Here is a 113,617-nt window from a genome sequence, read left to right on the forward strand (position 1 = left end):
GGCCGGTGACGGTACTGGCGAGCGTCCTCGGGTTGGCCCTCGGCACCGTCGGCATCGCCGTCGCGGGCAGCGCCCACTCCCCCCCCCCCCCCCCCCCGCGCGGTGCGGGTGGGACGGTGGTGTCAGCTCTGGGTGAAGGCGGAGAAGTCCGCCTCGCCCGCTGTGCCGCTGCTGTGCGAGCTGGTGAACAGGCCGACGTCCTGGGTGGCGGTGACGCCGGGGAGGGTCACGGCGCCGAGCTGGGTCCAGGTGCTGCCGTCGGTGGAGTAGGAGCCGGTGAAGACCGAGCCGTTGCGGACCAGCTTCAGCAGGCTCGGGTAGGCGGCGGTGCCGGTGCCCTCGTTGGCGGGCGCGCTGTTGCTGTCCAGCTGCCCGTCGCCGTTGGCATCCCACTGCATCACGTAGCCCTTGCCCGGGGCCTCGGCGAGGATCAGGTAGCCGGGGGAGCTGCCGGCGCCGGTGATGTCGTCGCGCACCATGATCCCGGCCTTCGCCCAGTCGCTGGTGGCCGCCTGGGCGGTGACCTCGACCGTGGTGACGGATCCGTCGTGCTCCGCGCCGGGGCGGTAGACGGCGCTGTACTGGTCGGTGCTGCCCCACAGGTCGTCACCGGCGCCGTCGATCGCGATCCGGTCGCCCTGCTGGCCGAAGACGGCGCCGGGGCCGGTGGCGTCACTGAAGGTCCGCAACGGTGCCTGCACCGGGGCGGGGACGGTCACGGCGTCGGCGGTGCCGAGCTGCTGCGCCTGGCCGTGCCAGTGCGAGGTGGCGGTGCCGCCCACGGTGGCCCGGGTGATGGGGGCGCTGAGCGTGGCGGGCGCGGTGACCTCGAACTCGGCGAGGGCCGCCTTGCCGGGGGCGACGTGGCCGAACCGGGTGGGGGTCAGCGGTGTGACGGTCCATCCGGCGGGGACGGTGAGCCCGAGGCGGACGTCGTCGACCGGCTCGACGCCGTTGTCGGTGAAGGTGGAGAGCAGTGTGGCGGAACTGCCGGCGGTGAAGGTCGCCGTGCTGGTGCCCAGTTCGACCGCCGGTGCGAGGGCGCGGGGGTCCGAGGTGGGCGTGACCCGGTACATCACGGTCGCGTGCCCCGGGATGTAGGCGCTGATCGTTCCCGCGGTGCTGCTGGTGGTGTGCGCCCACAGGTCGCGCAGCTGGTAGCCGGCCGCGTGCGGCAGGCCGACGGCGGCGGCCGTGGTGGCGATGGTGGCCGGGGCGGCGTTCTCGTTGAAGAGCGTGACCGCCACGCTGCCGTCGGCCAGCGGCTTGGCCAGCACGTCGAGGCCGCCGGTCAGGGTGACCGGCCGGCCCTGCTCGCCGAGGCGGTCCTGGTCCACGGCGATCACCTCGCGGTTGCCGTAGATCGCCAGGGTGTCCGCGCTCGCGGTGCGCAGGTCGGTGCCGGAGACCAGGGGCGCCGCCATCTCCGCCCACAGCGAGAACTCGCTGCGGTCCTCCGTGGGGGTCATCCCGTTGCCGACCTCGAGCATGTCGGGGTCGTTCCAGGCGTCCGGCCCGGCACCGCCGGCGAGTTGGACGTTCTGGTGGAAGTTCCCCAACATGGAACCGTAGGAGGCGTCGATGTCGCCCGTGGTGCGCCAGAGGTTGCCGACGCCCGGGCCCCAGCTGTCGACGTCGTCGGTGCCCCAACTGCAGATGCTGTAGACGATCGGTCGCCCGGTCGCGGCCAGTGCGTCGCGCATCGCGCTGTAGCGCTGGATCGCGGGGACGCCCTGGTTGTAGCAGTTGTCGTACTTGAGGTAGTCGACGCCCCAGGAGGCGAAGGCGGCGGCGTCCTGCTTCTCGTGGCCGAGGCTGCCCGGGTAGCCGGCGCAGGTGAGGGTGCCGGCGCTCTCGTAGATGCCCAGCTTGAGGCCCTTGGCGTGCACGTAGTCGGCGACGCCCTTGATGCCGTCGGGGAACTTGGTCGGGTCCGGGACGAGGTTCCCGGCGGCGTCGCGACTGTGCGTCAGCCAGCAGTCGTCGATGTTGACGTACTGGTAGCCGGCGGCCGCCAGGCCCGAGGAGACGATCTTGTCGGCGGTCTGCTCGACGAGTTGTTCGCTGACGCCGCAGCCGAAGGCGTTCCAGTCGTTCCAGCCCATCGGCGGGGTGAGCGCCAGGTCGTTGCCCAGTGCGGCCGCCGGGGTGGCCGTCATCGGGATCCCGACCAGTGCGGCCGCGGCGAGCGCGGTCGTGGTGAGCATGGCCCACGTCTTGCGCATACCTACTCCGGGTTCGGTGGTGGGTGGGTGTCCAGTGCGTGGAGCGGTGCCTGCGCAGGCGAGCAAAGCGAACCAGAATCCAACAGCAAGCGTCAATATCAAACGCCGATAACGAACATGAAGCTACATCAGCCCGGGGGCGGTGCGGGGTGCTGCGCTGGTCGGCGCCGCAGGTGGGCGTAGCCGGGGGCGGGCCGGGGTCGGGTGCGGGCCGGCGAAAAGCGATGGTGGACCGCCCCGGGGAGGGCGGTCCACCATCGCGGCGGCCGGGCGTCAGAGGACCAGGTTCAGCGTCCAGCTCGAGGCGCCGTTGACGTCCAGCTCACGCATGCCGATGTTGACCGACGGGCTGGCGGCGACGTCCGGGCACCAGTCGAATTCGGAATAGGGCACGTTCTCGGGGAACGGTCCGGACCACTGGGTGTTGTCCACGGCGAAGGCGTACCAGTACCAGTACCGGTTGAGTGCGGCGAGGTCTCCGCCGTAGGCGACCGCGGACCCGCCCGGCTGGATGACCCACCAGCCGGTGCGGTGCCAGGGCGTCGGCTGGCAGCCCGCGTCGTAGCGCTCGATCATGACGTTGATGGTCTGGGAGTAGCCGTTCTGGAAACGCAGCATGCGGCCCGCCCCTCAGCTGTCGGATTCGTTCGGCTGTCGCCGGAAAGCGGGACCGGTGCTCGGCTGGTCCGCCGCCGTCGGCTCCCTGGCCGTGAAGATGGCGCCGGAGCGCTCCTCGCGGACGCCGTCCTGGGCGGTACTGGCCGGCTCGGGCGGGCGGCCCGCCGGCTGGGCGGCCGCGGCCGTCAGCTGCTGCAGGTCCACGCCCGACGTGGGATCGACCGGTGGGTCCTCCGGAAAGTCGTCGGTCATCGGGAAATGCTCCTTCCGTGCCGATCGGGTGCCGACTGCCGCGTGCGGCGGGCGGTCGGCTCGAATTCGAGAGTAGTGGCCGAATGGGCACGGAACCAGAGTTCGCGGACGATATTTAAATGTCGGCTCTTATGATGATCGATCGAATTTCCGGGGGGATTCTCCGTCATTCCGAGGTGGCGGCAGTTGCGTGCCGGGGTGGTCGCCCGGCTCCGCCTCAGACGTCCGACCTGGCGGCCACCCGGCCGGAGCGGACGGCGGACAGCAGGGCCTGGTGGTCGTGTTCGTTCTGGTCGGCGTAGCTGGTGGCGAAGCGGGCCAGCGCACGGTCGAAGGCGTCGCCGCGTCCCAGGTAGCCGGCGATCGCGATCCGGTCGCCCGATCTGGCGTGCGCCCGGGCGAGCGTCCAGCCGCAGAGCCTGCCGAACTCGGTCAGGTCCTGCCGGGTCATCAGGGCCGGCTGGGCGATCCCCTTCCAGTCGCGCAACTGGCGGACGTAGAAGTCGCGTTGGCGCCCGTCCAGGCCGGTGACTCGCTCCCAGCCCAGGAAGAGGTCACTGGCGGCCTGCATCAGCCGCTGTCCGGCGACCACCCGTTCGCCCTGGTTGGCGAAGGCGCACGCGCCGGTGAACGGCTCCAGGACGGAGGCCTGGGCCTCCTTCGCCTGGAGGAAGAGCGGGTCCCCGTCGTCGCGTCCGAGCAGCAGGGCGATCCAGCATCGGGTGCCGACGCTGCCCACCCCGACCACCTTCCTGGCCATGTCCACCACGCGGTACTGCCGCAGCAGGTGGCGCCGGTCGGTGGCGAGCGTCCGCGCGTAGCGGTCGAGCAGGTCCCGGAGTTCCTCCTCCAGGACGGCCCGCTCCTCGTCGGGGAGGAGCGTCGCCAGCGGTGTGATCAGCGGCGGTGCGGCGGTGATCCGGCGCCGGCCGTCCACCTCCTCGGTCAGCTTCTCGAAGGCCTGCAGGCTGTCCCGGGCGCGGGCCCGGGCCAGATTGGCGGTCAGCCGCTTGCGGGTGCTCTTGGCGAGCCGGCCCGCGACGGCGGCCTGCAAGCGGTACGCGTCGGCCTTCGCGTACCAGACGTCCAGGTTGCCCAGCTCGGCGAAGGCGCGCATCGCCTCCCGGTAGGACTGCACGCAGGCCCGGACGACGGCAGTGCTCTCGGCGTCCGGCAGGCCGTTCTCCCGGCCGGCGATCACCAGGCTCGCGGCCAGCCGCTTCACGTCCCACTCGAAGGGCCCCGGGTGGGTCTCGTCGAAGTCGTTGATGTCGAACAGCAGGTTGCGTTCCGGCGAGCCGAGCAGCCGGAAGTTGAGCAGGTGGGCGTCACCGCAGAGCTGCACCGTCAGTCCGGTGCTCGGTCCCGCACCCAGATCGGTTGCCATGATCGCCGCGGCGCCGCGGTAGAAGCGGAACGGCGACTCGCTCATCCGGCCGTAGCGGACCGGGACCAGCTCCGTCACCCGCTGCGCGGACTGCGCCTCGATCACCGCCACCGGGTCCGGCCGGTCGGCGGCCGGCGCGAACTCCCCGTGGGCCGACCGGGGCACCCGGGCCCGGGCGGCCCGGCCGAGCCGGGCCCGTTCCTGCGCACTCGGGGGCGCGGTCGGCGGCGCACCCGGCGGCGTTCTCCCCGGCTGCCCACCGGTCCTGGCTGCGGGTTCGGTCACCATGAGGGCCTCCTCGACGAGGACGGTTCCTGCGCTCCCCCTCCAGGATCTGCCGCCGGCCCGGGTGCCCGCACCCGCGCCGGGGAGCGCCGCGGGCTACGGGAGCCGGCCGCCGGGTCAGCTGGTCCCGGCCGGGACGCTGCTCCAGGGCGCACCGCGGCCTACCGGCGCCGGTCGCTCCGACCCACCCGGGCGACGGGTGTGCGCAGCAGTTCGCCGGTGGCGAAGGCGGCGACGGCGCTGACGATGACCAGCGGGAGCTGGTCGGCGGCGTCCTTGCCGAGCAGCAGCGTGGCCAGGACGATCGCGGACAGCGGCAGCCGCAGGACCGTCGCCCCGCCGGCCGCCAGACCCACGGCGAGGGCCGGGGCCGGGCCGAAGCCGGGCAGTCCGATCAGCGCCATCGCCAGCGCTGTGCCGAGGAAGAGCGCGGGGAAGATCGGGCCGCCGCGCAGGCTGCCCATGGACAGGACCCAGGCCGACCCCTTGAAGGCCACCAGCGCGAGGAGCGCGCCGACCGACCAGGCGTGCGGCGTCGCGGCCAGCTGGGCGAGGGTGGCCTGGCCGGACAGCGCGGCCTCCGCCGAGGAGCGGCCGGTGGTCAGCGCGTACAGGGCGGCGCAGCCGCCGACCGCGGTCGCGCAGGCGACGGTCGCCGGGACGGTCCGCCGCTCGACCAGGTCGGCCAGCCGTCCGGCCAGCTGCACGGCGGGCACGGCGCAGCAGGCGATCAGCACGGCGAGCGGGACGCCCCACAGGAAGTCGCCGACGGCGGGCGGGTGGTCCGCCGGGACGGTCGGCAGGTTCAGCGCCCCGATCTCGAAGCCGGACCACCGGCCGAAACCGGTGAAGACCAAGGCGCCGACACCGCCGGCCAGCAGGCAGGGCAGCAGCAGGACGGACAACTGCGGCCCGCCCACGCCGGCCGCCTCGATCAGCAGCACCCCGGCGACCAGCGGATCACCGAAGATGACGGAGATCGCCGCGGCGGCACCGGCCGCGCCGAGCACGTTGCGGGCCCGCTCGGGCAGGTCCCGGCGGGCCACGCAGAGCAGGGCCACGCCGCTGCCGAGGGCCATCAGCGGCGCCTCCGGGCCGAGCACCGCGCCGAGCGGCAGGCTCGCCAACGCGGCCAGCACGATGCCGGGCAGCGCCGCGGGAGGCGTCGCGTGCAGGCCCAGGCCGTGGGCCGGGACGTGGCCGCCGCGTCCGGGCAGCCGGCTGATGGACAGCGCCGCCAGCACCCCGCCGAGCAGCAGCGCGGGCAGCGGCCACCACCACGGCGGACCGGACCGGCCCAACTGGTGCGGGAGCCACTCCCAGACCCCGTGCTGCAGCCAGTGCTCCAGACTGACGAACCCGAAGGCGAGCAGCGACACGGGGATCCCGGCCAGCGCGGACACCAGCAGCAGCATCCGGAAGGAGCGCCCGCGCAGCAGCTCACCCAGCTGCGCCGTCTCCGTGGCGGGCGGGCCCTGCGCCATTCGCGGCCCTCCTTGTCCTCGGCCCTCCTCGGTGGCGGCCCCTGCCTGCCAGTCTCCGTACCGCGCGGCCGGGCGGCCGCCCGCCCGCCGTCGAACGGGTGAGTGACCGGCCGACCACCCGCCGTCCTCGCGGTCGCGGAAGCCGATCCTGCGGGAGGATCGGGTGGGAAGGGGGGATGCAGCGCTGGAAGGGAGTCCGCCATGACCGAGCGCAGCACCGGGACCCGGGACGGGACCGACCGGGACACCGGTGGCTGGTGGCGCAGCCGCTGGTTCGTGCCGGGCGTGCTGGTGGCCCTCGCCGTGGTGTTCATCGCGGAGAACCGCGGCAGCGTCCGGATCCGGGTGATCGTCCCGCTGGTGACGATGCCCCTGTGGGCGGCCCTGCTCGGGGTCTGGCTGGTGGGTGTCGTCACCGGTCTGTTCGTGTCGTACCGCAGGCGCAGGAACGCCCGGCGCGCCACGAAGTGAGGGAGCGGCCCGCTCCCGGTCGGCCGTCCCGGCCTCGCCGCTGGTGCGGCGGTGTTGCGTCGGACGGAGACTGGAGTCGGTAGCGGTTCCCACGCCTGCCGCGGCCCATGTGGCAGGCCCGACAGCTGGAGGGTCGTCGCCATGATCGATCTTGCCGCGAGCAGCTACCCGATGCTCAACATCCTGCTGACCACCATGTGGGTCTTCCTGTGGATCCTGTGGCTGTTCCTGCTGGTGCGGGTCTTCGCGGACCTCTTCCGGGACGACGAGGTCAGCGGCGGGGCCAAGGCCGCCTGGTCGGTCTTCCTCATCGTGCTGCCCTTCCTCGGCGTCATGGCCTACCTGATCGCCCGCGGCAAGGGCATGGGCTCCCGCGAGGCCGCCCGGTCGGCCAAGGCGGAGGAGGCCTTCCGCGAGTACGTCCAGGAGGCCGCCGCCCCCGGCGACCGCCCCTCGGGCCACGTCCAGGACCTGGCCCGGCTCGCCGAGCTGAAGAACCACGGCGACATCACCGAGGACGAGTACCAGAAGGCCAAGACCAAGGTGCTGGCGGCCTGACCGTCCGCGTCCCGCCGTCCCCGTCGGCGACCGGACCGATCGTCAGGACGCCGTCGACCGTCAGGACGCCGTCGACCGTCAGGCACGGAGTCGATCGTCAGGACACCGTCCGGCCCGGCCGGGCGGTGTCGCCGGGGAGCGCTCCGGTGACGTGGTCGGAGACGGCGACGACGAGCAGGCGGGTGTCCGGGCGGGTGCTGCGCCAGCGGTGGCGGACCCCGCCGGCCAGGTAGAGGGTGTCGCCGCGCCGGAGCCGGTGGATCCGGCCTTCCGTCTCGACCTCCGCGGCCCCGTCGACGACGTACATCAGCTCGTCGTCGGGGTGCAGGAACTCGCGGTCCGCCCGGTGCTCCCCGGTGAACTCCAGTGCGTGCAGCCGGCGCCGGCCGCGGACCAGGGGGCGGACCCCGGCGTCCGGGGACAGACCCGCGGGGTCCTCGGCACGGACCAGGTCGACCGGGCGGCCCTCGGCATCGGCGGCGGCCAGCAGGTCGACCGCGGTGGTGCCCAGTCCGTCGGCGATGAGCTGCAGCGAACGCATGCTGGGGCGGGCCCGGTCGTTCTCGATCTGACTGAGGAACGGGACGGACAGGCCGGTGCGGCGGGCCACCTCCGCCAGGGTCAGCTCGAGGACCCGGCGCCGGCGCCGGACCGCGGCGCCCAGACGCGGCCCGGCGCGCTCCCCGTCGCCGTTCGCGGTGCCGGCTGCCGCAGCTGCTTCGCTCATGATCGCTGCTCCTTCCCGACGGCCACCCTATGCAGTCGGGAGGCAGCTTTCGTACGGCTGCAACAGGCTGCAACACGGACTTGACATGACGCTCCTATCGTCGAAGCACTTTGACAGCATCAAACAAACTTTGACAGGAGCGAGGCGTGACTCGCGTCGACCAGAACCAGCGCCGCCGCCGCGGCACCGGGCTCATCGCCCTCGACCCGGCGGCCGCCTTCCCCGGCTTCACCCTCTTCGCCCCGCTGACCGGCGGCGGCGAGGTGCACCTGGTGGACCTGGCCGGGCGGACCGCGCACCGCTGGCGCTTGCCCTACCGGCCGGGCCGGCACGCCCGGATCGTGCGCGGCGGCGAACTCGCCTACAACGGCGTCCTTCCCGGCCAGCGGGCGCTCTTCCCGATGTGGCACAAGTACCGCGGCGGCGTCATGCTCCGGGCCGCGCCGGACGGCACGGTGCTCTGGGAGCACCGGGACCCGCGCCAGCACCACGACGCCCACCACCTCGAGGACGGCGGTGTCCTCTACACCGGTCTCGAACCCCTGCGCGGAGCGGCGGCGGGCACCGTCCTCGGCGGTGTCCCCGGCTCAGAGGCCGGCGGGACGACGGTGTGGGCCGACACCATCACCGAGGTCGGACCCGACGGCGGACCCCGCTGGAACTGGCGGGCCGCCGAGCACCTGGACCGAGCCGAGTACCCGCTCCACCCGGACTACGCCCGCGAGCACTGGCCGCTGATCAACAGCGTCACCCCGCTCGCCGACGGCAACGTGCTGGCGAGCCTGCGCAGCGTCTCCGCGGTGGTGGTGATCAGCCGCGCCACGGGGGAGATCCTCTGGCGCACCCCGCCCGGCACCGTCTCCCAGCAGCACCACCCCACCGAACTGGCCGACGGCCGGCTGCTCGTCTTCGACAACGGCGTCTTCCGGCCCGGTCACGACGTGCCCTACTCACGCGTGATCGAGATCGACCGCGCCGACGGCACGGTCGCCTGGGAGTACCACGACCCGGCGCGGGAGTCCTTCTTCGCGCCGTTCATGGGCTCGGCCCAACGGCTGGCGAACGGCAACACCCTGGTCACCGACTCGCCCGCGGGCCGCCTCTTCGAGGTGACCGCGGACGGCTACCTGTGCTGGGAGTACGTGGTGCCGCTCTTCGGCGCCTACGCCGAGTCGGAGGTCCGCACGCTGTTCCCCGCCGAGCCCAACGCCGTCTTCCGCGCCTACCGTTACACCCCCGAGGAGCTCCCGTGGCTGGCGGCCCGGCCGTGACCACCGACCCGGGTGCGCCGGATGCGTCGGACCCGCTGCTCACCGGTGAGGGGCCGCCGCCGCTGCGGCGGCTCGTCCCGCTCGCCCTGCAGCACGTCCTCGCGATGGCGGCGACGCCCGTCTCCACCGCCTTCCTGATGGCGTCCGCGCTCCGACTGACGACCGCTCAGACGGCCTCGCTGCTGGCCGCGGTGCTGGTGCTGTCGGGGGCCGGCTCGGTGCTCCAGTCGCTCGGCGGGTGGAGCTTCGGCGCCCGGCTGCCCTTCGTCATGCTGCCCGGCGGGGCCGCGACCGCACTCTTCCTGCAGATCGCGCACGACCGCGGTCCGGCCGTCGCCTCCGGTTCGGTGCTGCTCGCGGCGGTGCTGCTGCTCGCGGTGACGCCGTGCTACGGCAGGGTGGTCCGGCTCTTCCCGCCGCTGGTCACGGGGGTGACCGTGCTCCTGGTGGGCGTCTCCATGGTCAGGGTCACCGCGCAGCTGCTGATCGGCCCGGGCGGCGCGGCGCAGCCGGGCGCCCTGGCGGCCGCGGGCCTCACCGTCGGGATCACCCTGGCCGCGCGCCTGCTGCTGCGGGGCGCCTGGCGGCAGTGCGCGGTGCTGGTCGGGCTGCTCGGCGGTACCGCCGTCGTGCTCGCCACCGGGCTCGGCGTGTTCGCCCCGGCCACCGCGTCCGGCGGCTCGCTCCCGCGTCTGCTGCCCTACGGCACACCGGAGTTCGACCTGCCCGCGGCCCTGCCGCTGCTGCTGTTCGGCCTCACCTCGCTGGCCGAGGCCACCGGTCAGACCGCCCTCGTCAGCGAACGGGCCGACCTCGCCCGCGACGTCCCGCGGGTGGCGCGGGCCGACGCGCTGGTGTCGCTGGTCAGCGGGATCCTGGGGGCGCCGCCGATGGTGACCAGCTCCGAGAACATCGGCATCAACCGGCTCACCGGCGTCCGCAGTCGCCACGTGACCGCCACCGCCGGGGGTTTGCTGATCGCGGCGGGGCTCTGCGCCCCGCTGTCGCGGCTGGTCGCCGGGCTGCCCGCGGCAGTCGTCGCCGGCGCTGCGCTGGTCGTCTACGCGATGATCACGGTCATGGGCGTGGAGCTGCTCGGCCGGACGCTGCTCGGCGACTCACCCGACGCTCTCGTGGTCGGCCTGGCGCTGACGGTGGGGCTGCTGCCGGTGGTGGCACCCGCCCTGTACTCCGGCGCTCCCGGCTGGGTTCGCACGGTCCTCGGCAGCGGTGTGGTCGCTGGCACGCTGACGGCGGTGCTGCTGAACACGCTGTGCTCCGCCGTGCCGACGGTGGCTCGTCGCTCCACGGCGTCCGCCGGGCGGGTCTGAGTCCTCCGGCCGACCGCGCCAGGGCCCCCGGCCGACCCAGTCGGCCGGGGGCGTGGCGGCTCACCCCAGGTGCCAGCCGGTGGTGCGGACGGAGGCGCGTTCCAGGGCCATCAGCACACCGCCGTTGATCTTGATCGCATTGCCCGTCCAGCGGCGGATCTGCTGCTCGGGGCGGTCGTAGTAGGCATGCCCCGCACAGCCGTTCGCGGTGGGGGTGAGGTCCACGTGGAACGCGAAGTACGTCTCGACCGAGTTGCCGGCGGTGACGGTGATGCCGCCCGGGCTGAGGCGACTGATGAAGATCGTCGCCATCGGGCCGGGTGCGGTGGCGCGGAACTCCTCGGTGGAGAGCTGCGACGCCAGGCCCGCGTAGACGACCTGCAGGGTGTCCTGCGGCGAGTGCGGGGACTCGAAGCGGCCCACCTCGCCCGCTCCCCGGGTGCGGCTCACGTCGCTCGACCCTCGGGATCCTCGGAAAAGTCCCATCCGATCTCTCCTCTCTTGCCGGTCCGGCTACTTGCCGTCGACGACCCGACGGGCGCGGTTGCCGCGGGAACCGGTCTCGCGGTAGATGCGCATCAGGAGGTCCAGCTCCTGCTTGCTGAGCGAACCGAGCCCGGCGTGCTCGGCCTTCACGAGTACGGCCTCGTACTGCTCCTTGGTGGCCACGGCTGTCCCTCCCGATGGTCCGCGGGGTGGCTCCGGCGGGTCGTTCCCACCGGCCCGACCACGAGTCTGCCGCCGCCGAGGGCACCGGCGGTACCCGCGAAATCGGGGGGACGTGCAGGTCAGCGCGGGCCGGTGGTCGGCGGCTGCCAGTCGGTCAGGCCGGCGGGCTCCAGACCGAGGTAGTGCTCCAGGTCGGCGGGCGAGTGGTCGCGCAGGTAGGCCGCGAACTTGGTCTTGACGCCGTTCATGTAGCCGGTGGCGGTCTGCGGCGTGATGTTCAGCCGGCGGGCGATGCTGCGGAAGGACTCGCCCCGGGCGCGCCCGGCCAGGACCTCGCGCTCCCGTCCCGAGAGGTTGGGCAACTGCTTGCGGCGCTCAGCGAGTTCGGCCAGCCCGGTGAGCTCCTGGGTGATCACGATCTGACCGGCGGCCACGGCCTCGACCGCGTCGCCGAGCGCCGCGAGCGGCTCGGCCTTGTGCACGATGCCCTGGGCGCCCGCGGTCAGGCAGTCGACCAGGATGGTGCGCCGCACCTCGCTGGTGAAGACCAGCACTCGGTAGCCGGCCCGGACCACCGCCCGGACGGCGGCGGGCCCCTGGAGCACCGGGGCGGGGCCGGTGCCGGCCAGGTTCAGGTCGACGATCACCACGTCCGCCGCCGGCCGGGCGGCGAGCAGCGCCTCGGCGTCCCGGAAGCACCCCACGACCTCCCACCCGGGGAAGAGCGGGCAGAGCGAGTCGCGGATGATGGTGTTGTCGTCGACGGCCGCCACGCGCGGCGCGGGGGTCACGGTCGTCCGGTGGTCGCCCGGGTGCTCGCCCGGGTGTTCGGTGGTCATGCCGGTGCCTCCAGTGGTCCGCGGAGTGTGATGGTGGTGCCGTCGTCCGGGAACGAGTCGAGCTCGACCCGGACGCGGTGGCGGGCCAGGGTCTCCGTCACCTGGACGCGCAGGCCGAAGCCGAGTGCGGTGGCCGCCGGGTCGAAGCCGCGTCCGTCGTCCCGCACGGTGATCTCCCACTCGCCCGAGGCCCGGTCGGCGTCCGCGTGGACGACGACGGTCTGCGCCTGCGCGTGCAGGCGGACGTTGTGGAGCAGGGTCGCGGTCGCCGCCTCGACGGCCGCGGCCGTCGGCCCCGGCAGCGCGATGCCGCGGGCGAGGTCCAGGTTGAAGGTGACCGGCAGCTCCCAGAAGCCCTCCGCGGCGGAGCGCACGACGGCGACCAGCTCGCGGGGCGGGCCGCCGGCGTCCTGGCCCGGGCTGCCGGCTGCCGAACCGGTGGGCCGAGCCGGCGCGCCGTCGTTGTCGTCGATGAACGCACGGACCTTGCGGGCCAGGACCGTTGCCTGATGGCGCAGCGGCTCCGCCGACTCGGGCGGCAGGTCCTGGCGGGCGAGCAGGCTGAGCACACTGATGTTGTCGTGCAGCAGGGTCCGCTGGCGGTCGACCTCGGCGAGGCGGGCGGCTTCGGCCGCGGACTCCGCCGCGGCCTGCCGGGCCTGTTCGGCGGCCGCCGCCAGACGTCGCAGGTAGCCCGCGAGCAGGCGGGTGAGCAGGGCGAACCCGGCGTAGGAGAAGGCGTTGGCGACCACCGTGCTCCACGCGCCGGGCAGCGCCCGGGGCAGGCTGCCCGCGAGGTAGGCGCCGGTCAGGGCGAGGACCGCGACGGCGGTGCCGCGCCGCCGCCGGAAGACGACGGCCGCGCCGCACGCCGAGCCGAGCGTGCAGGCGAAACCCCAGGCGGTCCAGCTGCCGGTGAGGTCGCGGGGCGCCACGTACCAGGGCTGGGCCAGCAGGACGGCGACGGCGGTGGCCACGTCCGCGCACCCCAGCCGCTCGTCCAGGTACCCGCGGGCGCGCACGGTGCGGGCGGCCAGCACGGCCGACTCGGCGAGGTAGAGCGAGAGGACGGCCGTGAACAGGGCCAGCGAGGTGGTGCCCCGCAGCGCGGTCGGCAACGAGATCAGCAGCTGGCCGACGTTGACCACGCGCACGCCCAGGAACACCGCCAGAGCGCACACCTCGACCCCGGCCGAGGTCGCCGGCAGGCTGCCCCGCCCCGAGCGCCACCCCGCGAGGAGCGTGGCGAACCGCCGCGGCGCCACCCCGTCGGCCGGCCGGGTCCGCAGCCGGGTCCGCAGCCGTGTCCGCAGCCGGGTCCGTGGCTGCACCGAGGGGGAGCGCGAGCCGGGCTCCGGCGGGAAGGGGCCTGTCATGGAGGGCATCCTCCCGGACCGCCGAGCGGCCTGTACACCCGTCATTTCAAGGGGACACGTCGCGTGTGGAAGCTCCTCAGGCAAGGGTGGCCCTCACAGTACCTGGATCACCAGGGTCTCCCGGACGTCCAGAACGCCTGTCACCGTGGACACGCACGGCAGCGCCACCTCATCGGTTCCATTCAGCTGCCTCGAATGCGCGACCGTTTCGGCGCATTCCTCCACGACAGAAGGGACGAAGACAGATGACGGACAATCAATTCACCACTCGCACAGAGCTTTTCGATCTGAGTGGGAAGTACGCCCTTGTCACTGGCGGCACCAGGGGCATCGGGATGATGATGGCGCGCGGCCTTCTCCAGGCGGGCGCCCGCGTGGTCATCAGCTCACGCAAGGCAGACGCGTGCGCGGAGGCACAGCAGCTCCTCTCCGAATTCGGTGACGTTCGAGCGATCCCCGCCGACCTGTCCAGGCACGACGAGTGCCGGCGCCTCGCCGACCTGGTCACGGTCGACTCGGAACGCCTGGACATCCTTGTCAACAACGCGGGAGCGACGTGGCGCGAGCCGCTGGCGACGTTCCCGGACGAGGCCTGGGACGCAGTGCTCGACCTCAACCTCAAGTCGCCGTTCTGGCTGGTACAGGCGCTGCTCCCCGCACTTCGCAGGGCGGGCACCGCCGATGATCCCGCGCGGATCATCAACCTCGGCAGTATCGCCGCCATCCACGTCGCCCGGTCGTCCAACTACTCGTACGCCAGCAGCAAAGCGGCACTCCATCAACTCACCAGAGTGCTTGCCCGAGAGCTGGGCCCACAGCACGTCACGGTGAACGCGGTAGCACCCGGAGTGTTCCCGGGGCAGATGATGGCGTCCACGTTCGATGCCACCGGCGACACGATCGCGGCGGCGACCCCGCTGCGCCGACTCGGCCGCGACGACGACATGGCGGGTATCGCCGTGTTTCTCGCCAGCCGGGCCGGGTCCTACCTCACGGGCACCGTCATCCCGGTGGACGGCGGCACCGCGACGACCGCATCGGGCACCCCTTAGACTCCGGGACGGGCTTACGGTGAGGGGATGGTTACGATGGATCAATTGCGCACCGAGATCCGGGAGTTTCTCAGCTCGCGTCGCGCCCGCATCGCACCCGAGCAGGCGGGCCTGCCCGCTTACGGCGGCAACCGCCGGGTCAAAGGTCTGCGCCGCGAGGAGGTGGCGCTACTGGCGGGGGTGTCGGTCGACTACTACGTGCGCATGGAGCGCGGCAGCCTCGCCGGTGCCTCCGACGGCGTGCTCGACGCGTTGGCCTCCGCCTTGCAGTTCGACGAGGCCGAGCGGGACCACCTGTTCCACCTCGCCCGCCAGTCCAGGACGGACAGCGGCCCACGCCGACGCAGGCCTGCCGTGACGGTGCGCTCGACGCTGCAGCGGGTGCTCGACGCGATCTCCGATGCGCCGGCCTGGATCGGTAACGGCCGCTATGACATGCTCGCCACGAATCAACTCGCTCGCGCGCTGTTCTCACCGGTGCTCGCCGACCCACGACGGCCCTCGAACACAGCGCGGTTCGTCTATCTGAACCCCGAGGCGGCCAGGGACTTCTTTGTCGACTACGACCAAGTCGCCCGTGACGCGGCCGCGAAGCTACGCATGGAAGCCGGCCGCAATCCGCACGACGAGGAGCTGATCGCCCTGGTCGGCGAACTGTCGACGTGCAGTGAGCTGTTTCGGCAGCGGTGGGCATCCCAGGACGTGCGGCTGCACCGGTCCGGCCGCAAGCGGATGCACCATCCGATCGTGGGCCGGCTCGACTTGGACGTCGAGTACCTGGAGATGCCCGCCGAACCCGGCCTGCACCTCAACATCTACACCGCACCCGCGGGCACACCGACCGCTGACAACTTGGCGCTCCTGGCGTCGTGGGCGGCCACCCAACAGACGCCGGCGACCGAATTCGAAGCACACAACGGATAGTCCACAGCGGTCCGGCCACCCGCGACGACTGTGAGGATGTGGGCGCCGCCGCGTCCGCGCCTCGGGTAATCCGACTGACAGTGGCCCGATCATGCGACAGGATGCCGCTTGCCGCACCGACGAGCGAAAGGCAGTCTGCATGCCGCACCCCGCACCGCAGCCGACTCCCGAACCGACCGACCCGCTCACCGCCGAACTGGTGGTGGACGTCGCCGCCGCCGTGGCACCGGCCATCTCGCCGGACGGCCGCCTGGTCGCCTACGCCGTGGTCGCGAACGGCGGCCGGCACGGGCGCCCGCACGGGTCCCTCTGGGTCGCCGCGGCCGACGGCAGCACATCCCCGCGCCGGCTGACCGACGGCACGGCCCGCGACCTCGCGCCGAAGTGGGCGCCGGACTCGGCCTCCCTCTTCTTCACCTCCGACCGTGAGGAGCCGGGCACCGCCCAACTCCGACGGATCCGCCTGGACGGCAGCGAGTCCACCGCCGAGGCCGAGGCCCTGACCAGCCGGCGCGGCGGCATCTCCGACCACTGCCCGCTCCTCGACGGCCGCACCGTCGCCCTGCTGGCCGAGGACGAACCCACCGCCGAGGACGAACGCCGCGAAGCCGAGCGCGACGACGCCAAGGTCTGGGGCCGGCACCTGCCCGCCACTCGGCTGCGCCTGCTCGACCTGGAGACCGGCGCCCTGCGCACCGTGGACGGCCTCGGTGACCGGCACGTGGTCGAGCTGGCCCAGCGTCCGGACGGCGGCCCGCTGGCGGTGCTGAGCTGGTCCACCCCCGAGCTCGACCCGGGCGTGACGACGGCGGAACTGCACCTGGTCGACCCTGCCACGGCAGCCGTCCACGACCTGGGTCCGGTCGGCTTCGAGGCGCGGTCCCCGGCCTGGTGGCACCAGAACGGGGTCTGGCACCTGGCCCACCTGGCCGTGACCCCTGGTCACCTGGTTGGTGGGCTTGCCGTACTCGACACCGTCCCGCCGGCGACCGGCCCGGCCGCCGAGCACCGCAACCTCACCGTCGGCATGTCGGTCTGCCCGAACGAGCTGGTGCAGGTCGCGGACGGGCCCCCGCTGGCGCTGTTCGCCGACGGGCTGGACACCGCGCTGTACCGGCTCCACCCGGAGTCCCTGCGGTTCCAGCAGGTGTCCGCCGCCCCCGGCCTGCTCGCCGGACTCACCGCGAGCCGCTCCGGGGCGACCGTCGCCCTGCTGGCGAGCACGGCGTACGAGCCCAAGAACGTCCACGCCGGACCCACCGGCGGGCCACTGCTCCGGCTGAGCGATGCCGCGCCCGAACTGCGCAGGATCCGCTGGGGTGTCCAGGAGCGCCTGAGCTACCAGGCCTCCGACGGACTCCGGTTGGACGGCCTGCTGATCCTGCCCGCCGGCCGGACTCGGGACGACGGTCCGTTTCCGCTCGTCACCCTGGTCCATGGCGGCCCGTACTTCCGCCACGCCGACGAATTCGCCCTCACCGTGGTCGACTGCGGCCAGTGGCTGGCGACCGCCGGGTACGCGGTCTTCCTGGCCAACCCCCGAGGCGGCTCGGGGCACGGCCACGCGTTCGCCGCCGTGGCCGCGGGCGCGGTCGGCGGCGACGAGTGGACCGACGTCCTCAGCGGCATCGACCTGCTGGTGGCCCAGAAAGTCGCCGACCCCGAGCGGCTGGGCATCTCCGGCTGGAGCCACGGGGGCTACCTGGCGGCCTGGGCGGTGGGCCGGACGGACCGGTTCAAGGCCGCGGTGATGGGTGCGGGCATCAGCGACTGGGGCATGCAGGCCGGGACCGGCGACTGGGGGATCCTCGACGCGACGCTCGGCGGCAGCACCGGCTGGGAGGGCCCGGGACCACACGTCCACGACCGGCACAGTCCCCTCTCCTACGCCTCCGGGATCCGCACCCCGGTGCTGATCCTGCACGGCGAGGAGGACACCAACGTCCCGCTCGGCCAGGCGATCCACTTCCACCGTGCGCTGCGCCACTTCGGGGTCGAGCACGAGTTCGTCGTCTACCCCCGCGAGGGCCACGGGCTCCAGGAGCGCGCCCACCAACTCGACGCCCTGCGGCGGATCCGCACCTGGTGCGACCGCTGGCTGTAGGCCCCACCGGGGTGGCTGTCGGCGCGTGATCAACGCTGACGTCCACCACCGCCACAGGTGTCACCGTGGGTTGACAGCCAGCACGAGCCGGTCCGGACGGACGGTGCGGCCGACCAGCGGCCGCACCGGCTGGTCCGACACCGGCCGGAAGCGCCAGCGGGAGAGCAGGACGACCAGTGCGATGGTCATTCCCTGCCAGGCGGACCCGGCGCCGACGCAGCCGCGGTCGTCCGATCCGAAGGGGATGAGTGCGCGCCGCGCGGCGGGGCGGTCGTACCGGTCCGGGTCGAAGCGGTCCGGCGCGGGGAACAGGTCGGGGTCGTGGTGCAGCGCGTACGGGCTGATCAGGACCTCGTCGCCGGGCACCAGCCGCCGACCGCCGACCAGCACCGGCCGGGACGCGCGGCGGAGCAGGAACGGCTGCGGGTAGCTGCGCAGCGCCTCGCCGACGACCTGCCTGGTGTACCCGAGGGAGGTGAAGTCGGCGGCGGTCGGCGGCCGGTCGCCCAGCAGCGTGGTGATCTCGGCCAGGATCCGGTCCTCGATGTCGGGCCGGCGCGACACCTCGTGCAGCGTCCAGGCCAGCAGGGCGGCCGGCGCCTCGGTGCCGGCCAGGATCAGGGCGATCAGTTCCTCGCCGACCTGGTCGTCCGTCAGGCCTGCGTCGCCGTCCCCGTCCTGGTCCTGGGCGGAGAGCAGCAGGGACAGTGCGTCGGTGTGCTCCTCGGCAGAGCCACGACGGCGGTCGAGTGTGTCGGCGACGGCCGCACGGACCGCGTCGGGCAGGGCCGGGAGAGCGCCGTCGTGGGCCTCGGTGAGCGCGTCGGTCAGGGCTTCGGTGATGGCCTCGGTCAGTTCGTCACCGGCCGGGCCGGCGACGAGTGAGCGGGTGATGGCGGCCAGCGCGAGGCGGGTCGTCTCGCGCGGGACGTCCAGCTCGGCCCCGCCGCTCCAGCAGCCGGCCACCTCCGCCGCCGTCTCGGCGGCGATCCGCGCGTGGTCGGCGAGCCGGGACCAGTGGAAGGCGGGCTCGATCACCCGGCGTCGAGCCGCGCGGACCGGCCCGGGGCAGGCGCTCAGCCCGTGGCCGGACGCCGGGCCGGGCCCTTGACCGACCCACCCGGCCTCGAACATCGACGCGTCGTCCACCAGCACCTGTTCCACCAGGTCCGAGGAGAGGACCAGGTGCACCTCACGCGCCCCGAGGCGGACCGCGACGATCTCCTCGGTGGACGGCACGGAGGCCACGAAGCCGAGCGGATCCGTCAGCAGGCGCGGACCGTCCCCGGCGAGCCGTGGCCCGTCGGCCGGGGTGGGGTCGTGCGGGCACGGGGATATGTGCCCCGTGTGCTGCGCCGGTGTCGCCGACATGGTTTCTCTTTCGTCTGCGGATCTTCCCACTACTGATGACGGGCGACCGGGCGCGGCGGTTCAGCCGTTCGCCGGCTGCCGGAACGGAAGCGAACGGCGCCGCCGGGGAAGCCCCCGGCGGCGCCTGTGTTCCGCTGGACGGTCAGCCCGCCAGGCCGCCCGCCCCGGGGAGCAGCAGCGAGAAGCCGCAGGCGGTGGACTGTTGCGGCGTCTTGACGTGCACCACGCCGGTGGCCGGGTCGTAGCTCCAGCCGGAGCTCGCGGCGTCCAGTGCGGCCGGCGTCGGGTACGCGGTCAGCGGGGTGTGGTCCAGCAGCACGGTGGCCGGGCCGGCTCCGACGTGCACGGTGAGGTCGTAGGCGCGGGCGGCCGGCTTGCCGGCGTAGTCGCCGACGCTCGGGCCGACCGTCACCGTGGTCGCGCCGTGGCCGTGCCCGACCGCGCGGACGGTGACCTGCTGGGTCGCGCTCGCGCCCTGCTGGTACGCCCGGGTGGTGCCGTCGTCCTCGTACAGGGTGTAGTCGGACCGGCCCTGGGCGTAGATGTCGTAGTCCAACCGCGAGGTGTCCCGGGTCTGCCAGGAGAGGGTGCCCTTGGGCCACATCGGCACGATGGCACCGGACCTGACGAACAACGGAAGCGTGTCGAGCGGCGCCTGGTAGCCGTTCAGCGTGGTCGGGCCCTGGTAGGTCTTCCCCGTCCAGTAGTCCACCCAGGTGCCCTTGGGCAGGTAGATGCCGTTGCGGGTGCCGGAGTTGTCGTAGACCGGCGCGATCAGGAAGTCGTTGCCGGAGAGGAACTCGTACTTGGCCGCGTCACCCCAGGTGTTGGGGTCGTCCGGGTACTCCAGCACCAGCGGGCGCACGGCACCGACGCCGGTGCTGTGGGCCTGGGCGGCCAGCGTGTACAGGTACGGCAGCAGGCGCTCCTTCAGTTGCAGGTAACGCTGGTTGATCGAGCTGTAAGGCGCGCCGAACCGCCAGGGCTGCTTGTCGGTCTGCGCCCAGCCGTCCATCGTCATGATGGTCGGGATGAAGGTCTTCCACTCCAGGTCGCGGGTCTCCACCTGCGGGTCGCTGCCGAAGATCCCGCCCACGTCACCGGTGTTGTACGCGATGCCGGACATCGTCGAGCCGGCGTAGGTGGGGATCTGCCAGCGCAGGTAGTCGTACGTCCCGGTCTGGTCGCCGCTCCAGAGCACGCCGCAGCGCTGCGCGCCGGCCCAGGAGACCGGTAGCCAGACGAAGCCGCGGGCGTCGCTGTTCTGCTCGATGCCGTCGTAGGCCTGCTGGCAGCCGTCGAGTGCGAACTGGTAGCCGGGGCCGACCCAGCCGACGTCGAGCTTGCGCACCCGCACGCCCGCCTTGACCTCCTCGCCCTGGTTCGGCAGGCCGGTGGAAGTCCACAGCCCCAGCTGCATGTTGTGGTCGCGCAGGCCCTGGCCGACCTGCGGCAGGTTCTCGTAGCCGCAGCCGTAGCCGTCGTTGACCAGCATCCAGCCGAGCGGGTCCTGGTTGGCGGTGTAGCCGTCGGCGACCTTGAGCGCGTCCAGGGTGTGCCGTTCGCCGCGGTTGGCGTTGTGCAGGTAGCAGTCCGAGTCGCCCGGCTCCAGGCCGTAGACCGGCGGCATGAACGGCTTGCCGACCAGGTCGGTGTACTCGCCGATGACCTTCTTCAGGTCCGGGCCGTAGAAGTAGTAGCCGTCGAAGCGGCGTTCCTGTTCCGCGGTGCGCACCGGGGCGTGGAAGTCGTAGGTGCCCGGCGCGAAGGTGTTGCGGAAGACGCCGTAGCCGGCGCTGGAGAGGTAGAACGGCTGCGAGTTGTTGTGGCCGCCCTCGTTCCAGTTGTAGTCGTTGCCCACCTGGACGCTCTGGTCGCGGTGGGAGAAGCTGCCGTTCTGCTCACCCGCGCCGTAGAACTGCTCGTCGCCGCCACGGGCGAGGGTCTGCGCGGTGGCGTCCTCGGTCCAGGTCAGCCCGTGCGTCTCCTGCCAGATCAGGGTGCGGTCGTCGGCTCGGTAGAGCGCGAAGCGCAGGGGGCTCTTGTAGGCGCGCAGGGTGAGTGCCGCGGAGCTGATCGCCCAGTAGTCGCCGTGGTCGTGGGCGGTGATGCCGCCGATGGTCGCCGGGGTCCTGGGGATCATCTCGCCGGCCGGCGGATCGGTGAACGTGCCGTCGGGGGCGAGTTGCAGGCGGAAGACGTCGGCGGCGGTGAAGTCGACCCGGGCCTTGGCGGTGCCGGCGTCGATCAGGTAGCCGTTGCCGTCGGGGGAGATCCCGGTGGCGTTGCCGACGGTGGTCGGCTGCGGGATCGAGGCGGTCGCCGTGTAGGAGGAGTCGGCGACCGAGGACGGCACGACCAGGACGTGGTAGGTGCCAGAGGCGTTCGGGATCACGGCGGTGGTCGGGATCGCGCCCATCGCGTTCTCCGCGACCTCGTGGCCGGAGCTGTCGTAGACGTACAGGTCGAACTCGTCGTTCGGGCTGGCCCAGCTGAGCGAGACCGGGACACCGCCGTCCGGGTTGTCCTGCCAGTAGCCGGCCGGGACGTTCACGGTCAGGTCGAAGTGGTCGCAGACCTTGCTCTGCGGGTCGGCGGCTGCGGCGGGGCAGTGTGCGGGGTCCGGCACCGAGCTGTTGGTGTAGCTCTGGCCCTGCCAGTGCAGGCTGCGCTGGCCGTTCTGCGCGAGGGTGCCGGCGGCCGGTGCGGCGGCGCGGGCGGGGCTCTGGCCGCCGAGTAACGCGCACAGGACGGCGAGGACCGAGGTCAGGGCGCCGAGTGCGGTGCGGTGGGCGCGGCGACGCCGGCGGCGCACGGGGGAGGAGCGGGGATGCATGCCACCATCCATCGGGGTGAGGGGGCGGAGCGTGGGTGCGGCTGGCCGGTGCATGACATGCGCCGAGGCAGAGCGTGGCGCTGCTGCACGGCTGCGGAGGACAGTAGCAGTCCATTTCTGCGCGCTCAATGGAGAAGTACGCAGAAACGAGCAGAGCCCCGTGAGGCCCGCCATGCCGAGGCGCCGGGTGCGGGGTACCGCGAAGGAAGGCCATCGGTCGCCGAAAGTAACCGATCATGCTTCTCTGCTCACAGAGGGTTCCTCTGCTTGCAGCGGGTTCCGGTCGCGAAGCGCGGCTCCGGGGCCGCGCGCTGCGGACGTGGACGACAGAGAGGTGGGTGCCGTGCTGGCAAGGCTTGGGCGTTGGGGCGGGAAGGGTGTGTGCACCGGGCTCGGGGCCCTGCTGGCGCTGGTCGGCGCGGCGCCGCTCTCCCCGGCGCGGGCGCAGACGGGGAACGACGTGACCGTCACCGCGAGCGGCCCGGCCAGGGCCGGCGTCGGGGAGGCGCTCACCTACAACGTGCAGGTGAGCGGCAGCGGCGCCCGGACCGAGGACACCACGCTGACGTTCCGGCTGCCCGACCAGGAGGACTTCGTGTCGGTGGACGGCCGGTCCTGCTCGGTCACCGCCGACCGGCGCGGCGTGGTCTGCGCCTACGGGGTGCGGCAGGGCGGCACCTTCGGGCAGCCGGACATCACGGTGCGGATCAAGGACTCGGTCCCGGTGGGGACCCGGATCACGGCCGACTTCACCACCGGTTACCGCCGGGGCGGCACCGCCTACCAGGGCGGGACGGCGAGCGTGGTCACCGAGGCGGTCCCCGGCGGCCTGGCCTGCCCGGTGGTGCGGGACGCCGCGCTCTTCCCGCAGTCCCGCACCCGGACCTTCCCCGCGCTGCCGACCTCGGCGGCCGAACGGGACCGGCTGCAGACCGACCTGGCCCTGGCGGACGTGCAGCCCACCGGGTTCTGCCTGCGCGCGAACCGTCCGGCCCGGGTGACCGTCTCCGGCGGCTCGCCGGGCGCGACCGTGGAACTGCAGGTCGGGACCTGGGCCCTGGTGGACCCGTACAGCCGCACCGGCTACGGCACCTACACCGCCAGTCAGGCCCCGCCACGGTCCTACCGGCTGACGGTCGGTGACAACACGATCAGCGATCCGGCGGGCGGGATCCTCTACGTGCGCCACACCGCGAACTCGCCCGCGGCCGCGTCCGCGGTCACGGTGACGCTGGACGACGGCCCGGGCGTCCAGCCGATCCCGCAGTACGACCGGCAGAGCACCACCAACGCCCAGTGGCAGGGCATGCTGGGCGCCACCACGGCAGCCGGCCCGGTCGAGCTGGTCGGCGACCACGTCGTCATCGCGGGGATGCAGGAGTCGGCCCTTCGCTACGCGGGCGAGAGCCAGGACGACCTGCTGGACACCTACGAGAAGATCCTGCGGGCCGAGGACGACCTCTGTGGCCTGGACGGCTCCAGCGCCCGCGACACGCGCTCGCCGCTGCGCTTCTTCGCCGTCGAGAGCCCCTCCCGCACGAACCCCAACGCGACGTACTACCGGATCGCCATGCCCAGCAACCGCAACGGCGTCCTCTTCTCCGCGACCGAGGCCGCGAACGACTGGGGGCTCTTCCACGAGTTCGGGCACCAGCACCAGCAGCGCTGGACCTGGGGCGAGGACCAGGACACCAACAACGTGGTCGAGGTCACGGTCAACATCTACTCCATGGCCGCGGACCGGCAGTTCGCGCACACCACCGACGGCTGGGCCGACGAGACCACCTGGGCCCCGGGCAGGGACTACCTCGCGCAGTCGGCCCGTCGGTTCGCCACCGCGCCGAACAAGGTGCAGTTCGACATGTTCGCCCAGCTCGACAAGGCGTTCGGCCCGACCTTCTACCCGCAGCTGCACCGGCGGATGCGGGCCGATCGGCCGAACCTTGCCGACACCGACCAGCAGATGCGCTGGTTCACGGTGACCGCCTCGCAGATCGCCGGCGTCGACCTGACCGACTACTTCGCCGACCGCTGGGCGGTGCCGCTGGACCGGGGGACCCTGGCCGCGCTGGCCGCACTCGGCCTCCCCAAGCCCGCCACCGACCCGAGCACCGTCGCCGCGTTCACCGGGAGGAAGGACGACCGCTCGGAGATCGTCCGCTTCGTCAACCGCACCGGCGCCGCGCTCAACCGGTCCGCCCTCGACCTCAAGGACGGCACCTGGGCGCGCCAGCCGGAGCTGCGGATCCCGGCCGGCCGGACCGCCGTGCTGCGGGTGACCACCCGCGGTGGCATCGACGGCACCACGGCCTACGCCCTGCCGGGCCCGGGCCAGGGCGGCTTCACCTACCGCAGCCCGCAGGTCGGCCGGAACAACTACGCGGTCAGCACCACCCAGGGTGTCAAGGTCACCGTCAACGACGAGAACCAGAACAGCCGCACCACCCCGCCCGGCACCGCCCTCGACCGCTACGACAGCGACGTCCTGGGCAAGGGCGACGACCCCACCGTCTGGGTCACCTTCGACCGGCCCTGACCACCGGCGGCGAGCGGGGTCGGCTGCACGGGCCCGACCCGGGATGCCGGGCGTCATGCGCGTCGATCTCGCAAACGATGACGCTCCGACGGCACGCCGGCTTGGGTGATGATGGTGTGGCAAGGAGCTTGCTCCGCAGGAGCGAGATGATGGTTCCCGGTCTCCGCCCCGTAAGATCGTCCGCTGCGGGACGGCCGAACGCCTGGGGAGTGAACGTGGGGCATCCGGATGACGTGGCGGAACGGGGCCTGTGGCGGCGCTGCCGCCGGATCGCGGAATCACTGCCCCTCCCGGAGCCGTTCGACATCCCGACACTGACCGAGTCGCTCGCCGGACTGCGCGGCAAGCCCATCGAGTTGGTCCCGCTCTCGGGCCCGGAGCACTCGCCGTGCGGCATCCTGATCGGCACCGACCGGGCGGACTACATCGGATACCCCGTCAACACCACGGCGCTGCACCAGCAGCACATCGTGCTGCACGAGATCGGCCATCTCCTGTGCGGCCACGCGGGCATCTCCCCGCTCGGTGCCACCGCGGTCCGGACCTTGACCCCCCGACTGTCGGACGAACTCGTGCGCCGGGTGCTCGGCCGGTCGGCGTACTCCGAGAGTCAGGAACAGGAGGCCGAGCTGATCGCCTCGCTGGCCCTGCAGCGCGTTCTGCGCCGGCCGGGTCCGCCGGCCGGTGCCGTGGGGGAGCTCGCCGACCAGGTCGAGCGGTTGAGCCTGTTGTTCGGTCGCCCGAACCGTCCCGGCAGGACGCGCCGTGGGTGACCGGGTGGCCGACGTGGCCGGCTACCTCGCCGGTGCCGTCGCCGTGCTCGGCACGCTGTGGAAGGTGCTGATCGACCGCGGGCGACGCTCCGACCCGGTGCTCCGCTACGCCTACGCCTGCGGTGTCATGCTGGGCGCGGCGATGACGGTCACCGCCCCGGCCACGGCCTCGGCGGTGACCGGGACGGTGCCGGACCTGAGCTGGCTCACCCTGATCGGCGACCAGTTGAAGACCGGCGCGGTGGGCGCGCTGGCCATGCTGGCCTGCGCCACCCGGTCGGCCGCCGCCGCTCGGCGCGCCGTGCGCAGGCAGGTCCTGATCACCGGCGCCACGATGCTGGTGAGCATCGTCGCCTTCACCGCGGCCGGGACCACCCGCGCGGGTGACGACCTCGGCGCGAGCGGCCCGGGCCGGCTGGTCCTGGTGGGGTACATCGCGCTGTTCACCGTTCACTGTGCCTGGTGCCTGTCGGTCTTCGGGCTGGTCATGGCCCGCTGCGCGCGGCACCTGCCGCGCGGCTCCCTCCGCCTGGGGCTGCAGTTGATGGTGGGTGCTGCGTTGGCCGGGCTGCTGTGGACGGCGGACAACCTGAACGACATGGCGGACGTGCTGACCACCGGCCACGAGAACGGTGCGGAGACCGTCCAGTCCGCCGTGGCGGCCGCCGTCTGCCTCACCCTCGGCTTCGCCGGTGCGACGGCGACCGCCTGGGCCGGCCACCTGGGCACCTGGGCCGGGAGGGTACGGGCCTGGCACTACCACCGCAGGCTCGCGCCGCTGTGGCGGGCGATGCGCGCCGTGCTGCCGGAGATCGAGTTCGCCGTGGCGGCCGGGGAAGCGGACCGTGGCGGCCGACTCTCCCTTCGCGGAGCCCAGTTCGCGCTCTACCGCCGCGTCATCGAGATCCGCGACGGGCAGCTCGCCCTCCGCCCGTACCTGCACCCGCGGATTCCGCACTGGGTGACGGAGTTCACCGGGGCCAACGACACCGGAGCGCCGCAGCGGGCAGCCGTGGTCGAGGCGGCGACCATCGCCGCGGCCCTGGAGGCCGCCCGGGCCGGACACCGCTTCTCCACCGGCGAGGACGTGGGGTGGGTCCCGTACCCGGTGTCCGCCGACATCGGCCGGGAGGCGGCCTGGCTGATCAGGGTGGCCGGGGCCTTCACGGGCTCCGCCGTCGTGGCCCGGACTCGCGACCGGGTGCGGGAGGAACTGCGCTGCGCGCCGGAAGCTGCTGCGCCCTGATACCGGCCCTCCAGGGGTGAAAGGACGGGCAATCCGCCCCGCTTCCCCGTGCGGCGACGGTACGTTGACGGTCTGCCGCGATCCATGGGGAGAGATGCCGACGTGACCTTCGACCAAGCCACCCTCGCCGGCGCCGCGAGCGCGGTCACCGCCGCCGCGCACGCCGATGATTCGGCCGCACTGTACCGGGCCGTGATGCCCCCGGCGGGCACGGCCACCCCGCCGGATCAGGCCGCCGCCTGGTTCGGGTCGCTCCTCCTGCGCCTGGCGCTCGCCGCCGCGGCCGGGTCCGAGCTGGAGCGGGGCTGCTCCCGGCAGGCCGTCTCGGACTGGATCGGGCAGGTCCTGGGCGCGCTGCCCACGCCGGCGCTGCTGCGCGCCCAGGACCCCGGCCGCATCGACCACGGTCAAGCGGTGCGTGCCGCAGCCGACCACTCCCGGTGTCGCGAGTACGCCGTCGACCTGATCCGGGTGGGCCTGGCGGAACCGGACGACGCACTCGACGAACGGGGTGCGGAAGCCCTCAGCGCGGTCACCGGCGACAAGCAGATGCAGCTCACCGTGATCAAGACCCTCGGCCGCCTCGCACCCACCCCCGGCAGGCGTGGCTGACCGTGCCGGCCGGCCGGGAGCACCGCAGGGACACCGAAGCAGCCGGGCGCCCCGCCCGCCGGGCGGCCCCGGCGCCTCGACGCCGCGCGAAGGCAGGACCCCCCCGCCCCGGGCGGCCCGTCGTCCCCGCCGTCGGCAGGCCCCACCTCTCCGGGACTTCCCAGGTGATCCGGCTAGGCTGGCGCAAAACGTCTTTGATTCATGGGGAGAGCCCGGTGCGCGCCAGTCGGTGGATATGCGTGGTCGCTGGAGTCGTCGCGCTGAGTAGCCCGACGGTCGCGTATGCCCGCGGTGGGGGAGGTAGTCACGGCTTCCATGGCGGCAGCAGCCACAGCGGTGGCAGCAGCCATGGCGGTGGCTTCCACGGGTCGACCGGCGGCATCGGCTTCGGCCACGGCTTTGGCCTCGGGTTCGCAGGCGGCGGCGGAGGCGGCGGTGGTGGGCTCTTCGTCCTGCTGGTGATCGTGGCCGTGGTCCTCCTGTTCCTGTGGCTCAGATCCCGGCGCCGGAAGGCGGGGCGGGCAGGCGGTCTGAACACGGTGTCGGACCGTACGGCGCACCGCGCGGACGCGCAGGCGCGCGAGCGTGCCGCCCAGGTCGGGGCCCGGGTCGATGCGATCGCCGACACGGATCCGACCTTCGATCGCGCTGCGCTCGAGCACCGTGCCGTCTCGCTGTACGTGACGGCCCAACGTGCCTGGACGGACCGCGACCACGCCACTCTGCAGCAGATCCTCTCCCCGGTCCTCTACGGCAAGTGGGCCGACGAGCTGCGCGACTACGAGTCACGCGGCGAGGTCAACGTCGTGGAGATCGTCTCCGGCCCCGTGGTCGAGTTGGTCGACGTCGCGAATCGTGCGGGTGAGCTGAACGACACGGTCACCTTCCGGATCACCGCGACGCTCAACGACTACGTGCACCGCGGCTACGGCTCGGATGCCGTGCGCAAGGACGGCTCGACGCGCCCGGTCGAGTACTGGACGCTGCGCAAGAGCAGGGCCGGCGAGTGGATCGTGTCGTCGGTGGAGCAGGCGGCCGAGGGAGCGCACCACCTGACCAACGCCATCGAGACGGACGGCTGGGATCAGAAGGAGGTCGCTCGGGAGGCGGTGCTCGAGGTGGCCGGGAAGACCGCGGTCAGGGGCGTGAGCGACATCCTGTCGTACACCAACATCTCGTGGAGCACGGATGCCGACGCCGCCGTCGGCGATCTGAGCGTGCTCGACGGTCGGTTCGACAGGTCGGTTCTCGAGGTCGCCGTCGAGCGGTTCCTCGAGGAGTGGGTCATGAACGACGGCAGCCTCGACTTCACGTCCGTGCGCACCGTCAACCGCACCGTCATGCGTGACGCTGTCATCACCTCGGTCAAGGTCCGCTCGCTGGTCTCGCGCGACCCGATCGTCTTCCGTGTCGCGGTCGACGCCGAGGGCGTCTACTACGAGGTCGACCGCCGCACCGAAGAGGTGCTCCGCGGCGACGCAATCAGGCGCGGGCCGATCACCCTCGCCTTCGACCTGCGGCTGGACGACACGTCGACCGGAGCGTGGACCGTGGTCGCGACCGACGTGGAGTAGGCGGAGCCCGGCCGAGCAGAAGTCGCCCCGCCCCGCCCACCGCGTTCCTCCGGTGGGCGGGGCGCCATCGGTACCAGCGGGACCGGCGGGAGCCGGAGGCGCTGCGGACGAAGAAGCCGAGGAGCCACAGGAGCCCGGGGTGGTCGGATGATCCGACTGGTTGCTTGAGTGCCCCGCGCTCGGCGCCGCCCGGGCATCGGGATAATGATCTTGATTGATCGGTGGTGCTGAGCGAGGAGCGGGCGGGGTGCGGATCAAGGTTCTGGGGCCGCTGCAGGTCGTGCGGGGTGGGGACGGGACGGCCTGCGAGATCGGCGGGGCCCGGCTCCGGCTGCTGCTGGTCCGGCTGGCGCTCGAGCCCGGGCGCGTGGTCACCCGGGAGCGTCTGGTGGACGACCTCTGGGAGGACACCCCGCCGGCGGAACCGGCCGGCGCCCTGCAGTCCCTGGTCTCCCGGCTCCGCCGGGCCTTGGGCACCGACCGCCTCGTCATCGGCTCGCACCCTGCCGGGTACCTGCTCGACCTGCCCCGGGTGGGCGTGGACGCCTGGGACTTCGAGCGTCGGGCGGCGGCGGGGCGGGCGGCGCTGACGGCGGGCCGGTTCACCGAGGCGGTCGCGCTGCTGGGCGGGGCGCTGGAACTGTGGCGCGGAGCACCGTTCGCGGACGCCGAGGGCGTCGGGTTCACCGCCGCGCCGGCGGCCCGGCTGGCGGAGCTGCGGCTGTCGGCCGTCGAGGACTGGGCCGACGCCCTGCTCGCCCTCGGCGGGGCCGGCACGCTGCCGCGGCTGGTTGCCGAGCTCACCGGACTGTGCGTCAGCCACCCGCTGCGCGAGCGGGCCGCGGTCCGGCTGATGCGCGCGCTCCACGCGGACGGGCAGCAGGCGGCGGCGCTGGAGGTGTTCGATCGGACCCGGCGGGCGCTGGCCGAGGAACTGGGCACCGACCCGTCCACCGAACTGCGGGACGTCCACCTGTGGGTGCTGTCCGGCGCGCAGTCGTCGACGCCGACGCCGAGGCCGACGCTGGCTCCGGCTCCGGCTCCGGCTCCGCCCGGGATCCCGGCCGGGCGGGCGGTGCTGCCCACCTGGCTCACCGCTCTGGTCGGCCGCGACGAGGCGCTGAGGGCGGTTCAGGAGCTTCTGCGCCGCTCCCGCCTGGTGACGCTGACCGGGCCGGGTGGTGTCGGCAAGACCCGGCTGGCGGTCGCGGCCGCGTCGCCCGCGACGGACGCGACGGACGCGACGGACGTCCGGCTCGCCGAGCTCGCGGGTGCCGACGGCCCGGACGCGGTGGCCCGGGTCGTGCTGGCCGCCGTCTGCCGCCCGGCGGAGGCCGGGGTGCTGGCGGGCGGCCTGCCCGCCGGCGAGCAGCCCCAGGACCCCGTCGACCGGATCGTCCGGGCCCTGGCGGGGCGTGACGTCCTGCTCGTCCTGGACAACTGCGAGCACCTGATCGAGGACGCGGCCCGGCTGGCGCACCGCCTGCTGGCCGCCGCGCCCCGGCTCACCGTGCTGGCCACCAGCCGCGAACCGCTCGGTGTCCCCGGCGAGGCCCTCTGGCCGGTGGCGCCGCTGACCGTACCCGCTCCCGGCTCCACCGCACAGGAGGCGCTCGCGCACCCGGCCGTCGCCCTCTTCACCGAGCGGGCCGCCGCGGCATGTCCCGGCTTCGCCCTGGACCACGACACCGTCGAACCGGTCGTCCGGATCTGCCGGGAGCTGGACGGCCTGCCGCTGGCCCTCGAACTGGCGGCGGCCCGACTGCGGGCCCTGAGCCCCGGCCAGGTCGCGGAGCGGCTGCACGACCGGCTCCGCCTGTTGGACCGGGGCTCCCGCACCGGCCCCGACCGTCACCGCACGCTGCGCGCCGTCGTGGGCTGGAGCTGGGAGTTGCTCGACGAGGACGAGCGGGTCCTGCTGCGACGGCTCTCCGTGTTCGCCGGCGGGATGACTCTCCGCGACGCGCACCGGGTCTGCGCGGGCGACTGGCCGCACGGGCCGGCGCCCGACCCGACGGCCGTCGAGGACCTGCTGACCTCTCTGGTCGACAAGTCCCTGGTCGACACGCCTCTGCGCGCATCCGCCGGCGGGGAGCCCGGGGCGGTGCGGTACCGGCTGCTCGAGACGGTTCGCGCGTACGCCGCCGAACGGCTCGTCGAGGCGGGCGAGGACGGCCCGACCGGCGCCGCCCACCTGCGCTGCTTCGTCGGGCTCGCCGAGGACGCCGAACCCCTGCTGCGGACGGACGGCCAGATCGGCCGGCTGGCCCGGCTGGACGCGGAACAGGGCAACCTGGACGCGGCGCTGCGCCGGGCGGTCGCCGTCGGCCCGCCGGAGCACGCCCTACGGCTGGCGGCCGCCCGGGCGTGGCCCTGGCTGATGCGCGGTCAGGGCCGTGAGGCGGCTGAGTGGACCTCGGCCGTCTTCGCGGCGCACGGCTGCACGCCGCCGCCCGGCCTGGAGCAGGCGCACGCCCGGTGCGTGGTCCTGGCGCAGCTCACCTCCCCGTTCCGGGAGCCCGGCGGCACCGTTGTCACGCCTGAGGCGGTGGGCGTGGCGCTGGTCACGGCCGAGCGGGCCGAGCACCCCGTCGCCCTGGCCGCCGCGCTGCTGCTCGCCATGACGGGGCCGCCGGGGGCGGTGGGTGCCACGGCGCAGCGGTACGTCGAGCACCCCGACCGGTGGATCCGGGCCGCGGCCCATCTGGTGCTGGGCCGGATCGAGTTGGGGGCGGGCCGGGTCGATCGTGCCGAGCACTGCCTGCGGACCTCGGTGGACGGTTTCCGCGTCCTGGGCGACCGCTGGGGGCTGGCCCTGGCGCTGGTCACGCTGGCCGCGCTGCTGTCCGTCACCGGCGCCGCCGAGGAGGCGCTCGCGGTGCTGGCGGAGGCCGGTGAACGGGACGCCGAGCTGGGCGGCTCCGGCGAGGCGCCGCTGTCGCTGCTGCTGTCGGGCCGACTGCGGGCACGCTGCGGCGAGGCGGCCGCGGCCCGGGCGGACCTGGAGCGCGCGCTGGCCACCGCCGAACGTGACCGGGATCCGCAGCTGCACGCCGCCGCCCGCTACGCGCTGGGTGAACTCGCCCGGCGCAGCGGGGACCTGGCGGCCGCGGTCGAGGGCCAGCGGGAGACGCTGCGGCGGCTGGAGCAGCAGCCCGCGACCGGGCCCGGCGCCCCGGCACGACTGCACCTGCTGGCCCTGCTGCACACCAGCCTGGCCCGGACCGAGCAGCGGCGCGGCGCGCCGGAGGCGGCCGGGCCGCTGCACCGCCGTGCCCTGCAACTGGCCGCGGACAGCGGCGACCAGCCGGTGCGGGCGGACGTCCTGGAGGGGTACGCCGAGTACTGCCTCGCGCGCGGCCAGGCGGCGCGCGGTGCGGCGGCGCTGGGCGCGGCGTACGGCCTGCGCGGGGCGCACGACGCGGGGGACCCGGAGCTGCGGGCCGTCCTGGACGGCTGCGCCGAGGCCCTCGGGGAGGCCGGTTTCCAGGCCGCCTGGGAGCGCGGCCGGGCGCTGTCGCGGCCGGAGTCGCTGGCCCTGGAGGCCGGCTGACCGGTGCTCCGCGGTGCGTGGGCTGTGCCACCCGGCGCGGTGTGCTCGACGGCCTGGCGGAGGCGGTTCAGCGGGGGCGCAGTGCGCGGGGCAGGGCGAACCACAAGCCGGCGAACATGAGGGTGGACGCAGCGGTGATGCCGACGGCCGCTGCCGGGCCGAGGACGACGTCCATCAGCAGCAGGACCGCCGTGTTGAGGGCGAGGGCCAGGACGGCGAGGCCGAGCTCGGTGAGGCGGGTCGACAGGTCGACGATGCGGCGCTTGGCTCCGCGGTGGAACAGGCCGCGGTGCAGGGCCACCGGCGTGGCGAGGAGGGCTGCGGCCACGACGGTGAGCAGGAACGAGGTGACGTAGATCGTCTTCTGGGCGAGGTCGAGGCGGGTGAAGCGATCGGTGAAGGCCAGGCCGAGAAGGAAGGCGAACAGGATCTGGACACCCGTCTGGACGACGCGCAGTTCCTGGAGCAACTCGACCAGGTTGCGGTCGGCGCGCTCCTGAGGACTCTCGTGTCGCTCGGGCGGGCCGGCGGGCTCGGGTGTCGGCATGCCCCCACTATCCGGCCTACGACGGGCTACCGGGCGCCGGCCGGACACGGCGCGCCGATCTCGACCGGGGGCCGGTGACCGTGTTGGGCGCACTGCTCGCCCGGGTGAGCAACAAGAGAGCCTTCCCGTACACCCCTGCGACCGCACGGCACGGCAGCGGGTGGCAGGTGCCTCCTCCCGACAACGTCCGGACCTCGCGTCCTGGGGAGCTGGGCAGGGCCTCTGTTATGGTGCGCCGATGTCAACGATCAAACAGTTCCAGGTGACCTTCGACTGCGCGGAGCCTGCGCGCCTCGCCGCCTTCTGGTGTGAGGTGCTGGGGTACGTCGTGCCGACGGTCCCGGAGGGCTTTGCCACATGGGGGGAGTACCACCGCTCGCTGCCGCCCGAGGACGAGATCTACTTCGCGTGTACTGATCCCTCGGGCGTGGCCCCGCGCCTGCTCTTCCAGCGAGTTCCCGAGGGCAAGGTCGTCAAGAACCGGGTGCATCTCTGTGTGCGGGCCGGCGCCGGGCTCGTGGGTGACGAGCGCCTGGCCACACTCGAGGCCGAATGCGCACGGCTGATGGCGCTCGGCGCGAAACACGTGCTGACGCAGCGCGCCGATGGCGTCAACGAGTCGTGCATCACGATGCAGGACATCGAGGGCAACGAGTTCTGCCTCGCCTGATTCTCCTCAGCACGCGGGCTCAGTTCGGCGAACGGGGCTAACCCTTTCTCAGTCATCGAGTAGCCGCCATGCGGTGAGCGCGAGCCTGGCCCGGGTCAGTCCGGCGGGCTCGGTGAGGTCGACGCCCAGAGTCCTCCCGATGTGTCCGAGCCGGCGGGCGACGCTGGTGTGGTGCAGGTGGAGCAGGTCGGCGGCCCGGCGTAGGGAGCCGGTGGCGCAGTAGGCGTCCAGGGTCTCCAGATGTTCCGGGCTTTCGGCCGCTCTTCCGATGCCGGCCACGTCGGGGTTGGCGCGCAACGCGTCCCGGGGGATCTCGGCCAGGAGCGCCCACGCACCCAGGTCGGCGTAGTGGATGACAGGCTCGCGAGGGCTGGTGAAGCGCAGGGCGGTGCGGGCTTGCCGCCAGGACAGGTCCGGGCGGTCGGCGGCGCCGATGCCCGCGCGTACCCCTGCCGGAACCCGGGCGCCGTCCACGGTGGTGGCCAGGATGACGCCCGCGTCGGCGAGTTGCGCCGCTCTCACCGGGCGGCCCGGGCAGACCAGGGCGCCGATCCTGTCGAGCGGGAGCTGCGACCGTACGGCGACGACGCGCAGCGGCAGGTCGGCGGCGAAGCCCAGGAGGCGTAGCGCCCGTGCCCTGGCCGCCTCGTCGCCGCCGGAGCTGATCGCCAGTTCGACCAGAGCGGGGTCGGCCATGGTGGTGCCGGCCGGACCGTGGCGTTCGACCACCGTCGCGGCAGCGATGGCGAGCCGGTCCAGCAACACGTCGTCGAGCGGACCGGGCGGGCCCGGGCGCTCCAGCCACACTGTGCCCATCTCCTCCCCGTCGAGCGTGACGGGCACTGCGGTGGACACGTGCGGCGGCGGGCCGGAGGCCGGCGTGCCGTCGGGCGAGACGCGGATCGCCTGCCCGGTGCCGTGGAGCCGAAGACCCGCCGTGCACTCGGCCAGGCCCGCCGATGCCCGGGTCAGCGCCGCCGGATCCACCCGTCGACGCATCAGTGTGTCGTAGAAGGCGACGATGCGGACCACGCCTTGGGTGTGCGAATCGAGTTGCGACAGCCGTTCGGCCAGTGCCTCCATGACAGCAGGATAGGCGCGCCGATCGGTGCGCGGCCGGGGTGAATCAGGCAACGGCCGGCGGCTGTGCCACGGCGCGGTGACCGTGAGGATGGTCGGCATGGATTCCGAACTCGAAGCGTTCATCCCGCTGCTGCCCCGAATCGACCTGGCCGACGAGGTCGCCGCGCGCGGCGACTTCGCCCGGCTGGCTGCCGCAAGGCCGGTGCCGGACACCGCCGGAATCGGCATCGAGGACCGCGCCGTGCCCGGCGATCCGGAGGTGCCGGTGCGGATCTACCGCCCGCAACGGGCCCAAGGCGCCGTCATCTGGCTGCACGGCGGCGGCTGGGTCATCGGCGACCTGGAGACCGAGCACCCCTGGGCCGCCCGGCTCGCGGCCGCCTCCGGCGCGACGGTGATCTCGGTGGACTACCGGCTCGCCCCCGAGCACCGGTTCCCGGCCGCCCTGGACGACGCCTACGCGGTGACGGCGTGGACGGCCGAGCACGCAGCCGAACTCGGCATCGACCCGCAGCGGATCGCCGTCGCAGGTCACAGCGCCGGCGCGAACCTCGCGGCCGCGGTGGCACTGCGGGCGCGTGACCAGCAGGGGCCGCCGATCCGTTTCCAACTGCTCAACGAGCCCCCGCTCGACGACCGGCAGGAGACCTGGTCGGCGCGGAACTTCACCGACACGCCCTGGTCGACCCGCGCCCAGGTCACCGCCGCATGGCGGCACTACCTGGGTGCCACACCCGCCACACCGTACGCCGCCCCGGCACGAGCCGGTGACCTCTCCGGCCTGCCGCCGGCCTACGTCGCCACCGCGGAGTTCGACCCGAACCGCGACGAGGACATCGACTACGCACTGCGCATGCTGCGGGCGGGCGTGCCGGTCGAACTGCACCAGTGGCCGGGCACCTTCCACGGTTCGCAGGCCATCCTGTCCGCCGAGGTCTCCCAGCGGCAGGTCGCGGAGCTGGCCGCCGCCCTTCGCCGCGCCCTGGCCGCGTGAGGTCCTGAAGCCGACCATCCGCTCCCAGGCCGGCCGCGCCGACGGCGGCCTGAACACCCTCACGGCGTTGCTCGCCCGGGCGGGACCGAGGTCCGAGCGGCGTCCCCGCCCGTCGGCCTGTGGGACGGACGTTGGGGCTGTCCCACGTCGGGCCCGCCCTGCCGGCGCCTAGGACACGCCGAGGAGCGGGTCGGGGGTCGACGCGGCCTGCGCTGGATGGCGATGGCGTAGGCGGTCTCGCCGCGGCGTCTTCCTGCTGATGGTCGACACCCGCTTCGAGCCCGAACCGGTCGGAGGAGATGCGCAGGTACCCGCCGGGACGGCGCAGGACGAAGGTGGACAGCTCGTCCTGCAGGTTCGGGGTGACCCGGCCACCGCGGGCGTGGGCGGGAATGTCGACGCCGTCCGTGTGGGAGGACGACGGGTCGGGTGAGCCGATCTGCTCGGTCGTGACGGTGCTGCGTCAGGGCTCGTGCCTGCCGACATAGGGCACGTTCCGTCAGAACCAGGAGTTTGGTGGTGCTTTGATCCGGGGCCAGGATCTGCCGTCCGTGTGCCGATCGGGATACTGGGCGGCATGCGCGTCGACTTCGATCCCCAGGCCATGCCCACCCAGGACGTCTACCGGCTGCTCACCGCGGTGGTGGTGCCGCGGCCGATCGCCTGGGTGTCCACGGTCAGCTCCGAGGACGGTGTACCGAACCTCGCACCTGCGAGGTTCCGAGGAAAGCGATGACGATCTGGGCTCACGCTAACGTGCGCGACAGCTGCCCAGCAAGGCACTTGGTGTGGTTGGCTCAGAGCCGGCGGCGCCGTGTGAGGCGCCGGATGAGGATGTTGCCGTGGGACTCTCGCCGACCGATCCGATGCCGGGAGAAGGGGGTCGGTACGGGGGCATGCACGGCTGCGACGGTGCTCGGCGGCACCCCTGGAGCGCCGGGAACAGTGCATTGACCTGCGGATATGCGCCGAACCATCAGTGGGGTTCAATTCGCCGGCCCGAGTTGAACCATACGCACATGCCGCTCTTGCGCGGGCAACTGACGCTGCCGTAGCCGGGGGAGGCGGCAGGCCGCACTCTCACTACGTACGGTGCCTGCTGCGGACGGCGGGGCGCAATGGGGACAGCTCGATTCCACCCGTTCGAGTGGGGTCCGGGACCCGAACGGCCCGGATCCGGCAGCGAAGGAGGCGGCGCTCAGGGCAGCCGTGGCTGCCATGGGTCGGCCACATGCCTATGTGCTCGGCCCCCACAGCACCTTGATCGAGCAGAACCTTGCTCAGAAACCACCCAGGTACCCGCTAGATCCTGAGAGAGCGTCAGGAGGTGGCGCGTCGTGGCCAGTGGCGGGTTTAGGGTGACGCGGTGAAGACCGTTCCATGCCGGGGAATTTCATGAATAGGGCATCGGAACCTCTCTTTTGGGGACAGAGTGGACCATCGTTACCAGGCATGGCAGGACGTGCTGGCCGAGGAGTTCTTCGGACGGCAGCACGCTGGCCAGCCGACGCTGCTCTACGTCGACCGCGACGTGGAGCAGGAGTTGAGGCGTGGACATGGCATGGCAGAGCCCCTCGCCCATTGCGTGGGCAGGTTCCTGCGAATGGGGACCGCGGAACCGTACCGCGCGCTGGAGGACTACCGCTGGCGCAAGTGGCACCAGGACAAGAACGGCGTGCCCGCCTTCCTGCCGCTGCTGGCCTGCTCGGTGATGGCCGCGTCCCAGATGGTCAACGACGAGAACCACCATGCCAGCGCCTACCACGCTCGCTTCTCCGAGCTGCTGACCGGAGAAGCGAGCCACCTGGGCAGCCACCACTACGAGCCCATCTCCCGTATGTGGCAGGTGTTGGCCTACTGGCAGCAGGGTCAGCAGGGCGCACGGGGCCTCTGCACCATTCCCGCCCCTGCCGAGTTGCCCTCCAACCGCAGCAGGATCGGCTTCGCCCAGTCCCAGACGCTCCTCAGCGGTGCGGACCGATCCTTCATGCCGAAATTCTTCCGGTCGTTGAGGGAACGCGCTACGACCTGGCCCCAGCCGGGTGAGACGCTGCTGGCTCAGATCGAGATCCGGGGTCTGGAGCAGCATCTCTCCAAGGGCTTCCGCAATGCTCTGCGGGAAGGGGAGTTCCGCCCGTTCCTCGCCAGGCTGATCGGCAACTACGCCGCTACCTGGGACGGTTCGGACGAGCTGGTGCCCACCGGTACCACCCGGGCCGAACTCCTGGCCCGGCTGGACGCGGGGCGTCTCAGTTGGGTGGCGCGCCTGCGGTCCGGGGTACAGAGGGAGCGTATCGAGCTAAAGAACGGCATCGTCCTCGAGCAACTCGGTGACACTGCCTATTACGACGTGACCGGGCTGCCCGTGCCGACCACGGACACCCTCACCAGGGCTATACGCTGCGACGGGGACGACCTCGTGCTCAGCCGCCCCGCCTCTTCCGTCCTGGTACTCGCACGGGACGACGTCATCGGTGTGTGGGTGGGCAGCGACGGCTTCCGGTCGGGAGAGGCACACGTGGTGCTCGCTGCCGCGGGCGCGCAGCAGGACGTGCAGCGGCTGCTGGACAGGGCCGCGACCACGGGCCGCAGCGCCGACACCAGCAAGGTGGCCTGGGTGCCGCGGGGCTGGTCCATGCACAGGCCCGTCACCTTCGACGACGCGGTCACCTTGCGTCGGGCTCTCCAGGAGGTCCAGGGCGCGGTTGGCCTCCTGCGACCCCCGGCCCAGTTCAAACTCCGTCTCGAGGGTGGGTTAAAGCTGGCGCCTTCGCTCGACGCCCACGTATACCTCCGGGGAGGCGAGCCCCAGGTGGTCCTCCCGGACGCCTCGGAGAGCACGGGCCCCCTCCTGATCGACGGCGAGGAGCGGCTCGAACTCAGGAAGGGGATCGCTGCGGGCGGCTCCGTCTCCCTGGCCGTGCTCGGGCTGAAACCGGGCCGCCACACGGTGAGCTACGCAGGCGTCGAGATCGACTTTGCCACCGCGGACCAGGCCGTCGTCGAGCCGAAGATGACCAAGGTCTGCGGATTCACCGTCGCCGACGGCAGGGCCTCCGAGTCGCCCTCCCTCCTCAACGAGCAGAGCCTGCCGGCGGGCATCACCGGCGCCGACTGCACGAGCGCCACGGCCTGGGACACCTCAGCGGCCATGGAGCTGTGCCGTCGGGACGCGGACGAGCTGCTGTTCGCGGCGGCCGACGGACGGCTGTGGACGTTGGAGGCCCCGGAGCAACCGGGCTGGTGGACGGAACGTCTCCCCGACAGGCCCGCACCGCTGCGCTTTGAGGTCGAGTTCCACGGCGTCGGCGGCTGGCTCCTCGAGCGCCGGAGCGGACGGTGGAGGGGCCGCCCGGTGAACCCCGGAGCGCCGGAGCCGAGGGGTGCCGGCAACCCGCGGGCCTGGGCCCGCGCCATCGTCAGGGCTCAGCAGGCGTCCGTCGAGCCGTCGTGGGCCGCGTACGTGCAGGCAGCGAAGGAGCTGGACCGGTGACGGAAGTGATGAGCAGCACCGAGTTCGGCGGGATCCTGGTGCGCTGGCTGAGCGAGAGCCGCAGCGGCAAGGCATCCGCACTACGGGACGGGGTTCGCGGTCAGGCCCGGGCATGGGGCCTGGAGTTGAAGGAGCACGCCGACTGGGACTGGATGCGCAAGGCCGCCGCCCTCGGCTTCATCGACACGGACCTGCGCGCCGACCGCTGGTCGGTGGCCCCGCCGGTGCTGACCCGGCTGCCCCACGGCGATGGCCTCGCATTGCTGACTGGTGCGCGCACCGCACAGATCGGCAAGCGAGTCGAGGAGGCGGCACGGGAGTGGATGGAGCTGATCGCCGTCCCTCATCTGCCGGAGGCCGGTGAGGCTCCGCTGCCCGATACCCTCCTGATCCAGTACGAGGACCTGGGGACCCTCGAGGAAGCCGCGGAGTTCCTCAGCGCCCGCTACGTGCCCTGCGCCGCAATGCAGTTGATGGAGTTGCTGCCGCAGGCAGCACCGGGCCTCGAGTCTGCGCCGCCTGGTGGGAGCACCGCCAATACGCTCGAGAAGTACGAACTGCGCCTCCAGCGGTTCGTCCCCGTGGAGAGTGACGAGGGGGATGGCCTGTACCGGTGGCGCGGAGCCGACTACGCACGGCTGACCCGCGTCCGTTGCGACGGCGTCTTCCACGCGGTGGAACGCGAGACGGGCATCTACCTGGAGCTCGCCCGTCACTGCACCGGTGCGATGCGCTGGCGGCCGGAATCCGGGAAGGGCCGTTCCGTTATCGGCCGACTCCTCGTCGACCGGTACGCACCCCTGCCCGCCCTGCACGAGCGCGCTGCCGTCCTGTGCAGCGGTTTCCCGCCGTCGGTGGGCAAGCAGACGCGGACCCGCGCGTACGACAACGTGCCGAGGACGCTCGCCGAGGCGATCGCAGTCTCGCTGCAGCAGAACCTGACGATCATGCCGCGAGCGGTGGCGGCCACCAGCGGGAGGACCAAGTGAGCGCAGAACAGCAGACAGCGGCGGTCACGAGCACCGATGTCCAGGACGTCATGGGCACCTTCGACGACCTGCGCGGCGCGCTCTTCCGCTACTACGACACCCCGTTCCGCGTCGGTGATCGTTCTGTCATGGAGGAGCGGCGCAACCTTCTGGACCGGGACAACGGGGCCTGGCGCGACCCGCTGATCGAGCTGCGCCCGCAGTACGCCTCCCGGGGCGTCAGCATCGAGGACTCCTTCGCCGAAGCGGGGGCGCATCCCGACGCGGCCGAGTTTGCCAGTTTCGCTCTCCCCGACGGCGTGACCAGCCTTTACCAGCACCAGCACGACGCGTTGGTCGCCGCCTGCGGGGGCAAGGACTTCGTGGTCACCGCAGGCACCGGCTCCGGCAAGACGGAGTCCTTCTTGCTGCCGGTGCTCGCCGACCTGGTCGCCGAGTCCGCCCGCTGGCAGGGCACCCGTGCCGAGCAGCGGGAATGGTGGCGAGGAGACAGCGACCACGTACCCAGCCGGCAGAGCGAGCAGGGGCACCCCGCCGCAATGCGCGTGGTGATCCTGTACCCCACCAACGCCCTCGCCGACGACCAGCTGGTCCGGCTCCGGAAGTCGCTGGACAGCCGCGAGGCCCACGCGTGGCTGGACCGGAACCGCAACGGACACCGCTTCTACTTCGGCCGCTACACCGGAGCCACCCCCGTCTCCGGCAGCCCCGATTCCGAGCCGGCGAACTTCCGTCTCCGGCAGTACCTGCGCGAGGTGCAGGAACGGCAGCGCAAGGCCGACGAGAAGCTCGGCGAGGATCTGCGGCCCTTCATCCCGCGCCTCGGTGGAGCGGAGATGCACGTCCGCTGGGACATGCAGGCCGCGCCGCCGGACATCATGGTCACCAACTACTCGATGCTGAACATCATGCTGCTCCGCAAGCAGGAGGAGCACATCTTCAGCGCCACCCGGAAGTGGCTGGAGGAAACCGCTGGCGCTCGCTTCACCCTGATCCTCGACGAGCTCCACATGTACCGCGGCACGGCCGGCACCGAGGTGGCCTACCTGCTGCGCAACCTGCGCCACCGCCTCGGCCTCGACAAGAACCCCGAGAAGCTGAGGGTGCTCGCCGCCTCCGCCTCCCTGGAGGCCGGCCGGGACGACAAGTTCCTCGACGGGTTCTTCGCCCTGCCCGGCTCCCGGCGCGTGATCATCCCCGGAAAGGCGAAGGAGATCCGCGGCGGGGGCGACTTGGCCGTGCACACCGAACGCCTTGCTCAGGCCGCGAAGGCCCCCGTCACCCATGACGAAGCCGTCGCCCTGGCCCAGGAGAGCGGCCTCGGCCCGGCACTCCAGCACGCACTCACTCCAGGTGGCAAGCCTCGTGCTCTGCCCGCCCCCGAACTGGCGAAGGATCTCTTCCCGGCCGTCCCCGAGGAACAGCGCAAGGACGCTTTCCATGGCGTTCTGCGCGTACTCGGCCTCGCACGGGATCCCGAACTCCCGCAGCTACGCGCCCACTTCTTCTTCCGGAACATCGAGGGCATCTGGGCCTGCTCCGACCCGAACTGTCCCGACACCCCCGTGGAGCACAGCCCCGAACGGCGGGTCGGCCGGCTCTTCGCCGAGCCCACCTCCCGCTGCAGCTGTGGCGCCCGCGTACTCGAACTCCTTTCCTGCCAGGCATGCGGCGAACTGATGCTCGGCGGGTACGCCAGCCCCAAGGACACCCAGCGGCGCACGTTCACCGGCGCCCTCCACACCGACTTCCCCGACCTGGACCTGCTCCCCGACGAGGCCAGTGGCGCACCCACGGCGGCGAACTACGTCGTGTACTGGCCGCGCACCAAGGGCCTCGGCCTCGACGACCCCGGCTGGCACGCGCGCCTGTCCGACGGCGGGCCGCAGGTCAGGTTCGAGTTCCGCCGCAGCGCCTACCAGCCCGCCACCGGCCGCCTGGAGAACCGGGACGTCCGGCACACTGGATGGTCGTTCCACATCTCCGTGCCCCTGGACAAGGAGGGCAGGAAGCCGGCCTACGACCCGGCCCAGCTGCAGGCATTCCCCACCCGCTGCCCCGCGTGCGGCGACGACTGGGAGGTCAAGGTCGACCGGGACGGCCGCTTCATCCCGCTGGAATCCCCCGACCGGCTGCGTAGCGCGCCGGTCCGGCGGATGCGCACTGGTTTCTACAAGATCAACCAGGTGCTGGTGACCGAAGCCCTCGGCCATCTCCCCGCCGACCTGCGCAAGGCGATCGCCTTCTCCGACAGCCGCGACGACGCCTCCGAGCTCGCCAGCGGTCTTGCCCTGCGCCACCACCAGGACCTCCTCCGTCTGCTCAGCACCCAGGCCGTCGAGAAGCAGGGGGACCCGTTCGGAGACCTCCAGTTGGTGAAGGCCCACTACGCTGGGGAGCCCGTCGATCGCCAGGAAGCCCGTGACGCCATGGCACGGCTGCGGGACCGCAACCCGGCGGACTGGGGGCGCCTGAAGGCGATCCTGGTCGACGACCTCGACGCGGAACCGGAACTCCTGCCCGGCCTGGAGCGGAAGTTCTCCGAGCTGCCCTCGCTCGACGATCTCGCCTCCGCCCTCGAAGGCATGCTGCTGGAGCACGGCACCAACCCCGCAGGTCCCGCGGCCTCGCTCCAGCAGACCTCGGTCGGACAGCCCTGGACCGCGCTCTACAACTGGGAGCGGGACCGCGAAGAGGCGGTGGAGACCCAGGCGCAGGAGGAACTGCTCAAGCGCATCCGCTCCCGCCTCCGCCTCGAGACCGTCGGAAGCCTCTTCTCCGGCGGCGGCCGTGACTTCGAATCGCTCGGACTCGGCTGGCTCTGCCTACGCGACGACCGCTCGCCCCTGGAGATAGGCCCGGCCAGCGACCAGGCCGTGGCACGTGCCAGCCTGCGGATCCTCGGCCTGATGCGGCGCTTCACCCGCATCCGTGCCTCCCTGCAGCGGCCGCCCGCGCCGCTGAAGCGCTTCTGGACGCAGGTCGCCGAACGCCAGGGCACCGATGTGCAAACGGTCCAGGACTGGGTGCTCGGCATCTGGAAGGACGCCGTGGTCGACTACGTCATCAAGCCGGAGAAGGTGGCGCTCCGCCCCGGCGCAAACAAGACCTGGACCTGCCGCTCCTGCCACCGGCCGCACCTGCACCCGGGCGCGGGGCTGTGCACCAAGTGCCTGACCCCGTTGCCCGCCGTGCCCCAGCAGTACAGCGGCGTCCTCGAAGACGACTACTACGCGTGGAAGGCATCCCACCGCACCGGTAACTTCCCGCTACGCACCGCGGAGCTGACCGGCCAGACGGACCGGCTGGAGGCCCAGCGGCGGCAGAGCCTCTTCCAGGACGTCTTCCTCGGCGACAACGACATCCCGCAGGCGGACGGCCTAGAACTGCTCTCCGTGACCACGACCATGGAGGCCGGTGTCGACATCGGCCCCCTCAACACCGTGATCATGGCCAACATGCCGCCCACCCGCTTCAACTACCAGCAGCGGGTGGGGCGCGCGGGCCGACGCAACAGCCCGGTCGCTGTGGCCCTTACCGTCTGCCGCGGCCGCAGCCACGACGAGCACTACTTCGCCCGCCCGGAAGCCATCACCAACGAGCCGACCCCGGAGCCCTACCTGGTCCTCGGCATGGTCTCCGTCTTCCGACGCGTCCTGCTGGGAGAAGTCCTGCGCCAGGCCTTCGCGCTCCTGCAGCCGGAGGACCGCCGGAAGGGACCGGAGATGACGGCCAACGTCCACGGACAGTTCGGCTTGGCCGCCGACTGGCCGCTGCACCGCGGTGCCGTCCGGTGCTGGATCGCCGAGCACCCGGACCGCATCCGAGCTGCTGCCGCCGCCCTCCAGGCCGGAACGCCGGAGAGCATCGCCGCCATCGATCCGGTGGCCGCGATCGGCGAACTCCTCGGCCAGGTCGGCGAGGTGGCAGCCCGGACAGTCGGTCACTCCGACCTCAGCCAGCGTCTGGCAGAGGCGGGTCTCCTGCCCATGTTCGGCTTCCCGACCCGCTCCCGCCTCCTCTATCGGAGCATCCCGCAGAAGACCTTCCCCTGGCCGCCAGCCGATTCCGTCAACCGTGACCTAGCCGTCGCCCTCAGCAAGTTCGCACCGGGCAGCGAAACCCCGCAGGACGGCCGTCTGCTCCGCTCCCAGGGAGTGGTCTCCCTCGTCCCGAGCGGACGCGGAGTGCAGGCGGCCGAAGACCCGTTCGGACCGGAGCAATTGGTCGCCATGTGCCGGATCTGTTCCCACGTGGACCCGCAGGCCGTTGCCGACCCGGAAACCAGGTGCGCCGGCACCTGCCCCGCCTGTGGTGCGGAGAGCAAGTACTACCGGGCCGTGCCGTTCCGGGAGCCCGCGGGTTTCCGGGCCGCCCGCGAGGCACGGGACTATGACGGGTACCGGGACCTCGGCTCCAACGCCACCAGCGCACGGACAGCGACCGACCTGGAGAAGACCGCGCCGCGCATCCACCGGGCCGCCGACGACTGGATGGTCGTCCACACCGGCAGCGGCGACCGCTACATCGTCAACACCAACGCCGGAAAACTCTTCCGGTTCGTCAAGAACACCGGCCCCTGGCGCGGATACCTCGCCCTCGACCATCCGAAGGCGGAAGCCGACCTGGAGATCGCCCTCGGCGCCACCCAGCACACCGACATGCTCTTCATCGGGGCCAAGGGCGCCCTCGACACGACCCGGGGCCTGCGCTTCGACATCTCGAAGTCCCAGCAGACCGACGGCTTCCCCGAGGCCTACCACGGTCGGCGCGCCGCCTGGTACTCGCTGGCGGCCCTGCTGCGCCGGGCCGCCGCCCCGCACCTCGACGTGCAGCCGGAGGAACTCCTGAGCGGCATCCATGGCTCGGACGCCCCGGTAGCCGCTCCCGTCATGGCCTACCTGGCGGACAGCCTCGACAACGGCGCGGGCCTCAGCACCCACCTCGGTTCGGAGGAGCACATCGAGGAGTTCCTCCAGGCGGTCGACAGCTACGTGCACGAGCTGGAGGCAGATCGTCATGCACGGAGCTGCCGCAGCTCCTGCTACGCCTGCCTGCGCGACTACTCCACCATGCGCCTCCACCCGCTGTACGACTGGCGGCTCGCCCGCGACCTGACCGACGCCCTGCGCGGGCGGAAAGTGCAGGTCGACCTCAATGAGCACGCTGTCCTGCTGAAGGGTTGGGCAGACGAGGAGACCACCGTCAGCCTCAAGGAGACCGCCGCCGGACCGGTGGCACTCTTCACCTCGGACTTCACCGGCGAGCCCGTCGCGGTCGCCGTCAAGCATCCGCTTGAGTCCGTCGGCGAGGAGTGCGGGAACGAACGGCTCCAGGCTCTGTGTGACGAGATCCGCGGTGGTGGCCTCGCCACCAGAATCGCATTCGCCGACTCCTACAGCCTGGACCGGACCCCTGCCGCGGTCATCGAGCAGGTGCGTACATTCGCGGAGGAACTCTGATGCCGGCGCGGGTTCCGCCGGTAGCGGACCACGACGAGCGGGCCCGACTGGAGGCGCTGCGGCAACGCGAGATAGCCCGCCGCCTCGCCCTCCGCCAGGCCCGGACCGTCGGGGAAGCTCCGCGCGTCGCGGACGCCGCCGTAGGCCCTGCGCCGGTTGTTCCGCGCCACAGGCAGCCAGCACCGGAACCGGTCATGCCCCAGCCAGTCCCAGCAGGATTCACCGACCGGGAGGCCTGGGAGCGCGCCCGCTCCTTCGCTGAACTCGTGCTGCCCGATGTGCTGAAGAAGGAGACCCGAACGCTCTCCGCGCAGAAGCTGACCGGGGCCGCCGCTGATGCGGCGTCCCGGCAGGACGACCCGGTCGAGGGCATCTCCCTGCTCGTCATGGCAAAGGACCACGGGCTGGACGTCTTCAACGACCGGCTCGATGCCCGCGCCCGTGCTTTGCTGGCGGACAAGCCGCTGCCGCTCCCGGGGGAGCCGGGCAGCATGTGGCAAATCTACCAGGACGACCGCCGCCTGATGGAGAGCAACCTGCCGGCACCTCGACAGAGAGCGCTCCTGGCGGTGCTGCCGCAGTCGCTTCTCGACGACTACATCGACGAGGAGTGGATCGGCGCGGTCCCCGAGCGCGACGGCACCTCCCGTGCGGCCTACTTCCGCGCTCGCCTGGACCCGGCATCCCTCGCCGACGAGGAGATGGACCTACTGGCCTGGCCCCTGGAACGGGATCGCCGGGAGGCCGGCCCGGGAACGGAACCCGGCCCTGACTGGCCGCAGGACTGGCGCCTGCTGGTGAGACTGCAGGCCAACGAGGCGGAGGCCATCGTCGAGGAGTGGACCGAGCTCCTGCCGCCGACACAGAAGCTCCTTGACGCCCTGCGCCGGGCGCGGCGGACCGGAGAGATCCCGGACGACCTCGTCGCCGACGAAAGGCTCTGGGGCCTCCTGGAGCGCATCCACCCCCATGTGCATAACGCGCGCAACAAGAAATTCAACGACTGGATTGGCGTCCGAACCCTGATCAGAGCCGTGCGACAGATGCACCGCGCCCTCCTCTGCGAGGACGAGGTCACGGCGGAGCAGCGAAGAGAGGTAGCGCTCACCATGGCCGCAGGGCGCCGGCACCATTCGCAGCCGGTGCGCTGGGAGGCCCAGAACGTCCAGGCCTACCTTCACGCCGGCCAGGAGACGACGGAGTCCCTCGAACTCCTGGAGCAGGACACCGAAGGCCGTCCCCCGGCGGTGGACCAGCTCGGCACAGGTGCCGTAACGACGCTGCGGAGGAATCGGGGCTTCTTAAAGGACCGGCATCTCGGAGACCGTGACCAGCCACTCAACCCTTATCTGGTGCTCGGCGTGCCAGACGGTGCGGATGACTGGAAGAAGTCCTGGCGAGCCCTGAGGAAGGAACTCGATGACAACGGCCGCGTCCGGATCAACCGCGCCAAAGACATGATCGAGAAGGCCGAGCGGGAGCAGCAGGAGGTACACCGGTTCGTCGTTCCACTCGCCCCGCAGCGTTGGAAGGACCCCACCGGCAAGAGCCACCGGCTGGAACTTCCACCCAAGCCTCTCCAGAGGCTCACCGAGCCGCCAGCGCACAGCGACCGCGAGTGGTCCCGTACCGAGGCGGCCCGAGAAATAGTCACCAAGGTGACAGAACGCCTTTCCCCGGCTGCTGAGGACCCCGCAGCCCCTGATGCCCCAGAGAGCAGCGCATCGTGAGCAATAAAGCCGGTAAAGGTGACAGTGGTTCCCGTCCCCGTGACGGATCCCGGGGGAACCGGGGACGCGGGCCGAACGGCGGAAGCGTGCGCAATCGGGGGGAGCGCAGGGCGGCCGCGGCTGCTCCCTGGCGGTTCATCGAGAGCCACCTGCCTGAGTTCACCCCGGGAACCCTGGATGCTGCCGCAATCCTGAAGTCGGTCAACGAGACGCTCCTGCCCGTAGTGGAGAAGGAGTTGGAGGAGGCGACGAAGAGACTGGGCCTGGCTCTGGCCGACAAGGAGACCGAGGCCGATCTGGTCTCCGTCTTCCGGGTCGAGCTGATGCGAAGAGTGCTTCCCCAGTTCACCGAAGCAGTGCGCAAGGGCGTGCTGGAGAGCATCCGCACGCGTCAGATGCATCTGGCCCAGCTGGCCGTCCTGCACCGGCAGGCGCTGGAAGCGAAGACCTTGCAGGTGGTGCTGACACGTCTCGATCACGAGGCGGCGAGGGCCGGCCTGCGGATCGTCGGGGACACGGGTGAGCAGTCGCTGTTCAACGTCGTGGAGGACCAGCCTGGCGCGATGAAGAGCGGCCCGGTCACCTTTGAACTCGTCGCGCCGGCCTACGTCGACAAGGAGTCCGGGAAGCTCGTCGAACGTGGCTGGTTGCGGGCCGTTGCCATGGTCGCTCCCGAGGAAACCGCGCGCCAGCAAAGGCGTGGAACAACCCACGGCGAAGCTGGGAGGAGGAGACGGCCGGAGAAGGAGGCTCCTGCACAGCAGGAGAGGAAGAAGCACGACCGGGGTCAGGACCCCGAGGGGCAGCAGCGCAGAGGCAACGGGCAGCGAAACGGCGCGCCACGGGGTGGCCCTGGAGGTAACGGGGACCGCCGGACGAGCCAAAGGGGGACGCGATGAGTTTTGGAATCGACTTCGGCACCAGCAACTCCGTGGTGGCTCACTGGAACGGGCATACCGCCGAAGTGCTGCCGCTTGACGGCGACAATGTGCCCGCCCAGTGGCAGATGTCGGAGTTCGAGCAGCTCTTCCCCTCCGTGCTGTCCGTTCGGGACCTCCAGCGCACCCTCTGCTTCGGCTGGCAGGCGAAGACGGGCACCAGCGAGCCGCTCGACGCTGTGAAGCGCATGCTCGGCACCCGCTCCGGCGCCGCGAAGGACGTCGACGTCGACGGCCTTGAGGTTGCGGCCCAGCTTGAGGAACACCACGTCTGGGTCGGCTCGGAGAAGTTCCACAGCACGGTCGCGGCCGCCTCCCTCTTCAGCCGAATGAAGGAAGGTGTCTCCGGGCAACTGCTCAACCTATCCGACGCGGTCGTCACCGTCCCCGCCAATGCCACGGGCGGCGCACGCTACCGCACCCGTGCCGCAGCAGCGCTCGGCGGAGTGAAGGTCCGGGCCCTGCTCAACGAGCCCACCGCGGCTGCGATCTCGTACGCCCATGATGTTCCGATCCCCGGTCGTTTCCTCGTCTTCGACTGGGGCGGCGGCACCATCGACGTCACCGTCCTTGAATACGACGATGGCCTCTTCGAGGAGCAGACCTCCCGAGGCATCACCGCCCTGGGAGGCCTGGAGTTCGACAACGCGCTGGCCAGGCTGATCCAGCAGAAGATCGGGCTGACCGCGGATCAGCTCACCAAAGCCGAACGCCGTCGGTGGCGCCGCGCAGTCGAGCTGACGAAGATCACCCTGTCCTCCGTGCCGATGGACGGTGCGCTCTTCTTCGACCTCCCGGTCGGCCTCGCCCCCTCGATCTCAAGACGTGAGGTCAGGATCGAGGCGGCTGAGTACGCCGAGGCGATTACCCCACTCATCAGCCGTGCCCTGGGACCGGTCCAGCACGCTCTGGAAGACCTCGCCATCACCCCGGACGACATCGACTCCGTCCTTATGATCGGCGGCACCTCGCAGATCCCCCACGTGCGTCACGCTCTGGGCGAGCTCCTCGGCCACGACCGCATCGTCGACAGCGGCCTGTGCAGGCCCATGACCGCCGTCGCCCGAGGTGCAGCCATCTATGCAGCCTCTCTCGACGGCGAGCTCGGCGACGACAGCGACTTCTCGCTGGTGACCAGCTATGACCTGGGAACGGCCGTGAGCGCGGGCGAGCAGAGAGGCTTCCGCGCCATCATCCGACGCAACGCCACGCTTCCTGCGGAGGGCTCGGCGAATTTCTACCCGGACACGCCGGGCGCTTCCTTCGTACGTGTTCCGGTGATCGAGGGTGAGGTCGGCTACGCGGCCGACAGCGACCGGGCCTTCCCCTTGGCCAACATCGAGGTGGCTCTCCCGACCCGCGAAGAGGACATCCGTCGGAACAAGATCGAGATCAAGTTCCGCTACAACGAGAGCGGTCTCCTGCGCTTCACCGCCACCCACGCAGCGACCGGCAAGCAGCTTGCTGAGCGTGAGATCGATTCCTTCGGCCCTGACGGCACCCCACTGCAGCACGGGCTCGGTGATGAACTGACCCGCCTCTTGGCTCACACCGTCCGCCCGTTCGCCGATGGCTCCTTCAACGTCCGACAGCTTTCGGCAGCCGAAACGGCCAACATCCGCCCCACACCAATCGACATGTCCGTGCGGGTGGTGGAGGCTGACTCGGCCGTGACGATCAACGGCGAACCGCAGGGCGTGGTGAGAGGGAGCCTTTGACGGGTCCATCAGCAGGGCAGTCGCCCGCGAAGCTCTCCAGCCCCGCGCCGGAGGCGAGGTGGACCTCCTCGACATGGTCGCCCCGGGCGAGGTCGAAGTCCCCGGGCCAGGCCAGGAACCGGGCAGCTTCATCGGGGTCACGAATTGCGGTGATCAGGGAACGCATGCGCGGCACTCTAGGCACTCTAACGGCCCGCCTGCCGGGGCGGCAGCTGCCAGTCGAACGGCCACACGTCCGTCTGCCACCAGCTGGGTGATGGCTTCGCACAGCATCGCCAGGTCGTCGGCGAGGTCGCACAAGGCTGTGCGCGGCGCGGTGAGCGCGGCGAAGCCGACCGCAAGCGGCGCGATTCGTTCGGCGTATGACAACACGGTGTCGGCCCTGGGCGCCGTACGGGTCGATGGGAACAGCCGCACCCGATACCAACCCCGGGTTACCCTGGACAGCCTGATCGCCCAGATGACGACAGCCACGGACGACGCGAAGACCACCAACGCGCTCGCCTTGCCGCCTACGCCCCCGCCATCACTGCCGAGTTCTGGACCAACGACCCGCCAACTCCAGCAACTCGGCATCTTCGCCCCGGCTTCCTGTCCCGGAAAGCCCGCTGCGGTGATCGGCTACAGCCGCTCCACGCACCCCGCCCCGACCATCCCCGCCACCACCGCCGGGCACAGCAAGCTCCGCCAGACACCGCCGCCCGGCCCGCACCCGGGGACCGTCGGGAAGCTCAGCGGGTTCACCGGCGCTGGCCCCAACACCGCCGCCAACGCCGTCGGGGGAGCGGAAGGTACTCCGCGAAGCGGGTGACGCCTGGGCAGCCGCCGGGAGCCAGTGACTGTACAGTCCCGAGATATGGTGCTCGCTGTGGATGGCGGCGCGCAATGAGGGCAGCCTGGATTCACCCGCGAGTGTGCTCGCGGGTGGTCGGCGAGGTCAGCGCCGATGCTCGGCGGCTGGTCCTCTCTCAGGGGCCGTAAGGGCTCCACCCCTTGAGGAAAGGTTCGAGGTCCGAGGGCCTGGGATCTGGGATAGCGGGAGCGCACAGTACGCCGTTGAGCGGGTCCAGGCGCTCCACGTATCCCTGGATCCAGCGGAGCCACGACTGAGCTGCTTCGCGCTCGGCGGCGGAATGGATGCTCTCGATTCGTTTTTGGGCTGCGTCTAGGTACTCGGAGAGCTGTGCGGCGCGGCGCCAGGAGAGTTCCTGCTGTTCAAGGGCACGGATCCGGTATGCCTCGGCGTAGTCGTGGCGTGCTCGGTGTACGGCGGCTTCCCATTGTCGGCGACGATCGTGGGCGGCTTCCTGGTCCGCGTGGCGTTTGGCTTCCGCTGCGGCTCCGCGCAGGTCGATCTCCTGCAGGATCTGCGGAAGCTTGTCTTCGAGAGGCTCGGTATCGGTGTCCGACCACTGTGACTGTCGGTGGACGAAGCCGCCGCTTACGGCGATCCCCAGACGGGTGCCGGGAAAGTAGTCGAAGCGGGGGATCTTCACCCAGGAGTTACGCGCGGCATCGGCGAGCTCCTTCGCGGAGGCGGTGTGCTCGGTACGTTCCTTCAGTTGTGTGATGCGCACGCCGCAGGGGTGTCCCTGCGCGGTGACCATGAAGTGGTCCTCGGATTCGGCGTGCTGGTAGCCGTGCCGGTCGGTTCGCTGCTTGATGACGCGGACGGTGTGCCCGCGGTGTTCAGCTTCCGCCACGATGGCTTGGATCAGGCGCAGTGCGCGAGGGAGTACGGGTTTGGTGAGGTTGAGTGTTCGCTTGCCGTCGCGCAGCGCGGCGAAGACGCTGTGGGGTTTGGTCAGGCGTTCCGGGATCGGGACTGGGTCCGGGATGGCGAGTCGCCATGCCGGGATGTCCTCGAGCCGGATCTCGTAGCCGCCTTTGGCCCACCCGCTTTTGATGTCTTTGCCTGCAGGCAGTTTGCCCGAGCGTTTGGCGGAGTTGACCCGGGCCGGCCAGTTGGGTGTTCCGGGGCCGCCGTCGTGCTGCACCACCAGGCGGCCGCCGGCCGCGATGAGGTCGTCGATGAGTTGCTCGCCCAGGGTCCGTCGCTCCGGCTTCGGCGTCGGGCGTGTTGCCGTTGCAGCTGGGTGCTGCGGTGAATCGTGGCGCTGGGGCTCGGCGTGCGTTGCAAGGGTATCGGCCTCGCGGGCAGCAGCGGGTTTTCTCTGGCGAGCCGGCCGGGTGGTGGGGCGGCTGCTGTGGGCTGTGGGTTGCGGAGGTGGGTAGGTGCCGTGTTCGAGATAATGCCGTCCGGCATCGGTGAGTTCGGCACTCCAGGTGCCGCCGCGCTTGCTGACGGATGCCAGATGGCGATCCTGGAGCGCGCGGGCGCTGTTCTTGTAGGCAGTGTCCTCCCACCTTCCCTCCGGGCAGCCATCGGCAATCCAGCGCAGCACGCTGATCTGCTTCTCGTTGAGGGCACTCCTGGATGTGGACACAGCCTGGATGTAGCACGCCACCGTGTGAACTGTCGACCGGTCGCACGTTCGACAGGCGTCGGTCAGCGTAGCCTGTCTGGCGATCGGTGCCGTCGGTCTCATGAACGGGCAGAGGCCGGACGGGTCTTCCCGAATCTGCTTGAACGCGGCTGGGCGCTGTCGCCGTAGGCCAGCAGCGTCTGCTCGAAGTCGCTACCGACCTGGCGGCCGTCGCGTTCTAGCGCAGCCACGCTCCTGCTGAGACCGGGTTCGGCCAGCCGTCGCCCTCACGGGGCTGACCTCGGCCTTCACGGACTCCGGCCAGAGCCGTCTCCAGGTCCCTGGACTCCGAGGAAGCGGCCAGCCTGATTGTCGAGCACCGGACCGAGCGCATCGTTGGCCATGTCAGGCGCCCTTTTCTAGCCACGGGATGCCTGTTTCAGGTCCGGGATTCGCCGAACGACCGGCGGCTTGTCGGTGCCAGGGGCTACGGTCTGAGCGTGGCTGCTGGACAGGCGCTCTTGGATACCGGGTTCGCGCACCGCATGAAGGCGTTGGCGTGCACCGCGCCGCTACATGATCTCGATGGGCGGAAGTCGGCAGTTCAGGCTGCTGACTTTACGGTCTATCAGATGAGCGAGCTGGCTCTGCACGCGATCGATCTTGTCACCCTCGCGATGGACTTCGATGCCGGCGCTTCCCCGGAGCGCGTCGTTGCAGACTTGTCGACCTGCGCGGCCAGGCAGGTCCCGGAGCGCCCGACCGGCGAACACGCGCGGGTCGCTCGGTGGGTGCTTGAGAACCTGATCAATGTCGGCTCGGCCGACCGTGGCTTTCGCGCTGTCTACGGCCTGACAGGAGCGGATGGCCACTACGAACGTCGAGACTTCGACTTCAAGCTGCTGGAGGAGGTCCCGGGGGCAGACGGCGACATCTACTTGCGGGCCTCGGACGAGGCGGTCAACGTCCTCGTCGGCGCGCTCGAGATCGACATCGAATCCGCGCAGATTGCGGCGGACATACGCCTGGAGACGTTGATTCGCCGCGGTCGGCTGTCCGACGCGCAGGCTGCTGCGCAGGCCGCTCGCTACCGCACGATCCAATACGGTGAGATGTTGCGCCAGCGGCTCGAGGCGACCAGCCGCGACGTCCGCTCTGTGGACTGGTTGACCAGCATGCCGGACTTCATCGAAGAGGCACTGGAACACATCGAGGCGCGGTACAAGGCGGAGAACGCCATCTTGGTGAATATCACAGATGTGCGCGACACCGCTGACACTCCCCTGCGCAAGCAGCAAGCCGCAGCGCTGGTAGAGATTGTGCGTGACTGCCTCCGACGCCATGAGCAGCTCCAGGCCGGATTGCAGAACGCTGGGCGGCGGTTCCGAGCAGAGCAGGACCGTCAGACGTTCGCGCCGCAGCCTGCGCGGGCTGACATCGATCTGCACGCCCAGTTGCTCCAGCCCGTCCTGGCGCTGCCGGTACACGATGCCGACGGCGTGTTGAGCACGTTCTTCACCCGCGAGGCCGGCCTGACGATACCGTCGGCGATACGCCTGGTTGACCTTTTCACCGCCTTGGTGACACCGCCGATCGAGCGGGAACTGCTGGGAGGGGAGATCGAGGAGCCGGAACTGTCCGACGAGCCGGAGCCTCCGGCCTTTCCGGATGAGTGCTATGACCATCTGGATGGACTCCTGGACCTGGATCCGGAGGCGCCGCGGCGTCTGTCCGGCCTGCTGGAGGAGGCCCGAGAACTGCACCCAGAACTGCCGCTCCTCCTGGTGGTTCGGGTGCTGGCGCTCGCAGCGCAGGAGATCGGCCCAGCGAGGCGGCACGGCGCAGAATCGGTCCTCATTGCTGTCGACGACGGCACGGTCTTGGAGGACGACGAGTTCGCAGGCAGTGACCTGCTCGTCGCTCGAGCCGTCCTGGGAGCGCCCCAGGAGCTGGAGGAGCACCCTCACATGGGCGGAGCCGGGGCAGACGATCCGAGACTCTCCCTCCCCTCGATGCGCGGAAGGGGTGCGGCATGAGTGGCACGGAGACGACCGCTGACGCCAACCGTCTCTTAGCGTTTGGCTTGCGGCCCAAGATGGTTCCATCGCGGGACGAAGAGTACCGGCGGCTCGTGCAGCGATTCCGTACTGACGACGAGTTCGCGGCCGTGACGGCTGCTGCCGCCAACGGACTGGGCCTGGTCATTCTTGAGGTGACCGAGCGCACTGGGATCGTGGCCGCGTCGCTGGACGACAGCGTCTTTGCTGTTCGGATGGGCGAGTACGCGCGCCGAACCGGCGGCGAGGGCAAGGCACATGAGCGAGTCCTGCACGCACTGGCGCACTTGGGCGCCGCCACGCTGGCCTTCCCCCGCCCGGCTGACCTTGCCGACGACTCATACTTGGGACGAGTCACGGTCGAAGGCGTCGAAGCATTCGTGCGCGAGGCGGCGAACCGGCTCGCGGAGAAAGCAGTTGAAGAGGGCGAGATCACTGACCCCTCCAGCAGCCGCCCAGGGCTGGAGGCGGTGTGGCGAGTCTACGTGCGCCGGGCCCGCACCGGGGCAACCGGAGACAAGCGCAAGCTGTACAGCTCGACGACCGGCATCGTCGGAAAAGCGCTCACCTTCCTGGCGGATCAGGGCCTTCTGGTCCGCACTGGAGATGACCGCGGAGGCACCTACCGGACCACTCCGCGCTATCGGGCGCAAGTGCGGGAGGCCGGCGCGGTCATGTTCGGTGAGTTGCTGGAACTGGGCATCACTGAAGTCACCGACGGAACAGGAAGCTTGGCTGTCGAATGGGCTCCTGACGACGTAACGAGGCTGTGAGAGGGCGCTGTGTACGAGCTGAACCGGGTCCGGCTGTTCGGCATGGGACCGCGAGGAGCGCGCTTCGGTGACGTTGTGCTGGACCTGTCCGGAGTGGGAGCGCCGATCGGCAACGGAAGTCTGTTCGAGGCGCCGCCGCGCCGGCCGAGTCCCTACAGCCTGCTGATGCTTGAGAACGGTGGGGGCAAGAGCGTTCTACTGAAGCTGGTGTTCTCAGTGATGCTGCCTGGCAAGCGCAACACGCTGGGGGGTTCGTCCGACGCGCTCGAGAAGTTCGTCGTTGGCGAGGAGGCCGGGCACGTCGTCCTGGAGTGGATGCACGTGAAGTCAGCCGAGCGGGTGATCACGGGAAAGACCTACCAGTGGCGGCGGACGAGTAACCGCGACGGCAGCAAGTTGGGTGAAGCCTGGTGGTCACTTCGCCCTGGGACTGAAGTCGAGTTGGACACGCTGCCATTTGCCCTCGATGGACGTCGGCTTCGCATGGACGGCTTCAAAGAAGCACTGGAGGAACTCGACCGCGTACACCCGGCAACGCAGCTGGCCTGGCTTGGCAGTAATCAGGGCGACTGGGTCGAGCACCTACGCAGCCTTGGCATCGAGCCCGACCTGTTCTCGATCCAGCGACGAATGAACGCCGACGAGGGCGACGCCGCGAACGCATTCCAGTTCAAGAGCAGCAAGGAGTTCGTCGACTGGCTGCTGACGGTTGTGCTGGACCCAGCGGACGCGGTCAGCGTCGCCGAGAACTTCGACAGCTACACCGTCAACATCGGCGACCGGGCAGCCATGCTGCTGGAGAGGGAGTTCACCGAGGGCGCAGTTTCGGCCTTGCGGCCTGCCAGTGAGGCACACAGCAGGATGGTCACGGCACGGGCGGACTTGGAGCAAACAGAGCTCGCCGCAAGGGACTTTGTCGCCGCGGTTACCGCGCGGCACCTCGCAGAGCAGGACGAGGCCCAAGCGCTCCGAAGTACGCATTCATCAGCTGCCACAGAGGCGAGCGCGCGAGAGAGCGATCGCGACCGGGCACGAGACGCCGTAAATGAGATCCGCAGGCAAACACTGAGCCTGGCGCTCGTTCTCGCCGAGGAGGACCACGAGAACACGGGGCGAGAGCAGGCCGCGGTCGACAGGGAGCTCGTCGCCTGGGCCGCATGCGAGGCAGTCCAGGTACGAGATCAGGCAATCGCGGACGCACAAGCATTGGCCCAGCGCTTGGCTGATGCAGAAGAGGGCGCGCGGCCGGCCCTTGCCGCGCGTGATGCTGCCGCCGCGCGGCTTCTGGCGAAACTGCACGATGAGGTGGACAAGGCTCGAACTGACGCCACAGTGCAGGACGGCGCCGCCGCGCAGTTCAAGGAGGATGCCAAGCGGGCAGATCAGGACCGCACTGACGCCTTGGTGGCTGAAGAACGGGCTCGCAGCGGGCGGAAGTCCGCCCTGGAGGAGGTTGCTGAGATCGGCCGGGAGGTCGAGCGAGCCACGGTCGACGGACTCTTGTCCGCTGGCGAGGACGTGCTCACGGCAGCAGCCGCAGCGCGCGCAAAGGCCACCAGGCTCGCCACGGCACTCACGACTGCGGAGACGGACAGTAACACCCTCGTCAGCAGCCTCGAGTCAGCAGACGCTCTCGCCCGCCGGACCACCATTGAAGTGGCGCGCCTCGAGCAGCAGCGGGACGGGAAAGCGCAACAACTGCAGGACGTGACTGAACGAGCGGTATGCCTGGGCGCCGACGATGTCATCCTTGCCGCGCTCGCAGTCGCCACGGTTGACGCAAGCACACTGGACGCGTCCGCGGATGCACTCGCAAGCCAGCTTGCCGACGACATCGCCACACGTGAGGAGCGTCTGGACGCGCTTCGCGCTGAGCAACGCGAGGACCGGAGGGTGCTCAGCGTCCTTGGCAACGGTGGACTGCTGCCGGCCCGAGCAGAAGTGGACGCGGCCATCGAGGTCCTGGACGCAGCTGGGATTGCTGCGCATCCGGGCTGGCGCTACCTGGCACAGAACGCGCCCACGGGCGAGCGCGCCACCCTGGTGGCAACCCACCCTGAGCTCGCCGACGGGATCGTCCTCATCGACTCCGCTCAGTTGCCAAAGGCGCGTGTCGTACTGGAGACTGCGCGACTGCTCCCAGCGGCCGCTATCACCGTTGACTCTGGCGCGACGTTGCTCATCGAAACCGCCCAGGTCAGCGGCCGATATGTCATCGAGCCGAATCCAGCCATGTTCGACGAGGACGCCGCCGAGCTGCGCAGACTCGAGCTGCGGGACGGCATGGCTCGCCGCGGTGACCAGATCACGCCGATGTCGACAGCGCTGCTCCGTACCCGTGACGTGGTGGCCGAGCTGGCCGCCTGGCGGCGAGCTTGCCCAGCGGGCAAGCTCGCCGAACTGACCGAGGAGCTTAGAACTTTGGAAGCCCTCGTCGAGACCGCCAGAGAACAGCAAACGACAGCGGAAACCGAGGCCAGCACCCTGCGGAAGCGCATCTCTGAGAGCACGACCCTCACCACCGCGCTGCGCGCCGCAGAGCGAGCAGCCGCCGAGACGGCAAACGCTCTGGAACAGCTAGCCGCCCGGGTAGATCGCGCCACCGTCGCGCAACGCCGCGCCACCGAGCACCAGCAGACCGCAGAGGCGGCCCACCGCAAAGCCATTGACGCGAAAGCGGTGTGGGAACGCGCGTTGGAGAAAGCGGAAGAGGCGGCTCGGGCGGCGGAAAACTGCCGCGACCGCGCCTCGCGGCACCTGGCCGCGGCGGAAGAAGTCGTCACCTCCAGTGGCGAAGTGAGCTCGACAGTGCCGAGCGAGAACCTTCTGACGCTACGACAGGTCTACGCCGCGGCCACGGATGCCTACCGCAAGGTCGAGGTCGGCCACGATCTCCGCACAGAGGCCGAACGGGCTGCCATCGAGGCCGCCCGCCGTCGCGGCGAAGCCGGACGCCTCCCGCCCGACCTGCTGACCGAAGTCGAACAGCTGCTCGCCACTGCAGCCGGCGCCGACCGCGCCGGCCGGGAAGCAGCCATAGCAAGGGCCAACCGGGAGAAGGAGCGACTCCGTACAGTACTCAGCACCGCAGCCGAACGAGTCGGACAACTGACCAGTGAGCTACGCCAAGCGAGCCCCGCTGACCGCGACCGCAACGTTTGGATCGTCCTACCTGACGAGCGCCGGCCCACCACGGTGCAGCACGGCTATCAGCTAATGGAGGACGCGCAGGCCCAGCAACGTGACGCGCAGGAGGCCCTCGATAATGCAGTGCGGCACGCCGCTGACCTGCACGACAAGGCGCAGAACGCCGGAGAGGCTGCCCGAGACTTTCGGGAAGCGCTCGTCGCCCTCGAGGCCGGCCTCGACGACAGCGCAGCCAACCCGACACGCCAAGCCGCTACGGCAGGGACGGCCACCGACAGGGTCGCGCCCTACGACAAGTCTGTGGAGACCGCACGAGAGCAAGCCCAGCACCTCAGGAGCTCCCTACGCGATGCACGTGCCGCAGAGGCAGCTGCCACACGAAAGCTCCACAGCCTCATTGACGCGGTGGTCCGTTACGCCAGCGAGCCGCGCTTCGAAGCAATGACGAACGTGGCCCGACGGGCAATCATCAGCCTCGGGCGGGAACACCTGGGCGTCCGTGTCGCTGAATTCGCCAACCAGCTCGCGCAACGCCTCGCCACCCTGGACACGGACCTCGACAGTGCAAGCAAGCACCGCAAGCTCATCGTTGACCGGCTCGCCGCGCTGACCGAAGGCGCGCTGAAGACGCTGCGCACAGCATCACGACTGTCCCGCCTGCCCTCCGGCATGGGCGAATGGGCGGGAAAGGAGTTCCTCCGCATCCGCTTCGCGGACCCCGATCCAAGCCTGCTCGTTGCGCGCATAGGTGAGCTCGTCGACGAACTCGCCGCTGCCACGGCGAACCGGAAGCCCGGCAACCGCGGCAGCGCCTCGAAGCGTGACGGCATGACTCTGCTGTTGCGATCGGCCGAGGCAGCCGTGCCCAAGGGATTCACCGTCGACGTGCTCAAGCCGGACGCCGTACTGCGAGACGAACGGGTGGCGGTCGAGCAAATGAATGACGTGTTCTCCGGGGGGCAAGAGCTCACCGCCGCCATCATTCTCTACTGCACCATGGCGGCGCTTCGAGCCAACGAGCGAGGCCAGATGCGGACCCGCCATTCTGGTGTTCTGTTCCTAGACAATCCAATCGGCAAGGCAAGCGCCACCTACCTCCTGGACCTGCAGCAAGGCGTGGCCGCCGCGCTGGGCGTCCAGCTCGTCTACACGACTGGACTGTCCGATGACAGGGCCCTCGCGGCCTTCCCCCTGTGGGTTCGGATGCGCAACGACGCTGACCTGCGCGCCGGACTGAAGTACATTCGCGTCGCTGAGGTCGTCCGTGTTCAACTGCCAGACCCCTTTGATGCCCCCGACGCCGACAGTCCGACATCAGCGCCAGGAACCATCACTGCCGCCCGGATCTACCGCCGGAGGGTGTCCACAGAATGAGCAGCACGATCGCCAACACCAACCATTCAGACCCGCTACCTGCCAGAGCAGTTCGACTCGCAGCCGCACTGGAGGAGTGGCCACGACGCACCATCAGCCTCGCCGAGGTGTGGGATGTTTACGCGACAGCCGACCCCGCCTCAGCCACGCGCCCAACCCGGCGTGCCGAACTCGCCACCACTCTCGAGGCGTTGACCGCAGCCCGTCTGATCACCTGCTCGCGAACCCGCGACACCTCAGCCATGCCCGCACTGCCGACCAGGCTCACGCTGCCGAGCGCGCAAGCATCGCCCACGGCCGCAGCTCTCGCACGCGCCATTGCCTGGCGTCCGGAACTCGCATGGGCAACGACCGCCAGGCTGACAGTCGGACAAGTCGAGGTGCTGCGAGCGGTAAACACATGGCTGCGTGACCGCGGCCGCGACGACGATAGTGCGCCGCTGCGGGAACGCTCCCTCGAAGTGTTCGGATACGAGAAGCGCCTTGACGCGCTGCTAGGTACGTCGCTGTTTGCCCCGGATCGACTCAGTCTGGCTCTGCTGCGTGCCTTCCGGTCCCGTCCACCGCTTTCGACCCGTCGCGTTGGTGACGGCCCAGTGATGCTTGTTGTGGAGAACGCGGACACGTTCGACACGCTGAGCCAGGTACTGAGTGACGCACCTTGCGAGGTGGGCTGGATCGCATGGGGAGCAGGTGCGGCCTTTGAGGCCTCGGTGGCGTCGATCGCGGAGCTGACCGAGGTGCGGTGCGTCGCCTACTTCGGTGATATCGACGCGGACGGACTGCGTATCCCGACCAGCGCGAGCGTGACCGCCGCGCGAGAGGAACTGCCCCCAGTCCAGCCAGCAACAGGGCTATACCAGCTACTCCTTCAAGCAGGCGTGCCGCAACAAGGACAGCCACGGCTCTCGCAGGACAGGGCCGCAGAACTGACCAGCTGGCTCGGAGAGCCGCATGCCAGCCAATCCGCCGCGCTCCTTATAGGTGGGTGCCGGCTGGCCCAGGAGACCGTCGGTAAACGGCTCCTTATGACTGCTCCACAGTGGCGCGATGGGCTGGACTGGCCCGGTCCGTGATCGTGTAAGAGCGTGTCTCATGTGGTGTTCGCTGGTCTGCGGCATGATTGACCTTCATGGGGGTTGATCTGTCGCAGAGGCTGGTTCCTGACGGTCTGTGGGAGCTGGTGGAGCCGTTGATGCCGACGTTCGTCATGCGCCAACAGGGCGGCGGGACCGTTCCATTGGATGATCGTGCGGTCTTCACGGCGGTGGTGTACGTGCTGACGAGCGGGTGCGCCTGGCGCCACCTACCGCCGTCGTTCGGGGTCTCGCCCGCGACGGCACATCGTCGGTTCGCGGCCTGGACGAAGGCCGGCCTGTGGCGACGCTTGCACTGTGCGGTGCTTGATGAGCTCGGTGCCCGAGGTGAGGTCGACTGGACCTCGGCCATCGTCGATGCCGCCTCCGTGCGGGCGAAAAGGGGGGTGCGCTGACCGGCCCAAACCCGGTCGATCGCGCCAAGCCGGGCAGCAAGCTCCATGTGCTGTCCGACGGTCGCGGCCTCCCGTTGGCCCTGGCCATCTCCGCGGCGAACACGCACGACAGCCAGGCGCTCAAGCCGCTTGTCCTGGGCATTCCCGCCGTTCGGTCCCGCCGCGGCCCGCGCCGTCGGCGTCCTGCCAAGCTCCGCGCCGATAAGGCCTATCACTCCGTCGAGCATCTCGCCTGGCTGCGCGAGCGGGGCATCGTGCCGAGGATCGCTCGCCCCGGCATCGACTCCTCCGAGCGTCTCGGCCGCCACCGCTGGAAGATCGAGCGAACGATCGCCTGGCTCTTCGGCTACCGCCGCCTCACCGTCCGATACGAGCGCATCAGCGACCACTTCGCCGCCTTCCTTGGCCTGGCAGCCGCTCTGAGCTGCTACAAAAAGCTTGCCAAAGTCACCACATGAGACACGCTCTAAGTGTCCCCGCCGTGAAGTTCAAGAGAGGCGTTCGGTGGCCGCCTGATTAGACGGATGACGAGCCGATACGTAGTGCCCGAGGGGGGATGCAGACCATACGCATACCCCGCTTCTGCGCGGGCAACTGGCACTGCCATAGCGGATCCGTTGCGGCTAGCCGCAATCCCACGGCAGACATGGTGCTCGCTGCGGATGGCGGTGCGCAAGGAGTGCAGCTTGGTTTCACCCGTTCGAGTGGGCCGACCGCTGGCTGACGAGTCCAGCCGTTTGCCGCCGGTCGGCGGTCGGGTCCGGACAGGGTTGGATGGGGGCAGGGGTGTGAGCATCGTGACCGACACCATTCGAGCCGCCACCTCTGCCAGGGTGTTCCGCGGTGGCGAGAGTCTGTTGGCTGCCGGCGTCGTCCGGGGCTTGGAGCCCGGCTGCGGGGGTGTCAACGCCGATGTCGCTGATGGCAGCCAGAGTTGGCAGGTGTGGGTCGGAGTCGTGGGCGGTGTCCTGACGGGTGAATGCGACTGCCGTGACGCCCGTGTCGCTGCCATGTGCCCGCACACGGTCGCGGCGGCGCTTGCCGGCGTGCCTTGCCGGGTTCGCCTGGACCGCACTGCCCGAGTCGCACGCCGGCACCCCCCGACGGCGCTGGTGGCGTTGATCGCCCGTCACGCCGTCCGGGACCGCCTGCTCGCTACCGATCTGGAGGTGGCCACGGGCCATCTCGGCGCGCTGAGCACCGAGGATCTGGCGCTGTTGCGTGCGCTGATCGACGAGGCCCGGTCCATCCCCGACGGCAGGTACGAGTACGACCTGCACGACATCGTCACCGCCGTGCGCGCCGTCCTTGACGAGCTTCGGGCCCAGGTGCTGCGCCCGCCGTCGTGGGCACTGCTCGATGCGGTTGAGTACGTCGTCGAGTGCTGGGACCATCTCGCCGGGGTCCTCAGCCAGGACTGGCGCACGTATGACAACGAGTCGGGCGAGATCGGCTCTGAACTTGCTGCGATCCACGTCGACTTGTGCGAACAACTGCAAGGCGACCCGTTGGAGCTGGCCGAGCGCCTCGCCACACTGGCCGCCGCTGCTTGCCAGGTTGACTGCTGCCTGAGCCCGCCGGCTCCGTACCAGCACCTACTCGGCCCCCGATGGCGTGGCCACGTTCGAGCAGCGCTGGAAGGTCCTGCGCCGCTGGCAGCGGTGTGTCCAGGCGGCTGTCGCGGGCGGGGCGTCAGGGGGTCAGGCCGGCCTTGTGGAGCTTGGCGAGGAAACTGGTCTTGCGCTTGTGTTCGGTGCGGAGTTCGGTGAGGCACAGGATCGCCGAGCATCCGGCGCTGGACGGCGGGCACCAACTGCTGTTCCGGGCACGGCTCGCGCGTGCACGCGGTGACCTGGCGCAGGCCCGTGCGCTGGTAACCAGGCGCTGGACGACCTCCCAGGCCTGACCACGCTCCACGAGCTGGCGGCCGAGATCGGCGCGACGGTGCCCGAGCGCGCCCAGGGTGTCAACGAGCGACTCCGCACCACTGCGCCGAACACCTGGGCCCAGCAAGACCGACGGAGCCGACCGACCGGTAAGGAAGTCGCCGCCACCATCATGACGCCTCGTCCGCTCTTCCCGCCGAGATGCGACTACCTTGATGCGCATGACAGGGACGTGGAGCGAGGACAGCCTGTGGCAGCTGCGCGCGCGTCGGTATGCCGGTGACGGGGCGGCGCCGGCCGTTGTGCTGTCGGGTCGGCCGCTGGCCGAGGTCCTGCAGCAGGTGGGGGACCTGGTCGGCAGCGCGGCGGCCGAGCGGGTGCCGGGGGCGGCGGAAGTGGCCGAGCGGTGCATCGCTGCGCTCGACGAACGCGGTTGGGAGGGCGACGAGGAGCTGGCTCGGCAGCTGGCGGCCGCGCTGGGTCGGGGCCCGGTATCGATCCTCAGGCCGCTGGCGGTGGATCTGGAGGAGCTGTCAGGGTTGTTGGAGGGCGACCCCGTTTTTGCTGGTGGCCGTATCGATCTGACCACCGGCGACTGCTGGCCCCAGCAGATCGTCTTTGACGGGCAGGAGGAGCGTGCGGAGGATACGGACTCCGACCGGTGGCTGCCGGTATGGTGCGAAGGATCCCGGGAGGGCTATCGCGACATGGAGCTGTTCATCGCCACGGTAGGTGACGCCGGCTTCGCGGAGAGCCTGGAGATCGCTGTCACCGGCCGTGCGGCATTCCGCCGGTTCAGGGATGTCCTGGCTCGTCGGGAAGACGAGCTGCACCGGTTTCACCTGTTCGCCGAGGAGCGGCAGCGCGGCCGGGCGCGGGCCTGGCTGGCCGGACGCGGCTACCACCCTGCGGCTCGCCGCCGGTAGCCGAGGTGCACGGAGTCGCCGTGCAGCGCTGGCCAGGGTCGGCGGGTGCTTACCGCATGGCGCCTGAAGCCTGGGGTGAAATGGCCGTTTTCTGGAACGCCCCAGGCCTTGTCCGCTTGGATGGGCGCCGTGACGAGCACTGCCGCATTCACTGAGGACGACCTGCGCGCGCTGGCGGGGCCGCGTTCCTTCGACAGGGGCCTGGGCTACCGCGACGCGGTCGACTCGCTCGAGGCGGACGGGCACCGGTTCACCGCCATCGTCCAGGGGACCGATGCCTATGAGGTCGCGCTGGAGGTGGACGAGGAGGACGGGCTGTGGGGGGAGTGCGATTGCCCCTACGGTCTGGACGGCAACTTCTGCAAGCACTGTGTCGCGGTGGGCCTGGTCGCGCTTCAGCGGCGCGGGGAGCTGCCCCGGCTCCGGGCCGAAAGCGAGGCGAGGACCAGCAGCCTGGAATCCTGGCTCTCGTCGCGCTCACGGGATGACCTGCTGGCCCTGGCGCGCGAACTGATCGACGGTGACCGGGACTTGCGCCGACGCCTGGAGCTGCGGGCCGCGACAGCCGGTGCCGACCTGGGGCAGATGCGCGCTCGGATCGCGGACCTGCTCGCGGTGGGCCGCTTCAGCCGCTACGGGTACGTTGAGTACGCTGAGGCCCGCGCCTACGCGGACCAGGCCGGTGAGGCCGTGGCCGCGATCAGCGCACTGACCGACACGGGGCAGGCAGGGCAGGCGGTCGTCCTTGCGCGGGAGGCGATCAGGCTGCTCGGCGAGGCCTCCGACCAGGTGGACGACTCCGACGGACACCTCGGCGGGGTAGCAGCGGATCTCGGCGAGGCGCACCTGGAAGCCTGCCGTGCGGCCTCGCCCGACCCGAGGGAGATCGCCGAGTGGCTGGTCGGTCACCTGCTGGGCGGCCTGAGCCACCTGCCGGAGATCGATCTGGAGGACTACCGCGACATCCTCGCGGAGACGGGGCTCGCGCGGGTGCGGGAACTCGCGCAGGAGGCGTGGCGGCGCAGGCCGTCCGGCTGGGCCGAGAAGAACCTCATGCAGGACCTGGTCAAGGCCGAGGGCGACGTCGACGCGCTGATCGCCGTGCACGCGGCCGACCTCGCCCCCTCCGGCTGGACCCACCTGGTGATCGCGCAGGAACTGGACGCGGCCGGCCGCGAGGCCGAGTCGCTCGAGTGGGCCGAGCGAGGGCTGCGAACCACCGCCGGGCAGGCCCACGTCGACGACCGGCTGCTGGACTACGTCACCAGTCGGTACGTCCGGGCCGGGCGGCTCACCGATGCCGTAGCCGTGCGCCGCGACCGGTCCAACGCAGCGCGCACGCTGGCCGCCTACCGCAAGCTCCGGGACGCCGCCCGGACGGCCGGGACCTGGGACACCGAACGCCCCACGGCACTGGACCTGCTGCGAACCGACGCCGACAACAAACACGGCCGCGCGTGGTACGGCGACGGGCCGGTGTTGATCGACGCCCTGATCGACGATGGTGACCTGGACGCGGCGTGGCAGGCCGCTCCGGGGTGCGCTGGCATGCGGCAGTGGCTGACACTGGCCGACCAGGTCCGCGACAGCCGCCCGGCCGATGCGCTGGAGGTGTACCGCCGCGCCATCGAGCCGCTCAAGCAGGTCACCGGCGACGGCAACTACCAGCAGATGGCCACGCTGCTGCTGAGCGCCCGCACCTGCCACCGGGCACTTGGCACGGAAACAGAGTTCGCCAGCTACCTCGCTGCCCTGCGAGCCGACCAGAAGCGCAAGCGCAACCTCCTGAAGATCCTCGCCGAGAAAGGCCTGTGACATGTCAAAGGACACACTCCCGCCCAGCGCTGCGGTCACCGCGAGCTGATACCGGCAGGCAGCCACGCGGACCCTCCGTCAGCTCTGCCTCCACGGCGTGTCGGCGACGCACGCTTCGCCGGCCTGGCCGAGTAGCAGGGGATCCAGCGCGCAGGGCTTCTGGTTGAATTTCACCCGTTCGTGCCGATAGATGCGGGTGGCCTCGCCCGGATGGCGTCAGCGGATCCATGCTCGGAGCACGGTGTTCGATCGTCGGCCTTCGGGAGGAGGCGTCAGCCGTGGTGATGGGGCGTTCAGCGAGCGAGGGTGCGCACGCCGTGTCCGGTCCCAGGTCAGGCGCTCTGGCCATGTGGGTGCGTGAACGCGGAGGGCCGGCCCAGGCCAAGACGTCCGAGAAGCCGGGGCTTCGGTTCGCGTTCTACGGCCGGGTCTCCACCGAGGACCATCAGGACCCCGCCACCTCGCGTGCCTGGCAGCTGCTGCGCGCCGAGTCCCTGGTCTCCGGCCACGGCCGGATCGTTGCGGAGTTCTTCGATGTCGGCCACAGCCGTTCCCGGCCGTGGGCTCGCCGTCCCGAGGCCGCCCAGCTCCTCGCCGCCGTGGCCGATCCGGACCGAGGTTTCGTGGGGCGGATGACCGCCCGGGTGGCTGTCCCATGAGTGGTCATGCATGGGTTATCAGTACCTCACTTGTCCAGCATTTGGAAGAGGGCATCGTCTGTTCGGGCTGGTGGGAAGTGTACGAATGTATGCGTCGGCATCGCTGTGCCCCCGTTGACTGACTGCAACTGGGGCAGGTGCCGTTGCGGTTGCCGGGGAACGGTATGCGCCGCATGGTGTCGGTCAGGTTCCGGTAGAAGCTGGGGAAGAACCGGAAGCCGTGCTCGCCCGGCAGTCCGGTGGCGGGCATCCGGATGCTGCGAGCCTTGCCGCCGAGCTCGTGACGCTCGAACACTGTGACGGAGTAGCCGTGTTCGGTCAGTTCGAGCGCCGCCGACAACCCGGCCACGCCACCGCCGAGGATCGCAACCCGCCCGCCCTTCGGCTCGGCGCGCAGTCCCATGAAACCCCCTACGCTCTCGTCCCGCGCCGAGCCCCGCCGGACTCGGCCGCACGGTGGATCCCCCGAGCAACAGCGAACCCCCAAAGCGTGCGACTGCCCGCCAGGCGCGCGTAAGGGCGCGTCCTGGGGCGCGAGCGGGCGCTGTACGCCACGGCGCTTACCGCACCGGCGGCACCCCCTCGATGCCGTCTGGGGTTCGGGGGCCCATCGCGTCGTGGTGGGAGCCGGGGACGCCGAAGGGGAACTGCTGTGAACGGTTGCGCCGTCGGGCGCAGCCCTCTCGGTGCCCACCAGTTCGCGCTGCCTGCCAGGGCAACCACGGCGGGTACCAGGAGCGGTCAGACGAGCAGGGCGTCCACGGCCACCGACAGGGCGACGGTGACGCCGATGAGCTTGATCGTGGTGATGCCCGAGGCGGCCAGGCTGAACAGGACGGCGCAGACCACCGTGGCCGACCCGGTGAACAGCGGTGCGGCCGAGACGAGTCCGGTGGCGATGGCGGTCGTGGTGTCGCCGGTGCGGGTGTGCGCCTTGCCCAGTCGAGCACCGGCACGATCTCCACGTCGCCCCACCGGATCTCTTTCGGCGTACCGGGTTCCCTGGTGAACTCCCTGCCCGCAGTCAAACCGTCCGCCGCGCCGGAAGCGGATGGCCGCCGGCTGACCCTGTCGGTAGCGGGCAGCCGGTCGCAGGCTACTACTGCCAGGGGCAGGCTGACCCGGCGCGCGCCGGTCGATACTGGTCCGCATGAACGCCACTACGCACGGGAGTTCGCCGCTCGGGGAGTTCCTGTCGAGCAGGCGGGCCATGGTGACGCCGGCCGAGGTCGGCCTTCGCGAGTACGGGGACCGCCGTCGGGTGCCGGGCCTGCGGCGCGAGGAAGTGGCCCAGCTGGCCGGGGTCAGTGTCCCTTACTACATCCGGCTGGAGCAGGGCACCTCGCTGAACGCCTCGCCGCAGGTGCTCGACGCCCTTGCGGCGGCGCTGGGGCTGGACGAGGCCGAGCGGCGCCACCTGCACGGCCTGTCCGGGGAGGGCCGGGAACGTACCCGACGCCGTCGGCTGCCGGCCGAACAGGTCACCGCCGCGATGCGGCAGTTGATGGACGCCTTCGGGGACGCGCCGGCGGTCCTGCTCGGCCGGCGCTCGGACGTGCTGGCGTGGAACCGTACCGGTCACGCCCTGTTCGCCGGCCATCTGGACCCGGACAGCCCGCACCGGCCGGGCGCGGGGCCCAACACGGCGAGGCTGGTGTTCCTGGACGCGCACACCAGGGAGCTGTACGGCGAGGACTGGCCCCGGAAGGCCAGGGACGCCGTGGGCAAACTGAGGGCGGCGGTCGGCGAGTACCCGGACGACCCGCAGTTGGCGTCCTTGATCGGCGAACTGACCATGGGTAGCCGTCAGTTCGCCGAGCTCTGGGCCGAACACCGAGTCCGTGCGTGGGACCTGGCCGAGTATCAGATGTGCCATCCGCTGGTCGGACCCGTCGACGTGCTCCAGCACTCGATGCCGGTGCCGCGGGCGCAGGGCATCCGCCTCGTCGTGGTCACCGCAGCACCCGGGTCGGCCTCGCAGGCCGCCCTTCAGCTGCTCGCGCACACCGCACACTCCGACGGCCACACCGCGGGGTCGGCACCGCTCACCGGCGTCACGCCATCCCGCCACCGGCGACGCGACGAACCACGCCCGACACCTGACCCAATCGACACCTGACCCAACCGACGCCCCCAGTGAACCCCACCTTCCTCCGAGGGAGAGCACCCATGTCCACATCCACGCTCTACACCACCGCCGCGACCTCGACCGGCGACGGTCGTAACGGCCACGTCCGCACCGCCGACGGCGTCTTCGACGCGGACCTTGCGGTCCCGAAGGAGATGGGCGGCCCGGGCGGCGACCGCACCAACCCCGAGCAACTGTTCGCCGCCGGCTACGCCGCCTGCTTCCACAACGGACTCCGGCTGATCGCCGCCGGACAGAAGACCCCGGTGGCCGGCTCCACCGTCACCGCCGAGGTGAGCCTGCTGGCGATCGACGACGGCCGGTTCACCCTCGCCGTCGCCCTCACCGCCCACCTGCCCGGCCTGGCCCAGGCGACCGCCGACCAGCTCATGCAGGACACCCACCGGGTCTGCCCGTACTCCAACTCCACCCGCGGAAACGTCGAGGTGGCCCTTACCGCCACCGTCTGACCGAGATCGCAGGGGACCGGCGGGCGGAGCTGTCGCTCCACTGCCGGTCCCCAGCCCGTCCCCGAGCGCATCCGTGTCCCCCGCACCGGTCCCGGACGACCACGCAGCACACCCGACAAGGACCGCGCGGACGACTACAAGGAACGCTACGCGGTGGGCTTCGGTATCAACCGGTTGCAAGGGCACCGCGCGGTGGCCACGAGAGACGACACGCTGGCCGTGCGCCACGCCGCTACGGTGCTGATCGCCGCCATCAACGAGGGGCCGTGACCAGGCACGGTGAAAACCGGTGGTCGGGGGACGCGAGGTGCGCGAGAGTGACCGGGTGACGACGTCTGATGCCGAGTTCCTTTCCGGGCGCGCACTGTCGCGCCTCCTCTACGAGGAGGCGGTGCGGCCGATCCTGGAGCGGCTGTGGCCGGGGCTTCCGCATGCGGCCGCTCTGGTGGGTGCGGGGTCGGAGGTCCTGGGGTTCGACACGCCCCGGTCGACCGACCACGACTGGGGCCCTCGACTGCTGCTCTTCCTCACCGCCGCGGACGCGGCCGCGCACGGCACGCGGATCCACCGCGAGCTGGCCGAACGGCTGCCCAAGCAGGTGCACGGCCACCCCACGCACTTCCAGCAGGTCAACGACCGGGTCGGCCACCTGCACCCCACCGACGGCCCGGTGAACCATCGCGTGTTGACGCTGGACACCCGCTCGTGGTTGACCGGGCAGCTCGGCGTCGATCCGACCGCCGCCGAACTCACCGTTCGCGACTGGCTGGCGATGCCGCAGCAGAGCCTTGCCGAGGTCACCGCCGGCGAGGTGTTCCACGACGGTGTCGGCACGCTCAGCGCGGCCCGGCAGCGACTGGCCTGGTATCCGGACCAGGTGTGGCGCTACCTCCTGACCTGTCAGTGGCAGCGGATCTCCCAGGAAGAGGCCTTCGTGGGACGATGCGCGGAAGTCGGTGATGCCCTCGGGTCGGCCGTCGTGGCCGCACGCCTCGTCCGGGACCTGATGCGGCTGTGCCTGCTCCTGGGGCGACGGTACGCGCCCTACGGCAAGTGGTTGGGGAGCGCGTTCGGGCAACTGCCGGTGGCCGAGAAGCTGACGCCGTCCCTCCAGGGCGCTCTGGCGGCAACGGAGTACCGGCAGCGAGCCACGCATCTGTGCAACGCCTACGAGGTCGTGGCCGCGCTGCACAACGAGACCGGCCTGACGGAACCCCTGGCCACGACCTGCCGGCGGTACCACGGTCGCCCCTACCGCGTGCTGTTCGCCGAACGCTTTGCGAACGCGGTGGCGGAGACGGTCACGGACGCGCGACTGCGCCTCCTGCCGCGGATCGGAAACGTCGACCAGTGGGCGGACAGCACGGACCTTCTGGGCTCGCAGGAGCTGCGACACGCCGTGATCGACGCTCTTCCCTGACACGGCTACGGCTTCGCCAGCACGTTCGACACACGGCCCAAGTACACCGACATGGGGGAGCCTGACCGGGCGGACCGGTGAGTGGGCCGTGCGGTGCTGATCCGCGACGGCGGCGACTATGGTGACCGGGGTCCAGAACAGACTGCGTGGTGGGGAAGCGAGCCGTGGCCGGCAGAGCAGCGGAACAGCCCGGGGCCGGGCACGCGCCCGCCGCGCGGCCGTCGGAGCGGTTGCCGCTCGCCGTCATCGCCCGCGAGTGGGGGCGGATCGGCTGCATCGGTTTCGGCGGGCCGCCCGCGCACATCGCTCTGCTGCGGCAGTTGTGCGTCGAGCGGCGCGGGTGGATCGCGGCCTCGGAGTTCGAGGACGGCATCGCCGCCACCAATCTGCTGCCCGGTCCCGCCTCGACCCAGCTCGCCATCTACACCGCCTGGCGGCTGCGGGGCGTCGCCGGGGCGGTGGTCGGCGGGGTCTGCTTCATCGTTCCCGGTCTGGTCCTGATCCTGGGGCTCGCCGCGCTCTTCCTGGCCGCTGGCACCCCAGCCTGGGTGCGCGGCGCGGCTGCCGGCGCCGGGGCCGCCGTCGCGGCCGTCGCCGTCCATGCGGCCTGGGGCCTGGTCCCCGGCAGCTGGCAGCGCACCGGCACCGCACGCGCCGCCCGGGCGCGCTGGATCGGCTACGTGCTCGCCGGGGCCGTCGCGGCGGCGACGGTCGGGCCCTGGCTCGTCCTGGTCCTCGTCGCGGCCGGACTCCTGGAGGTCGCCGTCCGCGCCGGGGGCGGCGCGTCCGGTGCGCGGGCCGGGGCGTGGCCGGTGCCGCTCGCCGCCGCCGCGCCCGCCGCGGGCGGCCTGTTGTCGCTGGCCTGGGTCGCGTTCAAGGTGGGCGCCCTCTCCTACGGCGGCGGCTTCGTGATCATCCCGCTCATGCAGTCCGACGTGGTCGACCACGACCACTGGATGACCGCCGCCCAGTTCCTCAACGCCGTCGCGCTCGGCCAGGTCACCCCCGGGCCGGTCGTGCAGACCGTCGCCGTCGTCGGCTACGCCGCCGCCGGGGTCGGTGGCGGACTGCTCGCCGCGGCCGTCGCGTTCACCCCCTCGTTCCTCTTCGTCGTCCTCGGCGGACGCCACTTCGACCGGCTGCGCGCCAACACCGGCGTCCAGGCGTTCCTCACCGGCGCCGGGCCCGCGGTCATCGGCGCGATCGCCGGATCCGCGATCCCCCTCGCACTCGCCCTCGGCCACGCCTGGCAGTACGTCGTTCTCGCCGGCGCGGCCCTGTGGTTGCTGGCCGCGAGGCGCGGAGTCGTAGCGGCTCTCCTCGGGGCCGGGCTCCTCGGGGTCCTGGCTGCACTGGCGGGCCTGCCCGTCTGACCCAGCAGCCCTCGCCGGGGCCGGCTCAGCGCCCGGCGACCAGGTCAGCACGGCTCGGTAACAGAATCCGCCCCGTAAATCTGAGCCAGCCTTCCCGCGAGTCCCTGCTCCGCCGGGGTTTCGCCCTCGAACACGCGACCCGGAACCGGGGGAGCGGCAGAGGCGGGCACTGAAGCTGATCGGGCTCGGCTTCGGGCTGCTCGGGCTCTACCTGCTCGCACAGTCGACGATCGTCCTGGCCGGCGGCTCCCACCCGCACCACTCACCGCTCGGGATCGCCTGGACCGCCGTCACCGCCGTCGTGATGTTCGCCCTCGCCTTCGGCAAGGCCCGCACCGGCGCCGCCCTGGGCAACCCCGTCCTCAGGACCGAGGGCCGCGTCACGCTCATCGACGGGCTGCTCGGCGCCGCGGTGCTGCTCGGCCTGGTCCTCAACAACACCCTCGGCTGGTGGTGGGCCGACCCGGCCGCCGGCTACGTGCTGGTCTACTACGCGGGCCGCGAAGTCCGCGCGATCTTCTTCGGCGAACACTCAGGACGAGCTGAGGGCGTCGAACATTCTGCACGTCGGCGCGTTCCTGGCCGACCAGTACCGAGCAGGACGGTGCCGTCGCCCCGGTGCACGGCAGTTACCGCGCCGCGGTGGGTTCGTGCCCCGGCCACGATGCCCACTCCCTGGCCCCGGCCGAGTTGCTGGGGATGTGGCCGACGGTGGTCGGCCCAGGGGCCCTGCGCTCGGGTAGCTACGGCGGAGTGACAAGTAGCGCTTTGTAACTGACGTGACGGTGTGTTGTCCCGGAGGCCGCCGGCTCGGACGACGCCGAGATGTGGTGCTGACCAGCGCCGATGGCCGCTGGACGCAATACCGGAGATCAACCTGAATCCCCGGTATTGCGTCCAGAGCAGGCTCAACCTCAGAGGTGCCGGTTCCAGGCCAGCAGCAGCTGGATCAGTGTGTTGCGCGCCGGGACGTCGACGAAGTCCATCACCATGGTCCCGTAGCGGCACGCGGTCGGCGTGGTGAAGAGTGCCAGGTGCTGGGCCACGACGAAGTTGAGACCCATCCCGTCCTTGGTCGCGTAGCCCTTGGGGTACCAGGGGAGCACGGGACCCGATTCGAGGCTGCAGCTGGTGAAGTTCAGGTACCACGCGTGCGGGTTCGTCGCGTGGAGCAGCGCCAGGGCCATGTGGTTCTTCACAAGCCCCCACTTCTCCGCCACGCCGCCGAACCCGTACGAGGTCTTGTACTTGTCCTGGATCCTGAGGGTGTCCCGGCTGCCGACCTTCAGCTCCTGGTACGCCAGGTCGTCCGCCCAGTCATGCACGTTCAGTCCGAAGTCCTGCGGAATGTCCCGTCGCAGCAGTACGACGCATCCCCGCAGGTCGCTCAGCGGCTTGCTGAAGATCTCCGGCCCGTTGTGGTCGACGAGCTTCCCCTGCGGCAGGGTCATGAGGTACTCGTGCAGCTTGCCGTTGATCGGGTCGTCCTTGTAGTTCGGCGGGTCCAGAGGCCGGTTCACGCACAGGACGATGCACTCCGACGGGTTGTCGATGAGGAAGCCCTTGATGACCGGCATGAGGTCCGCGTTGAACCACACGTTCTGGAAGTAGTTCTGGTTGTAGACGCCGAGGTCGTCGAACGTGTCCGGGTTGTAGTCCAGTTGGAGGTCGAAGTAGCGGACTCCGGCCTCGAGCTGTGCCTGGAAGTCCACCTCCTGGCACTGGGTGCCCATCTCGCCGTTGCCGCCGTACGTGCCGGAGTTGTGCGTGCCGGGGAGGTTGATCTCCATCAGGGTCTTGTCCTGGCACTGATCCATCCACCTCCTCATGTCCAGGGCGGGGGTGAGGAAGATGGTCATCCGGTTGTAGTTCGGGTTGTCGTATTCGATCTCCCCCACCTGGCTGATCACCTGCAGTGCGGTGTACTCGTAGCCGCCCTGGTAGATCGGGAGCTCGGGGATGTCGATCGCGTTGATCGCATCCTTCGCGTCGAGCCGGAACACCAGCTGCGTTCCGCCGATGTCCACGGTCATCACGAAGGGTGCGGTGTCGACCAGGTTGGCCCGCTTCAGGACCAGCGGCTGCGCGAGCCGCGTGTCCTTCGCCAGGTGGAGCCCGTCGATGAGGTACTGCGGGTTCCCGTCCTTGCTCGCGTACCAGTCGCCCTCGTCGAGCACCCGCGCGGTGAGCGTCACGTCCTCACCGGTGTTGTTGTAGAAGTCGATGAAGAAGATCCCGGGCATGTGTTCTCCTCTCGAACCGGCTCTTCGTCGCCGGTCGGGCTGGTCCCCCCGGCCATCTCGCCGGCGGAGGACGACACTCGGGACGGCGCGTAAACATCCGCTAAACCACGAGGCCGCGGTCCTCTGGCAGCGCCAATCACCTTCCGTCATGCTCCGGGTGCGCAGTGATGTCCTGCCGGCGTTGCCGAGGAGACCAACCGGCTGTTGGAGACCACCGGGCGGCGCGGCAGCCGCGCCCACTACGACCGTGCAGGCGATGGGCAGTGGACGGCTCCGGGTCCGGGCGCTCGCCCGGCCTCGGAGCCGTACGCCGGCCACCGCCCGAACCCGGCCCAAGTGGCCAGCACGGTTTCCCGGTTGGAGAGCACCTGCGCAATATCACCGCCAACCACAGTCGGTTGCCCGGCCGGGTGGTCATGGCGGGTGGCGTCGCGAGAAGCGGTTGGTGGAACTGAGGCGCGGCCCGCCGCCCTCGGGGTGCCGGGCCGGCAGGCCGCGCGGGTGGGTTCGACGGCGTGTCAGGGTTTGTTCTTCTCCGACGGTTCGGGGAAGCGCTGCGGTGATTGGCCGGCGACGAGCAGTGCGTGCAGCCGTGCCAGGCCGGTGAGGAGTGCAGGGATCTCCTGCTCGCCGGCCCCGGCCTGGGCGAGGGTGGTGCGCAGGCTGTCGTCCGCCCGTGCGGCGCGGCGCTGGGTGGCGGCGGTGCGGACCTCGGGGGTGAGGTCCACCAGGGTGCGTCTCCCGTCGTCCGGGTCGGCTGCGGTGTGGGTCCAGCCACGCGCGGTGAGTGCGCGTACGCCGGTGGAGACGCGGCTCTGGGCGAGACCGGTCCGCTTGGTGATGTCGGTGACGCTGCTGCGACCGTTGAGGGTCAGGTCTTGCAGGACGAGGAACTCGCCGGGGGCGAGGTCGAGCTCGTCGGCGCCCATGTCGGTCAGGGCGATCTCGGCCAGGCGGCGGCCGAGTTGGTAGAGGTCGCTCATCTCCATCTCCCCAAGATACATCCCAGTGGATGTATCTCTCGGAATCAATCTTGACAGATGCATCTTAGAAGATGCATCGTTGGAGATGTAAGTGGGTGTCCGGCTCCCGGATCCACCCCGTCGCAGCCCCCCGGAGGACACCATGAGCGTCAGCGACTACCTGCTCTACACCGGCCTCTTCGTCGCCGTCCTGGTCACCCAGCTCGGCACCCGCCGTCCCGACGCCAAACGGCTGGTGCTGCCGATCGCGATCGTGGCCGGCATCGGCGCCAAGTACCTGAAGGCCATGCCCGGCGGCTCCATGCCACACCTGCTCGAGGCGGCCGGCCTGGCCGCGGGCCTGCTCTTCGGCCTCGCCTCGATCGCCCTGATCAAGGTCCGCCGCGACGAGAAGGACCACCGCCTCGTCACCGTCTCCGGCTGGCCCTACGCCGCGCTGTGGACCCTCGCCCTGGCCCTGCGCCTGGGCTTCGCCTACGGCTCCACCCACTGGTTCACCCACCAGCTGGCGAGCTTCTCCATCGCCCACCACGTCCCGAGCGACACCTACGGCACGGCCTTCGTCCTGATGGTCCTCACGATGATCACCGTCCGCACCGTTGGCGTCATGGCCCGCGCCCGCGCCGCCCGCGCCACCATCGGCTTCGCCGGCCTCCCCCTCGCACGACGCCTCCTGCGGTAGCCGACCCCGGCGTACCAATCCAGGCAGCGCCCCGGCCCACAAGGGCCCGGGGCGCCGTCGCGCGATCCCCGCACGGCTGTGACCGGTCGAGGTACGTGTCACCGGGCGCACCCAGCAACCTGCGCTTGGTCTCGCCGTTGGTCGTGACGGTTCAGATCCGCCCGGACGGTGGTTGCCGGCCTGCCCGCCGCCTGCTGTAGCCGGGGCCGGTGCGGGCGGTCCCGGTCTCGTGCCGAGAACACCTGGTGCTCTCGGCGCCGCATCACCAGCACAGCCGGTGACGTGGTCACCTTCCCCATCGGCGCCAGTCTCGGCCGGCCGGGCGGCGAGCGCCTGCCGCACCGCCGAACGGACGCAGCGTCAGGAGGGCCTGGACGCCGCCGGGGGCGACGTCCAGGTCGAGTTCGTCGAAATCGGCGCCCTGGTCCAGTGCGTGGGGCCGATCGGTCCGCGCCTGGCCGACCAGTCGGCCGGCTTCAGCCTGGGCACCACACCGCCGGCACCGGCGGATCCGGACACCCCGCAGCTGACCTTCTCCGACGGCTACCCGGTGCGCGTCGCGGCGGCCGGGCACGCCCGTTCGACGTACCGGCTGCCTTCATCGACGACAACTTCAGCCCGCAGGCAGCACAATCCCCTCATCACCTCGTGCATCCGCAGCAGCCAGCAGGACCTCCGCCGCCTCGGTGCGGACGTACAGCACGTACCGGCCGCTGCGGTGCGCGTCGACCAGGCCGGCGGCGCGGAGGGCGGTCAGGTGCTGGGACACTCCGCCGGCGGTGATCCCTGTGCGGCGGGCCAGGTCGATCGTTGAGGCGGGCGTGTCGAGTTCGGCCAGCAGGCGGGCCCGGGACCGGCCGATGACCGCTGCCAGGGCCTGTGGGAGGGCGGACCGCCGTTCCCAGAGCGCGGCCACACCGCGCGGCGGATAACGCAGGGTGGGTTGCCAGTTCGGGCTGATCACGGAGAAGACCCGCGGCCAGACGAACACCGACGGAACCAGCAGCAGGCCGCGCCCGCCGAGTTGCCGACTGCCACGGACGTAGTGGTGCCCGACGTACAGGGTGTCCTCGTCCCAGGTCACGCTGGACCCCAGGTCGCCCAGCAACTGGTCCGCCCCGTGCTCGGCGAACAGCCTGGCCCGGTGCAGCACGTCACCTTCCAGCAGGGAACGCATCCGGGGCCAGTACGGTGCGAGGGCGATCTCCCAGTAGGCCGCCACGAGTTCGGCGAGCTCCGCGAGGCCGCGCCGCGGATCGCTGCGCAGCCGGTCGACCCGCTCGGACCGCGGCGCGCGTGGACCGCCGAGGCCGGACCGGACCTGCTCGGGTGGCGTGGCGCGCAGGACGGCCAGCTCGAGTCCCAGATCGGCGACCGCGGTCGTCGGTGGCGGTGCGATGAAGACCGGTATGGCGTGGGGCGGTTCCGGGACCAGGTCGGCGAGCAGACGCCAGTCCAGCCCCGAGGTGGCCAACCGGTTCCCGACCTCGGCGGTCCACGGGCGGTACAGGGGGTGCGCGGCCGAGCGCTTCAACACCCTGACACTGGCGACCACCTCCCACAGCGGCGACACGGCGAACCTCGTGCGGGCCAGGTCGCGGAGGGAGAATGCCAGGTCCAGCACGGTGCAGCCCTTCTGCGGTGGAAGACCCTGCGGCCAACGGGTCAGGATTCAGTACAGCCTAAATTCCTCGCCCGCCGGTCGGCGGGGCGGGAACCTCACTCCATGACCAGCACTGATCTCGCCCACGGGCCAGGCACGGCCGCGCCCACCCTCGATCCATCTCCTTCGGCCCTTCGCAACCCGGGCTTCCGTCTGCTCGTCGGCGCCACCGCGGTGAGCAAGCTCGGCACCGCGGTGAGTTCCCTGGCGATACCGTTGACCGCCGTCCTGGCCCTGCACAGCTCGGCCGGACAGGTCGGCCTGCTGGCGATGCTGAGTACCCTCGCCTTCCTCCTGATCGGCCTGCCGGCCGGGGCCTGGGTGGACCGGATCCGCAAGCGGCCCGTGATGATCGCCGCCGACCTGGCCAGGGCCGCTCTGTTCGGGTCCGTGCCGGCTGCCTGGCTGCTCGGCTGCCTGACGATCCAACAGCTCTACCTGGTGGTCCTGTTGGCGGGCGCGGCCACGGTCTTCTTCGACGTGGCCACGCTGAGCCAACTGCCCGAACTGGTCGGGCGGGACCAGCTCACCCAGGCCAACGCCCACCTGGTGACGGTGGACGCCCTCACCCAGATCGGCGGGCGTAGCGCGGGCGGCTTGCTGGTGGCGCTGCTGTCCGCCCCGACGGCGGTCGTGGTCGACGCGGCCAGCTACCTGTGGTCGGCGATCCTCCTGCTGCGCATCCGCCAGGCAGACCCACGCCCGCAACACCGGCGCGACGCACGTCTCGGCGGCGAGATCCGGGAGGGCCTGCGCTTCGTGTTCGGCCACCCCACCCTGCGGGCGATTGCGCTGGCCGGGGCACTGACGAACCTGTCCATCCAGCTGTGCCAGACCGTGCTGCCGGTGTTGTTCGCCCGTGAACTCGGCCTCTCCGACGGCGTCATCGGCCTGTTCTTCGCGGTCGGTGGTCTCGGAGTGTTCATCGGTTCGATGTCGGCCCGATGGTTGGCCTGCCGGTTCGGCCCCGGCCGGGTGCTGTGGCTGATGGGCCTGGCCGTCGCGCCGTTCGGCGCTCTGCTGGCACTGGCCGATCGCGGACCGGCCCTCTGGTTCGCCGCGGTGGCCTGGCTGATCACCACCTGCAAGGTCGGCATCGACAACGTGATCAAGGTCAGCTTCCGCCAGAACGTGACGCCGGACCACTTGCTCGGCCGGATGAACGCCACCATGCGGGTCCTGCTGACCGGCTCACTCGCGATCGGCGCGGCCCTGGCCGGCCTGCTGGGCGAACTCGCCTCCGTCCGAACCGCGCTCTGGCTCGGTGCCGCCGGGCTCGCCCTGGTCTGGGTGCCGATCTTCTTCTCCCCACTGCGCACCCAGCGCGAGCTGCCCGGCCCCGACACCCCGCGGTGAACAGATGCCCTCCCAGCCGACCCCGAGAGCCTCCAGCTGCCCGAGCTGCTCCTCGCTGAGCTTCGCCCGGCGGGCCTTGGTGTCGTTCAGCCAGGCGTCCAGGGGCTGTCCCTCAGCGGTCCTGTGCGCCCGCGGAACGCGGGCGTGGCCCTCCCGCTCGACCGCTCGACGAGGGCCGTCAGCGCCGCCAGATGGAGCTGGAACCGGTCCGCCCTCGACACCTTCGGCTTCGCCTCGGCGGCCTGCTTCGCGGCCACCAGCTCATGGTCCGTGTCAGCGGAATGGGCGTCAGCCATGGATGTCCGGGGCGTGGGGCCGTTTGAGCTGGGGCTTTCTGCCAGTGCTGCGGTGGATCACGGCTGTCACGGGGTGACCGTGCGGCGCTGCCGTGCGGGTGCCCCGGCGCCGGCCCTGGCGGTCCCGCTGACGGCCGCTCAGACCCGTCCGAGCCCGGCCGGTCCCTGCGGCGCGGAAGGTGTCCGCACTCGCTGATGGTGGGTAGCGGGTAGGGCGGTGAGCTGGGGGTTGTTCGGCGTCGTCCTACAGGACGAACTTCATCCGCGGAGCCGAGGTCAGCGCGAAGCCGAGCTTGTCATAGAGCCGCTTGCCGTCCGGGGTGGCGCTCAGGTCAACGCGGTCGGCGTCGATGGACCGGGCCCAGCCCAGCACGTCGAGGACGAGCGCCTTCCCGTAGCCGTGTCCCCGGTGTTCGGGCAGGGTGATCAGGTTCGCGAGACGCACGGTGCGCCCCTTGGTGCACTGAGGGTTGGGCACACCGAGTTCCAGGGTGCCGATCGCCGTGGCGACGATCGCACCGTCGACCTCGATCACGGGCAGGCGTGCATGGTCCGGGTCGTCGACGAAGCGGGCGAACCACTGGGCTGCGTGACCTCTCCACGGTTCGTGCACGTCTGCGTCGTCATCGAACAACAATCCCCACAGGCGCAGCAGCGCCTCACCGTCGTGTGTGGTCGCGGCACGAAGGTGGCCGCTGTTCGTGATCGTCACGACGTCATGCTCGCATGGGCCGCATCCTTGACGCAGCTCTATTGTTGCGCGTGCTCGACCACCGCGGTCCTGGAGCGGGCACCGGTTTTCCGTGCGGCGGTGCCGGGGCGGGCAGTCGACGGCTGTCTCGCCGGCACTGGTCTGATCATGGGCAGCCTCGGCCGGCGGCCAGGCTCGGCGGATGTGCTCCGCCCACGACCTGAAGACCTTCCCCGGCGAGAAACCGCGACCAGCGCGCCTACCGCTTCTGGCTCACCGACCTGCTCACCGAGTCCTACCGGACCTCCACCGAGCACTCGGTGGCGATGGTCTTCTCCGACTGGCGCCAAGGAGCCCACCACGAGCGACGTGCTCCAGATGGCCGGCTGGACCTGGCAGGGCACCATCCCGTGGATCAAGCCCGCCAGCCGGCCCCGCAAGGCGGCTTCAAGCAGTCCGCAGAGTTCATCATCCGGGGAACCAAGGGCACCCTCGACCACAACCGGGACCTCTACCTGCCCGGCCACTTCATCGCCTCCCAGCCCCGCAAGGACCGCCTCCACATCACCCAGAAGCCACTGGAGATCATGCAACAGCTCGTCCGGATCTGCCCCGAGAACGGCACCGTCCTCGACCCCTTCACCGGCAGCGGCTCGACCGGCGTCGCGGCCCTACGCGAAGGCCGGCGATTCGTCGGCGCCGAACTCTCGCCGCACTACGCGGACGTGGCCGAACGGCGACTGCGCGCCGAGCTCACGGAAGATCACGCTCGCCACGTTCTGCAGCCGCCGGTAAGCGATGTAGTGCTTGAGGACGACGGTCTCCACCTCGCCCGACGCGGTGAGCACCTCGTCCGGCTCGCCGTACAGATCCCGGAGGCACTATGGGGCGCGTCCCTGGGCTCGTTCACCCACGGGCAGAGCCCCCAACTCCACGGTGTGCTTCGGAACTTCCTCGCCCACCTGGGCTTCTCCGCGCAGAGCGAGCGCGGCCTGATGGTCTCGGCGGTGCGCGAGACGCCCAGCAGCTGACCGCCGAGCAACGGGCGCCGAGCTAGGCCGGTTGAGGGCTGCCGCGCGGGCCGGTTCGCTCGCCTCGGCTGCGTTGACCGGTGGAACCTTCACCCTCGACAACTACGGCGTCTTCGGCGTGGACGGACCCAGGCCGACCCTCAACCGCCCGAAGGCGACAATGCTCGAGGTGGGCCGGATCGTCGCCGAACCAACTTTCCAAGACGACGAGTTGGCGGTCCGTCAGGTCGAGCAGCTGACGTTCACCTTTGACCACCGGGTCTGCGACACCGCACTTCGGCGGGCGGGTTCCTGCGCTTCGTCGCGGACTGCCTGGAGCGGCCCGGATGCTGCTGCGGCAGGTCTGACCGGAGACGGAGACGGAGACGGAGACGGGCGGTGTGTGGCGAGGTCGTCGCTGCCGCCGCCCGCGAGTGCTGTGCAGGGGGCTGCCGGGCTCAGTCCCCGCTGCCGCTGTAGGTCGCCGAGCAGCCGTCGATGCCGCTCTTGCCGAAGGTGGCCTGGCAATCGGTGACCTGGTATCCCGTCAGGGTCACGCCGGCGTCCTGGTACGAGTTGTCGAACGTTCCCTGCGGGGAGTCGGGGGTCTTGGGGGCGGTGTAGACATACATCAGCTCCGGACTGGCTCCGCCCGGGATCAAGGTGGACACCGCCGGATTCTCGGACCCGGTGACGGACGTGTTGCGGCACGCGTAGGCCGGCGAGGTCATGGTCAGTACCAGACCCTGCTCGGCAGGCCAGGTGAAGCCGTTGACGGCCGGGAAGTCCGTCGACACATCGATGACCACGGCACGAAGCGCCAGCTGGCTCGAGGCGGTTGCCTGGTTGTTGTTGAACCCGATGATGCCTTGGCAGTCCGGGAACACCTGCGACATGGAGACATCCACGGGAGCGTGCCACTGCAGGTACACGGTGGCCTTGAAGCCGCCCTGTCGGGTGACTGTGAAGCTCGTGTACTTCACGGTCGGCCCCCAGCCGACGGGGCTGGGGGCGCCGGTCGGGCCGCTGGGCGTAGCGCCCGGCGCCACCGCCGTGGATGTGGGCATGGAGGTCGCCGGGGGCGGCGTCGGAAGGTCGAAGGTCGGTGCCGATGCGGCTCCGCCGGAGATCGGCGCCGAACTGCAGGCGGCCAGGGCCAGGACTCCCAACAGGGCGGTGGTGATCCGTGGTGTACGCATGGCACTTCCCGTCGACATACCGTTCGCCGATTACTGCTTGTGCTGCAGTGGTTGGAAACCGTAGCCACGTACGTGCCGGTAAGCGGGCAACGCGGCAGGGCTGTGGCCCAAGCGTGACAGAGCGGGGGCGCCCCCGGTCCTTGCCCGACTGCCCCGCCAGGTTGCTCGGTCAGTGCTCGCTGGACATGGAAGACATCTCATTTGGACGACTGAGTAGGCTTCGCTGGTGCTGATTGTGGAGCGCTTGGTGCCGGATGAGCTGTGGGAGCTGTTCCAGTTGGTGGTTCCGGCTGCACCGATAGCCGCAGCCGCCGTGAGCAGAGGGCGGGCAGCGGTAGTAGCGGTTCCTGCCCCCCGTTGGCTTTGTGGCCCACGAGGCCGCGTTCGCAGTGTCCGCAGCGAAGGATGCCCGAGAGCTCGTACTTGACGGCAATGGCCGGACGGTGGGTTCCCGGCGCGAGGCCTCGCTTCTGGCGGCGGAGCTGGAGCTCGAACTGCACCCGGGACCAGGTCTTGGGGCTGACGATGGCTTTCCAGGTGCCGGCGAGAGGGCGACCGTCGTCGAAGAGCACCCTCGACCACCCGTCCCACGCCGTGGCGGCATCGACGCGATGCTTGCCGGAGTAGGAGACGAGCCCGGCGTAACGGGGGTTGCGGAGCATCTTGTTGACCATGGTGGAGGACCACTGCTTCGCCGCAGGAGGTGTGACGCCGTGTTGGTTGAGCTGGATGGCGATGGCGTAGGCGGTCTCGCCGGTGAGGCAGGCCTTGAAGATGTCGGCGACGACCTTCGCCTCGCCCTTCAGCAGCTGCCCCTTCTCAGGGCCTTTGCGGATCCAGCCGTAGGCGATGCGTCCCTGGATGCCGCCGTCCTGGGCGGTGGCGAGGTGCATGCGGGCGACGCGGCGGGCGGTGTCCTCGGAGGACTTGAGGGCCATGATGCACATCATGCGGGCCATGTGGCGGTCGTTGTCGTTGATGAGGTTCATCCGGCCGCCGGTGGCGCCGACGACCGGGCGCTGGGTGTGCTCGACGATGTCGATGAGGTCTTCGAGGTCGCGGGGCTGGTGGGCCAGGCGGTCGAGGTCGTAGGAGATGACGCCATCGATCACTCCGCCGGCCAGGTCGGCCAGGAGGCGGCGGAACTCGGGGCGGATGACGACCCAGTTCACACTGCCGTCGCTGCGGGTGATCTTGCGCTTCTTGAAGGCCGAGGTGTCGGTCTCCTTGTACATCTTCGCGAACCGGCCCCAGCACAGGCGCCGCGGGTGTCCTCGGCGTCCTCCTGCTGACGGTCGACACCCGCTTCGAGCCCGAACCGGTCGGAGGAGATGCGCAGGTACACGCCGGGACGGCGCGGGACGAACTTGGACAGCTCGTCGTACAGGTTCAGGGTGGCCCGGGATACTGGGCGGCATGCGCGTTGACTTCGATCCCCAGGCCATGCCCACCCAGGACGTCTACCGGCTGCTCACCGCGGTGGTGGTGCCGCGGCCGATTGCCTGGGTGTCCACGGTCAGTTCTGATGGTGGTACAGCAAACCTTGCACCGCACTCGTTCTTCACCATCTCCAGCATCCGGCCGCCGATCGTCCAGTTCACCTCGGTGGCCAGCCGGGACTCGCTGCGCAACGTCCGGGAGACCCGGGAGTTCGTGGTGAACCTGGCGCCGGAGCCGTTGATGGCCGAGGTCAACGCCTCCGGCGTGGACTTCCCGGCCGAGGTGGACGAGTTCGCGGCGATCGGGCTGGCCACCGAGCCGTCGTTGCTGGTCAAGCCGCCCCGGGTGGCCGCCTCCCCGGTGGCGTTGGAGTGCCGGCTGCACAGCACCATCACGCTGGGGGACGGGACCCTGGTGCTCGGCGAGGTGGTGCACGCGGTGGTGGACGAGGCGGTGCTGGTCGACGGCCACCCGGAGATCGGTCTGCTGCGCCCGCTCTCCCGGCTGGGGCGCAACGAGTGGGGGACCACCGTGGAGGTGGTCCCGGTGGACCGGATCAGCTACGCCGACTGGTCCCGGGGCGAGCGCGGCTGAGGCTGCCCGGCGCGGCGGTGGCCGGCGCCCGGTGGCCGGGCTCCGGCGTCTGGCCTCCGTCGCCTGGCGTCCGGCGTTCCGTCAGAAGTCGAACAGCTCGCCGGTGGCACGCAGCATCAGGCACCGGTTGTCGTAGGTCTGCTGGTAGGAGACCGGCTGCCCCTGCCAGATGCCCTCGGCGAGCACGGTCACCGGCTGGTGGACGTTCATGCAGAAGGTCTGCAGCGTGGGGGTGGCCGTCAGGGACCCGGCCGAGGTCCGCAGGTTGTCGCACGCGGTCGCGGCGGCGGGGTGGTCGCCACCCGTGACGGGGTTGCAGAGCAGCAGCACCGAGCGGGCGTTGGTCAGCGCGTCCGGCGTTCCGTCGGCGACCGTCATCACCAGCGCCGTTGGCGCGTCGGAGCTGCGGGACGGTGCGGCGAGCGCCTGCGGGCCGGCGAGCGCGGCGAGGCACGCCGCTGCGCCCAGGACGGCGGCGGCCTTCGCCGATGTGCGGATACGACTCATCGGGATCACTCCTTGGCTCGGACGGGTTCGGTCGGGCCGCCGCACCGTGGCGCAGCGGCCGCGCCGACCCTCGCACAGCCCGCCGGGTGGGCGCAGCCCGAGCACCTGCGAACCGGTTACGTCATGGACATGCCTGGTGGCTGAAAGTAACCGACGCGTGCCCGCTGCGCGGTCGGCCGACGACCTGGTACGGCTCCGTCCGATCAGCGGAGTCGCGGGCGGCTCGGCGGGCCTCGACCGCCCACGGCCGCGCACCCGTCCCATGCGTGGACCCCGAACGGGACACCCGACAAGAGCCGAGAACCGACGCCTGCGGTAGGCCGGACAGGGGGCATCGCCGGGCGGCGGGACTCAGCCGGCCGCCGGCGGGGTGGTGGGGAGCAGGGCGCGCACGAGCCGGCGCGCCGTGGTCCGGTCGAGGGGGGCGCACTCGAGGATGAACCGGTACCAGAACAGGCCGTAGATCTGGTCGACCATCAGGTCCAGGTCGGTGTCCGGGGCGAGTTCGCCGCGGGAGCGGCCGCGGTCGAGCAGGTCGTGCAGGGCTGCGCGACGGCTGGCGGTGTAGGCGCGCATCAGGTCGGCGAGGTGGGGGTCGCGGGCGGCTTCGCGCACCAGGGTGCGCAGGGCGGGGGCGGTGCCGGGGTGCTGGGCGGCGTCGAAGGTGCTGGTGACGAAGGCGAGCAGGTCCGCGGGCAGGGCGCCGGTGTCGGGGTCGGCCACGTCCTGGGCGGCTCGGTGGGTGAGCGCGTCCAGCAGCAGGGCGCCCTTGGAGGGCCACCACCGGTAGACGGTCTGCTTTCCGATGCCGGCGGCCCGGGCGATGGCATCGATGCTGACGGGTGCGCCGTCGCCGTGCGCCAGCAGGTCGAGGGCGGCGTCGAGGATCGCCTGGTGGGCGGCTTCGTTGCGGCGCCGGCCGGTGTGCGGGCGGTTCGTGCCGGCCGGGGGGTGCGAACTGCCCGGCGGTTTGGTCGTGTCCACGTTGGCGCCTCTCCCTGCCCTGGTCCGTCGTCCTGTTCCCGCTTGACAAGACTAGCAGTCTCGACAACCATGATTGACGGAACTCACAGTCTCGGTAAGTTGAGGGGCACATCATGAGCAGCTCGGGATCCGTCTTCGCCGGCCAGGTCGTCGTGGTGATGGGTGGCAGCTCCGGCATCGGCGAGGCGGCCGCCGCGGCGTTCGCCGCCGACGGGGCGGAGGTCGTGGTCACCGGCCGTAGCCGGGAGCGCCTGGACCAGGCCGTGACGCGGATCGGTGGCGCGAGCCGCGGCCACTGCGTGGACGCGACCGACCAGGCCGGCCTGGACGCCTTCTTCGCCACGGTCGGCACCGTCGACCACCTGGTCGTCGCGGTCAGTGGCGCGGTGGGCGGCGGGCCCTTCGCGGACCTCGACCTGACCGACCTGGCAGCCGGGTTCGACGCGAAGTTCTGGGCCCAGGTGCGGGTGGTGCAGACCGCGCTGCCGCACCTGCGCAAGGACGGGTCGGTCACGCTGATCACCGCCGCCTCCGCCCGCGCCGCCTTCCCCGGCACCGCGGGTCTGGCCGCCATCAACGGCGCACTGGAGGCGATGGTGCCGCCGCTGGCCGTCGAGCTGGCGCCGTTGCGGATCAACGCGGTCTCGCCCGGTGTGGTGGACACGGCGTGGTGGGACCGGGTCCCGGCCGAGCAGCGCCGGGCACTCTTCGACGGTCTGGCCGCCACCACCCCGGTGGGCCGGGTCGGCCGACCGGAGGACCTGGCGTCGGCGATCCACCTGATGGCCGCGAACACCTTCATCACCGGGGTGGTTCTGGACTGCACCGGCGGCGCGAACCTGGCCACCGGTCGCTGACCGGCCCCGGCCACCGGTCGCCGACCGGCCGAGCCGCCGGCTGCCGACCGGCCCCGGTCACCGGTCGCTGACCGGCCGCTCGCCGCGGGCCCGGCCGGCGGGGCTCAGAGGTGCTTGCGCAGGAAGGCCAGCTCGGCCTCGACGGCTCGTTCGTGCATCGTCGTGAAGGGTGCGTAGTGTCCGCCCGGGAGCAGCACCAGCTCCGCGTCGGGTGCCTGGCGCGCGACGCGAACGGCGGGTGCGGCGAGGGCGGACCGGTCCTGCTCGCAGGCGAGGACGAGCAGCGGGACCCGGATCCGGGGCGCGTCGCGCCCGGGCCGGTAGCAGGCCAGCGGGAGCGTCGAGCGGGCGGCGATGGCCTGCTGCCACTGCGGGTACCTGCCGTGGGGGTCGAGCGGGGACGGCTGGGCTGCGGCGTCCGGCGTGGTCAGCACCGCGACGGTACCCGGACGGCCGGCGAGCGGCACCAGGAGGGGGTCCCGGCCGAGCCGGCCGCCGAGGGCATCGAGGAGACCTCGGCCGGTGAGGCGGCCCATGGCGAGCGGTGTCTGATGGCGCATCGCGTTGCGCGCCGCAGCCGGACCGTCGGCGGTCGGCGTCTGCGCGATCACTGCCGCGAGCTGCGGGTTGCGCGCCGCGACCCGCAGCACGTGACCGCCGGCCAGCGAGAAGCCCCACACGGCGAGCCGGGCCGGGTCGACGCCGGGCAGGGTCGGGGCGAACGCGATCGCGGCCTGCCAGTCCGCCAACTGGTCCTTGATCCGGCCGAGCTGGCGTGGCGTGCCACCGCTCTCGCCGAAGTGACGGTGGTCGAAGGCGAGGACGTGGAACCCGGCTTCGTGGAAGCGCCTCGCGAACGGATCGGTACCCGGCTCCTTGGTCACGCCGAGGCCCGCGGCCATGATCACGCAGGCCGGGCCGGTGCCCGGGTAGTGCCAGGCGGCGCAGTCGGTGTCGCCGCTGGTGAAACGGACCTTCTCCCGTGGTGCGGACATCCGTGTCTCTCCCCCCGGAACGGACGGGCTGGACTTGCTGCTCCAGAAAAAGTGAACCATGTGGTTCACATCCTGTCCATGCGGCGGCACGGGCAGCCGTGCCGCGCCCGCCGAGCGGGCCGCGGGCGGCTACCCTTGGTCGGCCTCCTCCCGCTCCAGCGCTCGGACCAGGGCCGCGAAGCCGGCGTCGATGCCCTCGACATCGCCGCTGGTCACCAGCTCCACCAGCAGGCCGCGGAGCGCCGCGAGGACCAGCTGACTGACCTCGAACTTCCGTCGCTCGGGCCAGGAGAGGGGGCAGAAGGACAACAACACGGGCAGGTACTGCGCCGACGCCGTGCGGGCGAGCTCGGCATGCCGCACCGGGTCGTACATCGCCAGACCGATGGCCTGGTCGAGCACCCGCAGGCCCGACTCCGCACCCGTCAGGACCGGCCACACCGCGCGCACCCGGTCGGTGAGCGTCCGCAGCGCCGGATCCGCGGCGACCGCGGCCAGGGCGTTGCCGACCCGCCGTTCGCGCAGCAGCAGGACCGCCTGCCGCAGCAGGTCGTCGGCCCCCTCGAAGTGGTAGAGCAGCACCTTGTGCGTGGTGCCGGCCGCCCGCGCCGCCCGCCGGAGCGAGAAGTCCGGCAGCCCGTTGACCGCCAGGTCGTCGGCGACCCGGTCCAGCAGCTCCCGGCGCCTGGCCTCGCCGCGCGGGGAGCCGGTCGAGCGCCGGTAGCCCGCGCGTTCCGGGGCGCTGCCGTCGGCGGGGTCGGTGGCGGCGACGGGATCGGTGGAGCCGGTGGCGAACGTGTCCATCGCGACATTTTCCATGGTCGAGGGCCCGCGGTGCGGGACCGGTTCGGGAAGACGTGCACGAAACGGAGAGGTCTCGTGACTTTCGACCGGCCGGGCATCGCCCGAAGCGACCCGGGTAAGGGACCGGGGCCCGTACACCGCCTCGCGACGAAAGGACCGTTGATGGTCGCCTCCAGTGCTGTCCTGCTCGATCCGAGCCGCGTGGTCAGGTCGACCGAGCGGTCCGGTGGGGCCGGACCGGGTCGCAACTGATGGTGGACGGCTGGACCCTGGTGCGCCTCCTCGCCACCGCCGCGGGCGCACTCGCCACCGCCCGGCTGGCCGGCCTGCTCGCGGAGCGACTGGCCCGCCGCCTGCCCGCACGGCACCTCGACAGCACGCCGTTCACGCTGGTCCGCCGCTGCCGCGTCCCGCTGCTCGCCACCCTGACCTGCGCGCTGCTGCTGGTGGGCGAGCCCTGGGTGCGGCTCGCACCCGCGACGGGCGGTGCCGTCCGGCACACCCTGCTGCTGCTCACCATCGCCAGCTCCGCCTGGCTCTCGGCCCGGTTGTCCACCCTGGTGATCGACGCCAGCGTCCGGGTCACGGTCCGTCGGCGGGATCCGGACCTGGTCCGGCGGGCCCGGACCCAGGCCGGCATGCTGCGCCGGCTCTGCCAGGCCGTGATCGCGCTGGTCGCCCTCGGCTCCATGCTGATGACCTATCCTGCCGTCCGGGCCCTGGGCACCAGCCTGCTCGCCTCGGCGGGACTGGCCGGCGTGGTGGCGGGCGTGGCCGCGCAGAGCACTCTGGCCAACCTGTTCGCCGGCATCCAACTGGCCTTCGGCGACATGGCCAGGATCGGCGACGTCGTGGTGGTCGGCGGCGAGTGGGGGACCGTCGAGGAGATCACCCTCACCTCCGTGGTGATCGCGACCTGGGACCAGCGGCGGATCGTCATGCCGGTCTCCTACTTCACCAGTCACCCCTTCGAGAACTGGTCGCGCCGCGACCCGGCCATCACCGGCACCGCCCTGCTGCACCTGGACCACAGCACGCCGGTGGCCGAACTGCGCCGCGAGTTCGAGGCGTTGCTCGCCAAGAGCGAGCTGTGGGACGGCGTCGGCAAGGCGCTGCAGGTGGTGGACACCACGCCGAGCACCATCGTCGTCCGGGCCCTGATGACCGCCCGCGACGGCGGCGCCGCCTTCGAACTCCGTTGCCAGGTCAGGGAGCACCTGATCGCCTTCCTGCGCGAGCACCACCCCTACGCGCTGCCGCGCCTCGGCGTGGCCGCCGCACCGGGCAGCGGTCCGGCGGGCGGTACCGGGCCGGTCGGCAGGGGTGGCTCTGTACAGGCTGGTTACTGATTGGTAACTTGATCTCCCGTCACCTGATCCGCATCTCACCGTCACGGGGGAAGCAAGCCATGAGAAAGCTCGCCGCCCGGCAGCTGGCCACCGCATTCGTCGCCGCGCTGGCCGTCACCGCCACCCCGGTGGCCACGGCCGTGGCCGCGCCCGCCACCACCTCGGCGGTCACGGCGCAGGACCCGTTCTACCGCTACGACGGCAGCAGGCCGCTGTCCTCCTACGAGCCCGGAACGGTGCTGAGGACGCGGACGCTGACCTACCACGTCGAGGGCATCCCGACGCCGCTGACGGCGGTCCAGCTGCTCTACCGCACGACGGACGCGCAGGGCCGGCCGACCGCCAACGTGACCACGGTGGTGCGCAGTCTGCGGGGCGACGGCAGCAAGGCGGTCTCCTACCAGTCGTACTACGACTCGCTCAACCCGGCCGACGCGCCGTCCCGGGCCATCGCCGGTGACGTCACCCTCGGCGGTGTCCTCGCCAACTCCGAGAACCTCTTCCTGGCACCGCTGCTGCTGCAGGGCTACAACGTGATCATCCCCGACACCGAGGGCCAGACCGCCGACTTCGCGGCCGGCCCGGAGTACGGCACCGACACGCTGGACTCGATCCGCGCCGCGACCCGGCCGTCCTCGGACGGCGGCGCCGACACCAGTAGCGGCACGAGCAACACCGGTACGAACGTCGACACCGGCATGAGCACCGACACCCGGATCGGCCTGCTCGGCTACTCGGGCGGTTCCATCGCCACCAACTGGGCGGCCGCCCTCGCGCCCGCCTACGCACCCGACGTGAACGCACGGCTGGTGGGCTTCGCCGAGGGCGGCCTGCTCGTCGACCCGGCGCACAACCTCAGCTACGTCAACGGCTCCCTGCTCTGGTCCGGCGTCATCCCCATGACCATCCTCGGGATCGACCGGGCGTACGACAGCGGCCTCAAGTCCTACCTGAACAGCTACGGCCTCTCGGTCTACGACAAGCTGGAGCACGGTTCGCTCTTCGACGCCCAGGGCCACTACCCCGGGCTGACCTGGCAGAAGATGATGAAGCCGCAGTACGCCGACCCGGACTCGGTGCCCGCCTTCGTCAGCGCCGCGAACAAGCTGAACCTCGGTTCGGCCGCCACCCCGACCGTGCCCGGCTTCCTGGCCGAGGGCAACCAGGGCCTCACCGAAGGCACCCTCAACGGCCCCGCGGGCATCGGCAGCGGCGACGGCGTCATGGTCGCCGGCGACGTCCGCGCGCTCGTCCGGCAGTACTGCGCCACCGGGAACCAGGCGATGGAGTACCGGCAGTACGACCTGCTCAGCCACGTCGCCACCTCCCCGGTCTGGGCGCCCAACGCGATGGCCTGGCTGAACGACCGCTTCGCGGGCCGACCGGCGCCGTCCGACTGCGGCCGCATCCCGGCGGGCAACTCCCTGGCGCCGGAGCAGTCGACGTCGACGTCCTGACGTTGTGCGGGCGCGGCCGGCAGCGGGCCGTTGTGCGCGCGGCCGGCAGCGGCCGGAGGTCGGTCAGCGGGGCCGGTGCGCGACGGCGCCGAACATCGTCACCGACAGGTGGAAGGCGCCCAGCTCGGCGGCGGCCGTGACGTCGGCGTGGAGCTGCTCGCGCTGCTCCTCGGTGATCAGGCTCCGCGCCACGGCCGCCGCGCCCAGGCCGTGGACGATCGGCCAGGTGACGGAGCGGGGGTCGTGCAGCAGCACGTCGGAGCCGAGCTCGTCGACCGTCAGGCCGGCCGCGGCCAGCCAGCCCGCCAGGCGGCGTCCCGCGTCCGGGGTGGCGGCGGTGGCCTGGGTGACGGCGGCCAGCGCGGGGCGGACCTCCGGGGCGGCCGGGTGGAGGACGAAGGTGGGCCAGTCGGTGTCGAGCAGGACCACCCGGCCGCCCGGGCGCAGCACCCGGGCGATCTCGGCGACGGCCCGCGCCGGCTCGGTCAGGTGTTGCAGGACGCGCTCGCACCGGACCACGTCCAGCTCGGCGTCCGGCAGCGGCAGCGCGAGCGCGTCGCCGTCCAGGAAGCCGGCCGGGCTGTCGACGTCGCGGGCGCGCTGCTCGGCGACGGCGCGCAGACCGGGGTGGGGTTCGAGGCCGAGCGCCGTGCCGCCCGGCGCGACCGCCGCCGCGAGCACCTGGGTCTCCGAGCCGGTGCCGGAGCCGACGTCCAGCGCCCGCTCGCCGGGGCGCGCGGCCAGGCGGGTGTGCGCCCAGCTGCGCAGCCGGCGCACGCCCGGGTTGGCCGCCTGGGCGTCGAGCGCGGCGATCAGCCGGTCGGTGACCGCGGGATCGAGGTTGGCCGCGTGGAAGGCCGAGGTCGGGCGCGCATCGGGCATGGCCTCACTGTAGGACCTGTGCCGTGGCCGCGGGGCGCGACCCGTGGATGTACTGGTCGGCCCAGGCGCTGATGATGTGGGCGGCCCGCTGCGCCTGGCCGCGGGCGGTCAGCAGGTGGTCGGCTCCTTCGAGCGAGACGAAGCTCCGCGGGTGGCGCGCCTCGTTGAAGATCTCCGCGGCGTTGGCGATGTCGACGGTGTCGTCGGTGGGGGAGTGCATGACGAGCAGCGGCAGGCGCAGGTCGCGGATCCGCTCGCGCAGGCGGGCCTGGTGGACGTCGTCGACGAAGGCGCGCTTGAGGACCAGCGTCCGCCCGCCGACGAACCACTCGTGCGAGCCCTCGCTGAGCACCCGGTCCATGACCGCGTCGTACTGCCGCTCGACGTGGCTGGGGTCGGCGGGCGCCCCGATCGTGGCCACCGCGCGGACGCCGGTCGCCCCGGCCGCCGCGGCGATGGCCGCGGCGCCTCCCCAGGAGTGGCCCACCAGCAGGTCCGCCGGCGTGCCGCGCTCCGCCATCAGCGCGGCGGCCCGGAGGGTGTCCTCCACCTTGATGGTGAAGGACCCGTCCCCCCAGTCGCCGTCGGAGTCCCCGATCCCGAGGTTGTCGTAGCGCAGCATCCCGATGCCCTCGCGCGCCAGCTGCTTGCTGACCCGGGAGGCGGCCGGCGAGTTCCGGCCGAGGGTGAACCCGTGGACGAAGATCCCCCAGCCCCGGACCTCGCCCTCCGGCAGGTCGATCGAGGCGGCCAGCTCGGGGCCGACGACGCTCTTGAATCGCACTTCTTCAGTCATGTGGTGATCGCCTCGGCACGGACCGGTCGGGGGTGGGGGCAGCGGAGTGGCTGGGGTGGGCGGGCAGGGGGGTGACACCGGTCGGCGTCACCCCCGAGGCGTCAGCGGCCCGGCTCGGCGGTGACCAGCGCCGTGATCTCCTTGGCGAGCTGCGGGCCGAGCTCGCCCCAGCCGTCCTTGTAGCCGTAGACGCCGGCCAGCGTGCGGGCCTCGTAGTCGCCGTTCATGATCTCGACGTCGTTGGCCGTGATGAGTCCCGGGTGGGCGACGCCGACGGCCGACGAGACCTTCATCAGCTCCTTGCGCAGGGTGCGCAGGTAGACGGCGGCCCGGGTGGACTTCGAGGCCGGGTCCAGGCCGCGGGCCAGCCACGGGTTCTGGGTGGCGATGCCGGTGGGGCACTTGTCGGTGTGGCACTTCTGCGACTGGATGCAGCCGATCGACAGCATCGCCTCACGGGCCACGTTGATCATGTCGGCGCCCAGGGCGAAGGCGACCGCGGCGTTCTCGGGCAGACCGAGCTTGCCGGAGCCGATGAAGGTCAGCTCGTCGGTCAGCCCCAGCTCGGCGAAGGTGCCGTAGACCCGGGAGAAGCCCATCCGGAACGGCAGCGACACCGAGTCGGCGAACATCCGCGGTGCCGCCCCGGTGCCGCCCTCGCCACCGTCGATGGTCACGAAGTCGACACCGCGGTCACCGCGCGCCATCAGGGTGGCCAGCTCCTGCCAGAAGCCCATCTCGCCCACCGCGCTCTTGACCCCGACCGGCAGGCCGGTCTCGGTGGCGAGCAGCTCGACGAAGTCGAGCATCGAGTCGACGTCGCCGAACGCGCTGTGCCGGGACGGGGAGGCGCAGTCCTTGCCGACCGGGATGCCGCGGATCTCGGCGATCTCCGGGGTCACCTTCGCGCCCGGCAGCATCCCGCCCAGCCCGGGCTTGGCGCCCTGGGAGAGCTTGATCTCGATCGCCTTGACCGGGGCGCCGGCGACGACCTCCTTGAGCTTGTCGAGGTTGAAGCTGCCGTCCTCGTTGCGGCACCCGAAGTACGCCGTACCGAGCTGGAGGACGAGGTCGCCGCCGTTGCGGTGGTACGGCGAGAGGCCGCCCTCGCCCGTGTTGTGCATCGTGCCCGCCAGCGCCGCCCCCTTGTTGAGCGCGGTGATGGCCGCGCCGGAGAGCGAGCCGAAGCTCATCGCCGAGATGTTCACCACGCTCGCCGGCCGGAACGCCTTGGCCCGCCCGCGCGGCCCGCCCAGCACCTTCGCCGAGGGCAGCGGGGCCTGCGGGTCGTGCGCGTCGGGCAGCGCACCGGCGAAGGTGCGCTGCTTCAGGTAGGCGTGCCCCTGGACGTGCTCGACGTCGACCTCGGTGCCGAACCCGAAGTAGTTGTTCTCCTCCTTCGCCGACGCGTAGATCCAGCTGCGCTGGTCACGGCTGAAGGGGCGCTCCTCCTCGTTGGAGGTCACGATGTACTGCCGCAGCTCCGGGCCGATCGTCTCCAGCAGGTACCGGGCGTGCCCGATGACCGGGAAGTTCCGGAGCAGTGCGTGCCGCTTCTGGATGAGGTCGCGGGCAGCCAGAACCGCCACCGCTGTCGCAGCGGCCGCGCCGATCTTCCGGGCGTGCATGAACGTTCCTCCTCGATGCACGGCTCCATCGCCATCGGTGGAGCCGTGGGGTCGTGTGGGGCGTTGGACGGCGGGGCACGGCCAAGCGGGCATCGGCGTCCGTCGACGAATGCCAGATGATATTAAGAGGCCGTCTCGACGGGCCCGTGGCCAGGGGGCCGGTCCACGGGCTTCGGCTCCGCGCCGGAGGAGGAATCGGCACGGGAGTCGACGGGAGCTCGGCGGGCCGTGACCGGCCCGCACCGCTCGGTCACAGCATGACGAGCAGCTTGGTGCCCGGCACCAACTTCCGGTTGACGGAGGTCGACTGGACGAACACCGTGTACGAGGGGTTGTCGCCCGGCTTCACCGTGGCCTCCGAGTCCGGCAGGCCCAGGAGCTGGCGCGCCGCCGGGCCCGAGAACACCCGGCCCGTCATCCGGCCGGTGGCCGGGTCCTTCTCCGCCACCGCGAGCTGCTTGTTGACCTGGACCTTCTCGCGCTTGGACAACTCGTAGAAGGCGCACCCGGTCTTGTACGGGTGCCCGGAGCGGGTGACGAACTCGCGGATCGGCAGGGCCTCGTCGACCGGGATCAGGATGTACTTGCCGGTGTCCAGGGCGTCGAGGTTGGCCTTCACCTCGGCCGTGCTGAGGTCCTGGCCCATCGCGAACAGGTTCCTGGTGCCGCGCACGCCCTTCTCGCGACCGCGCAGGAAGCTCGTGGCGGCGTTCTTGACGGTGCCGATCGCCTCCTCGACGCCCTTGCTGGAATCCGCGTCCCAGATCGCGATGTTGCCGGCCGGGAAGCCGTACTCCTGGGCGGTGCGCTTGGCCAGCGAGTTCGGGACCAGGATCGCCGAGGTCCAGTGGTCGGGGAGGTCGTCCATCGCGCCGTGGATCCGGTCGATCCACGTGCGCAGGGCGGCCTTGCCCTGGCCGGCGTTCATCCGGGTGTGCATCTGACCGGACTCCGCGAAACCGGAGGCGTTCTCCTCGCCGTCGGTGACGACGACCTGGAGGAAGGAGTGCTCCCCGTAGCCCTCCCAGATGTTCTTCAGGTCGTCGATCGACTTCACGGCCGACTCGATCAGCGCCGTCGCACCGTTGGCGACCTTGTAGAGGCCCCGCAGCGACGGAAGGTGCTTGACGTCCATGTCCCAGACCAGGTTCTGCACCTGGTGATCGAACGCGTAGAGGCTGATCCGGGTCTCGTGACCGAGCCGGTCGGACTCCTCCTGGAGGCCCTTCACGAACTCGTCCACCACGCGGACGAGCTGCGCCGAGTGCTGGCGCATCGAGCCGGACTTGTCGACCACCAGCGAGACGTGGTTGACCTTGTGCTTGATCCGGTTCGCGGACATGGTGCTACCCCTATTCCAACGCCCTTTTTCGACGCCTTTCCGGCGTCCCCTCCGACGTTGGTTCCACACTATGAGCCGCCACTGACAGTCGCCCTGACCTGCCGTCATGCCGGGACCGGCCGATCCCGGGGCTGCAGCCGAGGCGTATTGGTGCACGGCCGGGACGGGCCGGTCAGTTCGTCGACGATCCGGTGTGGCGCGACCACCAGTGCCGCTTCGGCCCGCGGGCGGCCTCCGGGTCCGGCGTCGGGGCCGGGGCAGGGGCCGGGGCGTCGGTGACCGGTCGGACCGGAGGCGGCGGGGTGGGCGGTGACGGCCTGGGCGGATCATCGGCGTCCGTGGGCGGGTGGAGGCCCGCGGGGTCGTACTCGGTCGCGGCGATCGCCGCGACGAGTTCGTCCTCGGTCATCCGCTCCGACCCGGGCACGTGCGGGACCAGGCCGATCAGCACCCCGTCCTGCAGGACCTCCGCCTCCAGCCCGAGCGCGTCGCTGCTGTCCCAGACCGCCTCACCCTCGCCGTCCGGGAGCACGACGCGCACCGCGTACTCGTACACGCCCAGCTCGGCCAGGTGCGCCATCACCTCGCGGTCCCGCAGCGCGGCGACCAGCTGCTCGGCACGTTCCCTGTCCATCGCGGCACCGCCCTCGCCGACCACCGAACCTGTCGTCCACCTGCACCCACCGTAGGCCACCGGGCCGTCCCGCGTGGTGGCTCGCGTGGTGGCTCGCCCCAGGCTCGATACGCTGAGGTGAGAGGCCCCTGGCCCGCGAGCGCCCCGGCGTGCGGGCCCTGCCACGCCGCCGCGGAGGTGAAGGGATGCCTGCACAGGAACCCGGACCGGAGCCCGGGCGGAAGCCAGGACCGGAGCGAGGACGGCTGCGCCGCCGCCCGGCCTCAGCCGCGTCGGTGCGCGAGCTGCTCAACGTGCGCGAGCTCCTTACGGTGCGCGAACCGCTCGCGGTGCCCGGGCGCCGGGGCTGAGCCGACGGGGTCCGCCGTGCACCCGCTGGCCGCGCAGATCGACCTGGTCATCGTCACGCCCAACCACGGGCTCGGGCTCTGGATGCTCGGTGCCTTCGTGCTGACCTTCCTGGGCACCCGGCTGGTCACCCGGCTGATCCGCAGCGGCCGGGGCCCGTTCCGGGACGTGGAGGTCGGCGGCACCCACCTGCACCACCAGGTCTACGGCATCCTCGGGATGTTGGTGGCCGGGGCGGTCGAGTTCGCCTACCGGCCCGGCAGCCCCGGGGTGCAGCTCCTCGCGGTGCTCTTCGGCTTCGGGGCCGCCCTGACCCTGGACGAGTTCGCCCTCTGGCTGCACCTGGAGGACGTCTACTGGGCGCAGGAGGGCCGCAAGTCGGTGGACGCGGTCTTCCTCGCGGTCGGGGTGGGACTGCTGCTGGTCGCCGGCTTCAACCCGTTCGCCGGCTCCGGTTCGACCGGCGCCGACCACGCGGCCTTCGCCGTCGTGCTGCTGGTCAACCTGCTGCTGGCGGTCGGGACGATCCTCAAGGGCAAGACCGCCCTCGGCGTGATCGGGCTGCTGGTGCCGCTGGTGGCCCTGGTGGGCGTGCTGCGGCTGGCCAAGCCGAGCTCTCCGTGGGCGCGTTGGCGCTACCGGCCCGACTCCCGCAAGGCGGAGCGAGCCCGGCAGCGCTACCCGGCCGACCGCCGGACCCGGATGGACGCGTTCAAGGACCTGATCGGCGGCACCCCGGGCCGCTGACCACTGACTGTCGCCCCACTGACTGTCGCCCCACCGGCCGGAGCCCCACCCGGCCGGAGCCCCACCGCGGTTGCCGCGGTCGGTGCGGTTCCGGCCCGGGCGGCCCGTCGACCGGCTGCGGCAGTCCGGCGGACGCGTCCGGCGTCGGTCATGGCGTCGGTGCCGGTGGGGCGTCGACCCAGCCCAGGTTGGCGTCGACGGTCGCCAGCGGAGCGACCGAGGTCCCGCCGGCGGTGCCGAAGGCGGCGCAGGTGGGGGCCGAGGTGTCCACCAGTACGAGGGGGTCGCGGGCGCTGGCGTCCAGTTTGTCGAAGACCAGCAGCGTGCCGCCGGTGGCCTGGGCCGGTGCGCCGGGGTGGACCGTCACGGACCGGTGCCAGGCCCAGGCGCCCCAGGTGATGCTCGTGGTCACGTCGGCGGGGCCCGCCACCGGCGTCGCGAGCAGGACGTAGACCTGCCCGGTGTAGGGCTGCGGGTACTGGAAGACCCAGTGGGTCCGGGCCTCGCAGCCGGAGCCGGCGGGCTGCCAGGGGAGCGGCGACGGCGGCGGCACGACCACGACGGAGGGCATCGGAGTCGGGCCGGCCGTGGGGGCCGCACCGGGCGTCGTCCGCAGGTCCATGCCGGTCGGTACGCCGATCGCCAGCCCCAGGGCCAGGCAGGCCAGCCCCACCGCGGCCACCGGAAGCGCCGGGCGGGCGCGGCGCGGCTGCGGCGCTCGGGAGCGCGGGTCCGCAAGGGGTGCGGCTGCCGGTGCGGCTGCCGGTTCGACGGCCGGGGCTGCTGGGTCCGACAGGGTCGTCGGGGGTACCGGATTGACGGCCCGTGACACCGGTGGGCCGTCGGGCGGCGTGGTGGCGGGCGGCACGGTGGCGGCCGCGGAGCCCGCCGTGGACACCGCCGCCTGCGCGGTCTGCCAGCGTTGCCGCCAGGCCGGCAGCTCGCCGCCGCCGTCGCAGGCCTGGACGAACGCCTCGACCGTCGCCCAGGTCGGGAACTCCACGCCGCCGGCGGCCTCGGCGAGCACCGAGGGGGAGCGGTGGACCCGGCGGCTCATGGCGGCGAAGGTGGGATTGCCCGCGTCCTCGCGCAGCGCCCGCAACCGGGCGGCGAACACGGCCACCGGGCCGCTGGACGGGTCCAAGGCACGTTGTCTGCGCCCCACGGTCACGTCCCCCCTGATCAACCCGGCTGGATTGTTTGTCCGTACTCTCCCACGCGAGCCGGCGACCGCCTTCCGGTTCTCCGGAATTGATTGTCCGGGCGCGGACGCCGTTGTTCGGCGGCCGGGCGGTCCGCCACTGTGGTGCTGCGGTGCGGGGCTGCCCGGGGACGACGGCCCGGCGGCCCGCGGGCGCGGGCCGCGGCCCGCCGCCGACCGCACGACGAACGGGAGGGGATCCATGGGGTGGGGCGCGGGGAGCCGGGAACTGCACCGCCGATGTCGGCGCCTCGTGGACGGGATCCGGCTGCCCGAGCCGTTCTCGGTGGCCCGGCTGGTGGAGACGGTCTCCGAACACCGCGGTCGCCCACTGGAACTCGTCGAACTCCCCGGGCTGGAGCGGATGCCGTGCGGCGTGCTGGTCGCCACCGACCGCAGCGACTACATCGGGTACCCGGCGGACACGACCCGAGCGCACCAGCAGCACGTCGTGCTGCACAAGATCGGCCACCTGCTCTGCGGTCACCTGGACGTGCCGGGCCAGTCGTCCGCGCTGGCGGCCGCACTGGCGCCGCACCTCTCGCTCGACCTGGTGCGGCGGGTGCTCGGCCTGAGCCACCCCGGTGCCGAGCACCTGAGCCACTACGGGGACGAGCAGGAGCAGGAGGCCGAGCTGGTCGCCTCCCTGATCGCGCTCCGCGCGACCGCCATCGGCCGGGGTGTCCCGGAGGCTGCTCGACCCGCCTGAGGCGCCCTGACCTCACCCGTTCGGCTCAGCGATAACATCGCGATCATGGCGGATTGGGAACTGCGGCCGGCCTCGCCGGCGGATGTCGAGACCCTGGCCGAGTTGCGGGCCGCGGCGCTGCGGGCGGACCTGGAGCGGCTGGGGGTGTACGACGACCACTGGGTCCGGCAACGAATGCGCGAGCGCTTCGTCCCGGCGCACAGCTGGGTGATCGAGGTGGCCGGCGAGTTCGCGGGCTGCGTGGCGCTGCGGCCGGCCGAGGACGCGCACTGGCTGGAGCACTTCTACCTGGTGTCGGAGTTCCAGGGCAGGGGCATCGGCGGTGGCGTGCTGGAGCGGCTGCTGGAGGAGTGCGACCGCGACGGCACCCGGGTCCGGCTGCAGGCGCTCCAGGGCAGCGGGTCCCGGCGGCTGTACGAGCGGCACGGGTTCACCGTCGAGTCCGAGGACTGGGCGGACGTGTGGATGCTGCGGGAACCCGCCTGAGCGCGCGACCTCGGCCCTACAGGAACGCCTGCGCCAGTCCTTGGAAACTAGGGCTCTGGACGACCGCCGTCAGTTTGGGGAAGTTGGCCATGAGGCTTTCCTTCGCCTCCTCGGGAAGGGCTCGGTACTTGTCGATGATCTCGTTGGCGGCCTTGCGGACCTCTGCCGCGGTGGGGTTCTCGCCTCCCTTGGGGTAAAGAGCCTTGACCGTCTCCACGAGACCGTCGACGAAGGCCTTGGCCGCCGGGTTCAGTGCGTCCAGTCTTGTCTTCAGGAGTTGCCTGAGCTCGACCGCCTTGTTGTAGAGCTCCTCCGATCTGGCTCTGAGGGCGTCGAGGGCCTGGTCCTCGGTCTGGTAGTCCGCGGCCGCGATTTCCGCGAGAATGTTCAGTTCATCCGCGGTCATGCTCTCGTAGAAATGGACGACCTCTTCGGGGAGGAAGGCCTTGTAGGCGCCGGGGAGTTTCCCGTCGCTCGCCAGGATCGTCCCGAGGGTGGTCACCGGTTCGTCGAGGGCGTCGATGCCGGCCGAGAGGGGCTTCGGCGGCTCGTCGCTCGACAGGGTGAGCAGCGAGAGGGTGTGGTGGGCTGCGGACGGCTGCCAGGGTCCGGTCCGGGGGAGGGCCGCGGCCGGTCCGGCGGCGGTGATCGCCAAGGCGGTGAGGGTGCCCAGTGCGGCAGTCAGTCGTGCCGTGGCGGTGCCTGTCTGAGACATCGTGTGCTCCGTTCCGTGGGCAACCGTTGGCCGGGAGCCCCGCTGGTGAGCGTCACACGGCGGTGCCCGCGGCGCACCAGGGGAGGTGCCGGACGGATGGACGGAGTGGGTCGCTTCACTCGGTTGCCGGGTCTGCCATGCGGCCATCGGCACCCTCATCACCAGGACCATCGACTCGGCGGCCTGCAAGATCGGCCGGAGCTGAGCCGCCAGGGGTCGACTCCCGGAGAAAGCAGTTGGGGCCCGGCAGCGCCGGGCCCCAACGTTCGTAGCGGGGACAGGATTTGAACCTGCGACCTCTGGGTTATGAGCCCAGCGAGCTACCGAGCTGCTCCACCCCGCGTCGGTGATCACTACTATAGCCGATCCGATCAGGAAGGCCGAATCGGTTTCCGGGCCCCGCAACGCGGCGCCGACCGCACCCGGGCGAGGCGGTGTCAGATGTCGCTCCCGGTACAGACATCAGCTCCCGGCCCGAGGGGCAGGATCTCGCTCATGGGTTCGAAACGACGTGCTGCGAGGTCTGCCCGATGCATCCCCTCACCCCGCTGCTCTACCTCCTGGCCCGCGTCGAACGGGGTGGTGGGGCCGGGCTGGAACCCGGCGAGGTCGCCGAGCTGCGCGGGCTCCGCACCCGGCTGTCGGCCATCGTCCCGCACCACCCCGGCGAGGCCGAGCTGGTGCTCTTCCGGCTGGCCCACGCCCCGGCGCCCACCGTCCGTGCACTGTGCCGGGAGGTCGGTTCCGTCCTGAAGACCGGCTGAACCGGCTGAACCGGGTAACCGGTCGCGGCTCGCCCGGCCACCCGGTCAGGGCCGTGCGGTGGTGAGCCGCAGCGCCGTCCGGGTGCCGTACGCCGCGACCGGTAGGGCGAGGAGCAGGGCGGCCCAGAAGGCGCTGTGTCCCCACACGGAGGCGAAGGTGCCGAACGGGCCTTGCAGGACCGGGATCCGCAGGGCCTCCATCGGGCCGAGCGGGCCCGGCCAGGCGCCCAGGAAGACGGTGGCCGGGATGCAGCCGACCAGCAGGGCCCGGCTGGTCGGCGGGGTGGCCAGGGTGCCGAGGACGGCGACGGTGGCCAGCAGGAGCACGAAGCCGGCCTGGTAGGACGCCCCGGTCTGGCCGGTGCCCCAGGAGGCCGGGGTGCGGTGGTGCCCGGTGACGGCCAGCCGGACCTCGACCGCCGCCCACAGCAGCGTGACCAGGACGAGGGTGCTCCAGAGCGCGAACCCCAGCCGGCGGCGGCGTCCGGCGTTCCCGTCCGGCCACCGCTTCGTCCGGGCCGCCTTCTCGGTGGCCTTCCCGGCCGCCGTCCGATCCGTCTTCCCGGCCGTCTTCCCGGCCGTCGTCCCGGCCCCGGGCCGGCTGTCGAGGCGCAGCAGCTTGCCGGCCGCCCGTCCGTTGAGCAGCAGGCCCACCACCACCGCGACCATGGCGGCCACGCCGGCCCAACCGCCCATCCCGCCTTCGAACAGCACCACCCGGTCGGTCACCGCCTGCGGTGGGTCGAGGAGCCCGAGCGGCGGCCCGAGGCGCAGGCAGCCGATGGCGACGGCACCGGCGCCGGCCAGCGTCACGGTGCCGCGGCCGACCCGGGCCGGGAAGGCGGCCAGCACCAGGGCGGCGCCGATCGCGGCGCCCAGCTGGCCGGCGACCTGGTGCGCCGCCCGCAGGCCGGCCGTCCGCAGCGGGCCGCCGAACCCGCCGTTGGGCCAGACGTTGAGCTTGGCGTCGATCGGGTACCGGAAGACGGCACCGGCCCACAGCAGCAGGGCGAACCCCAGCAGCATCAGCAGCGCCGCACCGGCCCGGGCCGGCAACTCGGGCCGGACGGTCGCCGCCCAGCGCCGGGCGCGGTCCAGCCGGCCGACCGAACGGGACGCCGCCCCGGACGCCGAACCCGGCGCCGACCCGGCTGCCCGTGCCGCCCGGTCCCGCAGCACCTGCGCGGCCACCAGCACCGCCCGTCCGGCGACCTCCTGGGGATCCCCGTCCAGGGCCCGCCGCCGCAGCATCGACCAGCGGCGTTGCACGCTCTCCCGCCCGGCGCCCGGTGCCTTCCGGCCCGTGCCCTGCGCCCTGCGGCCGACGGCCTCCCGGGCGGCGAGCACGGTGTCCGCCACGACGGCCGCCAGTGCGGCCAGCCGCGCGGACGCCGGTTCGGAGAGGACCAGGCGGTGCGCGGCGGCGGGCAGCGGGGAGAGCCCGGCGACCAGCCGGCCGTACTCCGCGGAGCCGACGGTGAGCCGGACGGTCAGCCGGTACGCGTCCTCCTGCTCCTGCGGCGTGGGCCCGTCACCGCCGCGCCGCCCGCTGCCGAGGGCCCGCGCGTTCCGGTCCAGTTCGGCCAGGACCGTGGCCATGACCTGGGGGAGGTCGGCGACCGCCAGCAGCCGCGAGCACCACTCGCCGGAGCACTCGGGGTGGCTGCAGTCGTAGCGGGCGGCGACGGCCGGGGCCCCGGCGGCGACCAGGGCGTCGACGAAGTCCTTCGCGCCGGGCCGGGCCGCGATGTGTTCCAGGCCGGCGGTGTCGATCGGGTGGCCCCGGTAGTGCGGGGTGGCGGACGGTTCGAACGCGGCACCGAAGGCGAGCACGGCCAAGGCGGCCGCGGTCTCGCGGCGGGTGCCGCGGGGCGCGCGCTCCACGTCGGTCAGGTACTGCAGGTCGAAGACGGTGTCCTTGACGTCGTCGCGGAGCCAACTGCGCAGCCTGGCCGTCGCCCCGTCGGCCAGCCAGGTCGCGGCGTCCGCGGAGTGCCCCAGCAGCGCCGCGGCGAGGGCCGAGGGATCGTGGTGCGGTGCGCCGCGGAAGGTGATCGGCCGGTGGGCGGGGGCGCCGCCCGCTCCGGGGCGGTGGCGCACCACCTCCGGGCTGCCGCCCGCCAGCCAACCGGTGACCTCGGCGGCGGTCCAGCGGTGGGCCGGGTCCTTGGTGAACAGCCCCTGCAGGAGCAGCCGTTGCCGATGGTCGCCGACCGCGGAGAGGTTCACCTCCGCGCCCATCACCAGGTCGTACTGCAGTTCCTGGTCGCTGACCAGCCGGCCGTCCGCGTCGAGGTAGCGGGGACGGCCGGCGAACAGCTCGTACAGGACGTTGCCGAGCGCCCACCACGGGCCCGCGGGATGGTTGGTGCCGGCCAACTGCTCGGGGGCCATGTAGGGGATGGTGACCTGCATGTCGGGGGAGAAGCGGCGGCTGGCGGTGAGGCCGGCCACCCCGCCGAAGTCGGCGATCACCAGCTCCTCGGCGCTGCCGGCGGGCCGGACCAGGATGTTGGCGGGCTTGAAGTCCACCGGGTTCCGCTCGATCTCCTGCTGCCAGAAGACGAGCAGCGAGACCAGCTCCGCGACGATCCGCCCGGTCTCCCGCGCGCTGGGACGACGGCCGTCCCGGCGCAGCGCGGCGAACCGGTCGGCGAGGGTGACGGGCAGGTACTCCATGGCCACCCAGTCGAGCTCGGTGCCGTGGTGGGCGACCGACCCGAAGTCCACGATCCGCGGCACGTGGCGGCGGAACCCGTCGTTGCGCAGGTGGGTCAGCAACTCGGCGTCCATGGCCTGCCCGGCGGCGGTGACCTTGACGGCCGCCTCGCCGGCGTCGTCGGTGCGCCGCACGTGCCAGACGGTCCCCTCGGTGCCGGACCCGGCGACGCCCTGCGGCTCGAAGCGGTCCCGCAGCGCGTCGGGGAACGCGCCGCCGGCGGGGCGCGCGGCGAGCGGCACGGTGCCGGCCGGCTTCACCCGGGTGGGCGCGTCCGGGGCGAAGCGGGGGCGGGGCACGGCCCCGAGCCGGGACGGCGGGCCGGACACCACCTCGAGGCCGCCGGGTCGGCGGGTCAGCCGTCTCCAGTCGACCTTCGTCCGGGGCAGCTGCCGGGGGCCGGGGCCGCCGTCTCCACTGCCGGCCGATTCCGGTTCCATCGGTGCGGCCATCGCCGTTCCTCCCCCGTCGAGCTGCTCCGGCGTCGCGGACCGTCTCCCGGACGACCGTCCCGGAGCGCCCTGCCGGTCGGCCGTCCTGCCCCGGCGCCGGGCCCGTGCCGGCGGCGGAACGCGCCGATCTGACGGCACATCATGCCGTATGCCGGCGCGCCGGCGCGCGGATTCGGTGCGGCCCGCGACCGGGGCTTCCGGCCCGGGTCCTCAGCCCCGCGCCGCGCGGTCGAACCGGGCGGCCCAGTCGCGGAGCTGGTCGACCAGTTCGGCCGGTTCGAGCACGCGGAACTCGGCGCCGAGGGCGCCCAGCGCCATGGCCGGCCAGTCCAGCGAGTCGGTGGTCATCCGGACCCGGCAGCGGTAGGCGTCCACCGCCTCGACCGTGCCCCACCGCCCGATCCGCTCCAGCACGGTCGCGGCCGGGGCGTGCACCAGGACCGTCACCCGGTACGGGCGGGGCAGGTTGCCGATCCCGGCGCGGACGAACTCGGCGGCGTCGGCAGCGGGCAGGGCGCGCGGGCGGAACGCGGTGCCGGTGCCCTGCGGTGCGGTGAGCCGGTCGACCCGGAAGCTGCGCCAGTCCTGCCGGGTGAGGTCGTAGGCGACCAGGTACCAGAGGCGGTCCAGGCAGACCAGCCGGTGCGGCTCGACCTGCCGCTCGGTGCGGCGGCCGTCGGCGGCGGTGTAGCCGAAGCGCAGCTGCTCGCTGTCCCGGCAGGTCAGCGCGAGCGTGGTGAGCACGCCCGGGTCGACGCCCGCCCGGGACGGGCTGCCCCAGCCGGCCGGGACGGTCATCGCGCGCAACGCCTCGACCCGGCGGCGCAGCCGGGTCGGCATCACCTGCACCACCTTGGCCAGCACCCGGACCGAGGACTCGGCGATGCCCTCCACCGCGCCCTCCGCGGCACTCTGCAACCCGACGGCCAGGGCGACCGCCTCGTCGTCGTCGATCACCAACGGCGGCAGCGCGGCGCCCGCGGCGAGCTGGTAGCCGCCCTCGACGCCGCGCTGCGCCTCCACCGGGTAGCCGAGCTCGCGCAGCCGGTCGACGTCGCGGCGCAGCGTGCGCACCGAGACGCCGAGCCGGTCGGCCAGTTCGTTGCCGGGCCAGTAGCGATGGGTCTGCAGGAGGGACAGCAGTCGCAGCGTCCGGGTGCTGGTGTTCGCCATGGCTGCGATTCTCCCGCAATTCAGGACAGGAACTGGCCGCTATTGCTCCTACTGTTGTTCCTGACCGAGGCACCCGGAACCAGCTGAAGGCGGAGACCATGACCGAGACCCCGAGCCAGAGCCAGACCCCGAGCGAGAGCCGGACCCCGAGCCAGAGCCGGTCGGCGACCCTCACCGGCGAGCGCGCCGACCTGCTGCGCACGCTGGGCAAGCACCGGAACTTCCTGCGCTTCACCACCCGCGACCTCACCGACGAGCAGGCCGGCCGGCGCACCACCGCCAGCGAGCTGTGCCTGGGCGGCCTGGTCAAGCACGTCGCCGCGGTGGAGCGGGGCTGGGTGGACTTCATCCTGAAGGGTCCGTCGGCCATGCCCGACTTCGCCAGCATGACGGAGGCCGACTTCGCCGAGCGGGCCGACCAGTTCCGGCTGCTGCCCGGCGAGACGCTGGCCGGCGTGCTGGCCGAGTACGCGGCGGTCGCCCAGCGGACCGACGAGCTGATCGCCGCCCTGCCGGACCTGGACGCCACCCAGCCGCTGCCCGCGGCGCCCTGGTTCGAGTCCGGCGCACGCTGGTCGGCCCGTCAGGTGCTGCTGCACGTCCTCGCCGAGACCGCGCAGCACGCCGGGCACGCCGACATCATCCGCGAGTCGCTGGACGGCGCCAAGACCATGGGCTGAACGGTGGGCCCGGCCGCCCCGGTGGCGGGTCAGGAGGCGAAGTCGCGCAGGGCGGCGGTCAGATGGGCGTGCACGTCGGCCGCAGCCTGCCGGGTGACCGGGTCCGGGTCCTCCAGGCGCTCGGCGAGCAGTTCGGCCGCCGCTGCGATGACCGGCACCGGCAGCGCGACGGTGCGCAGGTGCAGCAGCTGGGCGGCGGCGCGTTCGCCGGCCGTGCTGGGCGCGCTGGTGGGGATGAGCGCGGTCAACCCGCGCGGGCCGGGGAGCGGAGAGCTGGTCACCGGGACATTCTCCCCGCCGGGCGGCCGAACCGGCGGCAGCGCTCGGACGGCGCTGTCCGGAACTCGCCCGGCGGGCAGCGTCGCCCGTGGCGTGGCAGCTTGGCAGGAGGTGGTGCGCGGCCGGACCGGCGGCCGACCGGCCGGGCGAGGAGGCGGGAGCGGATGGCGCAGCAGCCCTGGCACGCGACCGTCGACCGGCGCGGCTTCCTGGTCCGGGCCGGTGCGGCGCTGCCCACCCTGCTGCACCCGGCCACGCGGCACCTCTCCCTCGGTCGGTCGGCCCGGCCCGGCCCTCCGGTGACATCGCCCAAGCGGCAGTTGCGCGGGGTCTGGGTCACCTCGCTGCGCGACATCGACTGGCCGAACACCCCGGGCCTGTCCGCCGCCCGGCTGCAGGCCGACTACACCGACCTGCTCGACGCGCTGCAGCGGATCGGCGTGAACGCCGTCTTCGTGCAGGTCCGCCCGACCGCCGACGCGTTCTGGCCGTCCCCGTTCGAGCCGTGGTCCGAGTGGCTGACCGGTGTTCAGGGCCGCGACCCGGGCTGGGACCCGCTGGACTTCGCGGTCCGGGCGGCCCACCTGCGTGGCATCGCCTTCCACGCCTGGGTCAACCCGTTCCGGATCTCGCTGTACGCCGACCCCACCCGGCTCCACCCGGACCATCCCGCGCTCCGCCACCCGGAGTGGGTGGTGCGGCACAGCGGGGAGCTCTACTACGACCCCGGCCATCGCGTCGCCCGCGAGTTCGTCGAGCAGGCGATCGCGGCCACCGTCGCCCGCTACCCGGTGGACGGCGTGCACTTCGACGACTACCTCTACCCCTACCCGGGCACCGAGCGGGACTTCGCCGACGGCGACTCCTACCGCCGCTACGGGCAGGGCATCAGCGACCGAAGGGCCTGGCGGCGGCAGAACGCCGACCTGTTCGTCCGCGGGATGCGCGACCTGCTGCGGGCGATCCGGCCCGACGCCGCCTTCGGCGTCGGCCCGTTCGGCATCTGGCGCAACGCCAGGACCGACCCGCTCGGCTCCGCCACCAACGGCCTGCAGTCGTACGACCAGCTGTACGCCGACACCCGCCGCTGGGTGCGCGAGGAGTGGGTCGACTACCTCGCCCCACAGCTCTACTGGCAGATCGGGCACCCACTCGCCGACTACGCCGTGCTGGCCCCGTGGTGGGCCCGGCAGGCCGCCGGCACCACCACCCAGCTGTGGATCGGGCACCCGGCCACCCGTCCGGGCGCGCCCGACCAGCCCGGCTGGCGCGACCCCGGGGAACTCTCCCGGCACCTGGCCATGAACGCCACCCTGCCCAACATGACCGGCGACCTGCTCTACAACGCCACCGCCGTGCGGGCCGACCGGATCGGCGCGATCAGCCGGATGGCCGCCGACCACTGGGCGCTGCCCGCGCTGCGGCCCCTGCTGCCGCGCCACGCCGCCCAGCCGCCACCCGCCCCGCCCCGGGTCCGCCGCACCCGCGACGGCGCCGGCCGACCGGCCCTCGCGGTCGAGGCCGGAGCGACCGGCGAGCCCTTCCAGTACGCGCTCTACCCGCCCGTGGCCGACCCGGCCACCGATCCGCCGCTCGCCCTCTTCCCGGGGCACGTCCGGGAACTGACGCTGCCACCCGCGGCCACCGGCCCGGCGGTGTATGCGGTGACGGCGGTCGACCGGGCCAACCGTGAGAGCCGGCCTGTCGTCGGGTAGCGGGGTGCTCGCGGACGGGATACGTGGCGGATCCGGCGGTGTCTGTGACCGGTCGGTCCGGACCCGGGACGAGCGGCGGTAGCATCCCGGCCATGAGCAGACCGCAGCCGGCCTCGGCGCCGCACCGGATACCGACCGCGAGCGCCGGGGCGGCGCCCAGGTTCGGCGTGTTGGGGCCGCTGGTGTTGCGCGCGGCGGAGGGCTCCACCCTCGAGCCGGGCACGCCCAAGATGCGGACCGTGCTCGCGCTGCTGCTCCTTGACGCGAACCAGGTGGTCTCCAGGGAGCGGCTGCGCGCCGCGCTCTGGGGCGGGCGGGAGCCGGCTACGGCCACCACCGCGCTCAACAACCAGGTGGTCCGGTTGCGGCGGCTGCTCGGTGACGACGGGCGACTGACCACGGTCGCCCCCGGCTACCTGCTGCGGGTCGAGGCGGGGGAGCTGGACGCCGACCTGTTCGGCCGGCGGCTGGCCGAGGCCACGGCGGCGCGTCGGCGTGGCGACTGGCAGGCCGTCAGCGAGCAGGCGGCCGCGGCGCTGGCACTCTGGCGCGGCACCCCGCTGAGCGACCTGCCGGGGCTGCCCGAGGAGGTGGCGCCGCGGGTCGAGGAGCTCACCGAGGCCCGGCTGCAGGCCCTGGAGTGGCTGTTCGACGCGGAGTTGCGGCTGGGGCGCCAGCAGGGGCTGGTCCCCGAGCTGACCAGGGCGACTGCCGAGCACCCGCTGCGTGAACCGTTCCACGGGCAGCTGATGCTCGCCCTGCACCGGGGCGGCAGTCAGGCGGAGGCGCTGGCCGTCTACCGCCGGCTGCGCGCCACCCTGGTGGCGGAGCTGGGCATCGAGCCGGGCCCGGGTGTGCAGGCGATCCAGCGGGAGATCCTGGCCGCGGCGGAGCGCGCCGAGCCCGCCGAGCGTGTAGCGTCCGCCGGGCGTGTTGAGCCTGCCGAGCACGCTGATCCTGACGAGCCAGCCGAGCCAGCCGAGCCAGCGGAGCCCGCCGACCCGGCCCCGACACCCGCCCCGCACGCCCCGGCCGCATCTCCCCTCGGGATGGGCCTGCCCTGGGACATCGCCTCCTTCACCGGTCGCCACGCCGAGGTCGACCAGCTGCTCGCCGCCTGCCGCGCCGCCGCGCGCGGGGGCGGCGGTGTGCTCGGCATCCACGCCGTGGACGGGATGCCGGGCGTGGGCAAGAGCGCGCTCGCGGTCCACGTGGCCCACCGGCTGACCGCCGAGTTCCCCGACGGCCAGATCTTCCTCCCGCTGCACGCCCACACCCCCGGCACCCCCGCCGTCGAGCCCGCCGACGCGCTGCTCACCCTGCTGCACACGATCGGCGTGCCACCGCAGCAGATCCCGCAGGGCGTGGACGCCCGCGCCGGGCTCTGGCGCACCCGGTTGACGGGCAAGCGGATCCTGCTGCTGCTCTACGACGCCCGCAGCAGCGAGCAGGTCGCGCCGCTGCTGCCGGGCGGCGCGGGCATCGTGGTGCTGGTCACCAGCCGGCGGCGGCTGGCGGCCCTGGACGGCGCCCGGCCGATCAGCCTCGCCGCGCTGCCCGAGCACGAGGCGCTCGCGCTCTTCACGGCCAGGGCGGCTCGGCCCGACGTGCCGGCGGCCGACCCGGCGGTGCTCGAACTCGTCCGGCTCTGTGGTCGGTTGCCGCTGGCCCTGCAGCTGACCGCGGCCCGCCTGCGGCACCATCCGGTCTGGTCCCCGGCCGACCTGGTCGCCGACCTGACGGCGGCCGCGGGGCGCCTGGACGCGCTGCGGGCCGAGAACGTCTCGGTCTCCGCCGCGTTCGACCTCTCCCACCGCGACCTGACGCCGGACCAGCAGCTGCTCTTCCGGCGGCTCGGGCTGCTGCCGGGCGACGAGGTCGACGCCACGGCCGCCGCGGCGCTGGCCGGGATCGAGCCGGCCGCGGCCGCACGCCTGCTGGAGGAGCTGGCGGACCATCACCTGATCGAGGAGACGGCGCGCGGCCGCTACCGGATGCACGACCTGGTCCGCGAGTACGCCCGCGGCCTGGCGACCGCCGACCGGGCAGCGGGCAGTGCGCCGCTGGACCGGCTGCTCGACCACTACCTGCGGACGGCCGCCGCCGCCAACCGGCGGTTCTCCCGGCAGTCGTACACCGTGGCGGACCGGGTCGACGTCCGGCTCGGCTGCGCCGCCGAGCCGGTGACCGATGGGCCGGTCACCGAGGGCCCGGCGACCGATGGTCCGGCCACCGAGGAGCAGGCGATCGGCTGGCTGCGGACCGAGCGCGGCAACCTGCGGGCTGCCGTCGAGTACGCGGCCGGGCACGGTCGCCCGAGCCACGCGATCGCGCTCGCCGCCGTGCTGCACGAGTTCCTGCGCTTCGGGGACCACTGGCACGAGGCGCGGGCGCTGCACCTGACCTCGCTCACGGCGGCCCGCGCCTGCGGCGACCGTCTCGGGCAGGCGCAGGCGCACACCCACCTGGGGATCTTCGAACAGCTCGGCCTCGGCCACTACGACGACGCGATCCGCCACCAGCAGCAGGCGCTCGCGCTGCTCGACGCGTTGGCCGCCGAGGCGGCAGGCGGTTCAGCCGTAGAGTCGGCCGGCGAACCCCGGCCCGGGCGGGACGACGCGGTCGAGCAACTCCGGATCGTCGTGCTCTGCAACCTGGGCGAGGCCCAGCAGCTCGTCGGCTCCTTCCCGGAGGCCACCGCGAACCTCCACCGGGCGCTGGAGCTGGCCCGAGCGCTGGGCAACCGGCTCGGCGAGGCCAACGCGCTCACCTACCTGGGCCGGGTGCAGCAGCGGGCGAACGAGTTCGCGACCGCCATCGAGAGCCACCGGCGGGCCCTGGAGATCTTCCGCGAACTCGACCGGACGATCGGCCTGATGAACGCCTACGGTGACCTGGGGGTGGCCCAGGTGGAGACGGGCGAGCTGGACGCCGCCGTCCGCAGCCTGCGGGAGGCACTGCGGCTCGCCCGCGGCCGTGGTGTGAAGAACGAGGCCAATGCGCTGACCAACCTCGGCCTCGCGCTCTACTCGACCGGGGAGTACCCGGCGGCCGAGGAGGCACTGCGGCAGGGCGCCGAGCGCTTCGCCGTCCTGGACGACCGCCGGGGCCTGCTGAACGCCTTCGCCTTCATGGGCCAGTCCCAGCAGGCGATGGGCCGCTACCAGGAGGCGGCCGGCTCGCTCCGCAAGGCCCTGGAGGCGATCAGCACGCTCGCCCTGCCGGCGGGCACCGGCCGGCTGCACGCGCTGCTGGGCGACATCCTGCGCGAGAGCGGGGACCTGGCGGGCGCGACCGAGAACCTGACGTCGGCGCTGGCGATCGCCCGCGAGATCGGCGACGAGGCCGGGGAGTGCGGGGCACTCATCCGGCTGGGCCGGGTGCTGCTGCTGACCGGCCCGCCGAGCCGGGCGCTGGCGTCCTTCACCCAGGCCCTGGACCTCGCCGAGGCCTTGAAGACACCGCTCTACCGGGCGTTCTCGCGCGAGGGTCTGGGCACCCTGCACTGCCGGACGGGCGACACCGCCACCGGGCTGGAGCTGCTGCGCCAAGCCCTCGCCATCCTGGAGCCGCTGGGCGCGCCCGAGGCGCAGCGGATCCGGGCCGCCATCGACGCCTGGGAGTCAGGGCCCGAGCGGAGCCCCGGACCCGAGCGGATGTCAGGGCCCGAGCCGAGCTCCGGACCCGAGCCGGCCGGAGCAGCGGGCGAGGCGGCGGCGGAGGCTCCGCTCACAGCGCGGTGAGCACGTCCTGGTGCGCCCCGTCGAGGACGAAGCCGTTGTCCCAGCGGACCCGGACCGTCACCCGCCTGCCCCGCTCCCGGTACGCGGCCCACTCCGGCTCCAGCTCGGCGAGCTGCGCCGCCAGCCGCTCCCGGCTCGCCGCCGGCATGGTGTGCCCGTAGTCCTCGAACAGCGCCTTGAGCCGTTGGTACTCGCGGACCTCCTCGCTCTCCGGGAGTTCCCCGTCCACCCGCTCGACGGTGCCCTCGATCCCGGCGCCCAGCGCGAGGAACCCGACGACGGCCCCGGGCTCCCCGGTGACCGCCTCACCGATCCCGAGGTCCGCCGCCAGCCGGACGCGCCGGCCTTCCTCCAGGGTCATCCGTCCTCCGCCTCCCGCTGCCTGTCGATCGGCCGGTCCCCGCGTCCTACCGGTAGTCCCGCTCGAAGCCGAGGGCTTCGCAGTCGTCCTCCGTGACGGCGTCCGCCCCGGGGCCTTCGAAGCCGGCATAGCACTCGACTTCACTGCGGGCGCTGCTGCCCGCCACGATGGTGAACACCTTGAGCAGCATCCCACCGTCCAACCGGATGCGCAGGCCGTCGAACGGAGCGAAGGGCAGCGTGCACTGCCTGCTCCACTGCGCGTCCTCGGCGAAGGTGAGGACGCTGACCCGGACCGGAGCGGAAACCGCCGGTACCGCACGTGCACCGGCGGGCGCACCCTCCGCGAACCCGAGCGACGCGCACTTCTTCGCGGTGAGCTCGCGTCCGCCGTCCTCGGCCACCGTGCAGGTCACGGCGCCGTCGGCGGCGTCGACCAGCACCGTGACGACGTTCAGCACCTCGTAGGTGTCGACGCGAACGCCCAGGCCGGGGAACGGAGCGAAGGGCAGCTCCAGGTCCCGGACCCAGTTCCTGCCGTCCGCCTCGGCAACGAGGCGCACTCCGAAGGGACCTGCCTGATCCTGGCTTTCCACGTGTCTCCCCACCCTCACCGGTCGTCAGTCCTCCGACCGGACCACCACCGTCCGCCGGTCCTCGACTCGGCCGCACCGAGGCTAGCAGCCTCGATCATGTAGACCGGCTACCCACGGGAGGCACGGACCGCGGCGACGACGATCGCGATCAGGATGGACAGCAGGAGGATGGTCACCGCGGGCCACAGCGGATCGCCGTTGACGAGCGCGTTGACGAGCATGCGGAGGCCGGCACCGATGAGACGCATGCGGGTACCGTAGCGTCACCCGGCCTCCCACCGAGCAGGGGCCCTCAGCCGGGCGGCCCGTCCCGCCCCGGCCCCGACCCGACCCGGCCACCGGAGCCTCGCTCGCCGAACTTCCGCTGAGCAGGGGCACCCTGCTCGGCGGCGTCTACGCCTATGACCATCGTGGACAACGCCGCCCCCACCGTCCACCTGCTCGTCCTCCACGCGGACACCGGTGAGCAGGTCTGCTCGGTGCCGGTCCTCGAGGCCGGTGGCAGCGGCAGCGAGAACGCCCCGATCGGCGTGGGCGACACCGTCGTCGTCGCCAGCACCTACGGCTACCCGTACCCGGCGCTGCCCGCCGGCGCGGGGGCGAGCGTTCCGGCTCGCGCCGACGTCCCGGGCGGCATGTCCCGGGTCGACGTCCGCCCGGACGGGTCGGGCTGCGACCTCGTCTGGGACACCACGCTGCGCTCCTCGGCGGTGCCCGTCCTGTCCACCTCCGACGGGCTGATCCACACCGTCCTGCGCGAACCGCTCGTCCCCGGCGGCGTCGTCCTGCAGGGAACCGTGACGGGCGTCGTGCGGATCGCCTCGACGTAGCCGACGCAGGGGGGGGGGGGGGGGGGGGGGGGGGGGGGGGGGGGGGGGGGGGGGGGGGGGGGGG

Annotated in this window: 90 protein-coding genes, 1 tRNA gene and 4 pseudogenes; 53 read left to right on the plus strand and 42 right to left on the minus strand. The window is 71.8% G+C overall.

The window, feature by feature from the left end:
- Positions 1 to 122: 122 nt before the first annotated feature.
- The 5 genes from ACQRUO_RS03610 to ACQRUO_RS03630 all read right to left on the minus strand — a co-directional run bounded on the left by ACQRUO_RS03610 (position 123) and on the right by ACQRUO_RS03630 (position 6,251).
- Positions 123 to 2,225, minus strand: coding sequence for an NEW3 domain-containing protein (locus tag ACQRUO_RS03610; protein WP_428314213.1), 2,103 nt, complete (start codon positions 2,223 to 2,225; stop codon positions 123 to 125).
- A gap of 273 nt (positions 2,226 to 2,498) precedes the next feature.
- Entirely contained in the window at positions 2,499 to 2,843 is a 345-nt protein-coding gene (locus tag ACQRUO_RS03615) for a DUF1036 domain-containing protein (protein WP_428314214.1), read from the minus strand.
- A gap of 12 nt (positions 2,844 to 2,855) precedes the next feature.
- Complete coding sequence (locus ACQRUO_RS03620; protein ID WP_428314215.1) at positions 2,856 to 3,095, minus strand: hypothetical protein; 240 nt, start codon at positions 3,093 to 3,095, stop codon at positions 2,856 to 2,858.
- A gap of 217 nt (positions 3,096 to 3,312) precedes the next feature.
- The gene (locus tag ACQRUO_RS03625) at positions 3,313 to 4,770 is read right to left on the minus strand and encodes a DUF2252 domain-containing protein (RefSeq protein WP_428314216.1); all 1,458 of its coding nucleotides are present in this window, start codon (positions 4,768 to 4,770) and stop codon (positions 3,313 to 3,315) included.
- A gap of 158 nt (positions 4,771 to 4,928) precedes the next feature.
- Positions 4,929 to 6,251, minus strand: coding sequence for a chloride channel protein (locus ACQRUO_RS03630; RefSeq protein WP_428314217.1), 1,323 nt, complete (start codon positions 6,249 to 6,251; stop codon positions 4,929 to 4,931).
- A 201-nt stretch (positions 6,252 to 6,452) separates the two neighbouring features.
- On the opposite strand from ACQRUO_RS03630, the gene ACQRUO_RS03635 reads away from it, so the two are divergent.
- Together ACQRUO_RS03635 and ACQRUO_RS03640 are read left to right on the plus strand one after the other, a co-directional pair.
- Entirely contained in the window at positions 6,453 to 6,722 is a 270-nt protein-coding gene (locus ACQRUO_RS03635) for a DUF1049 domain-containing protein (protein WP_428314218.1), read from the plus strand.
- A 141-nt stretch (positions 6,723 to 6,863) separates the two neighbouring features.
- Positions 6,864 to 7,280 carry a PLDc N-terminal domain-containing protein gene (locus tag ACQRUO_RS03640; RefSeq protein WP_428314219.1) on the plus strand — a complete coding sequence of 139 codons (417 nt, stop codon included), beginning with the start codon at positions 6,864 to 6,866 and terminating at the stop codon, positions 7,278 to 7,280.
- 97 nt (positions 7,281 to 7,377) lie between these two features.
- Here the strand turns inward: ACQRUO_RS03640 and ACQRUO_RS03645 are convergent, their stop codons facing one another.
- Positions 7,378 to 8,007 carry a helix-turn-helix domain-containing protein gene (locus ACQRUO_RS03645; RefSeq protein WP_428314220.1) on the minus strand — a complete coding sequence of 210 codons (630 nt, stop codon included), beginning with the start codon at positions 8,005 to 8,007 and terminating at the stop codon, positions 7,378 to 7,380.
- A 146-nt stretch (positions 8,008 to 8,153) separates the two neighbouring features.
- Between ACQRUO_RS03645 and ACQRUO_RS03650 the strand changes: the two genes are divergently transcribed.
- Together ACQRUO_RS03650 and ACQRUO_RS03655 are read left to right on the plus strand one after the other, a co-directional pair.
- Positions 8,154 to 9,278, plus strand: coding sequence for an aryl-sulfate sulfotransferase (locus ACQRUO_RS03650; RefSeq protein ID WP_428314221.1), 1,125 nt, complete (start codon positions 8,154 to 8,156; stop codon positions 9,276 to 9,278).
- A complete protein-coding gene (locus ACQRUO_RS03655; RefSeq protein WP_428314222.1) occupies positions 9,257 to 10,609 on the plus strand; it encodes a uracil-xanthine permease family protein in 1,353 nt (450 codons plus the stop codon). Before ACQRUO_RS03650 ends, ACQRUO_RS03655 begins: the two co-directional genes overlap by 22 nt.
- A 60-nt stretch (positions 10,610 to 10,669) precedes the next feature.
- Here the strand turns inward: ACQRUO_RS03655 and ACQRUO_RS03660 are convergent, their stop codons facing one another.
- From ACQRUO_RS03660 to ACQRUO_RS03675, 4 genes are all read right to left on the minus strand, one after another.
- Positions 10,670 to 11,059: a hypothetical protein gene (locus tag ACQRUO_RS03660; RefSeq protein WP_428314223.1), complete on the minus strand. Its 390-nt coding sequence runs from the start codon at positions 11,057 to 11,059 to the stop codon at positions 10,670 to 10,672.
- Between the two features lie 63 nt (positions 11,060 to 11,122).
- Positions 11,123 to 11,278, minus strand: coding sequence for a hypothetical protein (locus tag ACQRUO_RS03665; protein ID WP_428314224.1), 156 nt, complete (start codon positions 11,276 to 11,278; stop codon positions 11,123 to 11,125).
- A gap of 119 nt (positions 11,279 to 11,397) precedes the next feature.
- The gene (locus ACQRUO_RS03670) at positions 11,398 to 12,117 is read right to left on the minus strand and encodes a LuxR C-terminal-related transcriptional regulator (RefSeq protein WP_428314225.1); all 720 of its coding nucleotides are present in this window, start codon (positions 12,115 to 12,117) and stop codon (positions 11,398 to 11,400) included.
- Positions 12,114 to 13,493, minus strand: coding sequence for an ATP-binding protein (locus ACQRUO_RS03675; protein ID WP_428314226.1), 1,380 nt, complete (start codon positions 13,491 to 13,493; stop codon positions 12,114 to 12,116). Before ACQRUO_RS03675 ends, ACQRUO_RS03670 begins: the two co-directional genes overlap by 4 nt.
- Before the next feature lie 245 nt (positions 13,494 to 13,738).
- Between ACQRUO_RS03675 and ACQRUO_RS03680 the strand changes: the two genes are divergently transcribed.
- The 3 genes from ACQRUO_RS03680 to ACQRUO_RS03690 all read left to right on the plus strand — a co-directional run bounded on the left by ACQRUO_RS03680 (position 13,739) and on the right by ACQRUO_RS03690 (position 17,573).
- Positions 13,739 to 14,545, plus strand: a complete 807-nt coding sequence (locus ACQRUO_RS03680) for an SDR family oxidoreductase (RefSeq protein ID WP_428314227.1) — start codon at positions 13,739 to 13,741, stop codon at positions 14,543 to 14,545.
- A gap of 36 nt (positions 14,546 to 14,581) precedes the next feature.
- Positions 14,582 to 15,469, plus strand: a complete 888-nt coding sequence (locus ACQRUO_RS03685) for a helix-turn-helix transcriptional regulator (protein ID WP_428314297.1) — start codon at positions 14,582 to 14,584, stop codon at positions 15,467 to 15,469.
- A gap of 139 nt (positions 15,470 to 15,608) precedes the next feature.
- Positions 15,609 to 17,573 carry a S9 family peptidase gene (locus ACQRUO_RS03690; RefSeq protein WP_428314228.1) on the plus strand — a complete coding sequence of 655 codons (1,965 nt, stop codon included), beginning with the start codon at positions 15,609 to 15,611 and terminating at the stop codon, positions 17,571 to 17,573.
- Positions 17,574 to 17,633: 60 nt separating this feature from the next.
- Here ACQRUO_RS03690 and ACQRUO_RS03695 read toward each other — a convergent pair whose 3' ends face one another.
- Both ACQRUO_RS03695 and ACQRUO_RS03700 read right to left on the minus strand, forming a co-directional pair.
- Complete coding sequence (locus ACQRUO_RS03695; RefSeq protein ID WP_428314229.1) at positions 17,634 to 18,944, minus strand: cytochrome P450; 1,311 nt, start codon at positions 18,942 to 18,944, stop codon at positions 17,634 to 17,636.
- A gap of 142 nt (positions 18,945 to 19,086) precedes the next feature.
- On the minus strand, positions 19,087 to 21,363 hold the full coding sequence (locus tag ACQRUO_RS03700; protein ID WP_428314298.1) for a TIM-barrel domain-containing protein: 2,277 nt from the start codon (positions 21,361 to 21,363) through the stop codon (positions 19,087 to 19,089).
- Between the two features lie 760 nt (positions 21,364 to 22,123).
- Here ACQRUO_RS03700 and ACQRUO_RS03705 point away from each other — a divergent pair.
- The 6 genes from ACQRUO_RS03705 to ACQRUO_RS03730 all read left to right on the plus strand — a co-directional run bounded on the left by ACQRUO_RS03705 (position 22,124) and on the right by ACQRUO_RS03730 (position 32,074).
- Entirely contained in the window at positions 22,124 to 24,316 is a 2,193-nt protein-coding gene (locus tag ACQRUO_RS03705) for a M60 family metallopeptidase (RefSeq protein ID WP_428314230.1), read from the plus strand.
- Between the two features lie 215 nt (positions 24,317 to 24,531).
- Entirely contained in the window at positions 24,532 to 25,089 is a 558-nt protein-coding gene (locus ACQRUO_RS03710; RefSeq protein WP_428314231.1) for a ParH-like protein, read from the plus strand.
- On the plus strand, positions 25,082 to 26,335 hold the full coding sequence (locus ACQRUO_RS03715; RefSeq protein WP_428314232.1) for an MAB_1171c family putative transporter: 1,254 nt from the start codon (positions 25,082 to 25,084) through the stop codon (positions 26,333 to 26,335). Before ACQRUO_RS03710 ends, ACQRUO_RS03715 begins: the two co-directional genes overlap by 8 nt.
- A gap of 102 nt (positions 26,336 to 26,437) precedes the next feature.
- Positions 26,438 to 26,947, plus strand: a complete 510-nt coding sequence (locus ACQRUO_RS03720; RefSeq protein ID WP_428314233.1) for a hypothetical protein — start codon at positions 26,438 to 26,440, stop codon at positions 26,945 to 26,947.
- A 239-nt stretch (positions 26,948 to 27,186) separates the two neighbouring features.
- A complete protein-coding gene (locus tag ACQRUO_RS03725; protein ID WP_428314234.1) occupies positions 27,187 to 28,521 on the plus strand; it encodes a TIM44-like domain-containing protein in 1,335 nt (444 codons plus the stop codon).
- Between the two features lie 247 nt (positions 28,522 to 28,768).
- Positions 28,769 to 32,074 (plus strand): BTAD domain-containing putative transcriptional regulator, encoded by a 3,306-nt coding sequence (locus tag ACQRUO_RS03730; protein ID WP_428314235.1) that lies wholly within the window; start codon positions 28,769 to 28,771, stop codon positions 32,072 to 32,074.
- Between the two features lie 67 nt (positions 32,075 to 32,141).
- Here the strand turns inward: ACQRUO_RS03730 and ACQRUO_RS03735 are convergent, their stop codons facing one another.
- Positions 32,142 to 32,621: a DUF6328 family protein gene (locus ACQRUO_RS03735; protein ID WP_428314236.1), complete on the minus strand. Its 480-nt coding sequence runs from the start codon at positions 32,619 to 32,621 to the stop codon at positions 32,142 to 32,144.
- A 238-nt stretch (positions 32,622 to 32,859) separates the two neighbouring features.
- Between ACQRUO_RS03735 and ACQRUO_RS03740 the strand changes: the two genes are divergently transcribed.
- Positions 32,860 to 33,291 (plus strand): VOC family protein, encoded by a 432-nt coding sequence (locus ACQRUO_RS03740; RefSeq protein ID WP_350625615.1) that lies wholly within the window; start codon positions 32,860 to 32,862, stop codon positions 33,289 to 33,291.
- Positions 33,292 to 33,339: 48 nt separating this feature from the next.
- Here the strand turns inward: ACQRUO_RS03740 and ACQRUO_RS03745 are convergent, their stop codons facing one another.
- Positions 33,340 to 34,374, minus strand: coding sequence for a PucR family transcriptional regulator (locus tag ACQRUO_RS03745; protein WP_428314237.1), 1,035 nt, complete (start codon positions 34,372 to 34,374; stop codon positions 33,340 to 33,342).
- A 97-nt stretch (positions 34,375 to 34,471) separates the two neighbouring features.
- Here ACQRUO_RS03745 and ACQRUO_RS03750 point away from each other — a divergent pair, with 97 nt between their 5' ends.
- The 9 genes and pseudogenes from ACQRUO_RS03750 to ACQRUO_RS03790 all read left to right on the plus strand — a co-directional run bounded on the left by ACQRUO_RS03750 (position 34,472) and on the right by ACQRUO_RS03790 (position 50,509).
- Positions 34,472 to 35,368: an alpha/beta hydrolase gene (locus tag ACQRUO_RS03750; protein ID WP_428314238.1), complete on the plus strand. Its 897-nt coding sequence runs from the start codon at positions 34,472 to 34,474 to the stop codon at positions 35,366 to 35,368.
- Positions 35,369 to 35,945: 577 nt separating this feature from the next.
- A pseudogene (locus ACQRUO_RS03755) lies at positions 35,946 to 36,089 on the plus strand (flavin reductase family protein); the annotation flags it as partial.
- Between the two features lie 711 nt (positions 36,090 to 36,800).
- Positions 36,801 to 38,861 carry a hypothetical protein gene (locus ACQRUO_RS03760; protein ID WP_428314239.1) on the plus strand — a complete coding sequence of 687 codons (2,061 nt, stop codon included), beginning with the start codon at positions 36,801 to 36,803 and terminating at the stop codon, positions 38,859 to 38,861.
- The gene (locus tag ACQRUO_RS03765; protein WP_428314240.1) at positions 38,858 to 39,850 is read left to right on the plus strand and encodes a hypothetical protein; all 993 of its coding nucleotides are present in this window, start codon (positions 38,858 to 38,860) and stop codon (positions 39,848 to 39,850) included. Before ACQRUO_RS03760 ends, ACQRUO_RS03765 begins: the two co-directional genes overlap by 4 nt.
- The gene (locus ACQRUO_RS03770) at positions 39,847 to 45,312 is read left to right on the plus strand and encodes a DEAD/DEAH box helicase (RefSeq protein WP_428314241.1); all 5,466 of its coding nucleotides are present in this window, start codon (positions 39,847 to 39,849) and stop codon (positions 45,310 to 45,312) included. The genes ACQRUO_RS03765 and ACQRUO_RS03770 overlap by 4 nt, the downstream gene beginning before the upstream one ends.
- A gap of 194 nt (positions 45,313 to 45,506) precedes the next feature.
- Positions 45,507 to 47,042: a hypothetical protein gene (locus ACQRUO_RS03775; RefSeq protein ID WP_428314242.1), complete on the plus strand. Its 1,536-nt coding sequence runs from the start codon at positions 45,507 to 45,509 to the stop codon at positions 47,040 to 47,042.
- 86 nt (positions 47,043 to 47,128) lie between these two features.
- Positions 47,129 to 47,941 carry a hypothetical protein gene (locus tag ACQRUO_RS03780; protein ID WP_428314243.1) on the plus strand — a complete coding sequence of 271 codons (813 nt, stop codon included), beginning with the start codon at positions 47,129 to 47,131 and terminating at the stop codon, positions 47,939 to 47,941.
- Positions 47,938 to 49,698 carry an Hsp70 family protein gene (locus ACQRUO_RS03785; protein ID WP_428314244.1) on the plus strand — a complete coding sequence of 587 codons (1,761 nt, stop codon included), beginning with the start codon at positions 47,938 to 47,940 and terminating at the stop codon, positions 49,696 to 49,698. The genes ACQRUO_RS03780 and ACQRUO_RS03785 overlap by 4 nt, the downstream gene beginning before the upstream one ends.
- A 256-nt stretch (positions 49,699 to 49,954) precedes the next feature.
- Positions 49,955 to 50,509, plus strand: coding sequence for a hypothetical protein (locus tag ACQRUO_RS03790; RefSeq protein ID WP_428314245.1), 555 nt, complete (start codon positions 49,955 to 49,957; stop codon positions 50,507 to 50,509).
- Positions 50,510 to 50,666: 157 nt separating this feature from the next.
- Here the strand turns inward: ACQRUO_RS03790 and ACQRUO_RS03795 are convergent, their stop codons facing one another.
- Positions 50,667 to 52,166, minus strand: a complete 1,500-nt coding sequence (locus ACQRUO_RS03795) for a hypothetical protein (protein WP_428314246.1) — start codon at positions 52,164 to 52,166, stop codon at positions 50,667 to 50,669.
- Positions 52,167 to 52,669: 503 nt separating this feature from the next.
- Here ACQRUO_RS03795 and ACQRUO_RS03800 point away from each other — a divergent pair.
- The 9 genes from ACQRUO_RS03800 (at position 52,670) to ACQRUO_RS03840 (ending at position 66,253) form a co-directional block, all read left to right on the plus strand.
- Positions 52,670 to 54,160, plus strand: coding sequence for a hypothetical protein (locus ACQRUO_RS03800; RefSeq protein WP_428314299.1), 1,491 nt, complete (start codon positions 52,670 to 52,672; stop codon positions 54,158 to 54,160).
- On the plus strand, positions 54,157 to 54,954 hold the full coding sequence (locus tag ACQRUO_RS03805) for a hypothetical protein (RefSeq protein ID WP_428314247.1): 798 nt from the start codon (positions 54,157 to 54,159) through the stop codon (positions 54,952 to 54,954). The genes ACQRUO_RS03800 and ACQRUO_RS03805 overlap by 4 nt, the downstream gene beginning before the upstream one ends.
- 9 nt (positions 54,955 to 54,963) lie before the next feature.
- Positions 54,964 to 59,475: a hypothetical protein gene (locus ACQRUO_RS03810; RefSeq protein WP_428314248.1), complete on the plus strand. Its 4,512-nt coding sequence runs from the start codon at positions 54,964 to 54,966 to the stop codon at positions 59,473 to 59,475.
- Complete coding sequence (locus ACQRUO_RS03815; protein ID WP_428314249.1) at positions 59,472 to 60,551, plus strand: Wadjet anti-phage system protein JetD domain-containing protein; 1,080 nt, start codon at positions 59,472 to 59,474, stop codon at positions 60,549 to 60,551. The genes ACQRUO_RS03810 and ACQRUO_RS03815 overlap by 4 nt, the downstream gene beginning before the upstream one ends.
- A 56-nt stretch (positions 60,552 to 60,607) precedes the next feature.
- A protein-coding gene (locus ACQRUO_RS03820) for an IS5 family transposase (RefSeq protein WP_428314250.1) occupies positions 60,608 to 61,425 on the plus strand; the annotation gives its coding sequence in 2 pieces (ribosomal slippage) (positions 60,608 to 60,950 and positions 60,950 to 61,425; 819 coding nt in all).
- Between the two features lie 330 nt (positions 61,426 to 61,755).
- On the plus strand, positions 61,756 to 62,736 hold the full coding sequence (locus ACQRUO_RS03825; protein ID WP_428314251.1) for a hypothetical protein: 981 nt from the start codon (positions 61,756 to 61,758) through the stop codon (positions 62,734 to 62,736).
- Between the two features lie 338 nt (positions 62,737 to 63,074).
- Entirely contained in the window at positions 63,075 to 63,779 is a 705-nt protein-coding gene (locus ACQRUO_RS03830) for a UPF0158 family protein (RefSeq protein WP_428314252.1), read from the plus strand.
- Between the two features lie 129 nt (positions 63,780 to 63,908).
- Positions 63,909 to 65,594: an SWIM zinc finger family protein gene (locus tag ACQRUO_RS03835; RefSeq protein WP_428314253.1), complete on the plus strand. Its 1,686-nt coding sequence runs from the start codon at positions 63,909 to 63,911 to the stop codon at positions 65,592 to 65,594.
- Between the two features lie 353 nt (positions 65,595 to 65,947).
- Complete coding sequence (locus ACQRUO_RS03840; protein WP_428314254.1) at positions 65,948 to 66,253, plus strand: hypothetical protein; 306 nt, start codon at positions 65,948 to 65,950, stop codon at positions 66,251 to 66,253.
- Between the two features lie 4 nt (positions 66,254 to 66,257).
- On the opposite strand, the gene ACQRUO_RS03845 is transcribed toward ACQRUO_RS03840, so the two are convergent.
- Together ACQRUO_RS03845 and ACQRUO_RS03850 are read right to left on the minus strand one after the other, a co-directional pair.
- On the minus strand, positions 66,258 to 66,656 hold the full coding sequence (locus tag ACQRUO_RS03845; RefSeq protein WP_428314255.1) for an FAD-dependent oxidoreductase: 399 nt from the start codon (positions 66,654 to 66,656) through the stop codon (positions 66,258 to 66,260).
- Positions 66,657 to 66,994: 338 nt separating this feature from the next.
- The gene (locus ACQRUO_RS03850) at positions 66,995 to 67,228 is read right to left on the minus strand and encodes an MMPL family transporter (RefSeq protein ID WP_428314256.1); all 234 of its coding nucleotides are present in this window, start codon (positions 67,226 to 67,228) and stop codon (positions 66,995 to 66,997) included.
- Positions 67,229 to 67,403: 175 nt separating this feature from the next.
- Here ACQRUO_RS03850 and ACQRUO_RS03855 point away from each other — a divergent pair, with 175 nt between their 5' ends.
- From ACQRUO_RS03855 to ACQRUO_RS03875, 5 genes are all read left to right on the plus strand, one after another.
- Positions 67,404 to 68,372 carry a helix-turn-helix domain-containing protein gene (locus tag ACQRUO_RS03855; RefSeq protein ID WP_428314257.1) on the plus strand — a complete coding sequence of 323 codons (969 nt, stop codon included), beginning with the start codon at positions 67,404 to 67,406 and terminating at the stop codon, positions 68,370 to 68,372.
- A 50-nt stretch (positions 68,373 to 68,422) separates the two neighbouring features.
- Complete coding sequence (locus ACQRUO_RS03860) at positions 68,423 to 68,851, plus strand: organic hydroperoxide resistance protein (protein ID WP_428314258.1); 429 nt, start codon at positions 68,423 to 68,425, stop codon at positions 68,849 to 68,851.
- Positions 68,852 to 69,176: 325 nt separating this feature from the next.
- Positions 69,177 to 70,271, plus strand: coding sequence for a DUF4037 domain-containing protein (locus ACQRUO_RS03865; protein WP_428314300.1), 1,095 nt, complete (start codon positions 69,177 to 69,179; stop codon positions 70,269 to 70,271).
- A gap of 164 nt (positions 70,272 to 70,435) precedes the next feature.
- Complete coding sequence (gene chrA, locus ACQRUO_RS03870) at positions 70,436 to 71,644, plus strand: chromate efflux transporter (RefSeq protein WP_428314259.1); 1,209 nt, start codon at positions 70,436 to 70,438, stop codon at positions 71,642 to 71,644.
- Between the two features lie 235 nt (positions 71,645 to 71,879).
- Entirely contained in the window at positions 71,880 to 72,401 is a 522-nt protein-coding gene (locus ACQRUO_RS03875) for a cation transporter (RefSeq protein ID WP_428314301.1), read from the plus strand.
- 157 nt (positions 72,402 to 72,558) lie between these two features.
- Here ACQRUO_RS03875 and ACQRUO_RS03880 read toward each other — a convergent pair whose 3' ends face one another.
- Both ACQRUO_RS03880 and ACQRUO_RS03885 read right to left on the minus strand, forming a co-directional pair.
- Positions 72,559 to 73,887 carry a hypothetical protein gene (locus ACQRUO_RS03880; protein WP_428314260.1) on the minus strand — a complete coding sequence of 443 codons (1,329 nt, stop codon included), beginning with the start codon at positions 73,885 to 73,887 and terminating at the stop codon, positions 72,559 to 72,561.
- Positions 73,888 to 74,405: 518 nt separating this feature from the next.
- Complete coding sequence (locus ACQRUO_RS03885) at positions 74,406 to 74,876, minus strand: MarR family winged helix-turn-helix transcriptional regulator (RefSeq protein ID WP_428314261.1); 471 nt, start codon at positions 74,874 to 74,876, stop codon at positions 74,406 to 74,408.
- A 136-nt stretch (positions 74,877 to 75,012) separates the two neighbouring features.
- Here ACQRUO_RS03885 and ACQRUO_RS03890 point away from each other — a divergent pair, with 136 nt between their 5' ends.
- On the plus strand, positions 75,013 to 75,552 hold the full coding sequence (locus tag ACQRUO_RS03890) for a hypothetical protein (protein WP_428314262.1): 540 nt from the start codon (positions 75,013 to 75,015) through the stop codon (positions 75,550 to 75,552).
- Positions 75,553 to 76,165: 613 nt separating this feature from the next.
- Here the strand turns inward: ACQRUO_RS03890 and ACQRUO_RS03895 are convergent.
- Positions 76,166 to 77,176 (minus strand): DUF5937 family protein, encoded by a 1,011-nt coding sequence (locus ACQRUO_RS03895; RefSeq protein ID WP_428314263.1) that lies wholly within the window; start codon positions 77,174 to 77,176, stop codon positions 76,166 to 76,168.
- 102 nt (positions 77,177 to 77,278) lie between these two features.
- On the opposite strand from ACQRUO_RS03895, the gene ACQRUO_RS03900 reads away from it, so the two are divergent.
- A complete protein-coding gene (locus ACQRUO_RS03900; protein WP_428314264.1) occupies positions 77,279 to 78,571 on the plus strand; it encodes an MFS transporter in 1,293 nt (430 codons plus the stop codon).
- 30 nt (positions 78,572 to 78,601) lie between these two features.
- Here ACQRUO_RS03900 and ACQRUO_RS03905 read toward each other — a convergent pair.
- A pseudogene (locus ACQRUO_RS03905) lies at positions 78,602 to 78,718 on the minus strand (hypothetical protein); the annotation flags it as partial.
- Positions 78,719 to 79,111: 393 nt separating this feature from the next.
- Entirely contained in the window at positions 79,112 to 79,579 is a 468-nt protein-coding gene (locus ACQRUO_RS03910) for a GNAT family N-acetyltransferase (protein ID WP_428314265.1), read from the minus strand.
- Positions 79,580 to 79,766: 187 nt separating this feature from the next.
- Between ACQRUO_RS03910 and ACQRUO_RS03915 the strand changes: the two are divergent.
- Positions 79,767 to 80,322: pseudogene (locus ACQRUO_RS03915) on the plus strand (DNA-methyltransferase); the annotation flags it as partial.
- 340 nt (positions 80,323 to 80,662) lie between these two features.
- Positions 80,663 to 81,103 carry a 2-oxo acid dehydrogenase subunit E2 gene (locus ACQRUO_RS03920; protein ID WP_428314266.1) on the plus strand — a complete coding sequence of 147 codons (441 nt, stop codon included), beginning with the start codon at positions 80,663 to 80,665 and terminating at the stop codon, positions 81,101 to 81,103.
- Here the strand turns inward: ACQRUO_RS03920 and ACQRUO_RS03925 are convergent.
- Positions 81,027 to 81,767 carry a hypothetical protein gene (locus ACQRUO_RS03925; RefSeq protein WP_428314267.1) on the minus strand — a complete coding sequence of 247 codons (741 nt, stop codon included), beginning with the start codon at positions 81,765 to 81,767 and terminating at the stop codon, positions 81,027 to 81,029. The two genes, ACQRUO_RS03920 and ACQRUO_RS03925, sit on opposite strands and share 77 nt — an antisense overlap.
- A gap of 197 nt (positions 81,768 to 81,964) precedes the next feature.
- Positions 81,965 to 83,002 (minus strand): recombinase family protein, encoded by a 1,038-nt coding sequence (locus tag ACQRUO_RS03930; RefSeq protein ID WP_428314268.1) that lies wholly within the window; start codon positions 83,000 to 83,002, stop codon positions 81,965 to 81,967.
- 181 nt (positions 83,003 to 83,183) lie between these two features.
- On the opposite strand from ACQRUO_RS03930, the gene ACQRUO_RS03935 reads away from it, so the two are divergent.
- Positions 83,184 to 83,801, plus strand: coding sequence for a flavin reductase family protein (locus tag ACQRUO_RS03935; protein WP_428314269.1), 618 nt, complete (start codon positions 83,184 to 83,186; stop codon positions 83,799 to 83,801).
- 81 nt (positions 83,802 to 83,882) lie between these two features.
- Here the strand turns inward: ACQRUO_RS03935 and ACQRUO_RS03940 are convergent, their stop codons facing one another.
- Positions 83,883 to 84,308 (minus strand): SSI family serine proteinase inhibitor, encoded by a 426-nt coding sequence (locus tag ACQRUO_RS03940; RefSeq protein WP_428314270.1) that lies wholly within the window; start codon positions 84,306 to 84,308, stop codon positions 83,883 to 83,885.
- Positions 84,309 to 84,659: 351 nt separating this feature from the next.
- Positions 84,660 to 85,292: a TetR/AcrR family transcriptional regulator gene (locus ACQRUO_RS03945; protein ID WP_428314271.1), complete on the minus strand. Its 633-nt coding sequence runs from the start codon at positions 85,290 to 85,292 to the stop codon at positions 84,660 to 84,662.
- Positions 85,293 to 85,405: 113 nt separating this feature from the next.
- Here ACQRUO_RS03945 and ACQRUO_RS03950 point away from each other — a divergent pair, with 113 nt between their 5' ends.
- A complete protein-coding gene (locus ACQRUO_RS03950; RefSeq protein WP_428314272.1) occupies positions 85,406 to 86,149 on the plus strand; it encodes an SDR family oxidoreductase in 744 nt (247 codons plus the stop codon).
- 104 nt (positions 86,150 to 86,253) lie between these two features.
- Here ACQRUO_RS03950 and ACQRUO_RS03955 read toward each other — a convergent pair whose 3' ends face one another.
- Positions 86,254 to 87,144 (minus strand): alpha/beta hydrolase, encoded by an 891-nt coding sequence (locus tag ACQRUO_RS03955; RefSeq protein WP_428314273.1) that lies wholly within the window; start codon positions 87,142 to 87,144, stop codon positions 86,254 to 86,256.
- A 129-nt stretch (positions 87,145 to 87,273) separates the two neighbouring features.
- On the minus strand, positions 87,274 to 87,948 hold the full coding sequence (locus ACQRUO_RS03960; RefSeq protein WP_428314274.1) for a TetR/AcrR family transcriptional regulator: 675 nt from the start codon (positions 87,946 to 87,948) through the stop codon (positions 87,274 to 87,276).
- A gap of 251 nt (positions 87,949 to 88,199) precedes the next feature.
- On the opposite strand from ACQRUO_RS03960, the gene ACQRUO_RS03965 reads away from it, so the two are divergent.
- The gene (locus ACQRUO_RS03965) at positions 88,200 to 89,297 is read left to right on the plus strand and encodes a mechanosensitive ion channel family protein (protein ID WP_428314275.1); all 1,098 of its coding nucleotides are present in this window, start codon (positions 88,200 to 88,202) and stop codon (positions 89,295 to 89,297) included.
- Between the two features lie 59 nt (positions 89,298 to 89,356).
- Positions 89,357 to 90,754, plus strand: a complete 1,398-nt coding sequence (locus ACQRUO_RS03970; protein WP_428314276.1) for a lipase family protein — start codon at positions 89,357 to 89,359, stop codon at positions 90,752 to 90,754.
- Between the two features lie 63 nt (positions 90,755 to 90,817).
- On the opposite strand, the gene ACQRUO_RS03975 is transcribed toward ACQRUO_RS03970, so the two are convergent.
- The 5 genes from ACQRUO_RS03975 to ACQRUO_RS03995 all read right to left on the minus strand — a co-directional run bounded on the left by ACQRUO_RS03975 (position 90,818) and on the right by ACQRUO_RS03995 (position 96,036).
- Positions 90,818 to 91,636, minus strand: coding sequence for a methyltransferase domain-containing protein (locus ACQRUO_RS03975; protein ID WP_428314277.1), 819 nt, complete (start codon positions 91,634 to 91,636; stop codon positions 90,818 to 90,820).
- Between the two features lie 4 nt (positions 91,637 to 91,640).
- Entirely contained in the window at positions 91,641 to 92,432 is a 792-nt protein-coding gene (locus ACQRUO_RS03980; RefSeq protein WP_428314278.1) for an alpha/beta hydrolase family protein, read from the minus strand.
- A 101-nt stretch (positions 92,433 to 92,533) separates the two neighbouring features.
- Positions 92,534 to 94,060: an FMN-binding glutamate synthase family protein gene (locus tag ACQRUO_RS03985; protein WP_428314279.1), complete on the minus strand. Its 1,527-nt coding sequence runs from the start codon at positions 94,058 to 94,060 to the stop codon at positions 92,534 to 92,536.
- Between the two features lie 250 nt (positions 94,061 to 94,310).
- On the minus strand, positions 94,311 to 95,402 hold the full coding sequence (locus ACQRUO_RS03990) for a VWA domain-containing protein (protein ID WP_428314280.1): 1,092 nt from the start codon (positions 95,400 to 95,402) through the stop codon (positions 94,311 to 94,313).
- A gap of 172 nt (positions 95,403 to 95,574) precedes the next feature.
- Complete coding sequence (locus ACQRUO_RS03995; RefSeq protein WP_428314281.1) at positions 95,575 to 96,036, minus strand: hypothetical protein; 462 nt, start codon at positions 96,034 to 96,036, stop codon at positions 95,575 to 95,577.
- Positions 96,037 to 96,402: 366 nt separating this feature from the next.
- Here ACQRUO_RS03995 and ACQRUO_RS04000 point away from each other — a divergent pair, with 366 nt between their 5' ends.
- On the plus strand, positions 96,403 to 97,131 hold the full coding sequence (locus ACQRUO_RS04000; RefSeq protein ID WP_428314282.1) for a hypothetical protein: 729 nt from the start codon (positions 96,403 to 96,405) through the stop codon (positions 97,129 to 97,131).
- A gap of 148 nt (positions 97,132 to 97,279) precedes the next feature.
- On the opposite strand, the gene ACQRUO_RS04005 is transcribed toward ACQRUO_RS04000, so the two are convergent.
- Positions 97,280 to 98,275 carry a helix-turn-helix domain-containing protein gene (locus ACQRUO_RS04005; protein WP_428314283.1) on the minus strand — a complete coding sequence of 332 codons (996 nt, stop codon included), beginning with the start codon at positions 98,273 to 98,275 and terminating at the stop codon, positions 97,280 to 97,282.
- A 310-nt stretch (positions 98,276 to 98,585) separates the two neighbouring features.
- On the opposite strand from ACQRUO_RS04005, the gene ACQRUO_RS04010 reads away from it, so the two are divergent.
- Together ACQRUO_RS04010 and ACQRUO_RS04015 are read left to right on the plus strand one after the other, a co-directional pair.
- Complete coding sequence (locus ACQRUO_RS04010) at positions 98,586 to 99,041, plus strand: ParH-like protein (protein WP_428314284.1); 456 nt, start codon at positions 98,586 to 98,588, stop codon at positions 99,039 to 99,041.
- A 45-nt stretch (positions 99,042 to 99,086) separates the two neighbouring features.
- Positions 99,087 to 99,527, plus strand: coding sequence for a GNAT family N-acetyltransferase (locus ACQRUO_RS04015; protein ID WP_428314285.1), 441 nt, complete (start codon positions 99,087 to 99,089; stop codon positions 99,525 to 99,527).
- A gap of 16 nt (positions 99,528 to 99,543) precedes the next feature.
- On the opposite strand, the gene ACQRUO_RS04020 is transcribed toward ACQRUO_RS04015, so the two are convergent.
- Together ACQRUO_RS04020 and ACQRUO_RS04025 are read right to left on the minus strand one after the other, a co-directional pair.
- Entirely contained in the window at positions 99,544 to 100,182 is a 639-nt protein-coding gene (locus tag ACQRUO_RS04020) for a hypothetical protein (protein WP_428314286.1), read from the minus strand.
- Between the two features lie 329 nt (positions 100,183 to 100,511).
- Positions 100,512 to 100,585: transfer RNA gene (locus tag ACQRUO_RS04025), tRNA-Met, on the minus strand.
- A gap of 187 nt (positions 100,586 to 100,772) precedes the next feature.
- On the opposite strand from ACQRUO_RS04025, the gene ACQRUO_RS04030 reads away from it, so the two are divergent.
- The gene (locus ACQRUO_RS04030; RefSeq protein WP_428314287.1) at positions 100,773 to 101,006 is read left to right on the plus strand and encodes a hypothetical protein; all 234 of its coding nucleotides are present in this window, start codon (positions 100,773 to 100,775) and stop codon (positions 101,004 to 101,006) included.
- Positions 101,007 to 101,051: 45 nt separating this feature from the next.
- Here the strand turns inward: ACQRUO_RS04030 and ACQRUO_RS04035 are convergent, their stop codons facing one another.
- Both ACQRUO_RS04035 and ACQRUO_RS04040 read right to left on the minus strand, forming a co-directional pair.
- Positions 101,052 to 104,177 (minus strand): protein kinase domain-containing protein, encoded by a 3,126-nt coding sequence (locus tag ACQRUO_RS04035; RefSeq protein ID WP_428314288.1) that lies wholly within the window; start codon positions 104,175 to 104,177, stop codon positions 101,052 to 101,054.
- A 210-nt stretch (positions 104,178 to 104,387) separates the two neighbouring features.
- Complete coding sequence (locus tag ACQRUO_RS04040; RefSeq protein ID WP_428314289.1) at positions 104,388 to 105,350, minus strand: helix-turn-helix transcriptional regulator; 963 nt, start codon at positions 105,348 to 105,350, stop codon at positions 104,388 to 104,390.
- 98 nt (positions 105,351 to 105,448) lie between these two features.
- On the opposite strand from ACQRUO_RS04040, the gene ACQRUO_RS04045 reads away from it, so the two are divergent.
- Complete coding sequence (locus ACQRUO_RS04045) at positions 105,449 to 106,030, plus strand: DinB family protein (protein WP_428314290.1); 582 nt, start codon at positions 105,449 to 105,451, stop codon at positions 106,028 to 106,030.
- A 29-nt stretch (positions 106,031 to 106,059) separates the two neighbouring features.
- Here ACQRUO_RS04045 and ACQRUO_RS04050 read toward each other — a convergent pair whose 3' ends face one another.
- Positions 106,060 to 106,311, minus strand: a complete 252-nt coding sequence (locus tag ACQRUO_RS04050; protein ID WP_428314291.1) for a hypothetical protein — start codon at positions 106,309 to 106,311, stop codon at positions 106,060 to 106,062.
- A 162-nt stretch (positions 106,312 to 106,473) separates the two neighbouring features.
- Between ACQRUO_RS04050 and ACQRUO_RS04055 the strand changes: the two genes are divergently transcribed.
- Complete coding sequence (locus ACQRUO_RS04055; RefSeq protein ID WP_428314292.1) at positions 106,474 to 108,024, plus strand: glycoside hydrolase family 10 protein; 1,551 nt, start codon at positions 106,474 to 106,476, stop codon at positions 108,022 to 108,024.
- A 92-nt stretch (positions 108,025 to 108,116) separates the two neighbouring features.
- Positions 108,117 to 111,767, plus strand: a complete 3,651-nt coding sequence (locus ACQRUO_RS04060; RefSeq protein WP_428314293.1) for an AfsR/SARP family transcriptional regulator — start codon at positions 108,117 to 108,119, stop codon at positions 111,765 to 111,767.
- Here the strand turns inward: ACQRUO_RS04060 and ACQRUO_RS04065 are convergent.
- From ACQRUO_RS04065 to ACQRUO_RS04075, 3 genes are all read right to left on the minus strand, one after another.
- The gene (locus ACQRUO_RS04065) at positions 111,754 to 112,128 is read right to left on the minus strand and encodes a hypothetical protein (RefSeq protein WP_428314294.1); all 375 of its coding nucleotides are present in this window, start codon (positions 112,126 to 112,128) and stop codon (positions 111,754 to 111,756) included. The two genes, ACQRUO_RS04060 and ACQRUO_RS04065, sit on opposite strands and share 14 nt — an antisense overlap.
- A gap of 46 nt (positions 112,129 to 112,174) precedes the next feature.
- Positions 112,175 to 112,690: a hypothetical protein gene (locus tag ACQRUO_RS04070; protein ID WP_428314295.1), complete on the minus strand. Its 516-nt coding sequence runs from the start codon at positions 112,688 to 112,690 to the stop codon at positions 112,175 to 112,177.
- Between the two features lie 140 nt (positions 112,691 to 112,830).
- Positions 112,831 to 112,971 (minus strand): hypothetical protein, encoded by a 141-nt coding sequence (locus ACQRUO_RS04075; RefSeq protein ID WP_428314296.1) that lies wholly within the window; start codon positions 112,969 to 112,971, stop codon positions 112,831 to 112,833.
- Positions 112,972 to 113,124: 153 nt separating this feature from the next.
- Here ACQRUO_RS04075 and ACQRUO_RS04080 point away from each other — a divergent pair.
- Positions 113,125 to 113,553 (plus strand): annotated as a pseudogene (locus ACQRUO_RS04080) (hypothetical protein); the annotation flags it as partial.
- Positions 113,554 to 113,617 lie beyond the last annotated feature (64 nt).

This window comes from Kitasatospora sp. LaBMicrA B282, from assembly GCF_050325825.1.
In the GTDB taxonomy this organism is placed as follows: Bacteria; Actinomycetota; Actinomycetes; order Streptomycetales; family Streptomycetaceae; genus Kitasatospora.

Excerpts from the sequence above, each read along its gene's own strand:
- ACQRUO_RS03630 (WP_428314217.1), bottom strand. The coding sequence starts at position 6,251 with ATGGCGCAGGGCCCGCCCGCCACGGAGACGGCGCAGCTGGGTGAGCTG.
- ACQRUO_RS03690 (WP_428314228.1), top strand. The coding sequence starts at position 15,609 with ATGCCGCACCCCGCACCGCAGCCGACTCCCGAACCGACCGACCCGCTC.
- ACQRUO_RS03930 (WP_428314268.1), bottom strand. The coding sequence starts at position 83,002 with ATGTACAAGGAGACCGACACCTCGGCCTTCAAGAAGCGCAAGATCACC.
- ACQRUO_RS03995 (WP_428314281.1), bottom strand. The coding sequence starts at position 96,036 with ATGGACAGGGAACGTGCCGAGCAGCTGGTCGCCGCGCTGCGGGACCGC.
- ACQRUO_RS03670 (WP_428314225.1), bottom strand. The coding sequence starts at position 12,117 with ATGACCACCGAACACCCGGGCGAGCACCCGGGCGACCACCGGACGACC.
- ACQRUO_RS03970 (WP_428314276.1), top strand. The coding sequence starts at position 89,357 with ATGAGAAAGCTCGCCGCCCGGCAGCTGGCCACCGCATTCGTCGCCGCG.
- ACQRUO_RS03880 (WP_428314260.1), bottom strand. The coding sequence starts at position 73,887 with ATGCCCGGGATCTTCTTCATCGACTTCTACAACAACACCGGTGAGGAC.
- ACQRUO_RS03990 (WP_428314280.1), bottom strand. The coding sequence starts at position 95,402 with ATGTCCGCGAACCGGATCAAGCACAAGGTCAACCACGTCTCGCTGGTG.
- ACQRUO_RS03985 (WP_428314279.1), bottom strand. The coding sequence starts at position 94,060 with ATGCACGCCCGGAAGATCGGCGCGGCCGCTGCGACAGCGGTGGCGGTT.
- ACQRUO_RS03940 (WP_428314270.1), bottom strand. The coding sequence starts at position 84,308 with ATGAGTCGTATCCGCACATCGGCGAAGGCCGCCGCCGTCCTGGGCGCA.
- ACQRUO_RS03675 (WP_428314226.1), bottom strand. The coding sequence starts at position 13,493 with ATGACAGGCCCCTTCCCGCCGGAGCCCGGCTCGCGCTCCCCCTCGGTG.
- ACQRUO_RS04030 (WP_428314287.1), top strand. The coding sequence starts at position 100,773 with ATGCATCCCCTCACCCCGCTGCTCTACCTCCTGGCCCGCGTCGAACGG.
- ACQRUO_RS03790 (WP_428314245.1), top strand. The coding sequence starts at position 49,955 with ATGGCTTCGCACAGCATCGCCAGGTCGTCGGCGAGGTCGCACAAGGCT.
- ACQRUO_RS03890 (WP_428314262.1), top strand. The coding sequence starts at position 75,013 with ATGAGCGTCAGCGACTACCTGCTCTACACCGGCCTCTTCGTCGCCGTC.
- ACQRUO_RS03925 (WP_428314267.1), bottom strand. The coding sequence starts at position 81,767 with ATGCGTACACCACGGATCACCACCGCCCTGTTGGGAGTCCTGGCCCTG.
- ACQRUO_RS03640 (WP_428314219.1), top strand. The coding sequence starts at position 6,864 with ATGATCGATCTTGCCGCGAGCAGCTACCCGATGCTCAACATCCTGCTG.
- ACQRUO_RS03775 (WP_428314242.1), top strand. The coding sequence starts at position 45,507 with ATGCCCCAGCCAGTCCCAGCAGGATTCACCGACCGGGAGGCCTGGGAG.
- ACQRUO_RS04065 (WP_428314294.1), bottom strand. The coding sequence starts at position 112,128 with ATGACCCTGGAGGAAGGCCGGCGCGTCCGGCTGGCGGCGGACCTCGGG.
- ACQRUO_RS04045 (WP_428314290.1), top strand. The coding sequence starts at position 105,449 with ATGACCGAGACCCCGAGCCAGAGCCAGACCCCGAGCGAGAGCCGGACC.
- ACQRUO_RS03900 (WP_428314264.1), top strand. The coding sequence starts at position 77,279 with ATGACCAGCACTGATCTCGCCCACGGGCCAGGCACGGCCGCGCCCACC.
- ACQRUO_RS03625 (WP_428314216.1), bottom strand. The coding sequence starts at position 4,770 with ATGGTGACCGAACCCGCAGCCAGGACCGGTGGGCAGCCGGGGAGAACG.
- ACQRUO_RS03805 (WP_428314247.1), top strand. The coding sequence starts at position 54,157 with ATGAGTGGCACGGAGACGACCGCTGACGCCAACCGTCTCTTAGCGTTT.
- ACQRUO_RS03645 (WP_428314220.1), bottom strand. The coding sequence starts at position 8,007 with ATGAGCGAAGCAGCTGCGGCAGCCGGCACCGCGAACGGCGACGGGGAG.
- ACQRUO_RS03750 (WP_428314238.1), top strand. The coding sequence starts at position 34,472 with ATGGATTCCGAACTCGAAGCGTTCATCCCGCTGCTGCCCCGAATCGAC.
- ACQRUO_RS03965 (WP_428314275.1), top strand. The coding sequence starts at position 88,200 with ATGGTGGACGGCTGGACCCTGGTGCGCCTCCTCGCCACCGCCGCGGGC.
- ACQRUO_RS03700 (WP_428314298.1), bottom strand. The coding sequence starts at position 21,363 with ATGGGCGCGATCCCGACCACCGCCGTGATCCCGAACGCCTCTGGCACC.
- ACQRUO_RS03745 (WP_428314237.1), bottom strand. The coding sequence starts at position 34,374 with ATGGAGGCACTGGCCGAACGGCTGTCGCAACTCGATTCGCACACCCAA.
- ACQRUO_RS03615 (WP_428314214.1), bottom strand. The coding sequence starts at position 2,843 with ATGCTGCGTTTCCAGAACGGCTACTCCCAGACCATCAACGTCATGATC.
- ACQRUO_RS04035 (WP_428314288.1), bottom strand. The coding sequence starts at position 104,177 with ATGGCCGCACCGATGGAACCGGAATCGGCCGGCAGTGGAGACGGCGGC.
- ACQRUO_RS03735 (WP_428314236.1), bottom strand. The coding sequence starts at position 32,621 with ATGCCGACACCCGAGCCCGCCGGCCCGCCCGAGCGACACGAGAGTCCT.
- ACQRUO_RS04015 (WP_428314285.1), top strand. The coding sequence starts at position 99,087 with ATGGCGGATTGGGAACTGCGGCCGGCCTCGCCGGCGGATGTCGAGACC.
- ACQRUO_RS03635 (WP_428314218.1), top strand. The coding sequence starts at position 6,453 with ATGACCGAGCGCAGCACCGGGACCCGGGACGGGACCGACCGGGACACC.
- ACQRUO_RS04040 (WP_428314289.1), bottom strand. The coding sequence starts at position 105,350 with ATGGCGAACACCAGCACCCGGACGCTGCGACTGCTGTCCCTCCTGCAG.
- ACQRUO_RS03800 (WP_428314299.1), top strand. The coding sequence starts at position 52,670 with ATGAAGGCGTTGGCGTGCACCGCGCCGCTACATGATCTCGATGGGCGG.
- ACQRUO_RS03860 (WP_428314258.1), top strand. The coding sequence starts at position 68,423 with ATGTCCACATCCACGCTCTACACCACCGCCGCGACCTCGACCGGCGAC.
- ACQRUO_RS03620 (WP_428314215.1), bottom strand. The coding sequence starts at position 3,095 with ATGACCGACGACTTTCCGGAGGACCCACCGGTCGATCCCACGTCGGGC.
- ACQRUO_RS03785 (WP_428314244.1), top strand. The coding sequence starts at position 47,938 with ATGAGTTTTGGAATCGACTTCGGCACCAGCAACTCCGTGGTGGCTCAC.
- ACQRUO_RS03610 (WP_428314213.1), bottom strand. The coding sequence starts at position 2,225 with ATGCGCAAGACGTGGGCCATGCTCACCACGACCGCGCTCGCCGCGGCC.
- ACQRUO_RS03740 (WP_350625615.1), top strand. The coding sequence starts at position 32,860 with ATGTCAACGATCAAACAGTTCCAGGTGACCTTCGACTGCGCGGAGCCT.
- ACQRUO_RS03685 (WP_428314297.1), top strand. The coding sequence starts at position 14,582 with ATGGATCAATTGCGCACCGAGATCCGGGAGTTTCTCAGCTCGCGTCGC.
- ACQRUO_RS03815 (WP_428314249.1), top strand. The coding sequence starts at position 59,472 with ATGAGCAGCACGATCGCCAACACCAACCATTCAGACCCGCTACCTGCC.
- ACQRUO_RS03935 (WP_428314269.1), top strand. The coding sequence starts at position 83,184 with ATGCGCGTTGACTTCGATCCCCAGGCCATGCCCACCCAGGACGTCTAC.
- ACQRUO_RS03680 (WP_428314227.1), top strand. The coding sequence starts at position 13,739 with ATGACGGACAATCAATTCACCACTCGCACAGAGCTTTTCGATCTGAGT.
- ACQRUO_RS03980 (WP_428314278.1), bottom strand. The coding sequence starts at position 92,432 with ATGACTGAAGAAGTGCGATTCAAGAGCGTCGTCGGCCCCGAGCTGGCC.
- ACQRUO_RS04060 (WP_428314293.1), top strand. The coding sequence starts at position 108,117 with ATGAGCAGACCGCAGCCGGCCTCGGCGCCGCACCGGATACCGACCGCG.
- ACQRUO_RS03830 (WP_428314252.1), top strand. The coding sequence starts at position 63,075 with ATGACAGGGACGTGGAGCGAGGACAGCCTGTGGCAGCTGCGCGCGCGT.
- ACQRUO_RS04075 (WP_428314296.1), bottom strand. The coding sequence starts at position 112,971 with ATGCGTCTCATCGGTGCCGGCCTCCGCATGCTCGTCAACGCGCTCGTC.
- ACQRUO_RS03950 (WP_428314272.1), top strand. The coding sequence starts at position 85,406 with ATGAGCAGCTCGGGATCCGTCTTCGCCGGCCAGGTCGTCGTGGTGATG.
- ACQRUO_RS03960 (WP_428314274.1), bottom strand. The coding sequence starts at position 87,948 with ATGGACACGTTCGCCACCGGCTCCACCGATCCCGTCGCCGCCACCGAC.
- ACQRUO_RS03845 (WP_428314255.1), bottom strand. The coding sequence starts at position 66,656 with ATGGGACTGCGCGCCGAGCCGAAGGGCGGGCGGGTTGCGATCCTCGGC.
- ACQRUO_RS03955 (WP_428314273.1), bottom strand. The coding sequence starts at position 87,144 with ATGTCCGCACCACGGGAGAAGGTCCGTTTCACCAGCGGCGACACCGAC.
- ACQRUO_RS03695 (WP_428314229.1), bottom strand. The coding sequence starts at position 18,944 with ATGTCGGCGACACCGGCGCAGCACACGGGGCACATATCCCCGTGCCCG.
- ACQRUO_RS03885 (WP_428314261.1), bottom strand. The coding sequence starts at position 74,876 with ATGGAGATGAGCGACCTCTACCAACTCGGCCGCCGCCTGGCCGAGATC.
- ACQRUO_RS03855 (WP_428314257.1), top strand. The coding sequence starts at position 67,404 with ATGAACGCCACTACGCACGGGAGTTCGCCGCTCGGGGAGTTCCTGTCG.
- ACQRUO_RS03975 (WP_428314277.1), bottom strand. The coding sequence starts at position 91,636 with ATGCCCGATGCGCGCCCGACCTCGGCCTTCCACGCGGCCAACCTCGAT.
- ACQRUO_RS04055 (WP_428314292.1), top strand. The coding sequence starts at position 106,474 with ATGGCGCAGCAGCCCTGGCACGCGACCGTCGACCGGCGCGGCTTCCTG.